Here is a 113,900-nt window from a genome sequence, read left to right as displayed (position 1 = left end):
TGATGCCCTTATGTTCTACTCCACGGATACGACAGGTGTCGATGAGTTCAGGCTGAGCGGTTTCGGCAGCAGCGACATTCAGGTCTTTGACATAACGGACAATGCCAACTTAAAGCAGGTATCCGGCGCAAGCATAAGCGGAGGGGATTGCTCCTTCAGGGCACAGTCTCAAAAAGGCAGGCTCTCGAAGTATATGGCTGTAACGCCTGCAGCATATTTAACGCCGGGCAAGTTATCGGAAATGAGTAATTCGAACGTACATGCAACGCCTGAGGCAAAGTTTATAATTATTACAAATAAGGCTTTCCTGGATGAAGCAAACCGCCTGAAGACTTTCAAGGAAACCGGGGCTAAGTTTAAGATCTCAACAAGCGTAGTTGACGTGGACCAGATCTTCAACGAGTACTCAAACGGCATGAAGGATGTAAGCGCAATCCGTAACTTCGTCCGTTATGCTTATGACAACTGGAGTGTAAAGCCTGAATACGTGCTCCTTTTAGGAGACGGTAACTACGACTATAAGGAAGTTGAGAAGGCAGGGGAGAACTTTGTAATTCCTTATGAATCATATGAATCGTTTAATTACATCAATTCATATGTTTCGGACGATTATTACGTGACCGTTTCAGGAAATGACGACATACTGGACCTTGCAATAGGGCGCATCAATGCCAGAACGGCAGAAGATGCAAAGGCAGCGGTGGATAAAATAATAAGTTATGAGACTCAGCCGGATCTGGGCTTGTGGCGCAACCTGATTACAATGGTTGCAGATGACGCACAAACGAGTGAGGGCCCTGAAAGTGCAGAGCATGCAGTTCAGTCTGAAACCGTTTCCAATTATTATATTCCGACTACATTCGACCAGAACAAGATTTATGAGGAGTTCTATCCCACGGTTGCAACGGGAACGGGCAAAAGAAAGCCCGCTGTGAACCAGGCTATTATAAAAGCCGTCAATGACGGCACTCTTATCTTAAACTGGATAGGGCATGGCAACCCTGAGGTCTGGTCGCACGAGTATATATTTGAGAAAAACGTTACAATACCTCAGCTGGTAAACGACAAGCTTTTCTTTTTAGTTGCTGCAACGTGCGATTTCGGGCGTTATGATGAGCCGGGTACACAGAGTTCAACAGAGCTCATGCTCTTAAAACCCGACGGCGGCTCAATCGGAACATTTACCGCGGCAAGAACAGTTTATTCAGGCGATAACTTTAACCTGGCCAAAGAGTTTTATTCGAACCTGTTTAAGACAGATTCAACCGGGTATTTCCAGCCGATTGGTAAGAGCTATTATGCAACAAAGATGGTAAGAAACGATATTAACGACCTTAAGTTTCATTTGTTCGGCGATCCCACAATACGCCTTGTAGCCCCGATGAAAGCTGCCGGAATTGACTCGGTAAACCATAGCGCTTCTACTACTGCCAACATTCAGGTAAAGGCTCTTTCAAAGGCAAGTATTGAGGGCTCTGTAAAAAGGCCTGACGGCTCTATAGACAACAGCTTTAACGGCGAGGGAATTGTGTCGGTCTATGACTCGCAGAAGCTGGTTAAGATGAAGGAATATTCCAATTCTCCGGCAACCTTCCAGGGAGGGCTCCTGTTCCGCGGGATGGTGTCGGTTGAAAACGGGAAGTTCTCAACAGACTTCCAGGTGCCGAAGGATATCTCATACGAGAACAAGAACGGGAAGGTGGTAGCCTATTTGTATAACAGCAATAAGGATAACGTCGTAGGCTATACGAACAACATCATAGTAGGCGGCACAGATTCCAGTGCAGTAAACGACGGGAAAGGTCCCGAGATCAGCATAACGTTTGATGATGCAAAGAATACGTCATCTTACCTTGTAAGCCCTACATTTACTATGGATGTAAACCTTAAAGACGGCTCAGGCCTTAACACCACTGGAACCGGCATAGGCCACAAGATCACGGGAATACTGAATGAAAATGAGGCAAGTCCCATTGACCTTTCGGGCTACTTCGTAGGGGACTTGAATGCAGGGGGAAAATCAGGAACTATTAAGTATAAATTTAATGGTCTTGAAAGCGGGGACTATAAAGTACAGGTTAGGGCATGGGATATATTCAACAATTCCTCGGAAAGTGAGGAGCATTTTACAGTTGTAGGCGGAAGCGATATGGCAATCCGTGACGTACTGAATTATCCTAATCCCTTCAGCAGCAGTACGACATTTACTTTCCAGAGGAATACGAGTGACCCGGTGGACGTGAAGATCAAGGTCTACACCGTAGCCGGAAGAATGATAAAGGAGATTGAAGGCATGTCGATTACGGATAAATTTGTAAGAATAGACTGGGACGGGCGTGATAATGACGGAAACTTACTTTCTAACGGCGTATATTTGTACAAGGTAATTATAAAGGGTGCCCAGGAGGCAGGTAGGCAGGAAGTCCTCGGTAAACTTGCCGTTATAAGATGAAAAAATGGCTCAAGTATCAATAAATAGAAGAAAAAACATGAAAAAAGATAATAAAATAATTTATTTCCTGGAGGATAAGATGAAAGGTGTATCAAAGCTTATACTGCTTCTGGCGGTATTATTGGGTATAAGCAGAGTTTCATTTGCACAGGGTGGTGAAACTGCCGTACCGTTCCTGCTGCTGGCTCCCGATGCAAGAGCCGGTGGTATTGGTGAATCAGGCGGAGGCCTTGCTGACAACTCTGCGGCTATATTCTGGAATCCTGCCGGTATTGCTTTCCAGAGCGGTACTGAGCTTAGCATTACACACAGCAACTGGCTGCCCCAGTTTAAGCTTGATCTTTTCTATGATTACCTGACTTACCGCCAGTATATTCCTGAAATTGACGGGAGCATAACTTCAAGCATTACATATATGAACTTCGGCGAGTTCATACAGACGGACGAAAATTCCCCTGAGGAAAAAGGAAGGTTCCATTCATTTGATGCGGCTTTGACTTTAGGATATGCCACAAAACTTTCTCCCGACTGGGGACTTGGGCTTAACTTCAGGCTTATACACAGTAGGCTTTCGGGCAAGATTAAAGTAGGCGAGCAGTTAGGTGAAGGCTCGGCTACAACTGTCAGCTTCGACATCGGCGGTATGTGGAGGCCCAGCCATCTGGGAATTCCTTTTACGGACGAGGACTTAGGAAACAGATTTTCTCTCGGTTTTAACCTCAGCAACATAGGTCCCAAGATCTATTACATAAACAAGGCACAATCAGATCCTATACCTACAAACTTCCGCCTTGGTTTTGCATACAGGATTCTGGACGACGAGTTTAATTCACTTACTTATACTCTCGACTTCAGCAAGCTTTTAGTTAGCAAGAAGACCAACAAAGACGAGTTCTACAAGGCCATATTTACCTCATGGGGTGACCAGCCACTGAAGGAAGAGTTAAAAGACGTTGTTTCATCGATGGGTCTTGAATATGTTTACGGCCAGGCAGGCGACTACCAGTTTGCCGTAAGAGGCGGTTACTTCTATGAAGACCCGAGCTATGGAAACAGAAAATTTGTGACTTTGGGCGCCGGTATCCGTTATGACATGTACGGGTTCGATTTCAGCTATATTACCACTTCAGTCTTCAAGGGCGGCGAAAATCATCCGCTTTCAGACACATTAAGATTTACTCTTTTAATTGGCTGGGGCCAGTCAACAACACAAACTAAAGGTTTACCCCGCGGGATTTAACTAAATGCACAAAAAAATATTCCTCTTTCTGTTGTCATTTTTATGTTTGGGCAGTATAACTGCCCAAACGTTTAATTTAAAGGGTAACATGTCTCCGGACCCCGTGTTCCGGGGCAAAAAATCTCCGGACTCACTGAAGATACTTGCCGTTCTGGTCGAGTTTCAGGATGAAAAGCCGGAAGACCCTGCAACCGTTGGAAACGGCAAATTTGGCAGCCTTTACAGTAAAGAATACGGCAACACTATTTTGGACCCGCTGCCTCACAATGTGAGCTACTTTTCACTCCACATGAAATTTTTGCAGAACTACTTCAGAAGTGTTTCCGATGGAAAGTTTGGCATAAGCTATACTATTCTGCCAAACACTATAACTGCATCCAAAAGAATGCGCGACTATTCACCTGCCGTAAATTCTACGGATATGACTTCACTGGCTTCGCTTGCAAAGGAGGTCTGGCCGCTTGCAAAATCGCAGAACCCGGGAGTTGATTTCTCGCAGTATGACGCATTCATTATTTTCCATGCCGGAGTGGGGCGCGATGTTACCATGCCGGGAAGCCTTGGAAATGAGCGCGACCTGCCTTCGGTTTATTTAAGCGATAATATGCTGCGCAATACCATAGGCGGCGATCTTTCGGCACTGCCGTTAAACCGCGAGGGGAAGTATAATACAATGATCATCCCCGAGACTGAAAACCGCGAGGTAGAGGATATTACAGGGGCAAAGCAGCTTCTGCAGATATCAATTAACGGCCTTATTGTCTCAAGCATAGGCAGCCACCTTGGGCTTCCAGACCTGTTTGATACCAATACGGGTTTAAGCGCAATAGGGCGCTTCGGACTTATGGACGGACAGGCAATTTTTACTTACAGCGGGCTTTTCCCGCCGGAGCCTTCCCCATGGGAGAAGATGAGGCTCGGATGGGCTGCGCCTGTTGAGGCAAACCTGAATGGGGGAACTTTAAGCCTTACGGCATTAAGGGCCGCAGTCTCAGGCGATACCACGCTCCTAAAGGTGCCCATCAATTCGACGGAATACTACCTTGTTGAAAACAGAAGCCGTGACGCAAGGAAAAACGGCGCCGTTGTAACATATGTGGTGGGGCAGGATACACTGACAAAAGTTTTTGATAAGGATACCACGGGATTTTCCTACGACAACGCAGATTCAATCAAAGGCGTTGTAATTAACGTGGATGAATATGACTGGGCGGTTCCGGGAAACGGAATTGTAATCTGGCATATTGATGAGAAGATTATTAATGAAAAGATCGTTTCCAATACTATCAATACAGACAAGTTTCACCGCGGAGTGGATGTTGAGGAAGCAGACGGGATTCAGGATATAGGGGAAAAATTTACCACAGTTTTTGGCGATCAGGTAGTTGGAGAGGGTACGGAGTTCGATTTCTGGTATAAATCAAATTCGGCTCCATTATATAAAAACAGGTTCTCATTCGACACGCAGCCGCCTGCAAGGACGAACACAGGTGCAAACAGCCTTGTTACAATGGCTGACTTTTCCAATATATCAAATAAGATGACTTTTAACCTTTCCTACGGGGACACAGTAATAAAGCCTCTTGCCTATTCAAAGTTGCCAATAGGCGGGAAAGTCAGCACGCTTAACACCTCAGGTACCGGCTTTTTCTACGCTCTTGAAGGAGCTACTTTATTACAAATGGGCACTAGCGGAGTAATTACCGATTCTGTTCCTTCATTTTCTACTTTCAAGCCTGCTGTTTTGAATGTTAAAAGCATGGACTATGTTGCCGGCGCAGTTGGAAACGTTCTCAAAGTTTATATGAATAGCGGAACTTCCAAAGCCACTTCTGAACAGGCTTTAACAGAAAACATCACTGCCGGACCGGTAATTGTCACAAGCGCAGCGGGACAGAACCTTGTTGCAGTGGGAACTGAAAAGGGAAGCGTGGTCTTTTATGCATTGGGGACTTTAGCCTCACCGGCACTCTCCCTGGTAAGAGATGATACACCGGCTCTGACGCGCCTAGCAGTCCTGAGTCTGGTTAGCGACGGGACCAATTATTCTGCATTTTATAAGATGTCAGACGCCTCCTACGGTCTTACTGATCCTGGCCTGAATATATATTCGTTTACTGCCCCGGCTCTTAAAACCGCACTTACAAGAGACAAAAACGGCAATTATGTTACTGTAGTCCTTACGGCAGATAATGAGATTTCCGTAGTTTCAAAGGGTGAATTCCTAAAAAGAGTAAACCTTACAAAAGCGGGGGACTCAGCCGTTACATCCTTTGCTCTTGGGGACCTGAAGCAGAATGGCGAGAACTACATAATTGTTTCAGGAAAGCGCCTTGAAGCCTTAAGTTTGACGGGTGCAGAGGCAGATAACTTCCCGTTTGAGGATCCGCAGGGCCTGGGTTTCAGCGGATGCCCGGTGGTATTCTATAATAATGAAATTGGAGCAACCGAGGTTGTAGCCGTAACACGTGACGGCAGAATTTTTGCAGTTAACGGAACAACCGGAAAGGCTGTAAAAGGATTCCCTGTTTCTTCGGGTGAAACAGTTGCGGCAAGCCCCGTACTGTTTAATGCAGGAAGGGCGTCTTTAGCCCTTGTAACAGCAGGGAACACGTTTTTTACCTATTATATTGCCTCTCAGGAAGGAGACATTTACTGGGCCTCTGAAAACGGGAGCCCCGCGGGAGCTTCATTTATCCCGCAGGCTAAGTATACAAACGTCCAGACGGCATTTATGCCAAAGGAAAGGGCCTACAACTGGCCTAACCCGGTCTATGGCACGGAAACCAACATAAGGTACTTTGTTTCCGAGGATTCAAAGGTCGATATCAGGATATTTGACCTGGCAGGCGACCTGGTGGCACATTTGACGGATAACGCCAGAGGGGGGCTTGATAACGAGACCGTATGGAATGTCTCAGATGTACAAAGCGGTGTTTACTTTGCCAGAATAGAGGCAACGGGAAACAGCGGAAAAACAGAGAACAATACGATAAAAATTGCAGTTATAAAATAAACCCCGGAAAAATAGAGAAAAATTATCCTGCTGTTTACCGGCAGTAAAAACCTTAAATTTGCCGGACAAAATAATTTAGCCTTTTCACCTGCATAGCGGAAACTCCTCTGAAAACGTGCAGTTTTCAAGGGGGTACCGGCATGCAGGTGATTCCTATTTATAATAAACCGTACTGAAGATGAAAAAACTTTTTGGATTACTTTTAGCTTCTGTTCTGCTTCTAGGCAGGGTTTCAATGGCCCAGTTTACAGAGTTCCATCCCGAGCTTAACTGGCTTACACTTAAAGGAAAGCACGTTGAAGTCCATTACCACGAGGAGACCGAAAGGACCGCAAGGGCAATACTTAAGATTGCAGATGAAGTCTGGGGACCCATTACCTCCCTGTACCAATATGAGCCCGAAACCGTGCACTTTGTAGTTAAAGATATAGACGACTATTCAAACGGCGCTACATATTTCTTTGACAATAAAATTGAAATATGGTCTTCAGCCCTCGATTTTGACCTGAGGGGAACGCATAACTGGCTTAGAAACGTTATTTCACACGAGTTTACGCACATGGTCCAGATCCAGTCGTCCATGAAGCTATCCCGCACGCTTCCCGCGGTTTATATGCAGTTTATGAACTATGAGGATAAAAGAAGGCCTGATATACTCTATGGATTTCCTAACGTTATAGCTTCGTATCCCCTGGCAACAATAAATGTTCCTGCCTGGTTTGCCGAAGGAACCGCCCAGTACATGAGAAAGGAATTCAACTACGACAACTGGGATTCGCACAGGGATATGATTCTGCGCAGCTATGCCCTGGACGGGGGGATGATGACCTGGAACCAGATGGGAGGCTTCGACAAGACGAGTCTTGGCAATGAATCTGTTTATAACGCAGGCTTTGCCCTTACGAGCTACATTGCGCAGAAGTACGGCGAGGATAAGTTAAGAAAGATCAGCCATGCTCTGGGAAGCATGAAGAATTTTACGATTGACGCAGCCCTTAAGGATGTCCTTGGCAAAACGGGTGACGAAATTTATGACGAGTGGCGTGACAGCCTTAAGAAAGACTACAAGAAAAGAACAGCCGAGGTTGAACAGAACGTTGTAAAGGGGCGTGAGGTTGGAACCGAGGGCTTTGGGAATTTTTATCCACTGTTCTCTGAAGACGGCACAAAAATCCTTTATCTGTCAAACAAGCAAAGCGACTATTTCAGCCCTTCAAATATTTACTCCTACGACCTGAAGACAGGCAAAGAGGAGATGGTTACCTCAAACGTAAGAAGTACCATGAGCTGGATAAAAGGAGAGAATAAAATTGTGTACTCAAAGCTCAGCGAGGATAACCCGAACTGGGCCAATATACACGATCTTTATGTTTATGACCTCTCAGAAAAGGAAGAAACCAGGCTTACGCACGGCCTGAGGGCAAACCAGCCTTATGTTTCTCACGACGGCAAAAAAATTGTTTTTGTTTATCAGAAAGACGGCACCTCAAACCTGGGGCTTGTTGACATAAAGGGGCAGGGATTTAAGAGGCTTACTTTCTTTGAAAACGGTGAGCAGGTATTTAACCCCAGGTTCTCTAATAATGACAGCCTTATCGTTTTTGACTGTGTAAATGCAAACGGGCGCGATATTGCTTCGGTTAAGGCTGACGCATCGGGACTTGAATACATACTTCAGGCAAAGGCTGACGAGCGCAACCCTGTTTTCGGGCGCGACGGAAAGCTTTACTTTTCAAGTGATGAAAGCGGTATCTATAACCTTTATTCAATGGATCTGAAGACCAAAAAAACCGAGCAGCTTACAAACGTAACAGGCGGCGCCTTTATGCCGGCTGTGGACAATGGCGGCAACATTGCCTACGCGGGCTATACTTCCAACGGGTATAAGATATTCTTCCTCGATACACTGGAGCAGAAGAAGGTGGACCCGCTTAAAAGATATATACCGCGGGAAAATCAGCCCCTTAGCGCCGATAAGTCGAACGGTGACATAAACAATTTCGGCATCGACGGCCTGACAAATTATGACGACAACTATCTGCCGGACACGAAGGCTGAACCATACAAGGGATCTTTTACAAAAGTTACCTTCTTTCCGGTAATAAGATACGACAACTATACGTCGTCCAATAACCCGATAGATAAGATTAAGCCCGGGGTATATGTTACTTCAAACGACATGCTGGACCGCTTTTCTTTCTTCGGCGGAGCTACAATTAACCGCCAGATGGAGCGCGATCTGTTTCTGGAGCTGAACTACAGGAACAAGCTGCCGCTTCTTTTCAATATGGGAATTAAGCCTGAACTTTCGCTTCAGCTTTACAGCGTTTCAAGGGATGCAAATACGGATCTTATTCTGGATGAATTTGACAATACAAGAATACCGATTGACGTGACATACGACCTTTTTGAGGTGGATCTGGCTGCAAAGCACAGGATATTCGCGCGCGGAAACGACCTGGAATTCAGGTTTATATACAGCACTTATACCAGCACTCTCGGAAGCTTTACACTCCCGACCAGGCCAGACGAGCTTTATCAGAAGACGAAGGATACCTATCTTATTGGAAGAAACTTCCAGATAAAGTATCATCACGAGCTTCTGCTGCCATATATCGACAGCGATATAAATCCTGTGGGAAGTGAAATTGACCTTCAGTACAATTATGAGATGAACAAGTTTAACCTCCATAATAATTTTACAGTTGAAGACGGAATACTTAAATCCGCTTATGACAACTTTGATTTTAACCGCCTGGAGCTCAACGTGAAAGAGCATATCCCGCTCTGGAAAGGTCATACTCTTACGGCACAGTTCAGGGGAGCAAGCATTTTAAGCCGCATGGCCGATACAACTGACTTCTTCGATTATTACCTGGGCGGACTGATTGGAATGAAGAGTTATCCATTCTATGCCGTCAGCGGAAAGCACCTTGGATGGCTGAACCTGACATACCGCTTTCCTCTCTTTAAGAATATAGACTACAGGCTGGGGCCCCTTTATCTGGATAAGATATTCATGGCGGTCTTCGGAGATATTGGTAACGCCTGGGAGGAGAAGATGCCTTCTTTAAATAATTTTAAGAAGGGCGCGGGCGCAGAGCTAAGGATTAAAATGGAGTCGTTCTACATGTTCCCGACCAGCATATTTTTCTCGGCGGCTTATTCGTTCGACAGGGCAGACAGGGTAATAAGGGAAGAACTGGTACGTTACGGAAAGGAATGGCAGTTCTATGGCGGTATATTGTTTGATTTCAGCTTATAACAAAATTATATAATCCTTCGTTAAAGGAGATTATGATGAAAAACATTTTGATGCTGCTTCTTGTTGTCGTATTTTCAGCCGGCAGCTTTGCACAAAAAAACGATTCCTGGAAAGCCACTCGAAGTGATTCCGCAAAATTTTCGGGCAACCTTCTTGAGGATTCCAGAATTGCTCTTTCGGGCTACAATAATGCCCTGACTCCGGCTCCGGTTACACTGGAGGGACGTAAGTCGCCTTTTCTGGCCGGTCTTTTTTCAATTATAATTCCGGGTTCAGGTGAAGCCTATGCTCAAAGCTACTGGAAGGCTGCAGCATTTCTGGCAGTTGAGGCGGCTGCCATAGGGGCGTCAGTATACTACAATAAGAAAGGCGACGACGCAACGCTTGATTTCCAGAGGTATGCCAATGCCAACTGGAGCGCCGTGCGTTATGCCGAATGGCTTAACAAGTATGCTCCCGAGATGGGCAAGGACGTGGTGGCAAACATAAAAATTGACCCTGATGCCACAAAGCAGCCTCAGGACAGGGTAAGCTTTGCAGAGATTAACGCCGTTGAACGCCAGCTCTCCACGTTTTCGCACGTGCTTCCGGGCTACGGCGAACAGCAGTATTACGAGCTTATAGGCAAATACCACCAGTTCAATCACGGCTGGGCAGCGAGCGACCCCAATACGGCGGAATATTTTAACAATCTGCCGCAGCAGATGCTGGATTATGCAAAAATGCATATTCTGCCCGACGAAACTTTCTACAAGTATGCAGACCGGGCTGTGGTTGTAATGGTAATTAACCACTTCCTGAGTGCTCTTGATGCCGCGTGGACTGCCTCGAGGTACAATAAGAACCTTGCAGTCAACATGCAGCTTAAGCAGGTTAATCTCACAGGCCTGTCGGAAATTTATCCGCAGGTTAATTTAACATATAGTTTTTAATGGTACTTTAGTAATTTATCCGGGAAAAAATGAAAGATCCAATTGTTGTAATAGTGGGCAGGCCGAACGTAGGTAAATCCACATTCTATAACCGTCTTACCGGCAGCAGCGAGGCAATTGTTGATGACGTAAGCGGTGTTACGAGGGACAGAAAATATGGCGAGGTGGACTGGAGCGGAAAAATCTTCAGGCTCATCGATACGGGGGGATATGTACCCAACTCACCTGACTTGTTTGAAACTGCAATACGCGAGCAGGTGGAAATAGCCATAACCGAGGCAGACCTGATCTTATTTGTTGTTGATGCCAGGCAGGGGCTTTCCCCGATGGATCAGGTGATAGCCAATATGCTCAGGGGCTCAAATAAGAAAACCATACTGATAGTAAATAAAGTTGATTCACAGAATGACGAGCCGAATGCAGGGGAGTTCTACAGCCTCGGCTTTGACGACCTGTTTGACATTTCTGCAATGGCAGGAAGAAAAATCGGAGACCTCTTAGACGAGATAATTGCAAGGCTAGATTTCTCAAACAGCATTAAGGGCGAAGACACAAGGCTGAGAATAGCCATGGTAGGAAAGCCGAACGTAGGGAAGAGTTCTCTTACGAATGCTCTTTTGGGCTACGACAGGAGCATAGTGACAAATATCCCCGGCACAACGCGCGACAGCCTTGACTCTTATCTTAAATACTACGGTGAAGAGATAATACTCGTTGACACGGCAGGCTTAAGACGGAAAAGCAAGATCAAGGAAAATATAGAATTCTACTCCATGGTAAGAACCATGAAGGCCTTAAGCGAGTGCGACGTTGCAGTTGTAATGCTCGACAGCACGAATGGTCTTGAAGGGCAGGATTTGAAGATCATTGACGAGGCGGTAACGAGGAGAAAGGGAATTATAATTGCGGTCAACAAATGGGACCTGCTTGAAAAGGACTCAAACACTGCAAAGCATTATCAGGACCAGATAAAAGCCAGGATGGGTTCCATGGATTTCATTCCTATAACCTTTATTTCGGCTCTTACAAAGCAGAGGATTTACGGACTTATAGACATGTGCAAAAAGGTCAACGAGGAAAGGAAGAAGAAGATTGCAACCAGCGTTCTAAATAACGTAATGCTTGAGGAAATTAACAATTTCCCGCCGCCCTCGACGCCGACGGGAAAGGAAATTAAGATTAAATATGTGACTCAGGTAGGCGACCATTATCCGGCGTTCCTCTTTTTTGCAAATGAGCCGAAGTACATTCCCGACAACTACAGGCGCTACATTGAAAAAACCCTGAGGCGTCATTTCGGCTTTGAGGGTGTTCCGATTGTAGTAGCCTTTAAGGCAAAATAAAATAACAGTTAACCCAAAAAACGCAGGCATCTTTTTTAGACGCCTGCGTTTTTAGTTTCTGCCAGATATAAATTATATTACCAGTTGCCGAGCGGGCCGCCGTAGGCACCCTGATCGTTCCTGGAATTATCAAGGTCATTATAGACTGAACCGGGATCTCCGTTATTTATGCATGGGGAATCCTCTGAGAGGTGCAGGTCGGTCTCAGAAACAAAAGATGGGGGAACGTTTAAGCCGAAAGCTTCATAATTATACCTTATTAAAGATTTTGAAGCGTCCCCCTTAATTGCAATTCCCGGGGTTCCTGTGCGTCCTGAATTCGCGTAGAAAATGTTGTTTTCCACCAGTGAGCTAACGGGTTCCCATATTACAAGGCCGCCGCCATAGTTCTGCGTGCTGTTTTTATAGACCGTATTGTTTATAAATACCAGGTCCGAGACATAGGCAAGGACAGCCCCGCCAAAGATGTCCGACTGGTTACCCGTAAAAATGCTGTTTTCTATTTCGCACTTTGAATTCCTTAAATAAATTCCTCCTCCTTCAGGAGAGGTGTTTTGTCTGATAATGGAGTTGTGAATTGTCACAGAAGAGTAGTCCATTGTAACAGCTCCAATGTCCTCGATATCGTTCATGGTAATAGTAATCTTTTCAATAATGGCAAAGCTGAGGAGTGAAGTTCCCTTAGAGTGTACGAACTGAATCCCGTGCCAGTGCGCAGCGTCGTTATCGGTTGTAAAAACAACGGGAACGTCCTTGCTTCCCTGTGCAATGAGTTTTCCTTTTACAATGAGCCGGGATGAATCGCTGAAATAAAGACTTACCCCGGGCTCAATGGTAAGCGTGGAAAGGGAGTCGACCTCAATTTCACCTCTTACTCTGTATGGAGAGTGCTCGAGTGTAAGCATGCCGGAGACTTTACCTTTAAGTATACTTGATTCGTCCAGAATATTTTCAGGATCATTAGAAAAGACTGTTTCCCGGTTTGAGCAGCTGATAAAGCTGACAGATAAAAGAAAGAGACTGAAGATGATAAGGTGTTTTTTCATGGCGCTCTTTTTTTTGTTTTTATTTATTGTGAATTTACTAAATTTGCTGTACTTAATCTAAAAAATCGTCAAATGATTAAACCCAAAAACATAATAATTATTGGCGGAAATGCCTCGGGGCCCTCTGCTGCGGCCAAGGCTAAGCGCACTAACCCGGAGGCTGAGGTTATTATGTTTGAAGAAGGGGAATTTATTTCCACCGGCACGTGCGAAATGCCTTACGTTGTTTCGGGCGACATCTGCTGCTATAAAAATCTCGTTCTTTTTACTCCTGAGCGTTTCTTTGAGGAAAAAGGGGTAAAGGTTTATATAAGGCACAGGGTTGAAGAGATTGACAGATTTGAGAGGACTCTAACAGTAAGAAATATAGAAGACAATAAGCTCCTTAAGTTCAGCTACGACAAGCTTATACTTGCAACGGGTTCAACGGCAAGGAAACTCGCCTGGCTTCCAAATGACCTTGAAAACGTCTTCCGCTTTAAGACTATCCGCGACCTGATCTCTATTAGAACATTTATTAAGGAAAAGGGCGTTAAGTCCGCTGTAATTATAGGCGCGGGCTATATCGGCCTTGAGATGGCAGAAGCCTTCTGCAAAGCCGGGTTGAGCGTTACTCTGGTGGAAAAAGACAGCTTCCCGTTTCCGTCTTCTGAAGTGGAGATTCAGCACCTCATGCTGGAAATCCTGAAGGACAATGGCGTTTACTTCTTTGGCGGAATATCTGAAATGAAACCGCTCACAGAGGGTAGATGTCTGAAAGCTTTCAGAATTGAGGGCAGGGAAGTGGATGCTGACCTCGTGCTTGTTTCGGCGGGGTTCATTCCCAACACCTCGCTTGCCTTAAAAAGCAAACTGGAGCTGGGGAGGACCGGGGCAATAAAAGTAGATAACAAGCTCAGAACAAGCGATCAGCACATATATGCCGCAGGGGACAACATTGAGGTAACGGAGAAAGTAACGGGCAGGCCGGTATATCTTCCGCTTGCAACTATTGCCCACGCTGCAGGCCACATTGCAGGTGAAAACGCCGCCGGGGGGAACAAATTCATGAAGGCGGTAATAAAAAACACTGCCGTAAAGGTATTTGACCGCTCGTATGCAAGCGTTGGCCTCACCATACAGGAGGCGCTCAAAGGAGGCTTTAAGGCAGGTGCTGTGCATGAAGTGGTGCCGAACCTGGTTAAGGTCATGCCCCAGAGTGAAAAAGTCTTCGGCAAGATTGTCTACGATATGAATTCATATAAGATACTGGGGGCTTCATTCTTAGGGGGAAGGGAAGTAACTGGCTACGCCGATCTCATTTCCTCATTTATTCATACCGGGACTGACCTCCGCACTTTAGGCGAACTGTATTATAATTATACACCGCCGCTCTCACCTTTCATTAATTTGCTTTCCGTACTGGGCAGAAAAGTACGCTAAAGACTTATTCTGCAAGGCTTTAGCGCCCAAGCGTCCCAAAAGGCTCAAAAAATGGTTTAATCTTTATTTTAATCTCATTTTGGGACACATTCTGTGCTGCCTGTCACAGAAAACCGCGATTTCGGTGATTTTTCGCACAAACAGCCTCTGGTATAATTTTTGGACTAAAGAGCTGAATCAAAAAAGGGGATAAAAAATGAAAGCTCTTACGTTCAGATATCTTCTCGTTCTCGCGATCCTGGCTTTTGCGTCTAATTTCGTTCAGGCATCCAGCGGAAACTGCGACCTGAGCGGATTTTTGACCTACACCCAGGGGGGGTGGGGAAGCACTGCGCATGGGAAAAACCCCGGCAGTGTACGCGATAAGTATTTTTGCCAGGTATTCCCGACCGGGCTTACCGTCGGCGGAAACTACACGATGAAATTTACTACTTCCCAATCCATCCAAAACTATCTTGGTGGACAGGGGACGCCTTCCAGGCTGACAAAAAGCTACACAAACCCGACTTCCACAGAGTCAGGCAACTTTGGCGTGCAGATGGTTGCACTCACGCTGAATGTGTATTTCGACAATGCGGGCAAGATCGGCTCAAACGCACTGGCATTAAAGGATCTTGTCATTCTTTCAGGCAAGTTTGCAGGAAAGACAGTCTCTGAATTCCTTGCTCTTGCAAACAGGGCTTTGGGAGGTGAGGCCATTTCGGGCTACACCTATTCAGATTTTAATGATGCCGCAGCTGCAATTAATGAAAATTTTGACAATGGCACTGTGGACAAGGGTTTCCTTACATGCCCCACGGCTCCAAAGCCTGTTTCCATCGGCGACAAGGTTTGGCTGGACAGTGATCTGGACGGCGTCCAGGGATTGACTGAAGAGGGGCTTGAAGATGTAACGGTTCAGCTTTATAACTGCTCCGGTGCATTAATAAGTGAAACAACAACGGACCTTAACGGAAACTACTATTTCAAAAACCTGAATCCCGGTGATTACAAAATTAAATTTGTAATCACCGAAGGATATCTCTTTACAAAGAAGGACAACGGCGGCGACGATAAGGATTCTGATGCCGACCTGACAACAGGTTTTACAACCTGCTACACACTTTCCTCAGGTGAAAACAATTATACGGTTGATGCAGGCGTTTATGAAAAGCCTTCTCCTAAAGCATCACTTGGGAACCTCGTCTGGAACGACCTGAATCATAACGGCGTTCAGGATAATGGCGAAACGGGTATTGCAAATGTTACAGTTGAGCTTTACACATGCAGCGGAACCTTCGCTGCAACAACAACGACAAACTCCAACGGTATTTACGGATTTACAAACCTGAATGCAGGGGATTATAAAGTTAAATTCATTCTTCCTGAGAGTTATGCTTTTACGTCAAAAGATGCTTCAGAGGCAAATGATGAAACAGATTCAGATGCTGATCTGACAACAGGCTTTACCGGATGCTATACATTAAATGCCGGTGACGTAAACAACTCGGTTGATGCCGGAATGTACCAGGTTCAGCAGGACCTTAAGGCAGACCTGAGTCTGACAAAGACAGTTGACAATGCAGCTCCAAAGAATGGCGACAGGGTAACCTTCACAATTACTGTTACAAATAACGGTCCTGACGACGCTCACGGTGTTGTGGTTTCAGACCTTCTGATGCAGGGGCTGGATTTCATTGGAGCCACGGCTTCAGCCGGTGAATACAACAATACCACAGGCACCTGGAATGTTGGAACACTTCTTAAGGGAGCAAGCGCTAATTTAATAGTTGTTGTTAAAGTAAATGCCGGAACACTTATGACCGGTACGGTTGACCTGGGCCCGGCTTCTAACTTCAACGTTTTTGTTTTACAGGACGTTAACCAGCCTTCTTCAGACACACAGGGGCGCATGGCGGTTGGACGGGATGCAACGCTTGCACATTACAGCGTGGGCGACCAGCTTTCGGCAACTCCGGGCAGTGACGTGCTCATAGTCGGAAGAAACCTTACCTTCACTGTCGGCGACGTGTATTACGGAAATGTTGTCTACGGAAATTCAACAAATCTTCCGGTTGATCAGGTTGGTATTACAGGCGGCACTTTGAGACAGGGAACACCCATCGACTTTGATGCAGCAAAGACATACTTAAGAAACTTATCAACCCAGCTTGCACAGAAGGAGGCCAACGGTACGGTTGAATTCCAGTGGAGCGGCCTGACGCTCAGAGGTACTACTCCTTTACTTAACGTATTTAATGTTTCAGGAAGCGACCTTTCAAAATCGAGCAGCATGACAATAGACGTTCCAAATGGCGCAGTTGTTCTTGTTAATGTTGATGGCGACAGCGTAAGCTGGACAGGCGGGCTTACCGTCAGCGGTACAGACGTATCAAACGTCCTTTACAATTTCCATCAGGCAAGGGCGCTGAAAATACAGGGGATTGACGTGAGGGGATCAATTCTGGCGCCATTTGCCGATGTTAATTTTGCAGCCGGACAGGAAAACGGCCAGATGATCTGTAACTCTCTTACGGGCATGGGACAGTTCAATAATGTTCATTTTATCGGAAACATCCCGGCTGAAAGAAAGATTACAAACATTGCTGAAGTGTCAGCCGTAATTGAAAAAGATCCAGATTCAACCCCCGGTAACGGCGTTGAATCGGAAGATGACTTTGCCAGGGTGCTTGTAACTGTAAGCCCCGTAACTGACGGCAATACAGGAAACGGCAACACTGGAAGCAGCCAGAAATGGAATCACGTGGCAGACTTCATGAGCAATGAAATGGTCTGGAACGTAGCCTTCGACAACAGCGGTAACGCACTTGCCGGAACCTGGGGCGGACACATCTATAAGACAGAAGACAACGGCCAGAACTGGAGTGTCTTAAATGAAGGCATGAAAGCTGCATTTATCTGGTCAATAGTTGTAAATTCACAGAACCAGATCTTTGCAGGAACTGAAAAGGGTGTCTTCACTTCTGTTGACAACGGCAAATCGTGGAATGAAACAGGCCTTAAAGACATTGATGTACGCTCATTAGTAAAAGTCTCAGACGTTCTTTATGCCGGAACATGGGGTAAGGGCGTATATAAGTCCATAGATAACGGACAGACCTGGACAGAAGTCAATAAGGGTCTTAGCTGCCTTGCAGTACACGCTCTTACAGTTAGCTCGAAGGGTGAAATTTACGCCGGTACATTTGGCGGCGGCGTATTCAAGAGCGCTGACAACGGATCAAACTGGACAGATCTTAATGCCGGATATCCGTTCATCTGGGCACTTGGAACAACCTCAGACGGAATGCTTTATGCCGGAACCTACGGCGGCGGCGTTTACTACTCGAATGACGGCGGAGCAACATGGTCGAAATCAAATAACGGCCTTGCATCGCTCTTCATCTATTCAGTTACAGTAGACAATAAGGATAATGTTTATCTTTCTTCATGGGCCGGCGGAGTATACACAGCTTCAGCTAACGGCACGATCTGGAATTCACTTGGAATGGCAGGCCAGGGCGTGAGCACGGTAGCCGTAAATCCCAGAACAGGTTCACTGCTTATCGGAACAAGCCAAGGTACGGTTTACGAAACCAGCCTTAGCGTAACCGGAGTGGAAGAAAAGAAAGAAGTTCCAACAAGCTTCCAGCTCATGCAGAACTATCCGAACCCGTTTAATCCTTCCACTACAATTAAGTTCAGTGTACCTGCTGCAGGAACTTATACACTGAAGGTATTTGATGTATTAGGAAAGGAAGTTGCGGTTTTAATCAACAACGAGCTCACAGCCGGAAACTACACCGTAAGCTTCAATGCTGAGAAGCTTTCTACAGGCATGTATATCTACCACCTGCAGGGTAACGGCGTTAACATGACAAAGAAAATGCTTCTCATGAAGTAAAAGAAAAAAATAAGTTCATTACAAAGGGCGGGAGAAATTCCGCCCTTTTTTTATTTATTCTTTGAAAAGAAAGAGTTATCTTATATAAATTTTTAAGGAATTATATTGCCGTCAAATCTGTTTGGGCAAGTAGATAAGGCTATTTATTAAATAATAAAGGTAAACATGAAAAAAGCAGAGATCCACACCGAAAAAGGTGTCATGAAGGTGGAGTTTTACGAAAAAGACGCTCCGAATACTGTTAAAAATTTTATAAACCTCGCTGAAAAAGGCTTCTATAACGGGCTTACTTTCCACAGGGTTATACCGAACTTTGTTATACAGGGAGGATGCCCCAAGGGTGACGGTACAGGCGGACCGGGTTACAAAATTAAATGCGAAACCTCGGGCGGCAACCAGTACCACGACCGCGGAGTTCTTTCAATGGCACATGCCGGAAAAGACACCGGCGGCTCGCAGTTCTTTATCTGCCATAACAGGGAGAATACACAGCACCTGGACCGCAAGCATACCTGCTTTGGTAAAGTAGTTGATGGACTGGATGTAATAGACCAGATACGCCAGGGAGATAAGATTGAAAAAATAGTTGTCCTGGACGAAGAATAAAAATAACCCCCTGTTGAAGGACAAAAGGACTTATAAAAAGGCTGAAAACGGATGTTTTTCAGCCTTTTCCATTTAATAAAGCCCATTTTTCACCCCACAATGCCGGAACGGCGATATAAATTGAATAATTCACCGATAAGTATATATTGAAAATAACCCGGATGCCGGAGTTTTCCCCGGGGGCGGTTCAGTACAGATAATTTGAAGGTGGTGTTATGATTAGATTTATACTATGCTGTTTTGTGATAACGGTATTTCTGTTCCAGGGATCAGTTAATGCACAACAGGCCACAAGGCCTGTAAAGAAGGGGCACGCATTTTCAGGGACACTCATGTTTGGCGTTGATGGCGGCGTAACCTTGGGTCTTACGGACTATGGCAAGCTCAGGCCTGATATTATGGGCAGGGCGGCACTTGAATACTTTTTCCCCACTTCCTCTCCCGGCATTTTTTCCATCAGGGCTTTCGGATCGGGGGGATATATAAAAGGCCGGGATGTTTACAGGACACCGGTTTCTTTCAGAACGGATTTTTCCGCCCTTGGCGGGGGAGTCTCATATAACTTTTCAATTGCAAATGCAGTTTTCCCATATATTTTTGCCGGGGCATCATACATGTGGTTCGATCCAAAAGATGAGAACCGGAACAGGCTCACAAGAAATGCCCTTGGGGCATACAAAAGAAATGAAGTGAATTATAATGGTGAGATAGGGATACGCACACTTTTATCCGACCAGCTGAGCTTTAACATTTCGGCAGGGATTCAGTTGAGCCCGAATGACAACTGGGACGACCAGATTGCAAAGGGCAATAACGACATGATGCTGCAGGGTTTGATAGGCTTTTCATATTCGTTTTTTACAAAGATTGATTCGGACGGCGACGGGGTGGAGGACTCCAAGGATATGTGTCCGGATACGCCGCCGGGAGTCAAGGTGGACCAGTTCGGATGCCCGCTTGACGCCGATAAAGACGGGGTGCCGGATTACCTGGATAAATGCCCCGATACGCCAGGAGGCGTGCGTGTGGATAAAAACGGCTGCCCTCTTGATTCGGACGGTGACGGGGTGCCGGATTACCAGGATAAATGCCCTAATACGCCGCGAGGCGTTCAGGTGGACCAGAATGGCTGCCCTCTGGACAGTGACGGCGACGGGGTGCCGGACTATATGGATAAGTGTCCCGACACACCAAAAGAAGCAAAGGTGGATCAGAACGGGTGCCCGCTTGACACAGATGGCGACGGGGTGCCGGACTACTTGGATAAATGCCCCAATACGCCAAAGGGCGTGCAGGTAGACGAGAACGGCTGCCCGATAGAGAAGGAAAAAGTTACAATTACAAAAAAGATTATTCTTTCAGGCGACACGAACTTTGAAACCGGCAAGGCTCAGCTTTTATCTGCGGCATACCCGCAGTTAAGCCGTCTGGCAGATGTTATGAAAAACAATCCCGAGACGAGGTGGAGGATAGAAGGGCACACAGACAGCAGGGGTTCAAATGAATCCAATATGAAGCTTTCGCAGAGGCGTGCCGAAGCCGTAGCTGATTTTCTTGAAAGCCTTGGAATTGACAGGAGGAGGTTTGAAATTGTTCCTATGGGAAGCACGCGCCCCATCGCCCCGAACAACACAGCCGAAGGGCGTGCAATGAACAGAAGGGTGGAGGTCAGGCTGATAGAGGAATAAATTCATAGTTACAGATTCCAGACGGAGGACCGGGGGCTAAAGCCCATATGTTTTTGATCCGGATACCACGGCCCAAAAGGCCGTGGCAATTCAGCACATTATCTTACCAGGCGTTCGGCTGCCTCGAGATTGTTGATGCATTTTACTACGTTGATCTCCTGGCCTAAGACTGGCATAAATATGTCGCCCAGCTTTTTAAGCCTTTTCTGAATGGACTTTATTGTAAACTCCGCAGGATCCAGCCCGCGTCTGACCTCGTTCCAGTTTAATGGAATGGATACCGGTGCCCCGGGTCTCGGTCTTACGCTGTAAGGGGCTGCAACCGTTGCACCCCTCTTATTCTGCAGGTAATCCAGATATACTTTGCCTCTGCGTTTATCGGGACTTCTTTCAAGGCTTGTTATATCGGGCAGTTTTTCGTGTGCCACGCGTGCAATGAGGTGCGCAAATTCCTTGCTGATCTCAAAGTTGTACTTTGAGTTCAATGGAACGTATATGTGCAGCCCAGTAGCCCCGGAGGTTTTGCAGAAGCACTTGGCTTTTGCCTCATCCACAATTACCTCTCTTACTGCAAGTGCAGTCTCAACGACCTTGTCAAAAGATATATCCAGCGGGTCCAGGTCCATAACCATATAGTCCGGGTAGCCGGGCTTTTTTACTTTTGAGAACCAGGGGTTGATTTCAATGCAGCCAAGGTTAACCATATAAAGCAGTGAGGCTTCATTTGTACAGACCATATATTCAACTTCTCTTCGGCCTGAACCTGATGTGACTTTTACGGTTTTTATCCAGTCCGGGGCTGTATTTCCCATATCTTTCTGGAAGAAGCTTTCACCTTCAATTCCGTTCGGGTGCCTTAAGAGCGTGTGGGGCCTGTCCTTAAGATAGGGGAGCATGTATTCCGAAACGCTCCTGTAGTAATCAATAAGGTCGCGCTTGGTATAGCCTTCATCGGGAAAATAAACCTTGTCCAGATGGGTTAGTGTAAGCCTTCCTTTAGCGACCTTAATCTCCTCCTCATATGCATTTCCCGTTTTAAGTGCTGCTGAAGTTTCATGGGATATTTGGCTGGCAGGGAAGTTGCTAAGGTCGGTTTTTAATATCCGGTCGTCTTTTTCTATCCTTTCAGTTTTTAATATTCTGTTCTCCTTTGGTTTAAGAAGCCCCTTCCGTGTATTTTCAAGTGTTGAGACAGGGCGGCCTGAAACAACGGAAGTATCCTTTTCTGTAACGTCCTCATCAGAGGCAAAGTTGTCTTTTGCCTTTATGAGGAGCCAGGTATTCTTCTCGCTGGAGCTGAATTTCCGGAGGTGGAACTGCCCCTGCAGTTTTTTGCCATAGAGGACAAAGTCAAAGCTGCCCGAGCGGTAGCCTTCCCTCAGAATCCTTTCGCTTTCCTCACGGGTTTTGGCTTCCGGGGCAGAATAAGTTCCTTCATCCCAGATTATTACGTCTCCTGCGCCGTAGTTGCCTTCAGGGATTGTGCCTTCAAAAGTCCTGTATTCAAGCGGGTGGTCTTCAACCTCCATTGCAAGGCGCTTATCCCTGGGGTTTAACGATGGTCCTTTTGGGATTGCCCAGCTTTTAAGCACCCCGTCAATTTCCAGGCGGAAGTCGTAATGCAGGTGTGTAGCGTTATGTTTCTGTACCACAAAATGCAGCTCTTTGCCTCCCGAAGTTCTTTCCATGCCTTCAGGTTCAGGAGTCTCATTAAATTTTCTTTTCTCTTTATATGTATTCAGCCCCATAATAATGCCCTTCAGTTTTCTTTGAAAAAGGCGAAAGGAGACTTTATGCAGCTGTCAAGACGGAAACCGAGTGTTCCTGACCATACAGGACGCATAATAAACTCCTTTCATTAGTACTTATTAATAGAGTACCAAGGAAGAGGAATTTATTCAATTTATAAATTTATCCTGGAGGCTGCGGGGGGAACTCCCGGTAAACGGGTGCCGGAGAATGCCTGTTTACCGGTAAAAAGGAAGATATTTGACTAGGCGATTTCCCGTTCAAACATGGCGCTGTCTGCTTCATTCTGCCTGAAGCCGATTTTCTTTAAGTACTTCTGGTGCTCTTTTACCCTTGAGTAAGTAACGAACTCCCCTAAGCCTTTTTTCTTAAACATATCCAGGTTGGACGTGTAGACAAAATTTGCGTTCTTAAAATCGCGGTATTCAGGAATTACATAATCCAGCTTAACATTGGCCTTATTGCCGCCTACGGTTTCATAGATAAAAAGTCCAACGGGTACGAGGTTCCTTAAAATGAAAAAGCACTCCGGCTTTTCAAGCTTACTGATATCGAAACCCGGGAAGTATTTCTGTATGTCTCCTTCGTAGAACTTCAGAAACTTAATGAGCAGAGGATCGCCTTTGGAAGCTGAGATTTGTGTGAAGTAGTCCTTCTTTTTCGACATCTGCACCAGGTAGTAAATATTTACAATTACAATAAAGCCGTTGACGGCAAAAACCGGATAAGCTTTGACAGAAAGCCCGTAAATAACAAACATTACGGCACCCGTAAGATTAATCCAGCGCAGCCTTAAGATGTTGCTCATCGTCAGTGAAGCTGCAACCAGCAGTGATGCCAGGTAGCCGATTATTTCAAGTAGTTCCATAATTCTTTTGGATTGTGATGCAGTTTACAATAAGTTTAATTTTTGTTCATTAAAGATACTATTAATACAATTAAATTTTGAATTTTAATTTATAATAATTATCATTTAGTAAGAGCAGGCAAAACACAGAATTCGCAGACCAGGAGATGTATGATTAATAAAGACGATTTCAAGATCGAACTGCCCCATTATATAAAACAGGATATTATGATCGATCTGCTGGTACAGAACTTTGCATATACTAAAACGCTGGGCAAATATATTTTCGAGGATCTTCTGGCAAGAACCGAGAGAACAGAAGATGAATTGTACCAGGAATTTAATGATACAATGAAACAAATGAAATATGAAATACTTGCCGTTATTGCATCCAAATACGGCAAATGAAGGGCAGAGACGAGTCCTATGGAACAAAAAGTAAATGAGACTGAACTGGATAAACTTTATAGTGAATTATATAAAGTCAGAAACGCAGGGCAGAAAATTCATCTGCTGGAGAACTTCGGCAATGTGACAAACATCAGGAGGTTCCTGGATTCCTACGAGAATTACCTCATCCTTAAAATCGCCGAGATCAAGAAGATCATCAGCTTCAGTAATAACTGAAGCTGCCGCACGCCAAGGCTTCAAAGCTATCCTTCTTTCTGAGAAAAAATACCTGGTATAAAAATTTAACGGGTTTTAAGCATATGGTAATTTGCCCCACATGCTTGATAAGGCGGAGAATTGTAATATATTTAAATATATCCGGCATAGTTCATATAGCCTTTTGCAGTTCTTTTTTTTACTTGCTGTATTACAAAATGAAGGATATAAAAATGAACGGCAGACGAAGCAATAAGGAAGGAGGAACAAACAAGCGTTCCTCACTGGTAGTATGGACGACAATAGCAGTTGTTGTAATACTGATTATAATTGCAATTCTCTACATCCGCTCCGGCAGCAGGAGGGAAGTAAAGCCTCCCACAGGGCAAAACCAGGGACAGGTGATTTCAGGCGAGCCCAGAAAAGAGCTCCCGCAGATGGATGAAAAGCCCAAGCCGCGTTATGCATCCTTTAAGGGGTGCCCGCCTGAAGGGGACGGGGGCGACCCGGAATTAAACCGGAACAAAAACCGCGTTGACGAGGGCAACTACATTCCGGTTGAATATGACGCCGTGCTGGGTCTTTCCTGGCCACGGGGCATTGAAAGAAGGGACCACAAGAACTGGCCTGAAAAAGCAAAGCGTGAAATTGAAAAGTACGAGGGAATACCTGTTGCTGTAGAAGGATTCCTTTTCGGTGCAAAGCAGTCGGGCCCTGAATCGTGTAACTGTCACGGCGCGGACAAGGAGTTCAGGGATTACCACGTATGGCTCGTGAAAAATGAAGGGGACGACAGGACGAAATCAATTGTTACTGAAGTTACTCCTTCCTTAAGGGCAAATCATCCGAACTGGGACCTCAGGAACCTTAACAAAATTGCCAGGAGCAGGCAGAAAGTCAGGGTGAGCGGGTGGCTGATGTTTGATCCCGAGCATCCGGATCAGATAGGAAAAACGCGCGGCACAATATGGGAAATTCACCCCATAATGAAAATTGAGGTAAACCAGGACGGGAAATGGGTAAATATGGATGACCTGAATTTCGGGAAGAGGGGCGGCAATGCGTAAGGCAATATCACTTAAAGTAAGCCTCTGGATTGAAGGCGAGGATGAACCGGCGCACAACTTTGCAGAATCCACAAAAAAGGCTGTAAATGAAATAATTCAGAAGGGGAGCTCTGCTCATCCCGAGCTTAAGGTTAAAGTTAAGCGCATAACCGAGCGTAACGATGAGGACGGCGGGGAAGAATAACAGAACTCCTGTCAAGGGGAAATATCCAAGGGTTGACTGTTTTATTTATCTGTGCCTAAATTAAAGGTGTATCCATTAATATCAAAAGAAAGAAGGGTAAGATGAATAAGAAGCGCAATTTCCAGGATGATCAGCATAACCAACAAAAGAATATGCGAAAACGCAATAAGATGGAACAACAGGAACAAAATAAAGTAAAATATCCGGAAAATGATCCGCATGTCAGGGATATGGATGACGGCAACGGGGATATCCTTGGCGGCAAGATCTAAAAAGAATTATGAGTTATGAATTATGAATGCTGAATTAAGAGAAAAACTGTTTTTCAGCATTCATATTCATAATTCATAACTTAAAATTCATAATTTATCATTAATTGACTGCAAGTCCTTTCATCTGTTTTTCAACGAGTGAAGCGTAATAACCGGTTGCAGAGAGAAGATCCCTGTGGCAGCCTTCCTCAACAATTCGTCCGTTTCTGAGGACAAGAATCCTGTCGGCATTTACAACCGTAGAGAGCCTGTGTGCAATAACAAACGTTGTGCGTCCTTTTACCAGCCTGTCCAAAGCCTCCTGAACATGGGCCTCCAGTTCGGCATCGAGTGCTGAAGTGGCTTCATCAAGTATCAGGACAGGGGCGTCTTTAAGCAGGGCTCTTGCAATTGCAATTCTCTGGCGTTCACCGCCTGATAAGCGGCTTCCGCGTTCGCCGGCAACGGTATCGTAGCCGTTTTCAAGCTTCATAATAAAGTCGTGTGCATTGGCAGCTTTTGCTGCAGCTTCAATTTCAGCCTGTGTTGCATTAGGGCGTCCGTATGCAATATTATTCTTTATTGATTCATTAAAGAGGAGGGCATCCTGCAGAACAACGCCTATCTGCTTGCGGAGCCAGTTCTGTTTTAAGTCTTTTAAGTCCACTCCGTCCATTGTAATTCTGCCCTGTGTCGGGTCATAGAACCTCATCAAGAGCGCCATAAGTGTGGTTTTTCCAGATCCCGAGGGGCCGACGATTGCAACCATTTCACCCGGTTTAACTTTAATGTCAACGCCCTTAAGTATCTCATTTCCCGATTTGCCGTAATTAAAGCGTACGTCTTCAAAGGCAATTTCGCCCTGGCACTTTTTAAGTTCAACTGCATCGGGCTTATCATCTAAAAAGTTTTCTGTATCGAGTATGGAGAATATCTGATCGAGTGAAACCGAGGCGGTTCTGATTGTGCGGTAAATTCCCGTAAGACCCTGCACGGGTCCAAAGAGTCCCCCTACGTAGCTGATAAATGCAACAAGCGTTCCCAGTGTAGCCTGTCCTTTAAGGACCAGAAATCCGCCCAGTCCGATAGCGGCAATTCTGGCCACTGTAATTGTCACGCTTTGAGCGATGCTGACGCCGGAGTCGTAGCCGATGCCTCGAACGACGATGTCGTTAGCGTCTTTAACATTACCTAAAAAGCGCTGTTTTTCGGCGTCTTCCATTGCAAAGCTTCTTACTGTAATGATGCCGGATAGGACCTCATTAAACCTGGAGTAAATGCGCACCCAGCGGTCGAGCAGGCTCTGTTCTCTCTGGGTTTGTTTTGGTGCGGCATAGGCTGCAATAATAGCGGGAACCGGGGCAAAAAGGCAGACCAGTATAGTAAGGCGCCAGTCTAGCTGTATCATTACAATTACAGCCATAACGAGGTATGTAAGAGCCGGAAGCACATTAAAGGAGATTTCTGTAATTGCCGACATAAAGCCCGTGATGCCGCGGTCGAGGCGTGTCATTATGGCGCCGACGCCTTCTATGCGGTGGATTTCGGCCGGGAGGCGATGGAGCTTAGCCACGGTAGCCTCCAGGAGGCCGTACTGAATATTAAGCCTTGTCCTCCAGCTAAGCCAGTTGGAAAATCCGCCAATGATATCGCGGAAAAGCCCTAATCCAAGAAGAAGTCCCGCACCCACGATAATAGTTTTAGTTGTTGTATTTCCGCCAAGCCTGTCGAAGATATACTTCATAATAAGGGGTTCCAGCGCATTGGCAGCGGCTACAACTAAAGTTAAACCCAGTATAAGGAAGAGAAACATGCGGTATTCGCGTGTAAAAGAGAGTGCACGAAGGAGTTTATTCCAGTACTGAGATCTATTTTTCTTAATATTTAATTCATTCAAATTCAAAGTTTATCCATTCAAAACAATTTTCATAATCATCCATTCAAGTGTATTTTCGGCAGAAAGAGGAAAAACTTAAGCGTTTTTTGGGGTCAAATCTAAAAGTCTTGACTTCGGGTGTACAACATTGGATAGGGAAATTATGGAAAAAGAGGCAATTATGATGGGAACATGTCCCCGGGTTATTAATACCATGGCGTTGCAGCGGCATTTAATAATCGTTGTTTCAGGTTGATGGCATATTGGTTAGCCAATGCATTGAATTTCTGTTTATCTTGATCCAGGGACATTTGGGCGGAAAATTGTGTCATTCCGAGACGGAAGGCATTGTAAAATACGAAGTAAAAGGGAAGACGGCTTTCAATTTCTTTGTCACCGCTTTGTTTTATATAGCTATTAATGAAATAGTGTTCTTCATCTTTTCCTAATAAGAATTCGGTTATGAAACCGGCAATGTCATATGCAATGTCCTGGCATCCCGGGAAAAAGTGGTCCTTATGGTGATGTATTGAATCGGTCTTTATGTAATCTCCATTGATCTTAAGCCATTCGAAAGGGAGCATCCTGCCGTCTAAGGCCGTGGCATTTGTGCTGAAAAACGGCTTAAAGCTGCTGCTGAGTTTAGAGAATTTATCTGACCATTCATCCCCCAGGCCTTTCATTAGGTTTACCGAGATCATCTCCTCAATTTCATTGTACGTTCTGCTGCAGCTGGCAGGGAAGGATCTTTTAAGAAATGCCACGTATGAGGCTGCTCTATCAAGGAGGCTTATGTTCACATCAGATGCGCTTAAGGGTTTTCCACCGATAAAGCGGCTTAAGATAAAACCGTTCTCAAGTGCCAGAGCCTGAGGCGAAAAACCTTCACTGAATAGAACCTCAGCTCTTTCGAACAAATCCCGTCCGTAGTGTCCCAGTCCCGCAAATTTAATGATGTATTTGTGATCATGCGAAAGGTACTTCCGCTGCTCGAAATTGGGAAAAACAGGCGGGAATTCTTCGGCATTCTTAAATACAACATTCCTCCACATGCCGGCTGAAATATCCTTTACTTCTCCGGCATACTCAGGGAAAAGGCCTCTTATTGAAATTACCTCTTCAAACTCGGAATGAAACTTCATGTGCCTCATCCATATGGCTTTGGCTTTTTCTGAAACGAAATTCTGCCCGTCCGTCCTGTGACCCGGGAAGAAAACAATCCTGTCGTCACTTATCCCGAGGCTACTTAGTTTTTCAGCAACCGAGGCAAATGATGATCCGCTTAGACCCGGCCCTTCGTCGACAACAAGATAATATCCTTTATGGGAGGCTTTAAGCTCTTCTTCCAGTTCCATATCAATAATAAGTTTCCTGTCAAAATAGAACCCCCTGGGGCGTATGGTCAAAGATTTAACCCTTGAGCCCGACTCTTCCAGGCGCGCGGCTACGACTGCCGAAAGGCTTGTACCTATGCTGCGGATTCCGATTACAGTTACTTCAGAGGGAAAGAAGATATTGAAGAAATTATCTGCCGACTTTAGGTACATTTCAGGATAAAGGGAGTAGAACGCATACCCTTCCGGGACATTGTATGAAAGGAGGGAAGAGATGCCGTAGTTTTTTAATGCCGGAAGTTTTTCCCTGTAGGCAGCAATCCATTTATTTGTTTCAGCGGGATTTCTTTTCAGCTGGTTAATGAAAATGTGTGCTGATGCAAGTGAAAGGCTTCTTAGAAGATTTATAAGGTCATCCATAGAGTCAACTTCAGGGCAAAGGAGATCTGTCAGTGCAGCCTCAAATTCTCCGGTTGTTATCAGGAGTTCGGAAGCAGGGTTATGACCATAATATCTGTCAAACTCAAGGCTGTTAATGAGCGATTCAATTTTTCCCAGGGCTTCATTAAAGCTTAGGAGTTCCTTATTGTCGCCGTAGATAATCATATCACTCCTAAAAAGGTTTTCCGTCGGGGAGTTCCCCCGTCTGGTTCAGGCAGTGGATCTTTGGCCCCCAGTCGTCAATAGAAATAACGCTGAAAGACCCGGTATTTATTTTAATGCGCAGTATAAAGTCGAGAGGTATACCTGCGTAGTGTGCAATGGCGACTTTAATGGGGTCGCCGTGGCTGAAGAGAGCAAGCGTCCCTTGGGGGTACTCGTGGCGCAGGCTTTCAAGGCGGTCCACCATTCTTTTCTGCACGTCGGCCATAAGCTCGCCTTTAGGGGGGCGGGTGCCGCTTCTGAAGGTGTGGAACTGTTTCCACTTTTCATCGGGCTCCAGTTCTGAGAAACTTTTCCCGGTCCAGTCCCCGAAATCAATTTCAATTATGTCGTCAAGTATTACAGGGTCCTTTTTCAGGTGTTTACAGAGTGGTTCTGCAGTTTCCCTTGTCCTTTCAAGAGGGCTTGAGAATATCACGTCAAAAGGTACCCCTGCAAGCATGTCGGCTAACCGGAGGGCCTGTTGGCGTCCGTTATCGCTTAAATGCACGCCTGGCAGCCTGCCGGGGATTGTATCTCCTGCGGTAGTATTGCCGTGGCGCATTAAATAGAAAGTTGTCATACGTTTATTCCGTTAATTTCTTTTTAATGAACAACCTGTAGTTGTTCCTGTCTTCTGTCTTCCATTTATATTTATAATTTTCGCGTCCCCTTAGAAAGTCAAATTTCCTTATTCCCTCTGAAATTGCACTTTCATTTATCTCAAGAAGAATGACTGAGCCGGGACTGTATTTTGAAAATGCAGGATCGAAGCCTCCTATATAATAGTACAATCTGTCATTCTTTATAAGAGAATAAACGGCGGCTATAATCCTTCCATCGTGCTTTAATGCATAAAGCCTTAAAGATCCCTGTTCAAGAAGATCCCTGGCAGCATCCCTGTGGAAGTTCTGCAGTGTGGATTCTTCAAGGAGCCCCGGCATATTTCTGTTTTTCCAGCTTGCGTTGTGGAGCCTGAAAAGCCAGTCCATGTATTCATCCAGGTTTTCTTTTTTTGCAGTTTCCAGCCTGAGTGTTCCTGAATCCCAGAGCTGCCGCCTTGCCCGCACGGTATTTTTCCTGAAAGAGACAGGGAGGCTCTGAAGATAATCATAGAATGACCCGGGAAGGACTGCAACCGGGCATACGTCAGAATTTATTATTCTGGATTCAAGCATTTCAGGCACTTTTATCTTAAGCAGAGGGGATGACTGCCTGAGCTCCTGGAAGTCGCACACGTCCCAGTTTTCCTTTGTGTCCAGGAGGAATTCCGAGATTGTGCGGACCGCTTCCCTTTCAAATTTCGGGCGGCAGAGCACGTCCATGTAATCGGTATTGCCGGTACCTATAAAGGTCAGCTGTCTGAGGTTTTCATTATTACTTCTGTAATTAAATATGTACATCGGTGCAAGCCCGACGAGGATCCTGCGGTTATAGACGGCTGCTGTATACAGATTGTCATTGCCGAAATATTTCCACCAGTTTATAAGCCAGGCGGGGGACTGAAAAGGCGTGGACTGGGAGGAAGCCTCATAGAGTTCTATCCACTCACTTCTGGCTTCATTAAGTTCTTCAATATTTTTTATCTCTCTTATGTGGAGAGATATTCCAGGAGTATCATCCATTAAGAATCCTTCTTTTTGAACTTTTTCTTAACGGTACGGGGTTAAAGTCTTTAATTATTTTTCTGTAGAGGCTGAAGTACCCGAGGATTGTTTTTTCAGATGAAAACCTTTCGCGTGCCGTTCTGCGGCAGACAGAGGGATCAATTTTATCCGCACGCTTAATTGCCTCAGCCATCTCGTCAATGCTGTTAACTATGAAGCCTGTTTTTCCGTCTTCAATTATTTCGGTCAGTGCTCCTTGAGGGTATGCAATTACGGGTGTTCCGCAGGCCATGGCTTCCATGGCAACCAGTGAGCTCGTCTCGGGAACCATGCTCGGGACAAGGAGGCACCTGGCTGCCGAGAGCAGTCTTTTCTTTTTTTCCAGGCCAACGGGGCCGATAAATTTATAGTTGTCACCGTCGAGCCTTGGGAGTATTTCTTTGTTATAGTATTCCCTGTGGTATTCATAAGGAAAAAGTTCGCCTGCAATTATAAGTGGGATGCCCGCCTTCTTTGCGGCGTCAAGCGCCGCATGGTACCCCTTATCCCAGCATATTCTTCCTAAAGAGAGGGCATAGTTATGACGGCTTACCTTTACCTTGAAATTCTTAAGGTTTATCCCGTTATCTATGTAGCCGAGCAAAGACGGCATCTCGGGGCGGCTTTCGAACTGTGAACGTGAGACGCAGTTAAAAAATACGCCCTTTTGGGGGCTGGTAAGCTTATCCTGCGGATACCAGGACAAAGGGAGGTGAAGCGTTACCAGTATTGGAATTTCGGTTCCTGGAATATAATGTGCAAAATCAATTCCGTGCATGTGTATAAGGTCAACTTTATGGTTTTCAAGAGCCTGCTCAATTGCCGCAAGGTGTTCTCCTTCAAAAAACTCTTTAGTATCCGGGTCGATGGAGCCGTGGACGCCGGGCGTTTTAATGAGCTTTCCCTTTACGCATGATCCCTCGCAGGCAACAACAACAGAGTTATGCCCATGTTCTATCAGGGCCCCATCTATCATTGCAAGCACCTGTTCGGCTCCCCCTGCAGTATCGGTCCTGACGGGAGCGAAAGGAAAAGCAACGCTTAATATGTTAAGCCTGGGTTCAGCTTTCATTATTGTTACCTGTTTAACGAATCCAGTGCCTCAGAGGCAAGCCTGCGCCAGTGTTCCCCTTTAATGCCCCATTCGAAGTGCTCATAATAAAGTGCTCCCTCGTGCGGGGGCTTGAGGAAATCGTAGTACGGGGCAAAGCGGAAGGCTTCCGTTTCAATGCTGAATTGGGATAGCACATTCTTCTGTGTTAAAAAGCAGTCGAGCATTCTTTTCTTTTTTATTCTTTCTTCCTCTGTAAGCACGATTGTGCAGGTCCTCTCATCCATGCCCGAAAGAAATTCCGAAGTCTTAATGGAGCCATGGCTGTCGTGATAAGAAGTAAATTCAATCAGTACAGGAGGTGCAAAGCCTTTTCCATAGATTGAAGATGCAGCCATGTGGACGGCAAAGGCTGTGGAGTCGTGGTCCGGGTGGCCTCCCTCATAGGCATGAGTAAGAATAATTTCGGGGCGCAGTTGTCTTAAGAGTTCTTCAAGGCGTTCAGAAAGTGAGATAAGGCTGAAAGATGTCTGCTGGTCCTTAAAGCCCAGTTCAAGGCATCTGTTCCTGGGAATTCCTGCGATCTCGAGGGCATTAAAGAGTTCCTGGCGTCTTGCCTGGGCGTAGCCCGTGCTGGATTCAAAGCCTGAGGCCCTGGCGTCCAGCATATTGCCCGGTGCGCCGTCGGTGGTATGGATGATATAGACATTTTTAAGCAGGGGGAGCCTGCTTGCAGCCCCTATTACCTCGTCGTCGGGATGGGCGGCGATGATTGCGGTTTTAAGGAGTATCTCCTCGCTGCCGCAGAAGAATTCCAGCACGTCCGGTGCAGCGCCGCTGTAAATTCCGGAGTTAAACGTGTTATTCATATCATACTCTCATTTTTAACTCATAATTATTCTTACTCCATGACAACTTTCTGTTTTGAATAGAGAAGATTTATGGCCTCACGGTAACCGTTAAGTGTTCCGACGTCGACGTATGACTGACCCTTTCTTATTCCCTTTGCCTCGCCTCCAAGATCTATATAGGCGTTAACGAGTGTTCCCATATACTCGTCTTTCTTTTCTCTTTGGAGCCAGAGGTCATGGAGTTCATGCAGGACGTTTCCCGGCATTCTGAAGGCTCCCCAGATCCAGTTCGAGTGGGCATCTTTCTGTTTAACTTCAATTTTTAAGACGTTATCACCGGTATCTGTTACGACGGCATCAAAAAACTCCGGATGCACGACAGGGAAGAGGAGGAATGAGAGTTTATCCCCGGGAAGATCACAGAGCCCATCTTCCGGGAACCATATGGTGTCAGGAAGGCCAATTAAAACGTTTTCATTTTTCCCTATAAAAGGAAGGGCGCTGAAGATAGCGTCGCAGAGACCTCTCGGGTGCTGCTGAACCGTGTAGCAGAAGTTAATAGAAGAGGTACCCTGCCCGTAGTATTCCATTATGTCGCTCTTGCCCGGTGAGATGACGAAGCAGATTTTTTTTGCCCCGGCTGTAATCATCCTTTCAAGAAGGTATTCGCTTACAGCCTTCGGGCGTTCCATCTGCCCGTCCATCCTGCTGCCGACGGGCAGGAGTTCTTTTGAAAAAGCAAGAGGCTGAATTCTGCTTCCCGAGCCTGCTGCCGGAATGATGCCCCACATTTTAACTCTCCTTTCTGTTGTTGAGTATATAAAACTCATCAAGAATTTTCTCCAGTTCACTAAGTCTCTGCTGCGGAGTATGCTCGCTTAAGACGCGTTCTCTTGCAGCACGAATAATCTTCTGTCTTTCATCTTCAGGCATCTTCATTGCCTGAACGACGTCTTCAGAGGTTGTAACTGTAATGATTTCCTTGCCGGGGGTAAAGAACTTTTCAAGCCCCGTCCAGCTGTCGCTTATAATCGGCACTCCGCATGAGGCAGCCTCAAAAAGGCGTCCCGAAGGGCAGTAGCCCATTTCGGCCATAGCGCCGCGCGTTATATTAAGAGTAAAATGGGAGGAGGAGTAGAACGCCGGATGGTCCGGGGGCGCAATATGCGCCAGGTACCATATATTATCGCGCCATGGAAAGGCCTCCGGGTACTGTGAGCCTCCGATTATAAAGCGCCGGGAAGGAAGCATTTCTGCAGGACGAATAAAATATTTTACGAGTGCTTCCTGGCGGTCTTCGGCGTAGGTGCCGAGGTACGATAGGTCGCACCTGTATTTATCAATTGCAGGTACAGATTTATGAGTCTCAGGGTCGGCGCTTCCGTAAAGCGGTGCAGTTTTTTTTGCTTTAAGTTTTGTTTTCAGCTCTTCAAGCGCAGCGCCGCCGGTGTAGCTTAAGACGAGGTCATAGTCCTGGAATCCGCGCTCACCCAGGTAAGCCACGGGGTGTCCCGTCTCAAGGCTTTTGAGTGTAACGGGAGTATCCAGGTCGTAGAACACCTTAAGGGCGCAGCCGGAGTTCAGTACGAGCTCTCCGGCAATTATGGCGTCGGGGCAGTATGAAGTAACCATGCCCAGGTCGGCGCCTTTAAGCTTTTCCCGGGCAAGCAGTTTAACCTCCTCCCACTCGGGGTAGAGGATGATTTCCATTCCGGGCATTTCACGCAAGTCCCTGTGCGAGGCGTAGTAAGGCACGTCGCGCTCAAAGAAAGTGATCTGATAGCCCCGTCTTATCATTGCGTGGCATAGTCCGCGCCAGATGGTTGCATGCCCGTTGCCCCAGGAGGAGCTGATAGTAAGACCGAATATTACAAGTTTCATACTTCGCCTTTTAATAAGAGCATAATTCCCAAACCATCAACCTTAACCTCAACCTTAGCCTTATTCTTTCTACTTTCCCTGCTCATCCCGGTCTGTAGATTCATCAGCCGGGGTTCTTTCCTCGAGGACGTATCGCTTTACCACTTCTTCGGCAAAATATGCAAACTCGCCCGGGTCTTCAGGCGGGCTTGTATGGTGAGGGCGTTTGCCGCGGGAAGGCGGGGTAAAGCAGAGTGTAATAGTTGTATCAAACTCGCTTATGGCTTTCATCTGTTTATCGAACCATTCAAGCGCATTCGGGCGGAACCAGTCGGCCCAGCTAATGCCGGTTCTTAGTTTTTTTACCTTAAGCTTCCTGAGCCAGTAAATGATCTCATCGAGCCTGTGGTCCTCGAAGTGTATCCACTGGCAAATTCCCATTTCGGGGTTAAAATGATCAAATGCGGGCTTAGGGGTTCCGTCGGCTCTTATAAGTCCCATATAAAAATGCCTGTAGTATGCGCTGCCTTCGCTTTCCTTATGCCTTGTTGTAGCCTCCCAGGTAGGGGGAAGGTCGAGCAGGCTGTACCAGTAAACGCGTTCGGCACGGTTTAAGAGGAGTTCGGTTGTTTTATTAAGGCCGAATACCTGCACCTCGTCGGCACCGAAGGAAGAGACGCCGACTTCAGTAACCCAAATTGGAAGTTCCGCAACAGCCTGTATCTCCTCTATCTTCTTTGGCCAGTCGTAAATAGGCCAGTGGTTCCAGTCAAGTGGGAAGCCGTGTATTGCAACGGCATCAAGGGAATCCAAAAGCCCGTGGCCTTTCAGGAGCTGAATAAATAACGGGTCAATAGGTGAAATTCCTCCAAGAACCAGTTTCAAATCCGGAGCGAGGCTCTTTACAGAATCAGCCGCGAGCTTTATCATATAGCTGAACTGCTTCCATTGAGGGTCAAGTTGAAAATCCCAGTGTGAGAGGTTATTAGGCTCGTTCCAGAACTTAATAGCTTCAATCATAAAAATCCTTTCAAAAAATCTATATTCCGCTTTACGTTGAAAGCGGTGAAAAATTTTATTCAATAATCATACGGCGGACGCTATTTGCAGCCGAAGAGAGCTCGTCAGGCTCATAAGATATGACCTCGTCAATATCCGAGTGTGTGCAGAGGTATACCTCATGGTCGGGGCGCCTGATTGTTTTAAGTCCGCTTGAGCGGAGCATTGCATCAACGGCGGCATGGTTAGGTGCCCACCAGTTTGTGTTATCGCCTGCCAGGCTGTTTTCAATAAAAGCCATCCGGGGCCAGCCGGGAGAGAGCATGAGGTCCCTTTTTTCAATCGGCAGGTCTTCAACCGGCTCCATCACCTCTTCACCCGGCATTGTAAGTGTCTGGAAGAGGAGGAGTTTCTTAAACTTCTGCGCCACAATGTCTAGCGCCAGCAAAGGGTAGCGCAGGTGATAGAATACCCCCATAAAGATTACCATGTCGTATGTGGCGGTGGAGTGTGCAAGGTCGTAAATCTGCATCTTTCTGAACTTTACTCGCCCATCCAGTCCGTACTGCCTTGCAGCCCAGCGCGCCTGCCTGAGGTAATGCTCGTCGAGGTCAATTCCTGTAACATTAGCTCCCATTTTAGCGAGTTCAAAGCTGTAGAAACCGGCATTACATCCTATGTCGAGCACCCTCCAGCCTTTAAGGCTTTCGGGCAGTGCCTCTGAAATTTTCTTCCACTTGAAGTAAGGGAAGTCGCCAAGCGGGTGGTTTGGTGCAGTCTGCGTCCCGTCGGGCAGGTGCAGGTTATGGAACCATGGACCAATGCTGAATATTTTACGTTCCAGCGGAGTCTGCGGGTTACTGATAAAAGTCTCCAGGGTTTCGCCTGTCTGTTCTGTCTTATTCATAGCCTTGCCAGTTTCTGCGGGATTTATCATCCGGCGTTTTTCTTTTTTGTTTCAAGCATCTCTTTAATATAGTTTTCAAGCTCCTGAGCCCTGTGCCGGGCCGTATGGGCCGAAAGGACGCGGCTTCTTGCGCGCGCGCTTAACTTTAAGCGTTCCTCTTCTGGATAGTTTTTGAGGTATTTCAAGGTATCCTCCGGGGAGCGGCTTATAAGGATCTCTTCATTAAGATTAAAGATGGTATCAAGCCCTTCCCAGTAGTCGCTAATAATGGGAGTTCCGCAGGCAGCGGCCTCAAAGAGCCTGACGCTGGGGGAGTAGCCGGCCTTTATCATATCGGCGCGTGTAACGTTAAGCGTAAAGCGCTGCGAGTTATAAAAATTCCTGTGTTCCGAAGGGTTCAGGTGATATATCCTCTCCACGTTTTGAGGCCACTGGATTGTATCGGGGTACTGCGGCCCCGCCACAATAAAGCGCCCCTGGTCCCACATTCTTGCCGAAGAAAGCATCAGGCGTTCCAGCACGGGCTGTCGGTCGTCGCTGTAGGTTCCCAGGTATCCCATGTCATATTTAACCGGTATGTCTTCGGGATAATATTTTTCCGGGTCAACCGAGCAATAGAGTGCCCTTGCCATAGGGGATCCGAAATCGTGCTCCAGGCGTCTTAGCGTAGGTCCTCCGGTAAAAGAAAGATAGAGGTCGTACTTTGGAATGAGCTCCGGGGAGAGGTATTCATAGTCGCCGCGCTCAAGCTTTGAGAGTGTAACGGGAGTATCGATGTCGTAGAATGCCGTATTCGGGGCTATAAGGTTTATCCACCGGCCGATGCTTACGCCTTCAGGGACATAAGAGCCCACAATTACGACGTCGGCTTTCTGAATATCCATGGAATAAAGATCCTTAAGCTCATCCAGGCTTGAATATATTCTCGTGCATCCGAAAGGGGGATTTGGCATATCGCGGTTTGAAGCGTACCAGGGGAGGTCGCGTTCAAGAAAAAGCACCTCGTGTCCGAGCGCTTCAAGCTCACGGACAAGTCCGCGGTATGTTGTTGCGTGGCCGTTTCCCCAGGCTGAAGTAATTGAAAGCCCAAGAATTACAATATTGAGCTTACGGCTTTTCATCTTTCCGCCTCCTTTCTTCAGGCGTTTCAAGAAGAAGCCCTTCAAGCTGAGAGGCCCTGTGCGAATATGTGTGTTCCTTAAGGACCCTTTGCATTGCGGCCTTGCCTATTTTTTTTGATGTTTCGCTGTCGAGCAGGTTTAATATGTTATATACTTCCTCTCCGCTTTCAGCGACGAGAATCTCTTTACCCGGTTTAAGAAAGAGTTCAATTCCTTCCCACTTATCGGTAATAATGCATGCTCCTGCTCCCGCGGCCTCAAAGATCCTGGTAGCAGGGGAGAATCCGTAGCGCGCCATGCTCTCGCGGCTGATATTAAGGACGGCGTCCGGCGTGCAGTTAAATGCGTTGTGGTCCTTTGTATATATATGTCCAAGGAAATCAACGTTCGGAACATCAGGAGCCCATTCGCGCCATCCCGATCCGCCGAGTATAAATCTTTCTTCAGGCATCATCTGTGCGGGCTTAAAGAAAAACTCCCATACCCTCATCTCACGGTCCGGCATTCGGTTGCCGAGAAAGCCCATCTTTCCCTGAAATCTTTCCTCGGGACTGACGCGGAAGTGCGTCGAAGGGTCGAGCGCGTTATAGATCGGAACGCACTTTCTTGCTCCAAGTTCAGTGTAGGCATCCACAACCGGGTCGCCTCCGCCATAGGTTAAAATTAAATCGTACTGCGGAATGAGACTCTTAAAGGGATCATTGGGATTATTGTTCACACGGTCTAAAGTGGCCGGGGCATCCACGTCCCAGAAAATTATAAGAGAGCCCGGGTGCCTTAAGTTCAGGACCTCTTTTTCCAGGAGTTCATCAAAAATACCGACGCCGCTTGCCTTAATGATAATATCCGAATTTCTGGCATCTTCAAGAGCCTTTCTTACGCCCGTTTCATCAAAGGCAGGGTAGACAACGCTTTTTGAATATTCGGGATCAGGAATATCCCTGTGCTGCTGGCGCTCAAAGAAATCGGGTTCAAAGAAAGTAATACTGTGCCCTTTTTCATAGAGGGCCTTAAGTATGCCTCTGTAGTAAGTAGCGGCTCCATTCCAGTATGCTGAAACAAGACTAGAACCGAAGAAGGAAATGTTCAAAACTCTTTTCATTTCAAACCCTCATTTTTACTTGCCTGAATTGAAGCAGGGTCATCTTCCTGCCTGAAAGCCGATTCAACGGTCAGCTGTTTGAATATATTAAGAAGTTCATCGACGCGGTGGCTGCACGTGTGGCGTTTTAATATCGTAAGGCGTCCGTGCCTTGAAAGCGACTCCGCGAGGCTTTTATCGTTCAAAATATCACTTATATAATTTTTCATCTCCTGCCCGTTTTGTGCCATGAGGAAATCCTCTCCCACAGTAAAAAGTTCTTCAGAGTCTTCCCACGGGGATGAGACAAGCGGGATTCCGCAAGAGAGGGCTTCAAAGGGGCGGATTGTTGGAATGCCTTTTAAGACCTCAACGTAAGGCCTCCTCGGGATGTGAACGGTAACTTTGAACTGTTCAAATGCCTGAGGCACCATATAGTTAGGCAGCCAGTCCTTGTATTCAATTCCAGCTTCCCCGAGGTTTCTAACGGCACTTTCAGGGTAGCGCACACCGTGGACGCGTGCTTTAAGATTTAATTCCCTTACGGGATTTATAAGGTACTCGTAGAGTTCCTGGGTTCTTTCCTCGTCGCCCCAGTTCCCGATCCATATAAGGTCGCCCGAATTCTCAATGCCCTCAATGGGGTGGAATACTCTGACGTCGGCAGCCTCATGCCACGTCCATGCCCTTTGAATCCATCCTTTTTTGAGATAGATGTCTTTAATTACCTCTCCATATGCAAGAACGCCGTCATAGCCCGAGAGGTCGAAGATAGCCATTTTTTCAGGCTCGGAAAGTGAGCGGTGGTGAGTGTCGTGAAAAAGAAGTTTATATCCTGCTTTATGCTTTCTGTGCTGCCCGATTTTTTGGACAATTTCAGGTTCATTCCATTCATGGACAATTACAAGGGAGGCCCCATCAAGTTCGCGCTCAAGGTCCAGACTTTCAGGAGAATACTCTGTACTTTTCATTTCTGGAAACATTCTTTCGAACTCACGCAGGGGTTCTTCCCCGTACTGTGATTTAAGGTTCTCCACGCTCCAGCCCCCTTTGGGTTCAAAGACCTTTACCTCGTGCCCCCTGTGTATGAGTTCGGCCACAATGCCTCTCAGGAAGTGGGCATTGCCGTGATTCCAGTCGGAGACCAGGGAATGATAAAACAGAACAATTTTCATTAAGTCCTCATATAATTTCAGATCCATCCATCAGGAAAATATTTTATGTCTCTTACTGGCCAGGAGGTTCTCATATAATGCCAGATAGCCCTGGGCCATTCTTGCGGGTGTAAAATACAAAGCGCGCCGGCGTACTCTTTTTGCGTTACTCAATCTTAAGTCCTCATTTTTAATCAGGTTATTTATGGCCTTTTCAAGCGCCTCGTAGTCGTCGGGCTTAACAAAGCAGGCCGTGTCCTGCCACACTTCCCTGAGGCTGGGGATATCGCCCAGCACGAGAGCGCAGCCCGAGAGTGCCGCCTCCAGCGGTGAAAGCCCGAAAGGTTCATAGCGCGCCGGAAGAGCAAATATGGAAGCCCTTTTCATCCAGGAAGCAAGCTCGCGCGATGAGAGCCTTCCAAGCCAGTTCACATGGTCAAACATCTGTATAAAGCGCCCTTCAGGATCTTCCCTTTCTCCTGCCATATATACAGGCCATTTAAGCCTTTGGGAGATATAGGCCAGCATGGAAACATTCTTAGCTTCGTCCCAGAGCCTCCCGGCAGAAAGAACAATATTTTCTTTCATTCCGGGAAGAAAATCATTTGCCTGCCTGGCATTATAGACCGCGCCTGCCGAATTGAACTTTCCGTAATAGAAGTATAGGAGTGAGAGCATTGCGTTTGTCGGAGCAGTCACCAGGTCAGCACCTTTAAGTCCTGCGGTAACTTTCTTTTTATATTCATACCAAGCCTCATGCGGGGTGTGGTATTTAACGGCATAGTACCATGAATAGACGCATGAGTGCCCGACTACAAGTTTTGGCGCCTTAAAGGGGAGGCTGCCGTGTGAGTAGCCGTTAAGGTGAATTATGTCCGGCTGAAGGGCACTTTCCAGCTCCAGGAGCCACTTTCCCGCTTCCTCAACATCCTGCCACGGGTCTTCCATCCATTCCAGTTTATAAGAGCCTTCGATGAGCTTAATGTTTTCAATTCTGCTTAAAGCCTCTTTCTGTTTGGGTGTAAGGGGGCTTCCCATGGTGGCCAGGTACACCTCAATTCCGTAATCCTTCAGTGCTTCTGAAAGTTCGAGCGCATAGGTCCACACTCCGCCTATGGTATCGGCAGTCATAAGCACACTATGGACGCGGGAATTAGTTTTTGAACTATTCAGGGGCACTGTCATTCCTTTTATTTCCTTGCTCCCCGGGCTTCCTCACCCTCGCGGCTGATGAACTTATTGAAGCGGCTTTGTTTCCCGTCATGGGTTTTATCCTGGTAGAGGAAAGCAAGTTTGGATTCTTCGAACTTTTCAAAGAATTCCTCCCACGGAATTTCTTCAAGCTTGCCTTCTCCGGAGTATCCGGGGAAGTCGATCCTGAGGAGCCCTGCCTCTTCGCCTTTAGTTTCTGTGCCTTTTACAGATGCCGGTTTTCCCCCGCGTTCTTCGACCCATTTTCTAATTTTATTATGATCAGTTATTATCTGTGATTCGGACATTACATACCTCACATATTGTTTCTTCCATAAATCCTGTCTATTACTTCAGAGACTTTTATTATTTGTTCAATTTCAGAGTCATACTTTGTGCTTTGTGACATTTTTTCGATCCAGTTCAAGGCGGCCTTAGGCCCCCAGTCCTCTGGGGGTTCGGAGAGTGTTTCGTGTGCCGTCCAGCGGTAGCGTTCAGACTTAAAGTCGTAGAATGTACCGTTCAGGTTTTTAAGTGAAAGGCCCCCTTCGGTGCCGTAAAAAGAAGCTTCAATTACGGCGTCGCGCCCTGCCGACTGCCTCCAGGAGCAGGAGAGGTTTAGTGTCGTGTCACTTTCGAGGTCGATTCTTGCCGTGGCATAATCCTCAACGCAGTTATCGGTATCCTTAAATGCGCGTCCTTTGGCAAAAAGGCGGCTTGTAATATGCTCCACCTGTGGATAGTCCAGCATCCAGAGAGCAAGGTCGATCAGGTGAATCCCGAGGTCCATGACGCATCCGCCTCCTGAGAGCTGAGGGTTATAGAACCACTCCTTATCGGGGCCGTATGCGTTATGGAACACGAGGTCCGCGGCATAGACGTGGCCTATGCCGTTAGAGCTTACAATTTCCTTCATCTTCTTAATGCCGTTTAAGAACCTGTAGGAAAGGTCGACTCCAAGGAGGCGGTCAGCCTTCCGGGCCGCTTCAATTACGCGCATTACTTCCTTTTTATTGCGCCCCAAAGGTTTCTGGCAGAAGACGGCTTTTCCGGCCTGAAGCGCCATAATTGTCTCTTCGGCGTGCAGAGCGCTTGGCGTAGCAATTACAATTCCCCCGACGTCCGTTTTGTCCAAGAGTTCCTTGAGGTTTCTAAGAACCCGGGCCTTAGGGGCAAGCTTTTTTGCCGTAAGAGCAAGTTCATTTACGGGATCAACAATGTATCTTGCCTCAGCCTTTGAGCTATTGACCATTGCTTCCATTCTGTTGCGCCCGATCCAGCCCACGCCTAAGAAACCCAGGCGCAGCCTGAGAGCCGCAGGAGCTGAAACGGTTTTCTGGAGTAAATCGTTATTCATATTTTTTACCGCTATTGGTATTTAATAATTGCCTTTAGGAATCCGTCGGGTCTTTTACCTGTTAAGTCAAAAGCCTCTGTTATCTGGTCGAGTCCGAAAGAATGAGTAATAAGAGGGAAGGGATCCATGTCCCCTTTCAGTACGGCATCGACAGCCGCGCGGATTCCGTCTATGTAGACCTTCTGCTCGCGCTCGTGGGCATTTATTACGTCGAGGCCTCTCCAGTTCCAGAGCTGCATGTTGACCTGCCTGGGTCCGTCCTGGTGATATCCGGCAATAATAAGTTTACCTCTTACCCTGGTGAGTTCGCCTGCCAGGTCGAGCGGCCACTGGTGGCCGGTAGCTTCAATTACGCGGTCGCAGAACTCGCCGTTTGTAAGAGATTTTACTTCTTCAATTATTCTCCAGTGGTCATCCATAATTATCGTCTCTGAGGCGCCGTACTGTTTGGCAATATCGAGAGAGAAGGGGCGTCTTGAAATGGCGATAACTCTTGCTCCCGCGCTGGAGATGAGGCTGCTTAAAAGGGCGCCTAAGAACCCGATGCCGATAACTGCGACCGTTTGTCCTTCCTGAATATCGCTCCTCTTGAGTATATTCATAGCGCACCCAAGGGGTTCGCCTGGGAAGGGTTTGTCTTTAAACTCTTCAGGAAGTTTTACAACGCTGTCCACCGGGGCAGTGTCGTACTCGGCGTAGGCGTGGTATGAGAGTGCGGCAACGTGGTCGCCTGCCTTGAAATCTTTAACGTCGCTTCCGACGGCGTCAACAACGCCCCAGCCCTCGTGTCCGGGAGATCCGGGTTCAAAGGGGTAATTAAACCATGACCTGCCCTCATAGACCGGGATGTTACTTGAGCAGAGGCCGCAGCCGGACAAATGGATGAGCACCTCGTTTGGTGCGGGGTCGGGTTTTGCGACGTATCTGATAGAAATAATTCCCGGGCCGGAAAATATGGCGCTGCGCATAATGTCGGTCCAGAGGCTATCTGCTTTTTCCGATTCGGTTTTTATTTTTTCCATGGGTGAGCCGCCGCTCGCCCCTACGGGAGATTCGGCGGGGGTGCCGGTTTTTAATTTTTCATCATCGATTAAATTGTCGTTATTCATTGTGCCACCTTTTTCATTCTGTGATAGGAGGTCTTACGGTTCTTTAAGAGCCAGCTGTAAAGTTTTTCTACTCCCTGGCGGGTCGAGATCTGCGGGTTCCAGCCGGTAACGGTGTGGAAAGATTCCGTATTGGAGACATAGTACCGCTGGTCGCCCTGGCGCCAGGTGCTGAAACTAATTTGAGGTTTCTGGCCGTGCAGCTCTTCAATTATTTCCAGAAGCTCAACGAGGCTTACGGTATTATCAGGGCCGCCGCCAATATTATATGCATTACCGCGGGTCATATCTATCTGTTCATGTGCCTTCAGCATTGCGTCGATCAGGTCGTCAACAAAAAGAATATCCCTTACCTGAAGGCCGTCGCCGTAAATTGTAATTTGTTCGCCTCTTAAGGCCTTAAGGAGGAAGAACGCTACCCAGCCCTGGTCTTCTGTTCCGAACTGGTGTGTGCCGTAGATGCAGCTCATGCGGAAGACAACGTTCGGTATGTTATAAATTCTTGCATAATCAATTATGTACTGGTCGGCCGAACCTTTGGAGCATCCGTAAGGGCTGTGGAAATCGAGGTGACGCTTTTCGCTTATTCCCTGGAGCCTTATCAGCTGGTTGGCCGGTTCATAGCGAGTTGTATCTTTCTGCATCTTTATATCTATTAGTTCGCCGTAGACCTTATTGGTTGAGGTAAAAAGAAGAGGTATCGGTTTACTCAAGGATCTTAAGGCTTCAAGGACATTAAGTGTTCCTCTTAAATTTACCTCAAAATCGTTAACCGGGTTTTCGAGGCTTGTTGTTACGGCAACCTGTGCCGCAAAATGGAATACGCTTTTTGCCTGCCTGACCGAGTCGCGTACCGCATAGGGGTCGCGCACGTCGGCAACCCTGACCTGAAGCAGGTTGCCGTGAGTATCGATCAGCCACTGAAGGTTTTCCTCGACGCCCGGCCTGGAAAGGTTATCGAAAACAATTACTGGTGTGCCTGCCGAAAGGAGCCTGTGTGCAAGATTAGTACCTATGAAGCCTGCTCCGCCTGTAATAAGGACGGGGCGGATGTCATCTTTTTTGCGCCTCTGGACTGCGGGGGATTTATGTTTCTTTACGTCTGCGAGCTTAGTTTTTTCCGCTGCCTTTTCAGTCAGGTTTGTATCCTTAATGGTCCCGAAGCGTGCCATATGCTTCACGCCGTTTAAGCCTTCCTTAGCCCAGACGCGGTAGAGGAGTTTAGCTCTTCCGTCGGCATATTTAAGTCCGAAGTGATAATGCCTTTCATCGCCGTGGAAGACTTCCTGGAAGGGAAGGTCGGGATGTATATCCTGTGCCGAGTGCCAGTAGGCGCGCTGGACGGGGGCTTCCATAAAGTTTGCAAAGTTCCTGAGCTGGCGGAATTCATCGTGGCGCCATGTGGAGTATCCGGCAGCAGTAATCCAGATCTCAGGGTTCATTTTGTTGCGGCTTAAGACCTCGCGCACCTTGCTTATGGCATCGGGCCATTCGCTCCAGTCGAACTCCCATGTACCCGGAAAGCCGTGAATTCCTACGGCATCAAAGTGCTGCATGATGTTTCTCTGGCAGAGGAGTTCAATCCAGTTAGGGTCGATTGGTGACATTCCGCCAAGGACGGTTTTTATCTCTTTTTTCTTAAGGAACTGGGCGGCAGATCCGATCATTTCGGTAAAAACTTCCCAGCTGGGATCCAGCCTCCAGTCCCAGTCGTAGAGGTTATTCGGTTCATTCCAGAGTTCAGCCCATTCAAAAAATCCGTCGAAGACCTTAAGGACAGATTCAAGGAATTCCGTATAATCCTTCGGGCTGCGGGGAGGGGAGGAGACCTTGGGTTCAAGACCCAGATTGGGCGGTGTATACGTAAAGCAGGGGAGTATGTTCACTTCTTCTTTAAGGCGGGGGATGAGCCACTTATACCACTCCTCACCTTCTTTTGTATACCACTCGGCCCATGAAAACCCGGTTCTTATCTCCTGAATGCCCAGGGCCTTAAGGTCTGAGAGTATATTTTCCACTCTTTCTTTTTCGCCTATTCTGAACCACTCCACAATGCCTATTAAAGCGTGTTTTCTTTTAGGCAGGTAATCTATCTTTAGCTTTTTCATATTGTAAGTCCTCTTTTCTCAAGCTCGGAATTTGCCGAATCGACATGGTCTTTTGCAATCTGGCCTGAAAGCCATTCAGAGAGTTCAATGAGCCCCTGTTCCAGAGAGACCCGGGGCTTATAGCCAAGAACAGATTTAGCAAGCGAGATATCTGCAAAGCAATGTCTTATATCGCCAACGCGGTACTTGCCGCGGATAACGGGGTCCAGTCCCTCTTTTCCCAGCACCTGAGCCATCTTTTCGGCTACTTTACGGATCTTATACGGGTGTCCGCTGCCTATATTAAATACGCGGTCTGGAGATTTTTGTACTTCAAGAGCAAGGCGGCATGCCTGAGCGACGTCGTAGACGCTCACAAAGTCGCGCATCTGGTTCCCATCCTCAAAGATGACTGGAGGATTATTGTTCAGGTATCTGGAGCCGAAGATGGCAAGTACCCCGGTATAGGGATTGGAAAGAGCCTGTCTGGTCCCGAAAACATTAAAGAACCTGAGTGCCGCGGTTGGAATATTGTATGCGCGCCCGATCATAAGGCAGAGGCGTTCCTGGTCGTATTTGGAGAGGGCATAAACGGAAGACAGCGATGGAGTTTTGCTTTCAGGCGTTGGAACGGGCCTGAGGAAATTTCCTTTCGAGTCGTAGAGCTCCCAGACTCCCTTTTTAAGCTGTTCCAAGGAGCGCTGTGCGCTTATCTTCAGCTTTCCGTCGGAGGTTTTATAAAGCCCCTCGCCGTAGATGCTCATGCTGGAGGCCACGATAAGTTTTTCCACGGGGTTTTTAATAAGCATTTCCAGGAGTACGGCTGTGCCGAGGTTGTTGACGCTTGTATAGCTTTCGATTTCATACATGCTTTGCCCGACGCCTACGCTGGCGGCAAGGTGGAATACGGCGTCAATTTTCTTTAGTGCCTTTACCAGGATATCTCTATTACGGACGTCCCCATAAATAAATTCAGCCTCTTTGTTAAGGTAGTCCGGAGGAGATGGTTTATGTCCGTTTGAGTGTTTGCCGGGTGAGCTGTGGACCTGAGGAGAAAGATTATCTAAAACGCGAACATTATATCCGTTGCGGAGGAGTTCATCGCAGAGGTGCGATCCGATGAAGCCTGCTCCGCCTGTGACCAGTATGTTTTTACTCATATCATCCCTTTTTCTTAACGTAAAGTCTCTTGGGCCCCAATCAAAACTGACAATGCCTATTCATCACAATCTATTGTCACAGGAGAAGATTTAGATTTCAGTAAGAACTCACGCGTAAAGAAAAAATTGTCAAAAAGCCGCAAAAGTGAAAACCGGGCAGGCGGCATTTTGACAATTTATCTTTGAAAAGCTAACATTTTAACAATGTTCTTTATTAAATAAAACTTAGTGTCTCTTAACATTGTATGAAGTTAGTTCTACTTAGTCAAGGTTAATATTTCAGAACCTACTTACAATCCTTTGAATTCAGATTAATTTCGAAGGGTGCCGGGCTGCTTGCAATTGTACAGGCTGGATTGTCCAAAAAAAAGGAGAAGCATAATTTCTTATGGCTTCTCCTTTCGTAATGCCGATGAAGATTTTATTTAAGAGCTTTTCTCATTTTCCGGCGTGTAATTTTCCGGGGCATTTCTTCTTCGAGGTGGGTAACGAGCTCCTCGCCCATAATCTGCCTGAGCTTATTTTTCAGCTTCATCATCTGAATGAACAGGTCGTGTTCGGCCACCGTGTCGGCCGTATGCATAGGGCTCTTGAAGTAGAAGGAGAGCCAGTCCTGAACGCCGTACATTCCTGCTCTTTGAGCCAGGTCGGCAAAAAGTATAAGGTCGAGTACTATCGGGGCGGCAAGTATAGAATCCCTGCACAGGAAATCTATTTTAAGCTGCATCTGATAACCCATCCAGCCGAATATGTCTATATTATCCCAGCCTTCCTTGTTATCGCCCCTCGGCGGATAGTAGTTAATTCTAACCTTATGGTAGAAGTTGCCGTAGAGTTCCGGGTAGAGTTCCGGCTGAAGGATTCCCTCGAGCACGGAAAGTTTGCTTTCTTCCTTTGTCTTAAAACTTCCGGGGTCATCGAGCACCTCGCCGTCGCGGTTACCCAGAATGTTGCTTGAGAACCATCCGTTAAGCCCGAGCATTCTTGCCTTAAGCATCGGGGCAATAACGGTTTTAATAAGCGTCTGGCCTGTCTTAAAGTCCTTACCGCCAACGGGTATATGCATTTTATCAGCCAGTTCCATAATGGCTGGTGTATCGACGGTCAGGTTAGGTGCCCCGTTAATAAACGGCACGCCCTCTGAGATTGCGGCGTACGCATAGAGCATGCTTGGGGGGATGTTGGGGTTATTGTTTCTCATCCCTTCTTCAAAGAGCTCGAGCTTCTTGTGTATTCCGTTTACAGGAATAAAAGTTTCGGTGCTTGCGCACCAGATAACAACCATGCGGTTTACGCCGTGCGCCTCCTTGAAGGTTCTGATATCATCCCTCAGCTGTTCCATGAGGTCAAACTTTGATGTGCCTTTTTTAACCCACGTTCCGTTAAGGCGCTTTACGAACTTTCTTTCAAAGACCCCGGGCATTGAGCGGATTGCCTCAAGGTCATCTTTGACCTTAAGGAGGTCTTTTTCTTCCAGGACTTTAGCATTAAGTGAAGATTCATAGCAGTTCTCGTCACGTATGTCCCATCCGCCGAAGACGAGGTCATTGAGGTTTGCAAGGGGAACAAAATCCTTAATCATCGGAAACTTTTCCTCGTTTCTGGGCCCGAGTCTGATCGTTCCCATCTGGGTAAGTGAACCGATAGGCCTGGCAAAACCTTTTCTGATTGACATAACTCCTGCCAGAAAAGTGGTAGCAACGGCTCCGTTAATACCAACAATCATTACGCCCAGTTTACCCTGGGGTTTTTCAATCGCATTTCCCATTTTTGCCCTCTCATTATAATTAATGCGTCTATGTTTAGGATCGGAAAGAGGAACTACACCCCTTCTTATCTGACCGGGTGTATTTTAATATAAATAAATAAGAACAAATGTAAACAGCAAACGGGTTTATATATTTGTTCATAAATAATTGGGCCAAGGGGGAGGCGGCCTTACCTTGAATAAATCATTTTTTTTCGTGAGAATATAAAAAGTGCTCCTTTAACGTGCAGCTTTAGGCATACAACATTTTGAGGTGAAAAATGGTTGAAGAATGGTTTTACGATCAGTCGGGTGAGGCTCAGTTCTATCTGGATGAATATAAATTCATCAGCAAAAGCGGCAAGGAGATAGCTACACTGGAGGGCGACACGGTAGTGTCACTTGCAGGTGAAACTCTCGGCACATTTGAACACGGCGCCTTGTATGACACAGACGGGAGGCTCATTGCAACAATTTCAACCGGGAGGGGGTATGTTCCCACTACTTCAGAAATCTTCGGGGGAGATCCGGATAACACGGAATTTATTCCCACAGATCAGGATCTGACGGATGAGCCCGGGGATCCGGGAATTTCAGGCATCCCTTACAAGCCTGTGCACGGCGACTGGTCGGACACCACGCTGGAGGAGTTTTTCGGCACAGGGCTTTAAGAAAGTGAACTAAACTGGCATTATTAATGTATCATAATGATTACCTGAAGCAGACATATCCGCATTTTTAACCTTATTTTTTGTTTATTCTTCCTCTTCAGGCGCTTAAATATACGCATTTGAATAATATTAGCCAGATTTAGACTATATGAGTTTTGTTTTGCAGATTGTATCAGCAGTTACGCTTCTTATATTAATTGAATTTTATTATTATAAGCGACTTACATTTTCATTAAAAACAGCTTTCGGCACATCAGGTAAGATAAAAACGGGCGGCCTGATATTTCTGATAGTCCTGAATTTCTATCCTTTGTACATGCTCTCAAGCCTTCTTTTTGTACAGCTTACGCAGGGCAGGCTGTACTCCCAGCCGGAGGGCGGTTTTTTTGATTATTTTATTTACTTTCCCTTTGTCATTCTGCTTTTAATTATTGCGCAGTCAATTTTATTTATTCTGCCGGTGGATTTATTGAGGCTTGCGGCTGCTCCTTTTACAAAGAAGCACCAGGAAAAGGTAAGGCTTATTGCCGCCTGGGCCGTAATTGGAATTGCCGCCGCATTTTTTGTATATGTCCCCGTAAGAATAATTTATGACAATAAAGGTATTGAAGTAAGGCAGGTGGAGTTAACAAAAGCCGGCCTGCCGGAGAGCCTGAATAATTTCAAAATTGCATTTATTGCAGATACTCAGGCCGATTCCTATAACAACAGGAAAAGAATAGGAAAGTTTATCGAGAGGCTGAATGAAACAAAGCCTGACCTTGTTCTTGTTGGAGGCGACGTAATTACAGGCACGCCGGAATACACTCCGAATTACATTAACCTTGCAGCCGAGTACCTGGGCGACATCAGGTCACGCCTGGGTGTTTACTCATGCATAGGCGACCACGACCACTGGGCATACAAAGATGACAATGTAAGAAGCATCAGAGAAGTTTCAACCGCCCTGAGGGAGAAGAAAGTGGATATGCTGGATAACGTTAACAGGGTTTTTAACGTGGGCGAGGCAAAAATAGGCGTTACATTTGCAACCAGTACTTACGTCGACAGAATAGGGACTGATCTTCTGAATAAGCTGACTGATAATAACCACAGCAACATAAAAATAATGCTTTCGCATCAGCCAAGCCAGTACATAATTGACAGGGCTTCAAAGGAAAACTATGACCTCATGCTTGCAGGCCATACTCATGGCGGACAGCTCACGTTTCTTTTCCCGTTTCATAACCTGACATTTACACAGCTTGAGACACAGTATGTAAAAGGGGACTTTCATATAGGCAAAATGCTCATGGTTGTAACGCGCGGGCTTGGAATGTCCACCATTCCTTTCAGGTACAATTCGACTCCGGAGATTACGGTGATTACCCTGAAGAGAAATTAAAAATTAAAAAGTGAAGAAAAGGGGTTCCCTGCGGGAGCCCTTTTTTGTTTTTAAAGAATTCTATTACATAGGCTTTAATATAAAACTAAAATAGCTTAAATTTTGTTAGTTATGGATGCCTGAAGATTTACTTCAGGCGTTTTAATACATACTCTTTTAACTTTTAAGCAGATTTAGTTATGGGTTTTATTTTGCGGATCATTTTAGCCGTGCTGCTTTTTATAGTACTGGAAATTTATTTTTATAAAAGGATTACTTCGTCATTAAGAACGATACTTGGAGCCGCAGGCAAAAACAGGATTAAAACAGGAAGCCTGATATTTCTTATCCTTTTGAATTTATTCCCTTTATACCTGATTCTGAACCTCATAATAATACAGCTTACAAACGGCAGGCCTTACTCCCAGCCGCAGGGAGGGCTTTTTGATTACTTCATCTTCTTTCCCTTTATAATACTGGAACTTATTGTTGTCCAGTCGCTTTTCATTATTCTTCCCATTGACCTGCTGAGGCTTATAATCTACCCTTTTATAAGAAAACAGAGGGAAAGGGCGCGGCTTTATGCTGCATGGATTACTGCCGCAATTACGGCGGCATTTATCATTTATGTTCCTGCAAGAATTATTTACGACTTCAATACAATTGAAGTAAGGCATGTGGAACTTAAGAAAGCGGGGCTTCCGGAGAGCCTGAAGAATTTCAGGATCACATTTATTTCAGATACACAAGCCGACCCTTATACTAATAAAAAAAGGCTTGGAAGGTACATTGAAAGGGTAAACGAAACAAAGCCCGATCTTGTTCTTGTTGGCGGCGACGTAATTACAAGCTCACCCGACTATATTAACCTTGCAGCCGAGTACTTGGGGGATATCAGGTCGCGCCTGGGCGTTTACTCCTGTGTGGGCGACCACGATAACTGGGCATACAGAAACGATAATGCCAGAAGCCTCAGGGAGGTGTCTACCGCCTTAAAAGAAAAGAAGGTGGATATGCTGGACAATCAAAATAAGATTTTCAACGTTGGAAATGCCGCTATAGGCGTTACCTTCGTTACAAGCACTTATGTGGGGAGGATAGGTGTTGATCTTCTGGACAGGCTTACTGACCTTAACCACAGCAGCATAAGAATACTGCTTACGCACCAGCCGAGCCAGTATTTAATTGACAGGGCAGCGGAGGAGCATTACGACCTGCTTTTGGCCGGGCACACGCACGGAGGGCAGATTACGTTTCTTTTTCCGTTTCATAACTTTACCTTTACGCAGTTTGAAACTCCCTATGTAAAAGGGGACTTTCACATAGGCAATATGCTTATGGTTGTAACGCGGGGCCTTGGTATGTCTATTGTTCCATTCAGGTATAATTCAACGCCGGAGATTACGGTGATCACCCTGAGGGGCAATTAAAAATTAAAAAGTAGAAGAAGGGAATTAAAGAAATTGCGGGCTTGTGGAATTACATTGTTGTAATTAATTTAAGGATACATTTTTACAGGGATCACAGATGTTTGAAAGGGACTATATTTTAAGGCTTATTGAGCAGCTTACACAGGTGCTAAGTAAGATACTTTTCAGCAAGGGAGCTAAAAATCTGGACGAGGCTAAAGAACTCATACGTCAGGCTTATCCAAATATGCTCGGGCTCGATCCCGACCTGATCCGCTCAATGTCCGACGTGGAGATAATAAATTTTCTGAAGATAACGGGCTCTACGCAGTATGAAAGATGCCTGATGATAGCTGAGCTTCTGAAAGAGGAGGCCGCAATAGATGAGATGATTCATGGCGAAGGGAACGAGGAGTCGGTTCTTGTCTATTTTGACTCATTAAGTTTATTCCTTGAGGCTTTAATTAATAAAGACGAGCTGATGACGGACCGTTTTGTAAAGGACACTGAAAGTGTGCTTGAAAGAGTCTCAGGCTTTCAGATCCCGCCTGAAATTGCAGAAAAGCTCATACGCTATTATGAGATTCAGGGGCGCTTTGCCGATGCCGAAGACGTCCTTTTTGAGCTTACGGAGACGGGTGAGCCGGGTTATCTGCAGAAAGCAGAAAAGTTTTACCTCAGGCTGATGGAAAAGCCGGAAGAGGAGCTCAGGAAAGGGAATCTGCCCAAAGAGGAGGTGCTGGAAGGGTTGAACAGGGTAACAATTCTTCTTAAGAAAGACCACCTTTAAACAAACATCAGTTCCTTGCATTACACCCAATTTTTATTTGGGCGAGCGCCGCTCGCCCCTACACAAATTTGATTCAGTCTGCGGATAATGCAGGCTTTTTGCCTTTGAATTAGTTTTCCATTTTACCTATCGTTTATTATCAGCTACTTTCCTGAAAAATAATCACACACCAAAATTAACTTCTTAGGAGGAGATATAGTATGTTTTTAAGATATAAGGCCGGTTTTATGTATATTCTTGTTCTGATGTCTTTAGTCATATATTCGGGATGCAAAAAAGATAACAATAACCCTGCCAGTCCGGTAACTTCTTCAAGTCCGATAGTTGGTAAATGGCTCTTAAGCAATGTGATGGTAACGAATCAGGATGGTTCTAAGACTTCATTTACACCCCAGCAGCTGGGGCTTTCAATTACAATGGAATTCAGGAACGATAACACCGCTACAATAACCCAGGTGGACAGTATGGGTACTACAACAGAAAGCGGAACATATACATACAGTAACGGGGTAGTGAACCTGACAAACACCAACGGGGAGAAGACGACTGTAGATATTACGATGACTGGAAATAAATTTACTACAAAGCAGACATTAACTGATGCAAACAACAACCCGTTTGACGCTTTGCTGGAGTTTACAAAGCAGTAAAAAAAAGGATAATATTTACAAATAAAAAAGAGTACTGATTTTTCCATAGTGCTCCTCAGGTTTTAGGTTTTGATTATGCTGCATTTAATATTAAATTTGCAAAATTCTAATCCTGCAGATACTGAATTTGCAGTGCAGTTAAAACTAAACCTGAAGAGCCGCTATGATTTATAACAGAAGAAATTTCTATTTTATTATTTTCTCAGTCATACTATTAATTACATACAGCGGATGTTCCGGCAGTTCAGATGGAATACTGGAACCCAAGAAGGAAGGCATTACGCAGCCGCTTGATCCTTTTGAGCAGAATAAAAAACTCGGCAGGGGAATAAACATCGGCAATTCCCTGGAAGCCCCAAATGAAGGAGAATGGGGAGTTACGGTTAAGGAAGAATTCTTTAAGCTGATAAAAGAAAAAGGATTCAGTTCGGTCCGCCTTCCTGTAAAATGGTCGGGCCACGCCTCAGATAAAGCCCCGTATGAGATAAGTCCTGATTTCTTTAAGAGAGTGGACGTAATTATTGACGAGGCCCTTTCAAGAGGGCTTGCAGTTGTGCTTGATATGCATCATTATGATGAGTTGATAGATGCACCCACGGCAAATAAGGACCGGTTTATTTCGCTCTGGCGCCAGATTTCAGAGCATTATGTTGACTATTCGGCCGATCTTTTCTTTGAAGTTTTGAATGAACCCAATGGAAACCTGACGCCGGAGGTTTGGAATGCTTATTTGAAAGACGCAATAAGTGCAATAAGGGAAAAGAACCCATACAGGACGCTGATTGTTGGGGGGCCGGACTGGAACAGCGTAGGATCTATAGGCAGTCTGGCAATTCCGGCCGAGGAAAAGAATGTAATTGCGACGGTTCACTACTACGACCCGTTTATATTTACGCACCAGGGAGCCGAGTGGGTCCTTGGAAGCGACTTGTGGCTGGGGACAACGTGGAGTGCGACTGAAGTTGAAAAGCAGGCAGTGGCAAAAGACATGGATCAGCTTTTGATCTGGTCGAAAGCAAATAACCGTCCGGTTTATATAGGTGAATTCGGGGCGTACAATAAAGCCGATATCGAATCGCGCGCGCAGTGGACATATTACATTTCGCGTCAGGCAGAGCAGAGGGGATTCAGCTGGTCTTATTGGGAGTTCTGTTCAGGGTTCGGGGTGTACGATCAGGCTAAGCAGCAGTGGAACCAGCTCCTTTTAAGCGCGCTTATTCCGACAGGGGTATAATTACAAAATATGCCCGCCTCTGGCGGGCATATTCTCAAATCTAGAACGGGAAATCTTCCTTGTAATCCACCTTTTGATCAATCTTTTTGACTTCTGGCTTTTTGGCTATGAGGTGCTTTGGGTTTCCTTCCACGTAAATTGCCTTGTACGGCCTGGCCGGACATGCATATTCACAGGCTCCGCATCCGATGCAGTACTCGTCTTTTACTTCCGGAATTGATAGCTTCCCTTTGTATGGAACCATGTTGACCGCCTTTGTAGGGCAGTGCTCCGAGCAGGCTCCGCAGTCGGTGTTTTCTGTTTTAACTATACAGTCGTCCTTGACAAACTTAACCTTCCCAAGCTGAGTCAGTTTCTTTGTTTCCAGAGTCAATGGCAGTATTGCGCCGTTGGGGCAGACATCGGTGCAGATTGTGCATTCATATTGGCAGAAGCTGGTCATGTAATCCATATGAGGCTGCATCATTCCTCTAAGCCCGTATTCAAGATACGCGGGCTGAAGCACCTGTGCCGGGCATGCGCTTACGCAAAGGTGGCATGCAGTGCACGTGCTTGTAAAGTGATCAATGCCCCTGGAGCCCGGAGGGGTAAGGGGATTTTGCTTAAAAGTGGGGACTGAATTTTTCTTATAGCTTTTTATAACCTTTTTCTGCTGCATAAAAGCCAGACCGCTTAAGCCCACAAGGTAAGCCGAAGTCTTAAAGATAAACTCACGCTTTTTTGTGTCGGTTTCTTTTAAGTCTACAGTCTCTTTTTCTTTTGAGGGTTTTTCATAAGTGAGGCCCTCGCTCGGGCAGACGTTAAAGCAGTTAAAGCAGCTTACGCATCTTGAGAAATCGACTGAGCGGGTCTTGTTATCAATGCATCCCGATTTGCAGGTCCTTTCGCATATTCCGCAGCCTTTGCACTTAGTCTGGTCTATCGCAATCTTAAAGATTGAAAACCTGGAGATAAGTCCAAGAAGCGTTCCAACAGGGCAGACGGAGTTGCAGTAAAGCCTTCCTTTAGCTACAGACATCCAGAGGACGAAAGCCAGGAAGAGGACTGAGAAACCTGCTCCAAGAAGGCTTATTGTTCTAAGCTCAAATGGATAAAGTGAATAGTTCTTAAAGCTCTCCAGAGTGTAGGCGGCCGAGTTATTTAAGAACACGAGAACGGGCCTTAAGAGGTTTGAGTTTATTTTCCCGAAGTTGCTGTAAGGATCAAGAAGATCAAGGACAAACATGCTTCCGAATAATACCGGTATTACTGCGAGTGCCAGCAGGCTGTATCTCAGGAGGTTTTGGGGCCTCAGGTAGCGGAAGCGGTTTTTCTTTTTCTTCCTGAATTTCCGGGTTATATATATTGCAATATCCTGCAGCGTGCCGAGAGGGCATATTGTTGAGCAGTAGACCCTTCCGAACAAAAGAGTAAGTATAATAATGAATATAAAGCCTGCCGCAGCAATGCTTAGAACATTTACAAACTTCAGCAGGGAAGGCACAAACTGCACATAAAGGATATACTTATGTGCAGTTATGGGGATGTAACTCTTAAAATCCAGAAATAAAACTGCTGTAAAAAGAAAAAATAAGATGGAAACAGCGATCCTGATTTTCTTTAACCGGGCAAGTAACATGAACTTAAATCTCGCAATTAAATTTTGATTCTGTTAATATTAAGCTTATTTAAATCCTTTCTTCCGAGCCTCATATCTGATGCATGCTTCAGGTAGTCTATGCTTTCGGGATCCATGCCGAAGAGCTTTATTGCTGCTGCATCGGATGCCACGATATCAGTTGAGACGATCTGCGACTTCATGGTAACAACGTCTTCTTTGGATACGCCTCTCGGGCCGTGATTTTTCATTACATAGTATGCGTCCACAACGTTCAGGTCAGGCTTGCGGAAGCTTGCCAGGTCGGCAATTGTCTGGTGGAGATCGTTTTTGTGCATGAACTCCCTGTCCCATATAATTCCCATGAGGTTTTTCATTGAAGCGGTAATTTTAGCTCCGCCGTGGTTTTTAAGTATAGGGACGTTAATGAATACGTTTGAGCTTAATATGAGTTCATGGATTTTTGCGTTAGTAAGTCTCTTGCCGTTTTTAATTTTAACCTGTTGGTAATAGCCTTCATTTGCAGCAGAGACAACCTTTGCTCCGGCGTCTTTTGCAGCGCGTTCAATGCCGCTGTTGGAGTAGCAGTTGGTCCAGGTGTCGCATGTATGGTCAAAAACAAAAACTTCCTTTGCGCCAGCGTTAAAGCAGTGCTGAACGATTCTTCTTACGAGTTTGGGGTTTGTATTAGCTCCTTTTTCAGGAGTCACATCCCATCCGATATTCGGTTTAACGACTACAGTCTGTCCTTTCTTTACAAACTTGCTCATGCCGCCAAGAGAAGCTATAGCCTTATCGAACATAACGTCGGGTTCCCCGCCCTTAATTGCCACCATATCATAAGGGTTCTGCATGAGGCCTGAGCCCAGAGCCCAGAGGTTACTCTTCTGTCCAAAGGGGAGTGTAGTGCCGGCTGCTGCCAGGGCCGAGGCTGCAAAAGTTTTCTTAATAAAATCTCTTCTATCCATCCTATCCGTCCGCTTTTATTTATGGAATATGGTTTTTGAAGATGAAACCTAATTTAATAGAAAAATGGATTAATGAAAGTGAAATATAAGGATGGGTGCCTTAAATTTCCCCCATAAAAATTACAATTTAATTTATAAAAAAAGAAAAAAATATTATATTCACTTATCAGAAAAAGCTGATGTAACAGGATAACCTTTAAGTAACGGGGAAACATATGGAAAATATTCTTGCCTTAGTAAAAACCAAAGAAGGTATTAAAAGTGTTCTTCTGGACATAATTGCGCTAGCCTTTATATATTTTGTGCCGACCATTTCGCACATGTTCAGCATTCCTTTTTACCTGCTTGAACCGATGAGGATCATGCTCATTCTCTCCATGGCGCATTCAGGTAAATTAAACAGCTTTTTCATTGCTTTTTCGCTCCCGCTGTTCTCTTTTCTTATTTCAAGTCATCCCTCGGTGGAAAAGTCAATTCTTCTGACGGCTGAAATGGGCCTGAACGTCTGGCTTTTTTATGAATTCAGCAAAAAGTTTAACGGATTTTACTCAGCTCTTTTTGCAATTGGAATTGGCAAAATATTCTATTATGCCTTAAAGTATACCTTTATTCTGCTCGGAATTATGGATTCGGAACTGGTTACAACTCCCATTTATCTGCAGGTAATTACGATGTTTGTACTCAGCGGATATGTTTATCTTATCGGTTCATTAAAATCGAAGAAGCGGGATAAATAGGCATACCAAGGAACAAACGCCGGGCTGGCAGGTATAAAGAAGAAGAAAAACAGGAAAAATACCGGAAACAAAAGGAACGGGTTCTTCATTGAATTTATGTTTTGTTTTAGGTATTTATGTGTGTTAAAATGTAAAAGGGAAACAATACTCTGCCAGCAAAAATTAAATATCTTTTCAGCTTCGCTTGTTTGTTCGTTTTTTTAGCCTTTGGGCAAACCGTCTTTGGACAGAAACAGGAACAAAAACAGAAAAAGGAACAGAAACCTCATCCCAACAGTCCGGTTTTCAAGGACTATCAGGTACCGGATTCATCAACCCTTTTTAAGCGCGTAAGCGACTCCTATGCACTCTGGCAGAGCTATTTTCTTATCAAAGAAGCCAATGACGGCAACGCAAAGGCACAGCATGAGCTTGGTATCCGCTATCTTTTAGGACAGGGGTTTCCGGCTGATACCGTAAAATGCGTGCAGTGGACAAAAAAAGCAGCTGCGCAGAACCTGCCCGAAGCACAATACAACCTTGGCATTTTCCAGAACAACGGCTGGGGGACGGAATGGAACCCGTTCAAAGCCTACGAAAATTTTCAGAAAGCCGCAAAAGGCAAAATGCCTGAGGCGGAGTATGTTCTGGGGCTCATGATGCTGGACAATCTTGTAGTGCCGAGAAATTACAAGAAAGCTTTCACATACATCAAAAAAGCGGCCGATAAGGGGTATAAGCCTGCCATTGACGTCCTGGAGGAGATGCTTAAGTACAGGATGGAATTCGGGCTGGATTCGGTGGATATAAAATCGGTCAAGGCAATTGAGCAGAAGCCAAATTCCGTTACATTAGTCAACCCCGCCCTCGGCATAAACTATATGGATCTCAGGCAGGATTCGCTTTCAGGCATTGACGACGTAACGCTATTAAAGGAAGTCTTAAGAGAAGGAAGCGACGAGCTTAAGTATGCCCTCGGGAATGTTGTTTTAAGCGACAGTACGTTCCTGCCTGATTTGTCGGTAATAAGTACAATTGAGAATGCGGCAGAATCAGGGAGCCCTGAGGCACAGACAATGCTGGGGCGCTGTTATGAAAAGGGGATTGGGGTAAGACGGGATCTTGTTCAGGCTGCGGTGCAGTATATAAGAGCCATACGCCTTGACTCCAGGCGTGCCCCGAAGCTTTTATTTAGCCTCATACAGAAGCCCGAGTTCTTCAGGAAATTAAAAGTACTGCTGGACCAGAAGAATTCAGAGGCGCGGTTTGCTTATGCTGGACTTGTAGCTTTGCGCTATAATTTCCAGGTCCCGGAAAGTGAAGCCTTAAAGCTCTTAAAGGATGCCGCAGATGAAAACTATATTCCGGCAATTATAGAAATGGGGCTTTGTTATTATTCGGGTAATTTAACTCTTCAGAATAAGAGTAAGGCCATAGCGATCTGGAAGCGGGCTTCGGATCTTGGAAGCAGCGAAGGGAAGGTAAGGATTGCAATTGCAAATGTGCAGGATCATTTCCCGTATCAGGATTCCACGGAATCGGTTAAAGTATTAAGAGAAGCCGCTGATTCGGGTTCACTTTTAGCACAGATGGCATTAGCCTACTGTTATGAGACGGGGACGGGAGTAAAGAAGAACAGACTTGAGGCAATTCATCTCTACAGGGTTTCGACTCAGAGGGGGAGTCAGGGTGCGTACCGTTCCCTCAAAAGATTGTATGATGAAGTCCGTCCCAAAAAGAATGAGTTTATTGTTATTGAGGATAATAAATAGAAAATCCGGGACTAAAGTTCCGGGGCGAGTGGGTGCGCATCAAACCACGAGCTAAAGCTCATGGCTAGTCAATTGAGAAAGGCCCGCTAAAGCGGGCCTCAAGTTGTTTTAACCTTGAACTTATTTGACGTATTTGGATATGAACTCTTCAACCTCGGGGATGCCGCCCTGGTAAATTAAGTAGCCGTTGCTCGGTTCGCGTTCTGTAATTTCGCCTGCTATGGGAGTGAGCATTATGTCCTTAACCTTCTGTGGGTCCTGCGTCTGCCCCAGTGCCCAGCCGAGCTTAACATAAGCAACCTCGGGGAGCATATTGGCCGTGGGGACCACACCGAGCTCCATCATGTCACGCCCGGTATCATAAACATACATCTGCACATATCCCCACAGGGTCTGAACCGTCATATATACCGCAATATTTTTCTCATGGGCTCTTTTTAGCGCGGGGTAAAGAGGCTTGTTGACGTGTCCTAAACCCGTTCCTGCAATTACAATTCCCTTGTAGCCGTTATCGATCATTGAGTCAATTATGTCGGGCTTCATATTCGGGTAGTAATAAACAATGCCGACTTTTTCTTCAAAGGCCGTATTTATTGTAACGCCGTGGTCCCTGCGCCTTTTCTTATAATCCTGTCTTAAAGGCGTAATCTTCTCGCGGCTTACCATTGCAATCGGTATGTCTCCAATGGTGCGGAAAGTAGACCTGTAGCTTGAGTGCATTTTTCTTACGCGGGTTCCGCGGTGCAATAGTCCGTACGCGTCGGAAGTAGGGCCGAACATGCATACCATTATTTCTGCAATGTCGCTTTCGGCCGCGGTCTTGACGCTGTGCATCAGGTTCAGCGCCGCATCTGAAGACGGGCGGTCGCTTGAGCGCTGGGATCCCACCATAACAATTGGAACAGGAGTGTTCTGCACCATAAAGGACAGAATGGCCGCCGTGTGGTGCATTGTGTCAGTTCCGTGCCCGATTACAATTCCCTGGACCCCTTTTTCAATTTCGCGTCCAATAGCCTGAGCCGTACCGATCCACTGTTCGGGACCCATATTTTCGCTGAAGACGCCGTAGAGTTTTTCAGTCTCCAGGTTGCAGATATCAGCAAGTTCGGGAACAGAGCCATAAAGTTCACCGGGTGAAAAAGCCGGTATAACGGCTCCCGTACGGTAGTCGAGGCGGCTTGCAATTGTTCCGCCGGTGCCGAGAAGTTTAACCTTAGGTTTCTGCGGGTTATAGGGGAACTCCTTTTCTGGTATTTTATAGTGAGCTTCCTTGTGTCCTGTAACAGTAATTGCCTGAATTCCTCCGGCAAAAATTCCTATGTTGTAGCCCGAACGGAGCTTAATTACAATGTGGTGAGAGTCGGCTGTTTCGGAGCGGGGGAGTATAATGCCTGTAAATTTCCCGGTTGAAGTTTTGATCTCAACGTCGCTCCAGACCTCTGCGCCGAAGTTTTTCAGTGCGTCCAGTGCTTCACCCCTGTAGCCTTTATAAATGTCTGAATTCATTTCGCCTCCTGGAAAAGAGTACCGATTGTTTCCATTACCCTGCGTCCTTCAACCCTGCCTCTAAGGTGTTTCATGACGAGGCTCATGAGGACGGTCTTTTCGCATGCGGGTTTATGGAGCTTAATGCCTGAGAGCTCACTGCGGGCAAGTGAAAGGAAATGCATGAGTTCCTGTTCCGAGCATGCCGGGGGGAGCATGTCCACAAAAAAGCTTCCCGAGCGGGCCGCATTTTCGAGAGCCGGGAGAACTCCTTCGCGCGCAAGCCTGCCCTGTTTGAACGCCAGGAATATCTCTTCAAATATCGCTTCAGTCAGTACTCCCGTATCTAAGCCCTTATGGCTAAGGCGCTTTGGGTACTGTATGAGTGCAACTGAGGCCAGAACAGGATCGATATTCCACTTTGCAACGAGTTTCATAAAGAGGGCAGCATAACGGGATTCCGCAAGCGGCCCTATTACGTCTTCGGGGACTTTCAGGCTTCTGTACCAGGCTTCCCTTTCCCAGACCGGTTCAGGGAGTCCCAGGCGTATTTTTGAAAGTCTTTCCCTTGTAATTTTTTTAGGAGGAAGGTCCGTATCGGGGTACATTCTGTCGGGTCCCGGCAGTATGCGTTCAAATCCGTTTGTCCCGTCGCGCAGTGCCTGACGGGTTTCAGAAGGCACGCCGATGGTTGCCTCTTTGGCTCTAATAATAATTTCGCAGGCACCCATTTCGGCGTCGGCGGGGTTTCCCCATACGAGAACCATTGCGTCATCTTCGCTTGCGCCCATGCTTTTCTTTATTTTCTGCCAATCGCTTGAAGAAAGCGTATCACCCTTGCTGTCGGAGTGGATTATATTAGGCAGAGTAGTAAGGCATGCTATTACTCTGACTCTGTCCGATATTTCCTTTGAGAAGAAGGTGTCGGTTTGTGTGGGCCAGTTAAGGAGCCCGCGGAAGCCCTTAAGGAGTGCGCATTTAACTATCATGCCCTGGCTGAGGGCATTCTGCACCGGGAGGAAGTAAGTTCTTTTAAGGAGCTTTGTAACGTCTTCAAACCTGGCCTGGAAGGTTTGGGGAGTAATGCCGCGCCTGAAGAGTTCTTCTTTTAAGCGCAGGAGGTTCCACTGCCTCATGGCTTCGTTATATGTCAGAAGCGGGATCATGGGGATTCTGGGTACCCCTTTAATTTCAATTCTTGTACCCCCTTCAACGCTGACGTTTACGTCCTGCCTTGCCGAGCCGATTCCGGTGCGGACCCTGCCCGTAGATTTAACTAGTTTGCGGCAAATGCCGGCCGCGGCTGCAACTTCCTGGGGTGTAAGCATATCGGGTGCTGTTACGGTTTCAATTAAAGGCATGCCGAGGCGGTCTGAAAGGTAGACCCTGCGGTGGCCAATATCGCTGACCTCGCGGCAGGAGTCCTCCTCGATTGAAATCTGGACGATATTTATGTGCCGGTCCTTAAAAGGTATCCTGCCGTCGAGCGCGATAATTGAAGTCCTCTGGAACCCTGTAGGGATGCTGCCGTCGAGGTACTGTTTGCGTGCAATATGGATCTCGTCGACCGTAGTGCAGTTTAAGAGCATGCCGATACCGAGAGCGATATCGAGGGCTTCGTCGTTTATTTCAAAGGGGGGAGTGTCGTCCATCTCGTACGTGCAGACGGTATCGCGGTTAATCTGGTAGATGATTTCTTTTTTTGTCTTAAACTCCATTAGTGCCGTGCCGTCGTATTCGCCGAGCTCGGAGAGTGTAGGCCTCATATGGCGCAGTATTTCAGCGTTATAGCTGGTGCTGTAAATGCCCGCGGGGCAGCGGCAGAAGAGTTTCTTTTTTGTAAGGAGCTGCTGATGGATTTCGAGGCCGGATTTGAAGTCGACCCTTCGGTAATCCTCAGGTGTCATTTCACTAAAAGCTTTAAAGAGAAAGTCCTGCATAAAATAACCTTCCATTAAAAAGTGAATGCAGGCAAAATAGGAAGGGGGGAGGAAAGAAGCAAGAGGTTCGACGTTCAACGTTTCCGCCTTCGGCGGAGGAATAAAAGGGCGCCGGGAGATAACTCCGGCGCCTTATAGGAATTAGTCTATTTTTTTTCTGAATACGGGGTCTGTGCCGATTGTGCCGTGCAGCTCTTTTAAGTAGGCTGGGGACGAAACCTTCTTAAGCTGCGCCTGGGCAGACTTAAGGCGTTTGCCTATCTTAAGCTGTTCTGCAACGTCGAGGTGGCTGGATTTCTTCAGGAAGTTCTGTAGATAGCGTACATGACGCTCCCAGAGTGCAATGTCGCCTTCCTGCTTTGCCTTCAGGCGGTCGTTGTACCACTGGCTTGAGAGCAGGTGCCACTTTGTAAACATATTCCTGATCTCGGGATCTTCAGCCGTTTTACCTTCGTAGCTGCCTTTGGCCATAATGTAAAGCAGAGCCTTAAGGGCAGGGCAGGCGTCCTCGATGCTTCCATCCTCGAAATAAGCCTGTGCAACCCTCTGCTGTGCTTCCACAATATTATTAACGCCGTCGGCATAAACGTCCATATCCTGGATTTCCGGCTTCAGCATTTCATCGCTGAATACAGAATTCGGGTTTTCGAAGACCCTTCCGAAAAATGTATGAACGAATTTATCTGTAATGCGGTAGCCAAGGCGGCTTGCCAGCACCTTCTGTCCATTGTGTTCAAAGTCGCTCAGTTTTTCCAGGTATCCTTCCTTTATGAGGAATTCCGGATCCCTTTCATTAACCGAAAGGCGGCACCAGATTTCAGGAATAAGAAGGCTTATATCGTGATCGACCCTGACGTTAGGGCCTACATAACCTGCCGCGGTTGTGTAGCAGTCGTAACCCGTAAGAATAAAGGAAACGAGCGCGTTATTCAGGTCAACTATAGGGCTGACGGCATTAAAAGGACCCTTTGTAAGGGCGCCTTCGGAGCCTGCTCCCGTAGTTGAAGGTGATTTTCCCGTAAGGCTGCAGATAAAATCCATGAACATCTCAGGCAGTTCCTGGTAATGTATAGGGTTATATACTGCAAGAGCGCGTATGTTTGCCTGAGGGTCGGGCGGATTGTTGCGCCTTCCGGGCAATACCGAGTTAACGGGGAAGTAGACCGGCTTATCCACCGTTATGCGGCGGAAGAAGCGTGTACCTATCTCGGCAATATACTTATCCCTGGGGTTAATAATATCGGGCCTGTTCTGCAGATACCTCATATTCTTTGACGGCTTGCCATCCACCATGCGGGGGTGAGCCGAGGATACAAAGTATTTGCATGAGTTCTGGCCTGCAAAGCTCTGTATGAAAGCCTTCATCGGTTCGGTATAGGTATCGAAGCCTATGGCGTCTTCAATCAGCGCCTCTGCATCCTGGAGCTGCAGCGGCTGGAAGTTGGATATGAAAGTTCCAGGTGAAGATATATCCTTTTCAGCCTGCTTGTCGTATCCTCTTATAATAGCGTCATCGGGGCGCTGGAAGAAGCGGTACTCGCAGTTCTGTGTAAACTTTACGCTCTGGTTATCGTAGTCCTTATTGAGGACAGTTAAAAGCTTATCGGCAGGCACTACAACAGAAGCCGTAATGTCGTCTTCGAGCTGTAGCTTATCGGCGGCAATAAAATCCTGCCTCAGCTTGAATGTACGCCACGATTTATCCTTCTGCAGACCGACTCTTAAGTAGCTTGCAACAAGTTTGCGGTTATTGTATTTAAGTTCATTGCCTGTATTGCCGTTAACAATATCCACGCTGAAATGCTCGCGCCAGTTGCCCATCCATTCGTGGCGGTAGAACCTTTTAATAATGAATACAAGTCCCTTTATATACTGCGGTATTGAATCGAGCCATTTGTTGTATTCATCCGTATACTCGCTTGGTGAGGGGGTGAGCATCTTAATTACAGAGCCCAGGGACCTCTGAGTGCTAAGAAGCGGGCGGCTTGGGGTAGTCTTCTTAACAGGGATCTTGTAGCGTTTGCTGTAGTCGTAGTTTATTATTCTGTCCACAAATTCCAGGTCCTTCTGGAAATCGGCGACAAAGAAAGGTCCGTATATAATTGAATCCGAAATGGATTTAGAGATTTCTGACTTACCTCCGCCCGAGACCGTAGAAGGCTTATGGCAGAAGGTTCCTTCGGCAACGGTACCAATAAGCCGCCAGGTTGGAACCGACGGGTTCTTCTCAAGGCGGATCTTATAGCCGGCAGGGAGAATGTAGGTATTTGAAGTAAGGAGTTTAATTACAACGTCCTTTTCACCTTTTTTCCAGCCGACCGTTTGAGTTGTAAGGTTAAACCTTGCGTCTTCGGGAACGTAGATAATGTCGCGGAAATTTTTATCGATGCCGTAGCCTTCAGGCTGCAGGTCCATTACATCCTTGAAAAGCTGAGATACTTCTTTAAAGGAATGGCCTTCCTTTCTGACCTGGTTATCGTCGTGGAATTTATCACCAAGGCCATAGCTTGGGAATGCGATTGCGCCGCCGGCGTGTTCCTCCTCCGAGTTTCCGAAGAGGTTTGCCGAATAGCTGATCTGGGTTTTAACCTCTTTTTTGCAGTAGCCGAAGTAGTTATCGGCAATAACCGTAATAATAACGCCCTCTTCGGTGCGGCAGGTAACCTTAAAAGCGCTGCCGCCGTTATAGAGATCGGAATCGTTTTCATAGCACATTCCGTCGCGCTTCTGGCGTTCTGTGGCCTCAGATATATGCGGGAGTCCAAGTTCCTTTTTAGTCACTGTCGTGAGCTGCGGTGCAAGTATAATGCATCCCGTGTGGCCGGTCCAGTGTTCAACGTCAAGGCCCGCGTCGTTCTCAGGCAGATACGGGTCGCCTGCGTTGCCGAAAATGGACTCTACAAAGTCCAGGTTGCCCACAAGGTTACCGGGGACGAAAAATCTTGTTTCCATAGATTTTTCGGGAGTAAAGCCTTCAACGGCAGGGCAGACAACAGGGCGCATGAGCAGCGATACGAAAACCTCTGCCTGGTTGTGCTGTGAAGAAGTAAAAGGAAGCTTCATCAGCTCTTTTGGCGGATGAAGTGCACGGTAAAGGAGTCCTGCAAAGGCGTGTTTGGGGACGGCAATTTTGTCATCCGGAATAGGGAGCCCCCCTTCGGAAATGTGAAAAACGCCTTTAGTAGTTCTGCGGTCGTTTTTAGGGTTATGCAGAATTCCCTGTTTTATTCTATAAGTGCTTATAATATCAGAAACAAACTCACATTTATCTGGCGGAAGGGAAAGCACCCTTGCAATACCATGCCTGTCGAGCAGGAATGTTTGTGCAGGCATACGCACAGGTTCATCCAGCTTAACGTCGCTTAAATACTTATCCAGGAAGTTCTGGATACGCTGGTCAGCCGGGCATAAATAATTAGAAAGAAGACGGTTTTTTTCCTGATGATTGGCAATCAGATCACGCGCAATTTCAATAAATTCAGAATTTTCACCTTTTTGCCCGAAAACCGGAGCTCCTAAAGCTGCCAGTCTAAGGTTGATATATTGAATTAATTTTTCATCGTCATGACAGGAAGCAGATGCCTTCTGAAAAAAACCGAGTGATCGTTTTAAATCCATGTTTCACCTCGATTTTGTGTCTCAATTGTAATAAGAAAATTAAAATACTTTCTTTGGACATTACAAAAATAAACATTTTTATTCTATAAGTAAAAGAAACTATGCCGGAAACGGAGTAAAATATTTAATAAAAGTAAATTATGGAACAATAAATACTTTTAATTATAAGAAAAAAGATATAAATTTTCGTGCCTGAATTGTTTTGCGGAGCAAAGCCACTTACCGTTTTTACACAGCTTCGCATGCAATGTGTTTTGCTGCCCGATTGGAATTTATCCTGCCCTGGAGCGGTAATCCTTTCCTTCAGCCATAAATACAATCCGTTCAAATTTTTATAGAAGGGACAACTTAAGATGAAAAAACAAATACTGTTTTTGCTAGTTCTTTTATCGTTTATGGAAGTTAGAGCTCAATATAAACTTGATACTCTGGCCAGCTACAAGGCAGGGCCCGGAGTTACGTATACAAAGATGCGTGTTGCATCAATTCCGCTGAACGTGGATATGATGGTAGTGGATTTGAAAAATCCTTTTGTTAAGGTGGAAAGTGTTAAGGCAAATGAAAAGCTGGATGGAAAAGAGGTACTGAGCTCAATGATAAAGCGCCGTACAACACTGCAGCATAACGTGGTGGGAGGCGTAAACTCTGATTTTTTTGACATGAGTAACGGAAGGCCGATTAACATTCAGATTGAGAACGGGGAGATATTAAAAGGCCCTATCAATCTTTCGACCGTAGGTTTTGACGTAAATAACAAGCCTATGCTCAACAGGGTACAGTTCGGAGGGCAGCTCATTCTGAAAGATACAGCCGTTACGGTTGCAGGAGTAAACCAGACCCGCAATTCGAATCAGATGATTTTGTTCAACAGTTTTAACGGCCAGTCGACCGGTACAAACGTCTACGGCACAGAGGCACGGATCCATCCATTAGGAAACTGGCTTGTTAACGATACAGTCAAGTGTGTGGTAGACACGGTTGTTTCAGGAGCCGGCAGCATGGCGCTTACAGCGGGTAATGCCGTACTTTCAGGGAACGGGGTTATGGATGCCATACTAAAGAACAGGGTTAAGGCCGGAGATACTGTAAAGGTATATCTTGGAGTTACTCCCGGTTTGGTAAAGCTAAAGGAAATGCTTGGAGGATATCCAAAAATTGTTTATAACGGCAAGAACTGGGCAGACCAGGGGTATCTTGAAGAAGGGGGACCGGATCATACATACCTGTCGGAGCCCCGTACGGCAATAGGTTTCAGCCAGGACAGCACAAAGATGTATCTTTTTGTTGTTGACGGTAGGAGCGAGCTGTCGGGTGGTATGACGCTTCCGAAGCTGGCAGATCTTATGATACAGGAGGGGGTATACCTGGGAATGAACTTTGACGGCGGCGGCTCATCTGAAATGATGGTAAGGAACAGCATAATGAACGTTCCTTCAGACGGAGTTGAACGCGAGCTTTCAAACGGATTTATTGTGGTTTCCACGGCTCCCGTTGAAGCGCTAAACAGCATCATTATTCTTCCCGCGAAGAAAACGGTTTTCAGGGACGAGCAGATCTCTTTCAGTGTTCTTGGAAGCGACAGGAATTTTAATGCCGTGGCGCTGGATCCGGCAAAAACTACATACAGCTGCGACGCGAAGATTGGAACAATAGACAGCAAGGGTCTCTTTACGGCTTCAAAGTTAAACGGGGGGCAGGGATATGTTTATGCAAGTTATGATAATACGAAGGATTCGGCGCTCGTGACACTTAAGCCGATAGTAAAAATCAGTCTGATCCCGCATAATTTCACCATCGACACGCTCAGGTCGGTCCGCCTGAGTCTTAAGACATACGACAGTGAGAACATAGTCAGATCGATACCGGCAAGTGATATAAAATGGACGCTCACGGATTCGCTTCTCGGAACTCTGGATGCCCTTGGAAACTTTAAGGCAAAGAAGGAAGGAAAAGGCAAGATCATTGCCAGCTACGAGGGGATAGCGGACACTGTAGAGGTAAGTGTTGTTGTTGGAAAAGACGTGCAGGTGATCAGTGAAATGGAAAACATAGAGGATTGGTCGCTCAGGGGATCGGCAGTTGACACGGCTAACACAAAGCTGAGCGTAGTTTCAGACGTAAAATCCTCAGGAGCGGGATCCGTTAAAGTGGATTATTCGTTTACATATGACGGTTTTCAGGATAATATAGTATACCTGGTTCCCAAAACTCCGCTGGAGGTTTACGGAGTACCTGATACGCTATTAATAGACGGAAGGGTAGAGGGTACAGTAAATCACAGGGTTTATCTTACACTTTCAAATGACAACAGTGAGCTTTTCCTTGCAAATCCGAGTATAGGAATGAACACTTCCGGTGCATTTGGAAGGGTAACCGTTCCAGCCCGTGCATCCCAGGTAATTACACCGGGCGGGATCTTCACATTTCCGATAAAGATCAAGGAGATAGAGGTCAGGCTGGGCAGTGCCAAGGAGGTTGGCGTAACATACAAAGGAACATTCTACCTGGATAATTTAAGAGCGCGTTATCCGCTTCAGACTACAGGAGTAGAAGAGAGTGCTTCATCGGTCAGGCCGGATAAATTCAGTCTTTTGCAGAACTATCCAAATCCATTTAATCCATCGACAGTAATTGAGTTTACGACGAAGGAGCTTTCGCATGTAAGTCTGAAGGTTTATGATATGCTGGGGCGTGAGGTTCAGGTATTACTGGACAAGGAGCTTCCATCCGGAAGTCACAGGGTAAGCTTCAACGCCCAGGAGCTTTCGAGCGGTGTATACTTCTACAGGCTTCAGTCGGGCAACATGGTAGAGACTAAGAAGATGATGCTGGTAAGATAAGTCCGAGGTCAGGGCGCAAAGATTTCGGGACTCAGTTTTAGCGCAAAATTATTTTAGGGGATAAAGGGCCGTAATGAAATAGTTTACGGGATTTATCCCCTGAAATTTGAAGAAAGGCTGAAAAAAAACAGGATAAATTTTGCGGGAGAGGCAAAAAAAAGTTTTGAGTTTTTAGAGAAAATACTTATATTTGTTAACCTATTTAAGGGCAGATAGCTCAGTCGGTAGAGCAAAGGACTGAAAATCCTTGTGTCGGCGGTTCGATTCCGTCTCTGCCCACAGGTAACTACAAGGCGCTGATACCGACAGCGCCTTTTTCATTTTAAGTAGCCGCGAATTTGAGCTGGATTAATAGTTTATTACTGAAGTATGAGTCCAGTAAGCAACATGACAAGTTAACGCACAGGCTTCCGCTGCCATAATATAAATGCGGGGCTATTGATTTATGCCTTTTCTGCTGCAATGCAAAGTGAGACCATCTTAAATACATGTCCCTCAACTTCAATTGGGGGATCAGCCTTCTTATTAGTCAGAATAAACCTGAACCCATTCTGTTCAAGAATTTTCACCCAGTCATCTTCCTCATAAAGCGTAAATCCATATTGTGCAGTAGGCATCAAAAGCATTGTCTCTTTCGTCCTTATTCCGGTATAAAACATTCCGCCAGGCTTAAGCACGCGGTGAACTCCCTCAAGGTGCCTCGAAGGATCATCCCAGAAATAGATCACATTGTTGCAGTAGACCTTATCAAAAGAGTTATCCCCGAATGGCAAATTGTCGCTGCTGCCATGATACAAATTGAGTTTGCCCGAATTGACAGCATCCTGATTTATCTCCCTTGCCTGAGAAACCATTTCCTCGGAATAATCTATTCCTGTAGCCTTAATATCATTCATATTTGAAAATAGTATTTCAAAAGACCTTCCGCTTGCAAAACCGATCTCAAGAATAGACTCATCTTTCTTAAGATCCATTGTTTCATAAGTCAGGTCTATCAGAAAAATATTCCCTTTATGCATCAATTCAGAAAATTGTTTGGCAAAAGGTCCCGAAGGCTTTCGAAGCATCTTTGCAATATCTTCCGGATGTGCAGTTTTGGGATCCATTTTTTACACTCGCTTTCTGAATGAAAAAGTTTATAAACTAATATAAAATATAATCTGCACACAAAAACAAAAAATTCCAAATTTCGAGAATGCCTCTCTGTTGGAAAATAATCTCATCTAAAGTCAGGTCAAAATTCATGGCCCGTTCTTTTTGAATTTATCTTCTATTTCCCGCCAATGCTTTCAAGAAATTTTATTGATACGTCGGCCAGGCTCATTTTTTTACCGTCAAAATTGTTTTTCTTTAGGTAATTATAAAAATCATCATCGTAGACATAAGTTTTAACATCAAGCTCTTTTTTATAATACTTCAGATATAAATACTTGGCAAAGCCCTGTACCAGGTTTTCTTCACACCATCCCGGCCAGTCATATTGCTTTCTTTGAAGCTGCTTATCCCAATAATTGAATAATTTTGTATCTGTCTTTAATGTACCGGCTGCTTTTATAAATAAACTATCTCTTGAAAATGTCTGAAATAACTGATGGCTGAATTCATGAAAGGGTGTGCCAAACAGCATGGAATAATCTTTAATATGTCTTTGAAGGGTAGAAATGTTAGTGTTTTCTTTTGTAAATCCATCTGCTCCGATAAGCCTGAGTGTAAAATAGAAACAAACATTGAATTTTTTCCTGAAGCTTACCCCTGAAACGTCTTCCATGAATCCTAAAATATCTGAATTATTCCGGCGGACCTGATCCATCAGTTCCAACGCCCGGTCATCAAATACTTTTTTGTTTGATGCCAGATAATCTTTAAGATAATTATTATAAAAATACGGCAGGAATTCCCTGATGCTGTCTTTAACAATCTCATTCTGATAGTGTATCCGGGGTGAAGTCAGGCAGTCTATAATCTCTGATAGGGAAGCATCATCATCCAGTTTTGTTGTTTCCACCATCATCCAGTATTCAAAAGCTTTATCAAAGATATATTTCAATTTACTTTTTTCTTCCGGAAGGAAACTCTCATAGCACTTTTTAAGCCACTTAATATGCTCATATGAATCAGATCCTCCATATTTCATATAAACGGAATCTGTAAAGTATGGCGAATTGCTGAAGATCACCTGGTACATCTCATAGGGCGTATCAATAAGAACATACTTTAATACCAGTCCTTTAACTTCGACATTGCCTGAATCGACTGAAGATTTTAACGGACGGGCATTAGAATTAAAAAACATAACCCAAAAGGATATTAGCACAAGAAATATTCTGAACATATGTTTTCCTTTTTATTCGGCTTATTAATGAACGATATATAAAACAAAGAAAATTTACTTGCAAGTGGTTTGAATATTTGGCCGCGAATTCTTCCTTTAGGCCTTCCTCGGTTAGGTTTCGCCCCTGCCCAAAAGTAACTTCAAGAAGGCTGATACCGGCAGCTCCATAAATTACCTCTATTAAAATATATTACGAAATAATTCGTAGGAGTACTTGACATTACGAAAACTTTCGTATATTATAATACGAAAGAGTTCGTAGTTTTAATTTTATCGTGAGGCTGAAATGAAAAAAGGAAATCCGCCAATTCCAACAGAAGCAGAACTGGAGATTTTAAGGATCCTTTGGGAAAATGGTAGGGCTACAGTGAAGTTTGTAAATGACAGGATTAACGAAAGACGGGAAACAGGATATACTACAACTTTGAAGCTTATGCAGATTATGGCTGAGAAGGGAATATTAATGCGCGACACGGAAGGGAAAAGCCACATTTACTCACCTGCATTTGAAGAAAAGGAAACACAAAAAATCCTGTTGAACAAGTTCCTTGATGCTGCCTTTGGGGGTTCGGCAATGAAACTGGCAATGCAGCTCTTAGGCAACCGGAAAACTTCCAGTAAAGAGCTCGAACAAATAAAGGAATTAATCAATAAAATTGAGAGAGGTGAAAAATGAATTTCATCGGTAATCTGATCCCGCAATCTCTTGTTTACAGCTTTGGATGGACAATAATTCACTCTTTCTGGCAGGGCGCTATTATTGCCATTTGCCTGGAAATTGTCTTATATTTTCTGAAAAACTCCTCTGCCAGGACCAGATATGCTGTCTCTTTAGTATTCTCAATTCTTTTAGTTATTTCCTCAGTTATTACCTTTATTAATTATTTGGACTCAAGTGAGGGGCTGAATATAAGCAATTACTCATTTGACAGTTATAAAACAGTAAATATTTCTTCTGAAAAAAATGCAGCTCAGGGATCCTATTACTCAAAAAGCAAATCTGCTGTTGTAAGTGCACTGTCCCTGAGCAGTCAGTATCATTATTATATAACTGCAATTTGGATGTTTGGGGCGATTCTGCTGCTGATCAAATTTTTAGCCGGACTGGCGTTCCAGAGATATATAAGAAACAGTGCATTTAACATGAATTCTGAATTCCAGAGTATTGCAGATAATGCAATGAGGAAATTAAATTATAAAGGTTCAATTCCTGTTGTGGAATCAATAAAATCCAAAGTGCCGATGGTTATTGGTTATTTTAAGCCGGTAATTCTTTTACCAGTCGGAATATTTACAGGACTGTCCAGTGAACAGATAGAACTGATACTTGCTCATGAGATAGCCCATATAATAAGGAAAGACACTTTAGTTAACATATTTCTTGTGATAACTGAGATCGTTTTCTTTTATAACCCTGCTTTCTGGTGGATATCTTCCAAAATCAAATTCGAAAGAGAATGTTCGTGTGATGACCTTGCAATGTCCACAACTAATTATCCATTCGACTATGCAAAGGCTTTGGCCGCTGTATTGGAAAATTCCCTTAGTGTTCCTCACTATTCATTAGCATTATTTAACAGGAAAAGCCACGCCCTGAAAAGGGTGGAAAGAGTAATAAAACCCTCGGGAATGCAGCCTTCATTTAAAGAAGGATCCATAATACTGCTGGTTTTGGTTATGAGCATGTTTGTTTCAATTACTGCAAAAGTAAACTCCAGGCATGTTACCAGCCCTTCCATTTTGGCTATAGATACAAACAGAACTAAAACCGGTGATTCGATTAAAAAGGCTGAAACGAAAACTGTCCCTAAAAATATCAAGTCCGGATCTGCAACAGATACCACGAAATCCGGTAATTCTTCGGATGAGTATGTTGTCAGGAAATTCGGGACAGGCACCTGGGATGGCAAAGGAGTAAATACTGACAGAGGTTCGTATAAACATGTTACATTGCAATGGAAGAATAATATAGTAACCCGTTTATCTATTGATGGAAAGGAAATTAATCCCAGAGATTTCAGGAATTATCCTGATTTAATATATTTCGATGAACACATGCCGTCTTTCGACTTCAGGTCCGGCCATGGCAAGAAAAGGAATTATAATTATGGGAATGGATCAATGAGTGCCGGTCAGATGACAATAGGAAATAAGACATATAATCATGTCCAATTGATCTGGAAGAATTATACTCCGGTTTATTTAGTTGTTGAGGGAAAGGAAATTGACAAAGCTGATTATGGTAAATATTCCGATATAATTGATTCTCATATTGAAAAGAGACCCAACGCAAATCCGGAAATAAAATAAGGCTTTAATATGGCGGAATGCAGCATTGCAGTTTCATCCTTGAGGGTTTGCTTTGCCCAAATTATAGATATTTCGCTTACAATGATATTTTTACTTAATTAATTTTCGCTATTTCATTCAAGATCAGATATGGGGGCAACCTCTTTTATTTTTAAACAAAAGTTTTTAGTGTCTCTGGATGAAGGCTGCTTGAATATGAGTTATTTTTTCTTTTACCTGATTTCCTGAGCCCACCTGGGGATCAGGCTGTTGATTTTCTTTTCTGTAAGTAATAATTTTATTTGCGGGATAAATATCAGGTCATATAAATATTTGAAGCGTCCCAATTCTGAATTAACTGAGGTGCAGCTTGAATTTACTGAAAATCTTTTCTGTTTTGGCTCTTATTTCATCATTTGCCTTTTCCCAGACTTTACCTCCGCCAATGGTGCTTGATGTGGGAAACATTCACATGAAAATGGATGCTATGATGGGGGACGGCGGACTGCAGAGCCAGTTCAGCTGGGACCTGGCAGCCAGTAATTCTTCATCAACAGAAATATTTTACTGGCCGAGAGATGAGTGGAAATCCAATATGCTCTACCAGATATTTAATCCTCTGGTCCTTGACGACAGCGGTATAATTGATATCAAGGGAATAAAGAAACTGGTGTTTGCAAAAGGAGATGCATTAACGAATTATGGGAAAACTGTATGGGCACAGGAGACCCGCAGGTACCGCCCGCCTGTAGTTATAGTTGACGGGAATGTTTTAAGCAAGCCCTACACGTGGAAAGTGGATCCTAACCTAAAGTCGGACATTAAAATTGAATTTGAAGACATGCTGGAGCAGTTCGGATTACGCAGCCACGTGGAAATCTATGCTTTCAGCAACCCGCTTCTCTCGGATTTCTTCATCTGGAAGGCCACGCACAAGTTTACAGGTGAACAGGCGCTTCCTTCAGACACTGCAAACTATAAGGTTAAACTTCCCGACCAGACTATACGCTTCTGGTGGCCGATCTCCTTCAGCTTCGGCCCTACTAAGGCAGGGGAACGCTATGCCTTAGGAGCTTTCAGCTATGAAGGTGAAGATGACTACGACAGCTGGATAAAAGTTCCATCGAAGTTAGGCGGAGCCCGCGATAGCCTTTATATTGCTTACTACAGGGACGCAAATAATCCCCAAGCACAGCCTTTTACTAACGGCTCACAAGATGACACGGGTGATCCTGACAGAACAACAGGCCACCTGTATTCAACTCAGGTACCGGGTTTTACGCTTCTGCATGCGGACAAGAGCTATCAGGATCATTCTGATGACAGAACTCAGCCCTATTCAATGGCTCATGCCAGCATAGAGACAGATCTCTGGGGCGACCATTCAATTGGTATAAAAAAAACCTATCTCGGAACAGATGAAGGAGGCCGCTTTCCTGTTGAGCCCCCAAAGAATTCCGGTGTGGCTTATCAGAAAGGCCCTATGAGATTTATAACATCCGGCCCATATGAGCTTACAAAAAATTCGGCCCAGAACAGATACGACTCGCTAACTTTCGTTTATGCCGTCGGTGCCGGAAGCATTGGCTGGAAGGCTGCCGACTCTGTAGGAAGGCTCTGGCTCAATAGTAAAATAACTGATGCCGAAAAAGAGGCATGGGTACTGAAAGGCCGCGATTCACTTCAGCAGACCTTGGACAGGGCTAACTGGACGTGGGACCGCATGACCAGGAATGCTTCCATTCCTGCACCCCCTCCACCTCCGGATATTGAGATTAAATCGGGGAAAGAATTCATTACTGTAAAGTGGAGCTATCCCGACGGTTCATACTTTAAGGATGCAGTGACGGGTGTTGACGACTGGAATGCATGGCGAGTTTACAGGAAAGCGGGGGCAATGCTTACAAATGATCCCCTGGACCAGAAAAACGGGGAAATCTGGAAACTGGTCTACGAAACTACCGACAGGAATACGCTTAAGTTCGAGGATACAAATGTTGTAAAAGGAAATGAGTATTACTATGCGGTTACAGCCATTGATAATGGGACTCAGAATACCGTAAGTCCTTTTACAGGAATGAGGCTTGAAAGCTCAAGGTTTATTAATATGTCAACATGGAGTGCAGTGGTGGGGGTGGATCCTTCTGATGTAAAGCCCGAAATGCATTTTACATATGCTCTCAGGCAGAATTACCCTAATCCTTTTAATCCTGCAACAACCTTGGTTTATCAGATCCCTCAGAGTGATAAGGTTGTTCTGAAAGTCTTTGACGTGCTGGGGCGCGAAGTGGCCACACTGGTCAACCAGGAGCAGAAGGCAGGGGAGCACAGTGTAAGATTCGACGGTTCCGCGCTTCCAAGCGGGATATATATTTACAGCATTCAGGCCGGGCAGTTCAGGTATTCCAGGAAACTGATGCTGCTGAAGTGAGAGCATGGTGAATTTAGTATGTAAAGGAGGCTGGCAGCAGCCTCTTGTTATTTTAAAGAAAGCTTTAGAGGTTTTTGGAAATCGTTTTGAACTTTGGTAATTTTTCATGTCAAATTAGGATATATATGTCAAATTAGGAAAAGATCTATGACAAATCCCTTTAGTTTCAAAGGCAGTATGGACAAGTCCAGGTATGTAAAAACCTGTATAACTGCATACGCAATAGTGATTCTATCGGTAGTATTTATTTTAATACCTTTATTTAGCAAATATCCTGTAATTAAAATTATAATGTATGTTTTTATTGTTGCGTCACAATGGGCTGTAATTGCCGCTTCAATCAGAAGACTTCATGATTATGGAAAGGCCGGGCAAAAAGATTTTGGATTACAAGAAGATATTAAATTAGAGGAAAGATAACTGCTATTACCATCAGGAGGCTGAAATTAACGGCCTCCTGTTGTTTTAAACCCAGAGGCAAGATTAAGTGCAGATTGTCTCCCTGATTTCCCCCCTGCATGCTCTTCCTTATGCATCATGCAACTGAAAGACAGATAAAATTTATTGAAAATCGATAAATAATTCTTGACATTCGGAAATTTTCCCATTAATTTGCCTGTAGAAGTGAAGATTGTCAACCGGAAATGCTCCGGGCAGTCATTCCTTGGGGGAAGTTTATAAATAAACACTAAATTCAGGAGACCAAAATGGACCTCTTGTTAAGCAATCTGAAAGCCGGCAGAATTACTTATTATGTCTATAACGTGGTGCTGGCAATACTGATTTTTACAGTGCTGATGGCCCTGCTGACGTATCCTTATAAGAAGTTTGTGTTAAAGAATACCGTTGTTGACGTAGAGGTTAATCTTAAGAACAGGGATTTTCACGGTGTGATAAAGACTGCCGACTCGACCTATTCCGCGCTCACTATAACGGAGGGGGAGTTTTACATGACTCCGCAGAATTTCTGGGTCTATTTGCTTGGGGAATCAAAACTTTTGTTAATAGTTGCTGCGGGTTTTATTGGAGTATGGAACTGGAGAAAGATGGCTAAGAGAATAAAGGAAGATAAGATCTTTGATGCCGATAACAGCAGAATACTCCGGCTTATAGCCGTTATGGCTATGATAATTCCAGTTTTATTTGCCGTCAGGCTCTATCTGCTTAACCAGTACATTCCCGACAACCTTATCATAAACGGCTTTAAGGTTATAAAACAGGACCCATTTAACATGCGCCCGATTTTACGGGGGGTATTTATTGGTTTAGTGTTCCTGGCCATATCCAATGCATTCAGGCAGGGGCGGAAAATTAAAGAAGAAAATGAATTAACGGTGTAAGCATATATGGCAATAAGAGTAAATCTTGACGTAATGATGGCAAAAAGAAAAATGTCGCTGACTGAGCTGGCAGACAGGGTAGGCATTACAATGGCAAATCTTTCCATACTGAAAACAGAGAAAGCGAAAGCCATCAGGTTTTCAACACTGGATGCCATCTGCAGTGTGCTTAAATGCCAGCCCGGGGATATTCTTGAATACACGCCGGATGAAGAAATAAAAGCACAGGATTCGAAATCCAATTAATGACATATTTTTCAGCCAAGGTCTCCTGCTTTTTTTGCCAGGAAGATCGCTATTTAATTTTTCATTTATTTGAAATATATTGCAGGTTCAAAAGCAATTGTTGTCTAAAATGCCATACCCCAGGTTTCTCAAAATCTGGTTTTGCCGCTAATATGACATTCATAGGCTGCAGTATTACGCTTATGGTTCTTTTGGGCAGATGAGTTTAATATAAATTATTTTTTACCCGGAGTCTATAGAGTGAAGCTTCTAAACTTAATTGTCTCTTTTTTTTCAAAGCTTGGCCGCAGAAAGAGTAGAATTGTATCTAAGGGTAAAACTGACGCACCCAAGGCACCGGATGCAGTAAGCTTTTTCAGAAGCGGAATTCAAAACTATAGCTCCACCAGGTACCATGCAGCCATAGGAGACTTCACGCAGGCTATTGCAATCCGCAGTAATTTCCACCAGGCATTTTATAACAGGGGGTTATCAAGATTAAAAATCGACGATAACCAGGGAGCAAACCTCGACTTTTCAAAAGCCATTGAAATTCATCCTGTTTATGCAAAGGCATACATGAACAGGGGAATTGCAAAAAACAGGCTGGGCGACCCAGAGGGAGCGCAAGGGGACTTCCTGAAATCTGTTGAAATAGATCCAAAGCTTTATCCGCTCTTCACTGTCAGGAAAATAAAGGTTGTTAAGACTAAACAGGCCGGAGGCGAAGACGCAGCGCCAGAAAAGCCAAAGCGCGCAGTACTGAAGAATGAATCCTTTAAAGCCCTTTCTTCTGATGAAGCTGAGGAAAGGCAGTTCCAAGGAGCAGAAAATGAGATTGAAGAGGAAGGATTCATGAAACCTCTTGCATTTGAATCTGAAAAGGATGAGTTTTCTTCGCTTACTCCCGTTGAGGAAGAAGAAAGTGAAGCTTCATCAGAGAAGTATGATTCTGGAGATGAAGAAGAGGATGCCTCTAAAGAAAATGTCTTTGAGGAACAAGCTTCTGAAGATGATTTCAGCAAACTGATGAGTATGGAAATTGAGAAGGAGCTTCTTCAGGAATTGACTGGAATAACAGATGAAAAAAAGGCAGAAGATTATTCTAAAGGCCGCCCCGTGAATAATCAGGCAAAGGGTGAGGATGCTCCCGGCAAGGATAAGACAGGTTTTAAGGCTGAAGAAATAACAAGGCCTGAAAAACAGGAAAAGGTAGGAAATAAATGCGATCCGGCAGAGCCCGGGGATTCTGATGAAGAAATTAATATGCTCTTGCAGTATAGCGAAGACATTTTTGATGAAAGTGAGTTGGCTAAATATATTGATAAGGCGGAAGAGACGTCTGAGAAGCTGGCAGGCAGTGTGGCTGAAGCTTCAGATAGTGAAATACCGGAGGGGAGGGAAAATAATGCCGCTGATGCTTTTGATCCGGCTATATTCGAGCAGGGAGCAACCTTTGAGCTGCCTGAGCATAATGAAATTAAAAGGATAATTACAGAGACTCTTCCCGACAGCAGGTTAAACTATGCCAGGGGGTTTTTCTACAGGGCAAAATTGAAACAGGACGCGGGAGACTTGGCGGGTGCCGTCCTGGATTATACAAACGCAATTGAGTTCCATCCCAAGTTTTCGCAGGCCTATCTGCAGAGGGGAATTACGGCATCCGAATTAAATGAACTGGCGGACGCAATAGCGGATTATTCAAAGTCGATTGAATACAGCCATCGGAATCCCGTGGCATATTACAACAGGGCACTTGCAAATCAGAAGTCGGGGAAGAACCGTGAAGCCTTGGCGGATTTTACAAAGGCAATTATATTTGAGCCTAGGAATCCGCAGCTTTATCTTTTACGCGGTATGCTGCGCCATGAAATGGGGCAGACCCGTTCAGCTTTCTCGGATTGGGTCAGGGCAGATCTACTGGGATCAAAGCAGGCCAGGGAGCTTCTGCTTAAATACGTCCTGAAGGCAAAGAACAACAAAGGCAACACACCGAAAGGGTAAAAAAGACTCCATTTTTTCAGTGCTTCTTTAAAAACCAATTTTTACTTTGCACTCAGGTTCCTTAAAAAGCAGGATCCGATTAATCAACACCGTTTTATAACTTTCCAACTATATTACCATGAGTTATAAATCCCTGGCCGGTCTGACATTTCTTCAGCTTCCCTGAAAGCAATATCATTAAAGCTGCTCTGGGAAGGGTGTACCAGAAATATTATGCTGAAAATATTTATAAAATGATGAACTGCTCTCAGCATCCATAAGGAACTGCTGCTTAAAACCGGTGTTAATAAAGCCGTCCGGGTAACAGACACAACGCGATTGAAAGCGGGAGACGAGCTTAAAGTCAGGCTTATCATAAAAACGGACCGGGATATGGAGTTTGTACACATTAAGGACATGAGGGCCTCAGGCCTGGAACCCTTAAATGTGCTTTCCTGTGTCAGGTACCAAGACGGGCTCCAATACTATGAGGCAACTAAAGATGCATCCACAAACTTCTTTTTGGACCGGCTTCCAAAAGGGACATATGTTTTTGAGTATCCTCTTAAGGTTACCTATAACGGGACATTTTCAAATGGAATTGCCGAAATACAGTGCATGTACGCTCCTGAATTCCGGAGCCACTCCGGGCATACACATTTAAGGGTGCAGTAGTTCCTTTTTTAGGACCCTGTGCAAAAAGAAGGTGAGTAGATGAAATTATATCGGCCAATTATTATACTGAACTAATCAGCCTTAAATTTCTAAATGGCTGTCTCAGGATAAACTCAAACTCAGAAAGAAAGCAGGGTAGTGATGAATTCTCAGGATAATTATGAAGTTGCTACGTTCGGTGAAGGATGCTTCTGGTGTACGGAAGCGGTGTTTCAGAGGCTTGAAGGTGTCATTAGTGTTGAAAGCGGTTACTCGGGCGGAACGGTTAAGGACCCATCCTATCTGGAGGTTTGTTCCGGGAGAACAGGCCACGCCGAAGTAAGCCGCATTACATTCGATCCAAAGAAAATTTCATTTGATGAACTGCTGGAGGTTTTCTTCAAAACCCACGATCCCACAACCTTAAACCGCCAGGGGGCAGACGCAGGTCCGCAGTATAGATCGGTTATTTTCTATCATAACGATGAACAAAAGCGCAAAGCCGAAGAATATAAAAATAAACTTGAGGCTGAGAAAATATTTGATGATCCGATAGTTACAGAGATCGCTCCTGCAAAGGAATTCTATAAGGCAGAGGAGTATCATCAGAATTATTACAACCACAATCCCGCGCAGCCTTACTGCACGTTTGTTATAACGCCGAAAATAGGAAAGTTCAGGCAGATATTTGCCGGAAAGCTTAAGAAGGACGGGGAGCCATAAAGGTTCCCTTTCTATTCAGGTTTCATGCTTTTCCATTAAGGGGCGGATTTCACCGGTCTCCTCTATTATAACCGGGTAGCCTTCAATTTTCCTGGGGATTTTCTTTTTGTGCAGCTCTGTTTTCTTTGAGACCAGGACTGTAATGCACTCCTGTCCGTTCTCCAGTTCGCCAATATATACGCCGTTGACATCCGGAATAGACATGAGTTCATCGGTGTGGGCATTCATCACTTCTTCAATTGACCGCTTGTGGTGCGTCCTAAGCGTATCCATTATAAATATGGTTCTTTTGCTTTCACTTTTGCATCCGGCAAAGCCGGCTGAAAGTGTATATGTAAAAATAAAAATTACAGATAAAAAGCTTATCTTCATTTTGGTAATATATTTGTTTTAATATTTCCGGTACTGCAAACTGCGGGAATTGTGCTTCAAATCACATTATCAAGAATCGGGTTCTAATGCAATACCGAAAAAGCGGGTGCAAGGTTCGACGTTTCCACCGCGGCGGATTCAACGGAATGAGGTTCGACGGGGAGGAGGCCTGGGCAGAGGCCTCGCTTTTAACAATAGGTATTAAATTTTTTTTCTGTTGGAGCTGCCGGCTATGATGAGCAGAACGGAGCCTGCAAGGAGGAAGAGCCAGCCCCAGCTGAGCCTTAAGGTGTCGCTTCCGGCCCAGGTGTTCAGATTGGCTTTAATAAAGAAAATGGAAATGAAGGTTATTATACTGATAAAAAGCGTAAGCACACCGGTAAATATGAGTCCTGAATATTTTTTCCTCAATATAAAATAAAAAGAAAGGAGTGCCAGTATAGCAAATGAAACGGCCAGGAATGCTATGTCCAGCCAGTTCCACAGCCCGTTATCCAGGTAGAGGTTATGCCAGACGGGGAAGAAGGTGATTATTCCGCCTTTTAAGGCGGCAACCGGAAGAAATCCGGCAATTACCAGCAATGCCGAACCCGTTAAGGCTTCAATCTGATATTTATTCATTTTTAAGGCCCCCGTTTTTGTTATTTGCTTATTTTTAAGGTATTTTTAAATAATCTAATTCTTTTTAGCTTAAAGAACAATCACCTTATAAATCGTACAAGTGCTCCAAATTTAATTTCATATAAGGTTGAATTATCAAAAACCGCTTTTTATATTAACACTTTAAATTAAGGATTCCTATGCAGACTGATGTTCTACTTCAGGGAAATTTTCCCAATCTCAAACTCGTAAAGCAGGGGAAAGTTAGAGAGATCTACGACCTTGGTGAATACTTCTTATTTGTTGTTACCGATAGACTTTCTGCATTTGATGTGATTATGTCTCAGGGCATCCCCTACAAGGGCGAGGTATTAAATAAAATTTCCGAATTCTGGTTCAACTATACAAAAGATATCATTCCGAACCACCTGGTTTCTACAAACATAAAGGATTTTCCGAAGGAATGTCTGGACTATGCCAAAGAGCTCGAAGGACGCTCGATGCTGGTTAAGAAAGCCGAGGTCATCCCGATCGAGTGCATAGTAAGAGGATACATTACAGGTTCCGGGTGGAATGATTACCTTAAGACGGGTAAAGTTTCGGGTATAGAGCTCCCGAAAGGATTGCAGGAATCGGAAAAGCTGCCGGAGCCGATTTTTACGCCTTCTACAAAGGCCGAAATCGGTGAGCATGATGAAAACATTACAAATGAAAGGGCCAGGGAAATTGCAGGCGAGGATGTTTATAACAAGATAAAAAATGCCTCTGTTGCAATATATAAAGCAGCATCGGATTATGCCCTTAGTAAAGGGATCATAATTGCCGACACGAAAATGGAATTCGGCGTCTATGACGGAGAGGTAATTTTAGTTGATGAGCTTCTTACACCGGATTCCTCCAGGTTCTGGCCGCTGGATAAGTATTCAAAGGGAAAGACTCAGGAGAGCTACGACAAGCAGTTCGTACGCGATTATCTTCTTTCCATAGGGTTTAATAAACAGCCTCCTCCGCCTCCTCTTCCGGAAGATGTTATCAGGGTTACGAGTGAAAAGTACCTGGAGGCGCTCAATAAATTAACAGGGAATAAATAGCAGATTAGATGGCTCCAATTCAAATTAAGATCAAAGAAAAGAAATATTTGTATATAAAGTGGCAGGACTCAACGGAGAGTTCTGTCCGTCTTACCAGCTTAAGGCGTATATGTCCCTGTGCCATGTGCAGTGAGGAAAGGCTTAAACAGGGTAAGGATTATATTCCGATTTACAATGATGACCAGGTAGCCGTCCTGAATGTCAAAATGGTCGGCTACTACGGCATAAATGTTCATTGGAAGGACGGGCATAAGCTGGGAATTTATGAGTACGATTTATTAAGAAGAATAGCCGAACAGCAGCGGTAAAAACGCCGGAGCTTTAAGTTTCTCAAGCACTCTTTTTTTTCTGCGCCTGGAAATAGCAAGCAGATTATCCATTAAAATGTCTCTAATTGTAATTGGAATTTAGAATAGATGGTATTACCAAATCAACTGACCGTTCTGAGAATTATACTAACCCCGGTATTCCTCTTTCTTTTCATCTCAGACAACCCGCTGATGAAACAGATGTCGCTTGCCGTCTTTATCATTGCGGCTGTTACCGACTGGTACGACGGCTGGCTTGCCCGCAAGTTTAACTATATAACGAACTGGGGGAAGTTTATGGATCCCCTGGCCGACAAGATTCTGACCTCGACGGCATTCTTTGCTTTTGTATTCCTTGGAGTGCTGGAGATGTGGATGGTTGTGGTTATTGTCTTCCGCGACTTTATGGTCACTTTCCTCAGGCTCTATGCCGATACGAAAGGGGAGTCGATGACGACGAGCTATATGGCAAAATGGAAGACATTCATTCAGATGGCTTTTATATATTACCTTCTGGCAGTATATACGCTTCAGACCGTGGGGTGGATCTATAAAGGCAATGAGCATATATTCAGGATGCTTATGGATCAAAGGCTCATTAATGTCTGCATGCTTATTATAACAATTCTTACCATTTATACAGGTGTTGCATACCTTTTTACAAACAGGAAGCTCCTGGGAAGGTTTTTTTCAGATGAAAAATAATTTTTTTATAAAGCTCTTTGGTTCAGGCTTTTATACCGGCTACATCCCGTTTGCGCCGGGGACCTTCGGAAGCCTGGCTGCACTCATTATTTACTACCTTATCCCGGGCTTTGAGATGCCGTACGTGCTGATCCCGATGATAATTATTTTTGCTTTCATAGGGATTAAGGCCGGCGACAGGTTTGAGGTCATCTACGGGAAAAAGGATCCGTCGCAGTGTACAATTGATGAAGTTGTGGGGATGTGGATTTCATTGCTCTTTGTGCCGAAGACGTTTAATTATGTGATTTTAAGCTTTGTTATTTGGAGAATTTTTGATATAATTAAACCATCCCCGGCCAGAAATGCCGAGAAGCTTCATGGCGGTCTCGGTATTATGCTTGATGATATTATAGCAGCAGTTTATTCTTGTATTCTTGTTCATTTAATTATTTTTCTTTTTTAGCAAAACAGGATAAAACGAGGGGAATTTATGCAGGCTGAAATTATTACCATTGGGGATGAAATCCTCATTGGGCAGACCATAAACACAAATGCCGCATATATAGGGGAAGAACTCACCAAAATTCAGATCGCTGTCTCCAGGACTGTAGTCGTTGGGGACGAGGAATCAGCAATTCTCGGGGAATTTAAGTCAGCATTTGAAAATAACGACATTGTAATTGTTACCGGTGGACTTGGTCCCACGCACGACGATATTACAAAGGAATGCATTGTCAGGTTCTTTAATACAGAGCTTGAAATGAATCCTGATGTACTTGAAGACGTAAAGTCAATTTTTGAAAGGCGCGGGCGCCAGATGGCAAAGATCAATGAGACACAGGCGCTTGTACCCAAAATTGCACGCGTCATCAGAAACACGCGCGGCACGGCTCCCGGTATGTGGATTGAGAAGGACAACAAGGTTTTAATCTCGCTTCCAGGCGTTCCGCACGAGATGAAGGAGATGATAGACAGCGAGGTTATACCCGGAATTTCGAAGATGAACCGCAGAAGCAGCAGCTGCATTAAAATTAAAAACCTTCTTTCAACAGGAATTGCCGAATCCACGCTTTTTGAGCGCCTTGGGGATTTAAATGAGCTTCTGCAGGGAGCAAAACTTGCATTCCTCCCAAGCCAGTTCGGCGTCAGGATGCGCATTACAGCTGAAGATAAGACGGAAGACCTGGCATTAAACAAATTAAGCGAAATAGAACAGAAGATCCGGTCACTTGTAGGGCGTTATATATACGGAATTGAAAATGATACGCTTGAAGAGGTAATCTCACGCCTGCTTTTAGAAAGGGGGCTTACAATAGCAATTGCGGAATCGTGCACCGGGGGCCTTGTAAGCCACAGGGTTACAAACGTCAGCGGTTCAAGCAGCTACTTCGAGCGCGCGGTTATTTCATACAGCAATGCAGCCAAGGTGGAACTTCTTAATGTTAATGAGGATATTATAGCCCAGTACGGGGCTGTAAGCCTGGAAGTTGCGCGCCAGATGGCTGAAGGCATTAAGTCTGTAAGCGGAACTGACATAGGGCTTTCAATAACAGGAATCTTGGGCCCCGGGGGCGCAACGCGTGAAAAGCCGGTCGGCCTGGTTTACATAGGCCTCTGCAATGAGACACTGTGCACAGCCAAGAAATTCCAGTTCAGCGAAGACAGGCTATTAAACAAGGACAGGGCCTCGCAGGCGGCACTTGAAATGTTAAGGCGGCACTTACTCGGGATACCTTACGATGAATAGGCTATTTATAGCATTAAAACTTCCGGAAGACGCAATAAATGAGATCGTCTCCATGAGGGACAGGGTTAATCCCGACCCCGCGTGGATGCACAAATGGGAGGATCGTGGGAAGCTTCATCTGACGCTAAAATTTCTGGGTGACACGGAGGAAGAAAAGGCCGAAAAAGTGATAAAAAGTCTCTCAAAAATCACCTCAAAATATACCAAAATTATGCTCGGGTTCGACCGTTTCGGCTTTTTCATGCCGAGGATCTTTTGGTTTGGATTACGCGCTGAAAACGCACTTTTTGAGCTCGTCAAGGATATAAATAATGACCTGGAATTACTCGGCTTTGAGAAGGAAAACCGGAACTTTAAACCCCATATAACGCTTTTACGTATAAAAGGAAATCTCAGCGAAGAATTTGTCTCGGCATTCAGGAATTTCAGGGTTCCGGAGATGAAATTTTATGCATCTGAAATAGCCCTGATGAGAAGCAAGCTTCTCCCGGGTGGTTCTGTTTATTCGGAAATAGAAAGGTTTAATTTAACATAATCGGAGAAAAAATGGCTAGTGAGAAAGATGAAAAACTAAAGATCCTTGGCGATTCCATTGCTGCTATTGAGAAAGCGCATGGCAAGGGATCCATTATGAAGCTGGGCGACGGGGTTGTAACGCCGGTGGAAGCAATTTCCACGGGGTCAATTTCACTCGATTACGCTCTCGGCATTGGCGGTGTTCCAAGAGGCAGGATAGTTGAGATCTATGGTCCTGAATCATCCGGAAAAACCACCGTATGTCTGCACATAATTGCCGAGGCACAGAAAACCGGCGGCCTGGCTGCGTTCATTGATGCCGAGCATGCACTCGACATACAGTATGCGCAGAAGCTGAACGTTGATATCCAGAACCTGCTTGTTTCGCAGCCGGACTACGGTGAGCAGGCTCTTGATATAGTGGATACTCTGGTCAGAAGCAATGCGCTGGATGTTATTGTGATCGACTCGGTTGCAGCACTCGTTCCGAGGGCTGAAATTGAAGGCGAAATGGGTGACGCTCATATGGCCATGCAGGCACGACTAATGTCGCAGGCATTAAGAAAGCTTACCGGCGCCATTGCAAGGAGCAAGACCTGCGTTATCTTTACAAACCAGTTACGAAGCAAGATAGGCGTCATGTTCGGCAATCCTGAGACAACCACAGGCGGCAACGCTCTGAAGTTCTATGCCTCTGTAAGGCTTGACATCAGAAGAATTTCCGCAATCAAGGAAGGCAACGACGTTGTTGGAAGCCGTACCAAGGTTAAAGTGGTAAAAAGCAAGGTGGCTCCTCCGTTCAAAGAGGTGGAGTTCGACATTATTTACAACGAAGGTATCAGCAAGACCGGTGATGCACTGGATCTGGCAGTAAACTTCGGAATCGTCAAAAAAGGCGGCGCCTGGTTTACTTACGGCGAAGACCGCTTCCAGGGAAGGGAGCAGTTCAGGCAGAAGCTTATTGAGAATCCTGAGCTTTATGAGAAACTTCTAACGGATGTAAAGAAAAAGCTCGGTATGGTTAAGACTGAAGAGCCGGAGGTTCAGGAGGCAGAGCTTGCCGAGGCCGGACCGGTAAAAGAAAGAAAAAGATAAAATAAATAAGGCGGCTTATGCCGCCTTTTTTTTTAGTAAGGGCCGGATTTATGAAGATTGAAAGCGTAGCCAAAATAAAAAATAACGTTAAGATGATTCTCGACAACGGGGCGAAGCTTTTCTTAAGGTACGAGGTGTTCCTGAAGAACGCTCTCAGGAAAGGGGATGATCTTACTGAAGAGGAGATCAGCAAACTAATCAGGCAGAATCAGTTCTACTTCGTAAAGGAATCGGCCTTCAGGTTCTTAGGGCTGAGGATCCACTCAGAAAAGGAGCTCGAGCGGAAGCTATCGGCCAAAAAGTACGACAAGGAGATCATACATTCGGTCATTAAGGAGCTGAAGGATAACCATTACCTGGATGATGAGCAGTTTGCAAGGGAGTTTACAGAAGAGAAAATCAATAAAAAAGCATTCGGACCCAACAAGGTAAAAGCCGAGCTGAAGGCCCGCGGGGTCTCGCAGGAGATCATAAACAGTGTTCTGGAGGTAAAAAGCAGTGAGGTGGACTTTGAAAATGCCGTAATGCTTGCTGAAAAGAAGCTTTCTTCGTTAATGAGCAGGAATCTGGATAAAAAGAAGATCAACCAGAGGCTTTATGCCTATCTTTTGGCGAAAGGTTTCGGTTATGACCTGATCAAGCAGGTTGTGGAAAAGGTTTTTCAGCCAACGGATGAGGAGATGGAATAAGCTTATGGGTAATAATCCTGCATTTCATTTATAAACAAGGTTGCATATCTTTACGTCATTTAATAATTTTATATACTATTTAAAAATTTTTACTGCAAATGGAAAAATTTACCGGCGTTGACTATTTAAATATTGACAGTCTTTATAGTGAAGATGAACTGCTGGTCAGGGACACTGTACGGGAGTTCGTGTCCGGTGAAATAATTCCAGTAATTGAAGAATATAACCGCAAAGGTGAATTCCCGCGGCATCTCATCCCGAAAATGGCTGAACTGGGGCTATTCGGCTCCACACTTCCTCAAAGCTACGGCTGTGCCGAAATGAACAATGTGGCTTACGGCCTTGTAATGCAGGAGCTCGAAAGGGGCGACAGCGGCATAAGGAGCTTTGCATCGGTGCAGAGCGCTCTGGTAATGTATCCAATATTTACCTTTGGAAGCGAGGAGCAGAAATCGCATTGGCTTCCCAGACTTGCCAGCGCAGAGAAAATAGGATGTTTCGGCCTTACGGAGCCCGACTTCGGGTCTAACCCCGGCGGCATGGTAACCAAGGCTGAGAAAGCGGACGGGGGTTACATCTTAAACGGCGCCAAGATGTGGATTACAAACGGCACTATTGCCGACGTGGCAGTTGTCTGGGCCAAGTTAGACGGCGCTGTACATGGTTTTCTTGTTGAAAAAGGGAGCAAGGGCTTCAGCGCTCCTGAAATGAAGGGAAAGCACTCCCTTAGGGCATCAGTTACTTCGGAACTGATTTTCCAGGATGTTTTTGTTCCTGAGGAAATGAAGCTGCCGGATACAAAAGGGCTCAAAAGTGCTTTAATGTGCTTAAACCAGGCCCGCTATGGAATTGCCTGGGGCGTTGTTGGGGCTATGATGGCATGCTACACTGCGGCACTTGATTATGCAAAGTCGAGAGTTCAGTTCAGCAAACCTATTGCAGCCTACCAGATGACGCAGGAAAAGCTGGTTTATATGCTGAGTGAAATTACAAAAGCGCAGCTCTTAAATTACCGTCTGGGGCGCATGAAAGACGAAGGCACGTTAAAACACACACATGTTTCACTTGCCAAGAGAAACAACTGCGAAAAGGCGCTTGAAATTGCGCGCATCTCGAGAGAAATCCTCGGGGCCAACGGCATACTGGATGAGTATCCCGTTATGAGGCATTCTGCAAACCTGGAGTCTGTAAAGACTTACGAGGGAACGCACGAGATGCATACGCTAATTGTGGGGGAAGACATAACCGGGTTACCGGCTTTTGAATAAATAAACTGCAGGTGTCCGCTTGTTTAGGCGGATTTTTTTTATAAAATTGAGGACTATATGAATACAAATAAAGTTATTAATGATGGTTTAACTTTTGATGATATATTACTTATTCCCGCCCAATCATCTGTATTGCCAAGGGAGGTTGATTTAACTGCAAAGCTTACGCCAGAGATAACGCTGAATATACCTTTTCTTTCAGCCGCAATGGATACGGTTACGGAATCTAAAATGGCAATTGCCATGGCCGTACAGGGGGGCATAGGTTTTATACACAAGAACATGACCATTGAACGCCAGGCCGAGGAAATTGACCTCGTTAAGCGCTCAGAAAGCGGAATGATCTTAAAGCCTATTACGCTGGATTCGGAAAAGACTGTTGACGATGCCCTTACGCTCATGAATAAATACCATATCTCAGGTATTCCGATTGTGGACAATGCAGGAAGGCTGATTGGAATTCTGACCAACCGCGACCTCAGGTTCGAGCCCAACGTCAACCTTAAGGTAAGGGACGTAATGACAAAGGAAAACCTTATTACCGCACCGGTTGGGACCGACCTTACAAAAGCCGAAAGAATCCTCCAGCAGTATAAGATTGAAAAGCTTCCGATCGTGGATAAAGACGGTCTCTTAAAGGGGCTCATTACATTCAAGGATATTCAGAAAAAGAAAAAGTATCCTCTTGCCTGCAAGGATGAGCACGGACGCCTTAGAGTCGGCGGCGCCGTAGGCGTAACGCACGACACGATTGAAAGAACAGAGGCTCTCCTCAAGGCCGGAGCCGACGTGGTTGTTGTAGACACAGCGCACGGCCATTCGATAGGAGTTATCAAGACTATAAAAGAGCTGAGAAAAAAATTCAAAGATGCACAGTTTATTGCCGGCAATATCATATCGGCTGAAGCCGCACACGACCTGATTGAAGCAGGCGTCAACGCTGTCAAAGTCGGAATAGGTGCCGGATCCATCTGCACCACGCGCGTAATTGCAGGCGTAGGCGTACCGCAGATTTCGGCCGTTATGAATGTTTTCAAAGAGACCGGGAAAAGGGGAATTCCGCTTATTGCCGACGGCGGCATTAAGCAGACCGGCGACGTTCCAAAGGCTATTGCCGCAGGAGCGGATACAGTTATGATAGGCGGCATGTTTGCCGGGGTTGATGAAACTCCGGGCGATACGGTTTTGTTTGAAGGAAGAAGCTTCAAAGTTTACAGGGGGATGGGTTCACTTGGAGCTATGAAAAAGGGGAGCAGCGACCGTTACTTCCAGGATATGGAAGAGGACATAAAGAAGCTGGTGCCCGAGGGTGTTGAAGGCAGGGTACCTTTCAAGGGACCTCTTTCAGAAACCATTTATCAGTTTATCGGGGGGCTTAGGGCCGCAATGGGCTACTGCGGTACAAAGAATATTGAAGAGATGAAGGAAAAAGCCCAGTTTATGAAGATGTCACTTGCGGGCCTGAGAGAAAGCCATCCCCACGACGTTATAATTACAGATGAAGCTCCGAATTATCATTCATGATCAATGTGACAATGCAAGGATTATTATAAAAGGGCAGGCTTTCAAAAACAGAATTTACAGGTGAAAATGTTCAAAGTACTCGTTATTGCATATTATTTCCCTCCCATGGGCTTAAGCGGTGTCCAGAGGACTCTTAAGTTCGTAAAGTACATGAAAAAGTACAACTGGGAGCCTACAGTTCTTACAACCGGAAGTACCGGTTACTTCGCCCACGACATGTCGCTTATGAAAGAGTGCGAGAATGCCGGAATAAGGGTGGTGCGTACCGAAGGGCTGGATCCCTATTCGATGCTTTCAAAGCGCAGGACCATGAAACTGCCTCCGGAATGGTTAAGAAAGTTCTTAAGCCGTGTGAGCAAGACTTTTTTTATACCCGACAACAAGATCTTCTGGTCGAAGAAAGCCTACACGGTTGCAAAAGAACTCCTGGAAAAAGAAAAGTTCGACATCATTTTTGTTACAATCCCTCCTTTCTCGGCCTTCAGCATGGCATCGCGTCTGAGCAAGGAATTTGACATATCACTTTTTGTGGACTACAGGGATCTCTGGACAGGGAACCAGTTCGAGTTCAATCTGACGCCCATTCACAAGTATATTCATAAGAAGATGGAATACAAGGCGCTTAAGATTGCAGATAAGGTAATTGCGGTAAACAGGAAGGTAAAGGAAAAGCTCCTTAATACTTTTCCTTTCCTCACCTTTGAGGACGTAATCATTCTGCCTCACGGCTATGACGAAGAGGACTTCCTGGACGTAAAGCCGGTTCCAAAGGAAAATACCAAACTTCGCCTTACGCACGCGGGCATATTCTATGAATATATAACGCCCAAATACCTCCTGAAGGCTTTTAAGGAGCTTTCAAAGGAAAGGCCAGACATTGCACAGAATATTGAACTCGTTTTCTTAGGGCACCTGAGGAAGGAAAATGTAAACCTTATAAACAAGCTGGGGCTTCAGCAGTACGTTAAAAACCTGGGGTACCTGGATCACAGGGAAACGATTAGAAGAATTGTTTCAAGCGATGTTCTCTGGCTTATGGTCGGCAAAAAGAACAGTGCAGACGCCCATACGCCGGGAAAACTCTTTGAGTATTTCGGGACGCGCAAGCCCGTTCTGGCATGCCTGCCTGAAGGCGCGGCAAAGATGGCGGCCCAGGAATACGGCGCTGCCTTTATAACTGAACCGGATAACATTGAGCAGATAAAGCAGGCATTGCTCAGGATACATACCCTTTATAGAGCCGGGCAGCTTCCCAAACCGAATGAAGATTTCATACAGAAGCACAGGCGCGAGCTGTTTACAGAACAGCTGACTAAAAGTTTTCAATTTTACTTAAGAGCGTTATAATGAATGTTGTTGTCATAGGCTCCGGAGGCAGGGAGCATGCACTTGCCTATAAAATTAAGGAAAGCAAAGAACTTGGCCGTTTATATATAATTCCGGGAAATCCCGGTACAGAGGCCCTGGGAGAAAACGTTCCGCTTAGTGCCTCCTCGCAGGATGAAATACTGCAGTTCTGTAAGGCAAACAGTATTGACCTGGTGGTTGTGGGAGCTGAAGTGCCTCTTATTGAAGGGCTTGCCGACAAGTTACGGAAAGAGGGCGTTAAGGTTTTCGGTCCCGACAGCAGGGCTGCTGAAATTGAAGGGGATAAGGCATTTGCCAAGAACTTCATGAAGAAGTATTCTATTCCGACCGCAGATTTTGTTGTCTTCGATAAAAAAGACTATGAGGACGCCAAAGGCTACCTGGGCAAAGCAAAATTTCCTGTAGTTGTTAAAGCCTGCGGGCTTGCAGCCGGAAAGGGGGTTTTAATCTGCAATAGCCCTGAGGAAGCCGAAACGGCGCTGAAAGAATGCTTTGAAACGAGCTCTTTCGGTTCTGCCGGCGACAGGATTGTAATTGAAGAATTCATGACCGGGCAGGAAGCTTCGGTTTTTGCCATAACCGACGGGGAGAATTTCCTCTGCCTTCCAGCGGCACAGGACCATAAAAGGATCGGGGACAACGATACCGGCAAAAACACCGGCGGCATGGGTGCATATGCGCCTGCGCCTGTTGTAACGCCTGAGATTCAGAAGGAAGTTGAAACAAAAATTGTTGAACCCGTCTTAAAAGGGATGCAAAAAGAAGGGCGCACTTTCTCAGGGTGTCTTTACTGCGGGCTTATGCTGACAAGTGAGGGCCCAAAGGTTGTAGAGTTTAACTGCCGCTTTGGTGACCCTGAAACACAGGCCGTGCTTCCTGTACTTGAAGGCGATTTCTTAAGACTCCTTTATTCATCCGCAGCAGGTGAACTGGATAAAAATGCCGTAAAGTACTCGGGCGGTGCTGCCGTATGCGTAATTGCAGCATCAAAGGGATACCCTGAAGGCTTCCAGAAGGGTTTTGAAATCTCGGGGCTTTCCTACAAGGAAGATGGAGTTATTATTTTCCATGCCGGGACTAAAAAAGACGGCGGTAAAATTGTAACAAACGGCGGCAGGGTCTTAGGCGTAACGGCAGTGCTGGAGAAAAATGATCTTCAGGCATGCAAGGAAAAAGCTTATAAGGCGCTTAAGAATATCCGTTTTGACAATATCTACTACAGGACGGATATTTCAGATAGGGGGATTAAGCAGAAGGCTTAAGGCCCCAAAATAAAACATGTTTTTAAGAGGGACAAAGGGCTCCAGGAGAGTTTTCATTGTCCCTTTTTTTATTTCTTCACGGCACATCGGAAATTAAAACACCTCCGGGAACCCGCCAAATATAGAAATTTATTCAGATTCTGTTTAAGTTTGACTCCGGCACAAAATTGAAATTTTTTTCGAGATATTGAAAATGAAATTACGTTTAATAGAATCAGCTTTTCTCCTCCTTTTTATTTTCTCGTCAGCGGCTTTTGCGCAGTCTGCCTTAAATGTAAAAGACAGCCTTGGCAATTCACTGCTCTTTATAAGGAGTGACGGGAACATCGGCCTTGGGTCCATGAATCCGCTTGTAAGGCTTCAGGTGATGGGGGATGTCCGGTCTTCAGTTTTGTCGGGCCGGGGTTCAAGGCTTCTTTTTGCAGACGACAGGGGTACCATTTTTGCCCGCGGAACGCTCCCAAAGCCGGGCTGGTCGCTTACAGGGAATCTCGGCATTAATCCCGACAGCAATTTCATTGGGACTCTGGATGAAAGAGCGCTCATCTTCAGGACCGGGGGGAATGCTCATGAAAATGAGAGGATGAGGATTCTGCCTGAAGGGGGTATTACTGTAAACTCAGCGGGCTTCAGGGCCGGGGATCTTTTTGCCGTTTACGGCAGGGGTTATTCGGGTGCAATTAACACAACCGAAGGCATGGCAGACTATCCTGTTAACGGCTACAGCACGGGAGGTTTTTCAGGCGTTTACGGCGAAAATACGGATAACGGCGACGGGGTGCTGGGCGTTAATACCTCGTCAGGCGCCGGGGTGTTCGGGCAGAACACGTCAGTGGGTTCAGGCCTGAAGGGTGCCTCACTTAAGGGTTTCGGCGCTGCAGGTTTAACCGGAAGCCGGGGTGCAGCGGGTGTGATGGGCCGGAATAAGGATTCCCTGGGAACAGGCATAATAGCCTTGGGAAGCGGCCTTAATACCGCACTTCTCATTGAAGGAGGCTCGGGCATAAGCTCAGCCGGAAAGTCCATTGGGTTATTTTCTACGGCAACAGATTCCATCTCGGGGACAGGCATTTTGGCTGGCGGAAACAGCCTGGACACTCTTACCATGCCATTAAAGGGCGCCGGTGTTACCGGAAACGGCAGGTATTTCGGCGTTACAGGCTTTGCCCACAGTGATACCTCAAAAAAGGAGAAGTGGGGGGGATATTTTGAAGCTTCCGGCGCGCCGGACTCATATGCCTTTACAGGCGGCAGTTTCGGGAAAACAGGTTACGGAATACTTTCTTCAGGGACAAATGCCGTTATGGTTAAAGACGGAAAGGGGGAGCATAGGGTAATGTTTAATCCGGCCAGTCCTGAAGTTGTGCTTGAAGACTACGGGACGGGGCAGCTTGAAAGGGGATTTTCGCACGTCAGCCTTGACTCTTTATTCTCAAGAGCGATAACGGTTGATGATGTAAACCCGGTTAAAGTCTTTGTGCAGGTGGAAGGCGACTGCAACGGGGTATTTGTAACTAACAAGACAAAAGAGGGATTTGACGTCAGGGAGTTAAAAGGCGGAAGAAGCCACGTTTACTTTTCCTGGCACGTAGTTGCAACGAGGGGAAATTCAATTAGTCCGGATGGAAAAGTGGAGGATTTTTCGAGCCTCCGTTTCCCGAAGGGGCCGGGGAAGCCTGAAGTAAAGGTATTGAAGACATCCATAACCGGGGCAGGCAGCGAGCAGGTTTTGGATAAAAATAAAAAGCACCCTTCAGAATACAAAAAGCAGGGCGGAAAGAAGAAAAGAAAATAACAAGTTCCCATCCGGGCTACTTCAGCAAGAGCATCTTTTTTATCTGTGTGAAGTTTCCTGCCGAAAGCTTGTAGATGTAGGTCCCGCTGGCCAGGTTCGAGGCGTCAAAGTTAAATGTGTAGTGCCCGGCTGACTTGAATTCATTTACAGGCTGCGAAATTAACTGTCCCTGAATGTTAAAAATTGAGAGCGTAACCTGTGCGTCTTCAGGAATTGTGTAATTAATTGCCGTCATGCTGTTAAAAGGGTTGGGATAATTCTGCCCCAGGTCCCCCAGGACCGGGCGTTTGATTTCAACGGTTAAAGGATCGCTGTACTTCAGCGTGCCGTCTGTTCCGATCATCTTAAGCCTGTAGGCATAAAAGCCGGGATTTAATCCGTTATCGATAAAGGAATATTCCTGCTGTGAATTGCAGTATCCGAAGGCGTCAACCTCGCCGACTTTCTGCCAATTGAAGCTGCGGGAAGACTCGCTAAAAAGCGCCGAGCGTTCAATGTCGAAAGATTTGCTGTTGATTTCCGTTTGCGTTTCCCAAAGGAGCGTAACGTGGCTGCTTGTTGCGGCAAACGTAAAGCCTGAGAGGTCAACCGGAAGCGGGGGCACTTTGCCAGCGGACCAGTCGGCTGAAAAATTTGTAACGCCTGCAATGCTGATTGAATGTTTCTTCAGGTCAATCTTGCTTTCGGGGAAATTCCATTTTCCCGTAAACACGCCGAGATTATATTCTTCCTCATCTCCTACGACGTCGTGAGGCTGGTACTGGAAGGTCAAATCCACCTTTGAGATCCCATCTGAATCAATTGTCCAGTACCTTTTAAGGTTCATCTTCCCGATTGCATTAGGGTGTGTGCCCTGGAATTCCTTGACTGTAATGCTGCCTGAACCTTCCTGTGCCTTTATAGTTACAGGGGCATAGCCTCCAGCCTCAGTTCCAAGTTCAAAAGTTTTAGAGGCGGAATTTGAGAACCCCTTTTTAAGCGTTCCGATCACATAGCCGTTTGAGCGCAAAAGTTTTGAATTCGGCGCAAGAGCAAGCGTGTAAAAGCCCGTGTTGATCCTGGAAGAGTTTAAGGAAAGATTTCCCGTAAGTAAGAGGTCCCCCTTTAGTGTGATGAGTTCCGCCTTGTTGTTAATTTCCAGGTTATGGAACTGCGCATCCGAGGGGTCTGAGATTGTCTGCGGGGCAGTGCCTGAAAGCGTTACCGTGCTGCGGCCGGGGATAAAAGTGCCCTTATTGATCCAGTTTCCGCTTACTTCAATGTCGATTTTATTCTGGACTTCCAGCGAACAGCCGGAGGAGATTTCAATACTGCCCTGGGCAAAAGTATACTTTGAAGTGATACCAAATAGAAAAATCAGAGTAATTAAATATTTTCTCATCGCTAGACAAATATTCAAGTAAAAATCCGGGATATTAAACGTCAACTGGACAAAAATATTTAATTATGACGATATATGCAAAACAAAGCCCCGGATCAGCCCGGAGGCCAGTGCATTTTGCGGCCGCCCAAGAGGTGCAGGTGCAGGTGGTGGACATCCTGTCCGCTGTCTGGTCCGGAGTTAATAACCACGCGAAAGCCGTTTTCAGAGATGCCTTCGGCTCTTGCAATTTCATTTACGGCGTCAAAGAGTTTGCCTAAGAGTTCTGCGTGCTCACTACCTTTGATCTGCGTGGTATTTTCAATTACCCCTGTTTTGGGAATGACCAGAATGTGAACGGGAGCCTGAGGATTAATATCCCTGAATGCAAGTACATCATCGTTTTCATAGACGATTTTTGCGGGGATTTCCTTACGGATTATTTTCGAAAAAATAGTCTCGGCCATTATTCTCTCCCTTTTTCTATGTCGTACTTTTTCATTTTTGCGTAAAGGTGGCTTCTTTGAATATCGAGCAGTTCAGCCGTCTTGCTGATATTCCAGTCGTTTGCCTCCAGCTGCCTTAATATGAAAGCGCGTTCGGCTTTTTCCTTGAAGTCCTGGAAGGAATTATTAATATTCATTATGTCATCCATGCCTGAAGGGGAGGGAGGGACTATCTTAAAGACGTCCTTATCGTTAATTTCCTTCTGCGGCATCATGATAATAATTCTTTCAACTATATTTCTTAACTCGCGTACGTTGCCCGTCCACTCAAAGCTCTGCAGGGCCTTAATTGCGGCTTGTGTAAACTTAACGGGCGGTATTTTATATTTATTTGAGATCTCACTTGCAAAGTGTTCAACCAGGAGCGGAATGTCCTCAACCCTGTCCTTAAGCGGGGGGACGATAATAGGTATAACGTTCAGGCGGTGAAAAAGGTCCTCCCTGAAATTCCCTTTTTCAATTTCCTCCTTCAGGTTTTTATTTGTTGCGGAGATTATCCTAACGTCGACGTCAATTTTCCTGTTTCCGCCCACGCGTTCAATCTTCCCGTCCTCAATTGCCCTTAGGACCTTAGCCTGAGCCTGCAGGCTCATATCCCCGATTTCGTCCAGGAAAAGGGTGCCTTTATTTGCAAGTTCAAACTTTCCAATTCTCTGCTGGAAGGCTCCGGTAAAAGAGCCCTTTTCATGGCCGAAGAGTTCACTTTCTATCAGTTCATTAGGTATAGCGGCGCAGTTGACCTCAACAAAGTTCAGAGAGGCGCGCTGGCTCTGGCGGTGAATTTCGCGGGCGACCAGTTCCTTGCCGGTGCCGTTTCCGCCTGTAATTAAAACTCTTACGTCCGTCTGTGCCACTCTTGAAATAACCTGCAGCACATTTTGTATGGCAGGGCTTCTGCCAATAATAACGCTGCTTTCGTTTAATGTTTTCTTAAGCTCCTTATTTTCCTTGACCAGTTTAACCTGGCTTAAGGCGTTGCGTATGCTTAAGAGGAGTTTATCGCGGTCAATAGGCTTTTCAAGAAAGTCGAAGGCCCCGAGCTTGGTTGCCTTTACGGCGTTCTCCAGGCTGCTGAAAGCAGAAATTACAATTACATTTATGTCAAGGTTTAGTTCTTTCAGTTTATTGAGGACTTCAAAGCCGTTCATATCGGGCATCTGTATGTCCAGCAGGGCGACGTCAAAGTTTCCCGAGGTCAGTTTTTCCACGCCTTTAATGGCTTCGGTGGAGTAGTCTACCTCGTAGTCCTCGTACTCGAGGATCATTTTAATGCTTTCGCAAATTTCCTTTTCGTCATCAATCACTAAGACAGAGTTCATAGATTATATCTGAAATATATTAAAGGATACGTTAGAAGGACTTCAGAAGGAAGCACCTCTTTGTTATTTTTAAGAGTCTTGCCGAAGATTTCCCCCAGCTCATCAGCTGCCAGATCTCTGGGGTCAGCGGAGGACTGGATATAGAATTTTTCTTCGAATTCTTCTACAAAAATGCCAATTATTTTTGTAAAATCAAAGATTCCGGAACCATAGGCAAGATAAGCACTTCCGAAAAAATGAGCCAGCTTGTCCCTGTCGCCTCCATCTTCCTCTGGCGAGTTATAGAAAAGCTCACGCGGAAGGTTATGGTTCTTGAGGCGGAAGATGCTGTCTCCCGGGGCATAGAAAGGGACGTTTATATGAAGTTTAATTAAAGGCAGCACAACAGGCACATATTTGTACGGCACGGTTGCAAAAGTAAGTGAAAGCAGTGCCCTGGACATGTCGCCCTCGTAGAGCCTGAGGGCGTGATGGTATAATGTATCTGTCAGCTCCAGGCTTCCGGCCCTTTTCTGCAGGCTTTGGAAATAGTCTGATGCAATAAACTTTGAGAGTGAATCCACTGTTCCTCCGAGCCTTGTTACCTGGCAGTGGAGTCTTCCGGGCGAAAGCATGAGGGCCAAAATTGGCACCGGTAAAAGTTTAAGCATATGTAAAAAGCGTTTCAGCATTACTAGGTTTGTATTACACCCGGGTTAAATTCTGGAATTTCATTGTTATTATTTGCCACTTCAATTGCCATTGCAATATAGTCTCTTGTTTCAACAGGGTCAATAACCTCATCTACCCAGAGCCGGGCCGCGGCATATGAAGGAATGCTTTTCTCCTCGTAAGAGCTTTCGATCTCCCTGAGGAGTTTTTCAGATTCCTCCCTCGTGATCTTTTTACCTTCCTTTTCCAGCTGTTTCATTCTGATTCCAAGGAGCGTATTACTGGCCGTCTGGCCTCCCATTACGGCAATCCTGGCATTCGGATATGCAAATATAAACCTTGGATCGTATGCTTTTCCACACATTGCGTAATTTCCTGCTCCAAAACTGTTACCGATAATGATTGTAATTTTAGGCACCACGGAATTGGCAACGGCATTAACCATTTTGGCCCCGTCCTTAATAATGCCCCCGTGTTCGGCGCGGCTTCCTACCATAAAGCCTGTTACGTCCTGCAGGAAGACGAGCGGGATCCTCCTCTGGTTGCAGTTCATGATAAAGCGCGCAGCCTTATCGGCGCTGTCGGAATAGATTACGCCTCCGATCTGCATTTCACCTTTTTCTGTTTTAATGATATTTCTCTGGTTGGCCACAATGCCTACGGCCCAGCCGTCAATTCTGGCGTAGGCTGTAATAACAGACTTGCCGTAGCCCGCCTTATATTCATCAATTTCCGAATTATCTACAATGCGGGCAATTATCTCGTACATATTATACGTCTTCAGAGGGTCTTCGGGCAGGATGCCGTAGATTTCCTTAGGGCTGAACCTGGGGGGTGCGGATTCCAATCTGTTAAAGCCTGCACGGGGCATTTCGCCGAACTTCCCGGCAAGGCTTCTTATCTGTTCCAGGCACTCGGTGTCGCTTTTCATAACGTAGTCCGTAACACCTGAAACGTTCGACTGAACAAGAGCGCCTCCAAGGTGTTCGTTGTCTATATCCTCTCCAATAGCCGCCTTAACAAGGTGAGAGCCTGCAAGGAATACGGAGCCTTCGCCTTCTACAATGAGAGCCTCATCGCTCATTATAGGAAGGTAGGCGCCTCCTGCAACGCACGGGCCCATAATGGCCGCTATCTGCGGGATGCCCATGGAAGACATTCTGGCGTTATTCCTGAATATGCGCCCAAAGTGTTCCTTATCGGGGAATATATCCTCCTGGAGGGGGAGGAATACCCCGGCGCTGTCGACCAGGTAGACAATAGGCAGGCGGTTATCCATGCTGATTTCCTGTGCCCTCAGGTTTTTCTTGGCTGTTATAGGGAACCAGGCTCCTGCTTTAACTGTAGCGTCGTTTGCCACAATCATAAAGTATTTGCCGTTTATTCTGCCCAGTCCCATAACGGTACCGGCGCTCGGGGCACCGCCATACTCTTCATACATGCCGTGGGCGGTAAGTGTTCCTATTTCAAAGAACCTGGTGCCCTTGTCAATGAGTGAAGTAATTCTTTCTCTTGCGGTAAGTTTTCCTTTGGCTTTGTGGGCTTCAACTGCTTTTTTCCCGCCCCCTAGTTTTGCTTTATCTTTTTCGGCATTAAGTTTTCTTACGAGGTTTTTGTAATGATCGTCCCTTTTCAAGAATGATTCATCACTAGCTGCAGGATTGCCTATTTTTTTCATTATAGCCTTTCTTTCTTTTCTTAAACCCGGGTTAAACTAAGAATTTTACAAAGTTTACTCTTGCAGAAAACTTTTTGCTATAAGCATTCGCTGAACCTCGGAGGTGCCTTCGCCTATTGTTAAAAGCTTGACATCCCTGTAAAGCTTTTCCACGGGATAATCCTTAACAAAGCCGTAGCCCCCAAGGATCTGCACCGCCTCGTTTGCCGCGCGTGTTGCAATTTCGCTTGCAAATAGTTTGGCCATTGAGGCTTCGCGGGAAATCTTTTCCCCTTTGTCCTTCTTTACCGCCGCGCGGTAGGTCAGGAGCCTTGCCGAGGCGATGTCTGTTGCCATCTCGGCAAGCTTGAACTGTATGGCCTGAAATTCAGACAGGTGTTTCCCGAACTGCTTTCTCTGCTTTGAATAGCCGAGTGCCGCCTCAAGGCAGCCTTCTGCAAGCCCGAGGCTTAAGGCTGCAATTGAGATCCTTCCGCCTTCAAGTATTTTGAGTGCCTGAATGAGGCCTTCGCCTTCTTCACCTATAAGGTTTTCTTTGGGTACCCGGCAGTTATCGAACAATAGCTGTGTGGTTTCGCTTGCACGCATGCCGAGCTTGTTTTCTTTCTTTCCGACAGAAAACCCTTCAAAGCCCTTTTCCAGAATAAAAGCCGATATCCCTTTTTTCCCCTTTGACTTATCAGTTACAGCCATTACAACGGCAGTTTTGCCCACGCCGCCGTTGGTAATAAAATTCTTTGTCCCGTCAAGGACGTAAAATCCGTCTTCTTTCCGTGCCGTAGTCTGCATTCCTGCGGCATCGCTTCCCGAGGCGGGTTCTGTAAGCCCCCAGGCACCGAGCTTTCTGCCCTGTGCAAGTTCGGGCAGGTATTTTTCCTTCTGTTCTTTATTCGCGAATAGATTAATGTGATTGGTGCAGAGCCCGTTATGTGCCGCAACGGAAAGTGCAATTGAAGGATCGATTCTTGCAATTTCCTCTACAACGATTGCGTATTCAATATACCCCAGGCCCGCACCCCCGTCTTCCTCGGGGACGAGAATGCCGAGGAAGCCCATTTCACCCAGCTCGTCAAAGATTTCTTTTGCGTGTTCCTGGCTTTCATCGTACTTCATTACAACAGGCTTTATGTTATTTTCGGCAAACTGCCGTATCGTGTCTCGTATGGCAAGTTGCTCTTCGGTTAGTTCAAAGGTAAAAGGAGTGTTGTTTCCGGCCATAAAATAGTTTTCCTCTATTTTTTGTTGGTTTATCCTTTGTGAGCAGTTTTCAGCTAAAGGTGTGATTTATATAAAATATAAATAAGCAGGTGATAAAACAAATACAGGCAAGAGGCGAGGGTGATTGCACGTGTGCCCGGGATTTTGAAGTCCCGGGCTATAAGAAAAAAAAAATCTATTCAAATTCGTTTTTGTAGTGTTCTATTATGTCTTCGGCCAGGTGGTAGGGGGATATGCGTCCCAGTACAACCTTTTCAAGAGAGTTGTTGAGCGAGGATTCCCTTTCTTTTGTCCAGATTTCGGAGCGGATCTGGCTTTCGACGATCTCCTTGATCCTGATCTTTGAATTCAGTTCTCTTTTCCTCTGGAATGAGCCGTCATTTACAAGGTGGTCCTTATGGGCTTCAATTTCGCGGGCAATGTCCTCAATGCCTGAGTTTTCAGTTGCAACCGATTTAACGATCCTGGGAAGCCATGTGGTTTCATCGTGGCTTTTCATCATGAGCATTGTCTGGAGTGCGATTATAGCGCTGTCGGCACCGGGGCGGTCGCTTTTATTCATGACAAAGAGGTCTGCAATTTCCATAAGTCCTGCCTTCATTGCCTGTATGGAGTCACCCGATTCCGGCACAAGCACGACGAGCGTGGTGTCCGCAGTTCTGGCGATATCAAGTTCAGACTGGCCCACGCCGACGGTTTCAAAAAGTATAATGTCGTAGCCTGCAGCATCCAGCACGTCGGCGGCATCGGTTGTAGTCTTGCTCAGGCCGCCGAGACTTCCGCGGGTTGCCATGCTTCTTATGAAGACCCCCTCGTCGCTTCCAATTTCGCTCATGCGCACGCGGTCGCCCAGAAGAGCGCCTCCTGTAAACGGGCTCGTGGGATCAACTGCAATAACGGCAACGGTCTTGCCCTGGTTCCTGTAGAATTTTGTGAGCTGGTTTGTAAGAGTGCTTTTGCCTGCTCCCGGAGGCCCGGTAATACCTATTCTGTAGGCCCTTCCTGTTTTGGAGTATATAGATTTCAGGAGCTCTTTGGCTCGGGAGTTACCGTGTTCCACAATTGAGATTGAGCGTGAAACCGTTCTTTTATCTCCCTTAAGCAGTTTATCTATGAATGAATTATCCGAGAAAGAATTTTCTGACATACTGATGAAAAAGTTTTTCGTTTGATGAATTAGTTAAAAAGACTATTTGTAGAGATTGTACCTGAAAATATATTCTTTTATCTCCTTAGGTACAAGAAAATCGATTGGCAAATTTTGCCTTACCCTCTGGCGTATATTTGTGGCCTTGATGTCTATAAAAGGAGTTTTTACGAATTCCGCAGCCTCGTAATAGCGGTCTATTGGGATCTCCCTCGGACTGGACTCTCGTTCCATTACAACCAGCTGTGCAATTTTAATGAGCTCATCGGGTTCCTTCCAGGTATAGAATTTTTCCAGGTTGTCCATCCCTATTATGAGCTCCATTTCGGGGTAATCTTTTTTCAGCTCTCTTAAGGTGTCAATTGTATATGAGACGCCTCCGCGTTCAACTTCAATGGGGGAGCATGTGAAGTAGGGGACATCCTTAATTGCGAGGTTAACCATGTTAAGCCTGTGCAGGCCTGAAGAGTTACCGCCATCGGTCTTATGAGGGGATATGTAGCACGGGATAAAGATAATCCTCTCCAGATTCCTGATTTCCATCAGGGCCTGTGCCGTTATAAGGTGCCCGTGGTGTATAGGGTCAAATGTGCCTCCCAGGATTCCGACTTTTTTCAATTTCTACAGAAGCTCCTTATACTCAATAAAAAGATAAGTGAACTTCTCATGGATTTCGTAGCTGCAGAATTCTATGCTCTCGCGTGTGGAAAGAACCTTGTAGAGTTTCCTGAAGTCATCCAGATTTTCAACTGTATTAAAGCCTTCAACGATAAAAAGGAAGTTATCCAGGCGGTTAACGTAGTGCAGAAAGTCGTCATACTTCAGAAAGCAGGAGGTAAGCCCGTCGAACATCCTGTCCTCGAAATAATTCATCCCTATAAGAGCGACCCTCTGGCAGGAGGTCCTTCCTATAAGGAAGTTTCGGTCCTCGTGATTTAAGAGGTTAAAATAACTATCTATTTTCTGTGGTGTTATGCCGATAGTATGCGAAAAGAGAATGAGTATATTGGTTGAATCCTGGTTAATTTTACGGGAGATATATCCTGTAATATTTCCCCAGCCTTCAGAGCAATTGATGAACTGTTTTTTAATCCCTTCGTCGTTAAATTCCTCCGGCAGGCACTCGCGGTCCTTTTCATCGAGGAAATAGACAATTTCATATCCATTACCGGATTTTGAAAGCATATCCTTATAGTTAAGGTAAAGTGTCGACTGCAGCAGGGCTGAATCGCCCGGCGTCAGGTTCTCAAAGGGCTGAACTTCCGCCGCGTTAAAGACAGGGCCGGAAGGGACGATGAAAATGTAACATTTGGGCATAAGAAGTAAATTAAAAATTAAAAATAAAAATTAAAAAAGCAGAGAACAAAGACAGTTAAAATTAACCGGAAGCTAATTAAACTGCGAATTAAGGAGCAAATTGCGGATATGACTCCTGTAGAGTTCAACTTCCGCGGCATAAAATTCCTTTTCTTTGCCTGAAGTCTGCCTGAACTGCATTTTTCTAAATGCAAGCCTTATCAGGGCCTTAACGTAATCCTTTCTGATAGCCTCATCAATCCAGCCTTTTGCATACCTGTCCTTTGAAGCAACTATCATCAAATGGTCTTCCGGGACCAGATTTGACCTCACCTCTTCATCAAGCTCTTTAAGTATTATTCTCCTTTCGTTATATATTGACACCAGAAACACTGTTATAAAGGCTGTAACTGCAAACATAATAAATAAAACACCTAATAATAAAGTAATTCTGAAGCTGACGGTAAAATTCCATATAAAATGGACTGTTACAGCTATAAAAAAGCCCATCATTGGGGCAAAAACTTTAGTCCATGACTTCCCGAATTTGGCAATAGCCAGGAATGAGCCGAGCGAAGCAGTTGAGACACAGTGCATAACGGCTGAAAATGAGGTGCGGACAAAGACTAAAAGGAGCCACGACTCGAGGCTGCTGCCATAAGTAATAAAATAAAGAAAGTTCTCTGTCATGCCAAATCCCAGTCCGATTGCGCCTCCATAGACGAGGCCGTCGGTAATGTTGTCGAAAACACGGCTGCGCGCAAGAATTATCAAAAAAAGGCCTTTTGTGGATTCTTCTATCACCGGGGCAAAAACAAGGGGTCCCAGGAGCCTGTCGGCGTTTGAGCTTCTGAAGATAAGGTGAGCCCCTTCGCTTAAGATCCAGCTTGCCAGTGAAGCCAGTACAATGGCTCCTGCTGCCCCCCAGATAAAACTGGCTAAGACATACTTAAACGGCTCACGTTCATACTTATCCAGGCGCCAGAGTACAAGCATGTACAAAATCATGGGGATGGCGGCTGCAAGAGCAGAAATAAAGATCATATCTGTCCCTTTTTCAATTATCCTTTTCCAGCCCGGAGCCTGAAAGCCTGCAAGGCCGGAATTACTTTTCTTTTATCCAAATCAGAAGCTCTTTTAGTGATGGACGCTTTCCGTAGGAGAGAATTCCTATCCTGAAGATCCTCGAAGTAATTATTATTGTAAGATAAATCGAAAATATAAGAATAAGAGTACTAAGAATTATCTCCCAGACCGGGGGCGTCATTACTTTAATCCTTAAAAGCATTATTGGCGGCGAGGTAAAGGGAATAAGCGACAGTATCCTGACCAGAAGTATGTCGGGCGACTGAATGACTTTTAAGGAAATGACCAGGGGCAGTATTAAGACTATGCTGAGGTATCCTGTAAAGTGCTGCGCTTCCTGCTCGGTTGTAACCACGGAGCCGACGCCGACAAAAATAGCCGTATAAAAAAGATATCCCAGCACAAAATAGAGCATTGAGAGCCCAATGTCGTTAAAGATCTCAAGCGGTATATAATTGCCGCCTAAAAGGGCAAGGGCAATTACGGCCCAGACAAATATCTGGAAAAGCCCCAGCATTCCAAGACCCAGAATTTTGCCCGTCAGTAGTTCATCGGGTGTGCAGCTGGAAAGGAGTATTTCCATTATCCTGTTGGACTTTTCCTCCACGACGCTCCTTATTAAAAGTCCGCCCGAGAACATTATCATCATAAAAAGGAGCATTAGGAAAATTACAGAAGAGAAATATATCATCTCAGGGCTTGTCTGACGCCCGTTTGAGGAGTGGTCAATTTTTTCTGCTTTAAGCTGCACGTTAGTCATCAGGCGGCTGATTACAGATGGATCAAACCCGTGGCTCAAGAGCCTTTTTGAGGTGTAGACGTTGTTGAATATCTTCTCAAAGCGCGGCAGGTCATTAAAGTTTCCGAAGTTCCTGTTCCGGTAACTTACACTTACGCTGTCGCCATCATTGGCTTCAACCATTATATAGCCGTCCACATTTCCTTCTGTGACAAGCTTATCGGCAAACTGCCTCATCTCCTCAGGGGATTTGCCCTGGTAATAAAGATTAATTACAATGTAGTTCGGCTGTCCGTCCGGAAACTTAAAGTCATTCAGCTGCCTTATGATCCCTTTGGAGTACTGGCCCGTAAGATCCAGCACGCCGATGGGGCGGGTGGAATCCTCCCTGGTATCAACCAGCATTGAAGGTACGATGCTGATTGCAATAATTATAAGGGGGAAGACGATCATGAATACAAGAAATGCCCTTGTCTTAATCTTTTCCATAAACTCGAAGAGGGCAATTTTCATTATTTTTTTCATTTTATACCAGGGCTTTAGCTTTTAATAGATTGAAGGAATATCTTGTTAAGTGTCGGCTCGACCTCAGAAAAGTGTGTTACCCTGACTTTATCTACTGCACACCTTAAGAATTCATAAGGTGTGGTGCTGCCTGTCAGTTTTACTTCGGCTGAATTTCCGTTTTCTTGTATAATTTCGATCATGGGTATTGCCTTAAGGGCCGAAGCCCCGCCCAGGAACTCAATTCTGTAAAGGCCGCTTCCGAAGTTCCGTTTTATATCGCTAAGAGATCCGCTTAAGACCTCGCGCCCTTTATTAATAAGGAATATGCCCGAGCACAGGTTTTCAGCCACCTCCATCTGGTGCGTGGAAAGAAGTATGAGCTTTTCTTTTCCGACCAGTTCCGAGAGTATATCCTTTACCATCTGCTGGTTTATAGGGTCGAAGCCCGAGAAAGGCTCGTCGAGAATTAAAACCTCGGGGTCGTGAATAACAGCCGTAATGAACTGGATTTTCTGCTGGTTGCCCTTTGAGAGCTCCTCAATCCTGCGCGCTGAATATTCTTCAATATCCATGCGCCTCAGCCACGATAAAGCTTCCCGGAGGGCTTTAGGCTTTGGCATTCCCTTAAGTTCACCAAAGTAGCGAAGGACGTCTATAACCCTGCTTTTTTTGTAAAGGCCCCTTTCTTCCGGCAGGTAGCCTACGATGTTCTGGAAGCTGTAGTCTGTTTTTTTTCCTCTGAAGAGAACCTCTCCGCTGGTTGGTTTTATAATATTGAGTATCATCCTGATGGTAGTTGTTTTGCCGGCACCGTTGGGACCTAAAAGTCCGAAAATCCTGCCCGGGGTAACTTCAAAGGAAATATTATTAACTGCCAGAACATTAAGAAATTCTTTGGTAAGATTTTGAACTTTTAGCATATTATAAATGTAATTAATAGACAATTATTTGAGACCGGTATTACCTAACTGCCGTTAGTCCCGCCAAAAATGGGCCAGTATCCAGGGCAAAGAGTGAGCGGGGGAGTACCAGGGAAATATTAACTTCTCAATTTAATTAAATTTAACTAAACAAAAAAAATGACTTTATATTTAACATACAATTTTTGATTTTATATACAAAATTTGATTTTATGTCCTAAATACGTATTTTACTGAACTGGCCGTGGACATTGTTCATTTATTTGATAAATCATAAGCAAAAAGTTGACTATAAAGTATAAGATAATTATATTTTGATGCTTTTTTTTAAAGTTATGAAACCTATGATAATAAAATACACGAACTATACAGACGGCATACACGATTTAGAGTTTAATGAAGACGTCAAGACGCTGGGCTTAAAAGAGCCTCTGATTGGAAATGTGAACCTGAAAGTCAGAATGGATAAGTCGCACAGTCAGATAGTGCTCAGCTGCACGATGGCTGTAAATGCAAGGTTTGACTGTGACAGGTGCGGTGAGGAACTTACTAGTGAACTTAAGAGTGATTTCAGGCTGGTATACCTCTTCGGGCAGGATCCTGGTGAAAGTGAAGCTGTAAATCTGTATTACCTTTCTCCGGATGAGGACAAGATCGATCTGAGGCCGGATGTGGTTGAATATTCGGTACTTTCTGTACCGATGAAAAAGCTTTGCAAAGAAGATTGCAGAGGGCTGTGCCCGCATTGCGGGGTGAACCTGAATAATGAGACCTGCAATTGCACGAAGGAAAATATAAATCCCGTTTGGGCACCCTTGCTTAAACTGAAGAATAATTCAAAATAAAACATGGAATAAAAAATGCCAAATCCAAAACGTAAATGGTCCAAAAGCAGAAGAGATAAAAGAAGAACCCATTACAAAGCCGAAGCTCCGACTTTGGGTACCTGCAGCAACTGCGGGGAAATGAAGTTGAACCACAGAGCTTGCCCTAACTGCGGATATTACGCAGGACGTTCAATGTTTGTACCTAAGGGCTAATCCTTTCATGGCACAACCCGATGAAAATGCTCATTGTAGAATCGTAGTGGATGCGATGGGGGGCGATTTCGCTCCCCATAATGCCGTCTTAGGCGCTATCCAGGCAGCAAATGAAGATCCATCCATAGAACTTTTTCTGGTCGGTAGAGAAAAAGAAATCCTGGAAGTTATTTCAGGAAACAATCTAAGTTTTGACACCTCGCATATAATACATGCCGATGAGGTCATTACTATGTCCGATCATCCGACTGATGTAATTAAAACCAAGAGAAATTCCTCGATTACTCTGGGAGCCAGAATGGTCAGGGAGAAAAAGGCCGATGCCTTTGTCTCCGCAGGCAACACAGGCGCCATGCTCGTTGCCTCGACGCTCATGATGGGAAAGCTCCCCGGAGTTGAAAGGCCCACCATTGGTACTTTCATGCCCTCGGAAGATGGTGTTGTTACTATTTTTGACGCCGGGGCCAGCGTTGACTCCAAGCCCAGGCACCTGCTGGACTACGCCATTATGGGATCCATATTCGTAAGAGAAATGCACAACATTAAAAATCCCAAGGTTGGGATCTTAAGCGTTGGAGAGGAGGACACAAAGGGGAATGAGGTGTCCTTATGTGCTCTCGAACTCATAAGAAAAACAAATCTGAATGTTGTGGGGAATATTGAGGGGCGGGATATCTTAAAAGGCAAGGTGAACGTTGTCGTTTGCGACGGTTTTGTAGGCAATATAATACTGAAATTTGCCGAAAGCTTTGTCGGCCTTTTGAAAAGTAAAATCAAACTTTTTGCAGATAAAGGACTCTTAAACAAGATCAGAGTACTCCTTATGAAGGGCACCCTGAAAAATGTGATGAAACAGTTCGACTACCAGACCTACGGCGGGGTTCCTCTTCTTGGCGTAAACGGAATCAGTATAATCGGGCATGGTTCCAGTACTGTACTGGCTATTAAGAACATGGTTCTCAGGGCCAAAGAAATGCACGATAAAAAACTAACACAAAAAATTGAAGAGTCATTAAAAGATTATGCAAATATCTCCTAACGGAAAAAACAGAAAATTTAACGCCGTTATTACAGGCGTAGGAATGTATGTTCCTGAAAAAGTACTTGATAACAAGTATTTTGAATCCATAGTTGATACGAATGACGAATGGATTATGACAAGAACCGGCATAAAAGAACGCAGAATGCTGGAAAACGGGGCAACGAGCACTCTGGCAACAGAGGCCATTAAGGACCTTCTCAGGTCAAAGAACATGTCGCCGGAAGAAATTGACGTTATTATTGTTGCTACGGTAACTCCTGACATGTTTTTCCCTGCAACTGCATGCCTGGTTCAGGATAATATCGGAGCCAAGAACGCCTGGGGTTTTGACATCTCGGCCGCCTGCTCAAGTTTTCTTTTTGCACTTAAAGTAGGCTCGGGCTTAATTGAAAGCGGGGCTTATAAGAAAGTTGTAGTTGTGGGAGCCGACAAGATGAGCGCCATAACAGACTACACAGACAGAAACACCTGTATTCTTTTTGGCGATGCAGGAAGCGCAGTTTTACTGGAGCCCACAGAAGACCACACCTACGGATTCCAGGATTCAATCCTGCACGTGGACGGTTCAGGCCGCAACTCGCTTTACATGAAAGGCGGCGGAAGCTTAAATCCTCCATCGCATGAAACAGTTGATAAAAAAATGCATTATATTTACCAGGATGGCAAGGCCGTCTTTAAGGTGGCTGTTGTCGGAATGGCAGACGTCTCATACGAAATCATGCAGAAGAACAATCTCTGCAGTGAAGACGTGGCTTATCTGGTGCCGCACCAGGCAAACCTCAGGATTATTGATGCCACGGCAAACAGAATGGGGATTTCAAGAGACAAGGTTATGATAAATATTCATAAATACGGCAATACAACTTCGGCTACAATTCCTTTGTGTCTGACAGAGTATTACCGTGAAGGCAAGCTTAAGAAGGGTGACAACCTGGTTCTTGCAGCCTTCGGAGCCGGTTTTACCTGGGGTTCAATTTACTTAAAATGGAGCATGGACTAAAATGGGTAAAAGAGCTTTTGTATTTCCCGGACAGGGTGCCCAGTATGTCGGTATGGCAAAGGACCTCTATGAAAACTCGCCTGAGGCAAAGGAAATGATCCTTATGGCTGACGAGGCTGTTGGTCTAAAGCTCTCGCACATACTTTTTGAGGGGCCCGAAGAGGCATTAAAGCAGACTGAAAACACGCAGCCTGCAATATTCCTGCACAGTGTAGTCTTAACAAGCCTTTTAAGGAATTTCCAGGCCGACATGACAGCAGGGCATTCCTTAGGGGAGTATTCAGCCCTTGTTGCTGCAGGCGCAATCCAGTTTTATGACGCCGTAAAGTTAGTAAGGACGAGGGGATGCGCAATGCAGAAGGCCGGAACAATGAACCCCGGCACTATGGCCGCAGTAATTGGAATGGCCCCGGAAAAGCTTGAGGAGGTCTGCCAGAAGGCTTTAGAGGCAGGAATTGTTCAGTGCGCCAATTTTAACTCACCCGGCCAGATCGTTATCTCCGGTTCAGTTACAGGTGTAAGGAAAGCAATGGAGTTTGCCAAAGCATCGGGCGCCAAGCTGGTTAAGGAGCTGGTTGTTTCAGGAGCATTTCACTCTCCTTTAATGCAGCCTGCTACGGATGAGCTGAAGGAAAAGCTCGATTCAACTCCGGTCTACGACGCCAAAATTCCGGTTTATGCCAACGTTACGGCAAAGCCGGAGACAAAAAAAGAAGAGATTAAGGAACTGCTCTTAAAGCAGTTAAATGCACCGGTTCGCTGGGAAGAGACAGTTGTAAACATGATCAGTGACGGCTGCGATGAATTCATAGAGATTGGGCCTGGAAAGGTTCTCCAGGGGCTTATTAAAAGAATAAATCCCGATGTAAAGTGTTCCGGAATCGACAAATTTTCCGATCTTGAAAGGTATCTCTGAAATGACTGAAAAACCGATGCGTGTAATTAAGGGATTAAAAATTGATCCCGTCATATTTACTCAGAAGTTTGTACCTGGATGCAACATCCACAACTGTTCGGGTGAATGCTGTTACTACGGTGTTTATGCCGAAAGTACTGAGTTTGAAGTAATAATGGGTATGAAGGAAAGGATCATCCAGTCTATGGATGACTCACAGACAAAAGACTACACGCAGTGGTTTGAAGAGCCGAATGAGGACCCTGATTTCAAGTCGGGTATTGCCGTAGGAACCGAGGTTTACAACGGGAAATGCGTATTTTTGGACAAGCAGGGCTTCTGTACGCTTCAAAAAATAGCGTATGAAAATGGTGAAAATAAGTGGAAATATAAACCTCTTTATTGTATATTGTTCCCGCTTGTTATTTCCGATGGTGTATTTTCCATTGACGACGGTCACCTGGACCGCATGCATTTCTGCAACCGCGGGGAGAATCAGACCTCAACGGTTTTTGAGGAGTGCAAAGAAGAGATCACGCATGTCTTTGGTCCCGACGGCTTTAAGGAGCTGGAAGAGTACAGGGAAGAATATCTTAACGAGTTAAACAAAGTAAAAAAATTAATAAAGGAAAGCATTGAATCTTAAAGGTAAAAGAGCAATTGTAACCGGCGGTACACGCGGTATCGGAAAGGCAATAGTAACTGAGCTGGCCAAAGAGGGCTGCAGCGTGGTTTTTACCTACCAGAATTCAGAAGAGGCTGCCAGGCAGATTGAATGCGAGGCATCCAAAGACGGTGTAAAAGTATTGGGCTTTAAGGCTGATGCAGCAAATTTTGCGGAAGCTGAAAAGACCGTGCAGTTTGCCGTTGAATCCTTAGGCGGCCTGGACATACTGGTTAACAATGCAGGCATTACGCGCGACGGGCTTTTGATGAGGATGAGCGAAGGTGATTTTGATGCTGTAATCAGTGCTAACCTTAAGAGTGTATTTAACTATACAAAAGCTGCTGTAAAGCCTATGATGGCGCAGCGTTACGGTAAGATTGTAAACATTTCGTCTGTAGTTGCTTTAATAGGCAACCCAGGACAGGCAAATTACGTGGCTGCAAAGGCAGGCGTAATAGGGCTTACAAAGTCGAGTGCAAAGGAATTTTCTTCAAGAAATATAAATGTTAATGCTGTTGCTCCGGGTTTTATTGCTACGGATATGACTGCAAAGCTGAATGATAAGCAGAAGGAAGCAATTCTTACTGGTGTGGCCATTAAAAGAGAAGGGCGCCCCGAAGAGGTTGCAAAGGCGGTATGTTTCTTATGCAGTGCCGATGCTGATTATATAACAGGACAGGTAATTTCCGTTGACGGCGGAATGGCAATGT

The 113,900-nt window shown here is 45.4% G+C and carries 97 protein-coding genes and 1 tRNA gene; 54 read left to right on the top strand and 44 right to left on the bottom strand.

All coding sequences use genetic code 11. The annotated features are described in order from the left end of the window. From porU to HF312_10080, 6 genes are all read left to right on the top strand, one after another. Positions 1-2,452 (top strand): type IX secretion system sortase PorU (gene porU, locus HF312_10105; protein ID MCU7520555.1); only part of this gene is annotated, 2,452 nt, incomplete at its 5' end. Between the two features lie 79 nt (positions 2,453-2,531). Further along, positions 2,532-3,692, top strand: coding sequence for a type IX secretion system outer membrane channel protein PorV (gene porV / locus HF312_10100; GenBank protein ID MCU7520554.1), 1,161 nt, complete (start codon positions 2,532-2,534; stop codon positions 3,690-3,692). An 88-nt stretch (positions 3,693-3,780) separates the two neighbouring features. After that, positions 3,781-6,708 carry a T9SS type A sorting domain-containing protein gene (locus tag HF312_10095; protein MCU7520553.1) on the top strand — a complete coding sequence of 976 codons (2,928 nt, stop codon included), beginning with the start codon at positions 3,781-3,783 and terminating at the stop codon, positions 6,706-6,708. Positions 6,709-6,886: 178 nt separating this feature from the next. Further along, positions 6,887-9,973: a biopolymer transporter Tol gene (locus tag HF312_10090; protein MCU7520552.1), complete on the top strand. Its 3,087-nt coding sequence runs from the start codon at positions 6,887-6,889 to the stop codon at positions 9,971-9,973. A gap of 35 nt (positions 9,974-10,008) precedes the next feature. Further along, positions 10,009-10,905, top strand: coding sequence for a hypothetical protein (locus HF312_10085; GenBank protein MCU7520551.1), 897 nt, complete (start codon positions 10,009-10,011; stop codon positions 10,903-10,905). 29 nt (positions 10,906-10,934) lie between these two features. Beyond that, entirely contained in the window at positions 10,935-12,248 is a 1,314-nt protein-coding gene (locus HF312_10080; GenBank protein MCU7520550.1) for a ribosome biogenesis GTPase Der, read from the top strand. A gap of 77 nt (positions 12,249-12,325) precedes the next feature. Here the strand turns inward: HF312_10080 and HF312_10075 are convergent, their stop codons facing one another. After that, positions 12,326-13,294, bottom strand: a complete 969-nt coding sequence (locus HF312_10075; protein MCU7520549.1) for a right-handed parallel beta-helix repeat-containing protein — start codon at positions 13,292-13,294, stop codon at positions 12,326-12,328. Positions 13,295-13,366: 72 nt separating this feature from the next. On the opposite strand from HF312_10075, the gene HF312_10070 reads away from it, so the two are divergent. The 4 genes from HF312_10070 to HF312_10055 all read left to right on the top strand — a co-directional run bounded on the left by HF312_10070 (position 13,367) and on the right by HF312_10055 (position 20,893). Next, positions 13,367-14,716 carry an FAD-dependent oxidoreductase gene (locus HF312_10070; GenBank protein MCU7520548.1) on the top strand — a complete coding sequence of 450 codons (1,350 nt, stop codon included), beginning with the start codon at positions 13,367-13,369 and terminating at the stop codon, positions 14,714-14,716. Between the two features lie 196 nt (positions 14,717-14,912). Then, positions 14,913-18,599 (top strand): choice-of-anchor A family protein, encoded by a 3,687-nt coding sequence (locus tag HF312_10065; protein ID MCU7520547.1) that lies wholly within the window; start codon positions 14,913-14,915, stop codon positions 18,597-18,599. A 165-nt stretch (positions 18,600-18,764) separates the two neighbouring features. Next, a complete protein-coding gene (locus HF312_10060) occupies positions 18,765-19,205 on the top strand; it encodes a peptidylprolyl isomerase (protein ID MCU7520546.1) in 441 nt (146 codons plus the stop codon). Between the two features lie 818 nt (positions 19,206-20,023). Continuing rightward, a complete protein-coding gene (locus HF312_10055; GenBank protein ID MCU7520545.1) occupies positions 20,024-20,893 on the top strand; it encodes an OmpA family protein in 870 nt (289 codons plus the stop codon). 98 nt (positions 20,894-20,991) lie between these two features. Here the strand turns inward: HF312_10055 and HF312_10050 are convergent, their stop codons facing one another. Together HF312_10050 and HF312_10045 are read right to left on the bottom strand one after the other, a co-directional pair. Further along, entirely contained in the window at positions 20,992-22,641 is a 1,650-nt protein-coding gene (locus HF312_10050; GenBank protein MCU7520544.1) for a hypothetical protein, read from the bottom strand. Positions 22,642-22,886: 245 nt separating this feature from the next. Continuing rightward, positions 22,887-23,510, bottom strand: a complete 624-nt coding sequence (locus HF312_10045) for a YgjV family protein (GenBank protein MCU7520543.1) — start codon at positions 23,508-23,510, stop codon at positions 22,887-22,889. Positions 23,511-23,660: 150 nt separating this feature from the next. On the opposite strand from HF312_10045, the gene HF312_10040 reads away from it, so the two are divergent. The 5 genes from HF312_10040 to HF312_10020 all read left to right on the top strand — a co-directional run bounded on the left by HF312_10040 (position 23,661) and on the right by HF312_10020 (position 25,618). After that, positions 23,661-23,897 carry a hypothetical protein gene (locus HF312_10040; protein ID MCU7520542.1) on the top strand — a complete coding sequence of 79 codons (237 nt, stop codon included), beginning with the start codon at positions 23,661-23,663 and terminating at the stop codon, positions 23,895-23,897. Positions 23,898-23,915: 18 nt separating this feature from the next. After that, positions 23,916-24,116: a hypothetical protein gene (locus HF312_10035; GenBank protein MCU7520541.1), complete on the top strand. Its 201-nt coding sequence runs from the start codon at positions 23,916-23,918 to the stop codon at positions 24,114-24,116. Positions 24,117-24,328: 212 nt separating this feature from the next. Further along, the gene (locus HF312_10030; GenBank protein ID MCU7520540.1) at positions 24,329-25,162 is read left to right on the top strand and encodes a hypothetical protein; all 834 of its coding nucleotides are present in this window, start codon (positions 24,329-24,331) and stop codon (positions 25,160-25,162) included. Then, positions 25,155-25,346, top strand: a complete 192-nt coding sequence (locus tag HF312_10025) for a hypothetical protein (GenBank protein ID MCU7520539.1) — start codon at positions 25,155-25,157, stop codon at positions 25,344-25,346. The genes HF312_10030 and HF312_10025 overlap by 8 nt, the downstream gene beginning before the upstream one ends. 101 nt (positions 25,347-25,447) lie before the next feature. Next, positions 25,448-25,618 (top strand): hypothetical protein, encoded by a 171-nt coding sequence (locus tag HF312_10020; protein MCU7520538.1) that lies wholly within the window; start codon positions 25,448-25,450, stop codon positions 25,616-25,618. A gap of 100 nt (positions 25,619-25,718) precedes the next feature. Here the strand turns inward: HF312_10020 and HF312_10015 are convergent, their stop codons facing one another. The 20 genes from HF312_10015 to HF312_09920 form a co-directional block, all read right to left on the bottom strand. After that, complete coding sequence (locus tag HF312_10015) at positions 25,719-27,410, bottom strand: ABC transporter ATP-binding protein (protein MCU7520537.1); 1,692 nt, start codon at positions 27,408-27,410, stop codon at positions 25,719-25,721. Positions 27,411-27,679: 269 nt separating this feature from the next. After that, the gene (locus tag HF312_10010; protein MCU7520536.1) at positions 27,680-29,413 is read right to left on the bottom strand and encodes a hypothetical protein; all 1,734 of its coding nucleotides are present in this window, start codon (positions 29,411-29,413) and stop codon (positions 27,680-27,682) included. Positions 29,414-29,420: 7 nt separating this feature from the next. Continuing rightward, entirely contained in the window at positions 29,421-30,032 is a 612-nt protein-coding gene (locus HF312_10005) for a histidine phosphatase family protein (protein MCU7520535.1), read from the bottom strand. Positions 30,033-30,036: 4 nt separating this feature from the next. After that, entirely contained in the window at positions 30,037-31,074 is a 1,038-nt protein-coding gene (locus tag HF312_10000; protein ID MCU7520534.1) for a GNAT family N-acetyltransferase, read from the bottom strand. Next, on the bottom strand, positions 31,067-32,167 hold the full coding sequence (locus HF312_09995) for a glycosyltransferase family 4 protein (GenBank protein MCU7520533.1): 1,101 nt from the start codon (positions 32,165-32,167) through the stop codon (positions 31,067-31,069). Before HF312_09995 ends, HF312_10000 begins: the two co-directional genes overlap by 8 nt. 5 nt (positions 32,168-32,172) lie before the next feature. Then, positions 32,173-33,015 carry a PIG-L family deacetylase gene (locus HF312_09990; GenBank protein MCU7520532.1) on the bottom strand — a complete coding sequence of 281 codons (843 nt, stop codon included), beginning with the start codon at positions 33,013-33,015 and terminating at the stop codon, positions 32,173-32,175. Between the two features lie 32 nt (positions 33,016-33,047). Then, entirely contained in the window at positions 33,048-33,788 is a 741-nt protein-coding gene (locus HF312_09985; protein MCU7520531.1) for a nucleotidyltransferase family protein, read from the bottom strand. A 1-nt stretch (position 33,789) separates the two neighbouring features. After that, positions 33,790-34,878 (bottom strand): glycosyltransferase, encoded by a 1,089-nt coding sequence (locus HF312_09980; GenBank protein ID MCU7520530.1) that lies wholly within the window; start codon positions 34,876-34,878, stop codon positions 33,790-33,792. A gap of 69 nt (positions 34,879-34,947) precedes the next feature. Next, positions 34,948-35,877, bottom strand: coding sequence for a beta-xylosidase (locus tag HF312_09975; GenBank protein ID MCU7520529.1), 930 nt, complete (start codon positions 35,875-35,877; stop codon positions 34,948-34,950). Positions 35,878-35,932: 55 nt separating this feature from the next. After that, positions 35,933-36,763, bottom strand: coding sequence for a TIGR04290 family methyltransferase (locus tag HF312_09970; GenBank protein MCU7520528.1), 831 nt, complete (start codon positions 36,761-36,763; stop codon positions 35,933-35,935). A gap of 26 nt (positions 36,764-36,789) precedes the next feature. Beyond that, on the bottom strand, positions 36,790-37,884 hold the full coding sequence (locus HF312_09965; protein MCU7520527.1) for a glycosyltransferase: 1,095 nt from the start codon (positions 37,882-37,884) through the stop codon (positions 36,790-36,792). Continuing rightward, the gene (locus tag HF312_09960) at positions 37,871-38,986 is read right to left on the bottom strand and encodes a glycosyltransferase (GenBank protein MCU7520526.1); all 1,116 of its coding nucleotides are present in this window, start codon (positions 38,984-38,986) and stop codon (positions 37,871-37,873) included. The genes HF312_09965 and HF312_09960 overlap by 14 nt, the downstream gene beginning before the upstream one ends. Beyond that, entirely contained in the window at positions 38,983-40,140 is a 1,158-nt protein-coding gene (locus tag HF312_09955; GenBank protein ID MCU7520525.1) for a glycosyltransferase, read from the bottom strand. Before HF312_09955 ends, HF312_09960 begins: the two co-directional genes overlap by 4 nt. 30 nt (positions 40,141-40,170) lie before the next feature. After that, positions 40,171-41,250 carry a glycosyltransferase family 4 protein gene (locus HF312_09950; protein MCU7520524.1) on the bottom strand — a complete coding sequence of 360 codons (1,080 nt, stop codon included), beginning with the start codon at positions 41,248-41,250 and terminating at the stop codon, positions 40,171-40,173. 59 nt (positions 41,251-41,309) lie between these two features. Next, complete coding sequence (locus HF312_09945) at positions 41,310-41,618, bottom strand: hypothetical protein (GenBank protein MCU7520523.1); 309 nt, start codon at positions 41,616-41,618, stop codon at positions 41,310-41,312. 8 nt (positions 41,619-41,626) lie between these two features. After that, positions 41,627-42,667: a Gfo/Idh/MocA family oxidoreductase gene (locus HF312_09940; GenBank protein MCU7520522.1), complete on the bottom strand. Its 1,041-nt coding sequence runs from the start codon at positions 42,665-42,667 to the stop codon at positions 41,627-41,629. A gap of 11 nt (positions 42,668-42,678) precedes the next feature. Continuing rightward, on the bottom strand, positions 42,679-43,635 hold the full coding sequence (locus HF312_09935; GenBank protein ID MCU7520521.1) for a zinc-binding dehydrogenase: 957 nt from the start codon (positions 43,633-43,635) through the stop codon (positions 42,679-42,681). A 137-nt stretch (positions 43,636-43,772) separates the two neighbouring features. Further along, positions 43,773-45,881 carry an NAD-dependent epimerase/dehydratase family protein gene (locus tag HF312_09930; protein ID MCU7520520.1) on the bottom strand — a complete coding sequence of 703 codons (2,109 nt, stop codon included), beginning with the start codon at positions 45,879-45,881 and terminating at the stop codon, positions 43,773-43,775. Further along, complete coding sequence (locus HF312_09925; GenBank protein ID MCU7520519.1) at positions 45,878-47,020, bottom strand: NAD-dependent epimerase/dehydratase family protein; 1,143 nt, start codon at positions 47,018-47,020, stop codon at positions 45,878-45,880. Before HF312_09925 ends, HF312_09930 begins: the two co-directional genes overlap by 4 nt. Before the next feature lie 421 nt (positions 47,021-47,441). Beyond that, entirely contained in the window at positions 47,442-48,788 is a 1,347-nt protein-coding gene (locus HF312_09920; GenBank protein ID MCU7520518.1) for an inositol-3-phosphate synthase, read from the bottom strand. Positions 48,789-49,048: 260 nt separating this feature from the next. Between HF312_09920 and HF312_09915 the strand changes: the two genes are divergently transcribed. From HF312_09915 to HF312_09890, 6 genes are all read left to right on the top strand, one after another. Next, positions 49,049-49,438, top strand: a complete 390-nt coding sequence (locus HF312_09915; GenBank protein MCU7520517.1) for a hypothetical protein — start codon at positions 49,049-49,051, stop codon at positions 49,436-49,438. Positions 49,439-49,598: 160 nt separating this feature from the next. Then, entirely contained in the window at positions 49,599-50,822 is a 1,224-nt protein-coding gene (locus tag HF312_09910; protein MCU7520516.1) for a hypothetical protein, read from the top strand. A gap of 179 nt (positions 50,823-51,001) precedes the next feature. Next, positions 51,002-52,231 carry a metallophosphoesterase gene (locus HF312_09905; GenBank protein ID MCU7520515.1) on the top strand — a complete coding sequence of 410 codons (1,230 nt, stop codon included), beginning with the start codon at positions 51,002-51,004 and terminating at the stop codon, positions 52,229-52,231. Between the two features lie 97 nt (positions 52,232-52,328). Then, positions 52,329-53,000: a hypothetical protein gene (locus HF312_09900; GenBank protein MCU7520514.1), complete on the top strand. Its 672-nt coding sequence runs from the start codon at positions 52,329-52,331 to the stop codon at positions 52,998-53,000. 200 nt (positions 53,001-53,200) lie between these two features. Continuing rightward, a complete protein-coding gene (locus tag HF312_09895; GenBank protein ID MCU7520513.1) occupies positions 53,201-53,650 on the top strand; it encodes a lipocalin family protein in 450 nt (149 codons plus the stop codon). 163 nt (positions 53,651-53,813) lie between these two features. Next, a complete protein-coding gene (locus HF312_09890; protein ID MCU7520512.1) occupies positions 53,814-54,884 on the top strand; it encodes a glycoside hydrolase family 5 protein in 1,071 nt (356 codons plus the stop codon). A 40-nt stretch (positions 54,885-54,924) separates the two neighbouring features. Here the strand turns inward: HF312_09890 and HF312_09885 are convergent, their stop codons facing one another. Then, the gene (locus tag HF312_09885) at positions 54,925-56,502 is read right to left on the bottom strand and encodes a 4Fe-4S binding protein (protein ID MCU7520511.1); all 1,578 of its coding nucleotides are present in this window, start codon (positions 56,500-56,502) and stop codon (positions 54,925-54,927) included. Positions 56,503-56,519: 17 nt separating this feature from the next. Beyond that, positions 56,520-57,449 (bottom strand): DUF362 domain-containing protein, encoded by a 930-nt coding sequence (locus HF312_09880; protein MCU7520510.1) that lies wholly within the window; start codon positions 57,447-57,449, stop codon positions 56,520-56,522. A gap of 215 nt (positions 57,450-57,664) precedes the next feature. Between HF312_09880 and HF312_09875 the strand changes: the two genes are divergently transcribed. Both HF312_09875 and HF312_09870 read left to right on the top strand, forming a co-directional pair. Continuing rightward, entirely contained in the window at positions 57,665-58,186 is a 522-nt protein-coding gene (locus HF312_09875; protein MCU7520509.1) for a hypothetical protein, read from the top strand. 188 nt (positions 58,187-58,374) lie between these two features. Beyond that, positions 58,375-59,937 carry a sel1 repeat family protein gene (locus tag HF312_09870; protein MCU7520508.1) on the top strand — a complete coding sequence of 521 codons (1,563 nt, stop codon included), beginning with the start codon at positions 58,375-58,377 and terminating at the stop codon, positions 59,935-59,937. A gap of 120 nt (positions 59,938-60,057) precedes the next feature. Here HF312_09870 and gatD read toward each other — a convergent pair whose 3' ends face one another. From gatD to HF312_09855, 3 genes are all read right to left on the bottom strand, one after another. Beyond that, positions 60,058-61,443 carry a Glu-tRNA(Gln) amidotransferase subunit GatD gene (gene gatD / locus HF312_09865; GenBank protein MCU7520507.1) on the bottom strand — a complete coding sequence of 462 codons (1,386 nt, stop codon included), beginning with the start codon at positions 61,441-61,443 and terminating at the stop codon, positions 60,058-60,060. After that, complete coding sequence (gatE, locus tag HF312_09860) at positions 61,440-63,362, bottom strand: Glu-tRNA(Gln) amidotransferase subunit GatE (protein MCU7520506.1); 1,923 nt, start codon at positions 63,360-63,362, stop codon at positions 61,440-61,442. The genes gatD and gatE overlap by 4 nt, the downstream gene beginning before the upstream one ends. 141 nt (positions 63,363-63,503) lie before the next feature. Then, complete coding sequence (locus tag HF312_09855; GenBank protein ID MCU7520505.1) at positions 63,504-66,911, bottom strand: hypothetical protein; 3,408 nt, start codon at positions 66,909-66,911, stop codon at positions 63,504-63,506. 422 nt (positions 66,912-67,333) lie between these two features. On the opposite strand from HF312_09855, the gene HF312_09850 reads away from it, so the two are divergent. Together HF312_09850 and HF312_09845 are read left to right on the top strand one after the other, a co-directional pair. Continuing rightward, complete coding sequence (locus tag HF312_09850; GenBank protein MCU7520504.1) at positions 67,334-69,820, top strand: T9SS type A sorting domain-containing protein; 2,487 nt, start codon at positions 67,334-67,336, stop codon at positions 69,818-69,820. A 206-nt stretch (positions 69,821-70,026) separates the two neighbouring features. Continuing rightward, a tRNA-Phe gene (locus HF312_09845) sits at positions 70,027-70,099 on the top strand. A gap of 164 nt (positions 70,100-70,263) precedes the next feature. On the opposite strand, the gene HF312_09840 is transcribed toward HF312_09845, so the two are convergent. Beyond that, on the bottom strand, positions 70,264-70,926 hold the full coding sequence (locus HF312_09840) for a class I SAM-dependent methyltransferase (protein ID MCU7520503.1): 663 nt from the start codon (positions 70,924-70,926) through the stop codon (positions 70,264-70,266). Between the two features lie 164 nt (positions 70,927-71,090). Further along, on the bottom strand, positions 71,091-72,152 hold the full coding sequence (locus tag HF312_09835; protein ID MCU7520502.1) for a hypothetical protein: 1,062 nt from the start codon (positions 72,150-72,152) through the stop codon (positions 71,091-71,093). A gap of 286 nt (positions 72,153-72,438) precedes the next feature. Between HF312_09835 and HF312_09830 the strand changes: the two genes are divergently transcribed. From HF312_09830 to msrA, 9 genes are all read left to right on the top strand, one after another. Further along, positions 72,439-72,828, top strand: a complete 390-nt coding sequence (locus HF312_09830; GenBank protein MCU7520501.1) for a BlaI/MecI/CopY family transcriptional regulator — start codon at positions 72,439-72,441, stop codon at positions 72,826-72,828. Beyond that, complete coding sequence (locus HF312_09825; protein ID MCU7520500.1) at positions 72,825-74,462, top strand: M48 family metalloprotease; 1,638 nt, start codon at positions 72,825-72,827, stop codon at positions 74,460-74,462. Before HF312_09830 ends, HF312_09825 begins: the two co-directional genes overlap by 4 nt. 349 nt (positions 74,463-74,811) lie before the next feature. Then, positions 74,812-76,872, top strand: a complete 2,061-nt coding sequence (locus HF312_09820; protein ID MCU7520499.1) for a T9SS type A sorting domain-containing protein — start codon at positions 74,812-74,814, stop codon at positions 76,870-76,872. A gap of 147 nt (positions 76,873-77,019) precedes the next feature. Beyond that, positions 77,020-77,292, top strand: coding sequence for a DUF805 domain-containing protein (locus HF312_09815; protein ID MCU7520498.1), 273 nt, complete (start codon positions 77,020-77,022; stop codon positions 77,290-77,292). Between the two features lie 287 nt (positions 77,293-77,579). Continuing rightward, the gene (locus HF312_09810) at positions 77,580-78,212 is read left to right on the top strand and encodes a DUF2975 domain-containing protein (GenBank protein ID MCU7520497.1); all 633 of its coding nucleotides are present in this window, start codon (positions 77,580-77,582) and stop codon (positions 78,210-78,212) included. A 6-nt stretch (positions 78,213-78,218) separates the two neighbouring features. Next, positions 78,219-78,458 carry a helix-turn-helix transcriptional regulator gene (locus tag HF312_09805; protein MCU7520496.1) on the top strand — a complete coding sequence of 80 codons (240 nt, stop codon included), beginning with the start codon at positions 78,219-78,221 and terminating at the stop codon, positions 78,456-78,458. Positions 78,459-78,698: 240 nt separating this feature from the next. Beyond that, positions 78,699-80,441 carry a tetratricopeptide repeat protein gene (locus HF312_09800; GenBank protein MCU7520495.1) on the top strand — a complete coding sequence of 581 codons (1,743 nt, stop codon included), beginning with the start codon at positions 78,699-78,701 and terminating at the stop codon, positions 80,439-80,441. A gap of 252 nt (positions 80,442-80,693) precedes the next feature. Beyond that, a complete protein-coding gene (locus HF312_09795; protein ID MCU7520494.1) occupies positions 80,694-81,095 on the top strand; it encodes a hypothetical protein in 402 nt (133 codons plus the stop codon). Positions 81,096-81,236: 141 nt separating this feature from the next. Beyond that, positions 81,237-81,797, top strand: coding sequence for a peptide-methionine (S)-S-oxide reductase MsrA (msrA, locus tag HF312_09790; protein ID MCU7520493.1), 561 nt, complete (start codon positions 81,237-81,239; stop codon positions 81,795-81,797). 15 nt (positions 81,798-81,812) lie between these two features. On the opposite strand, the gene HF312_09785 is transcribed toward msrA, so the two are convergent. After that, entirely contained in the window at positions 81,813-82,169 is a 357-nt protein-coding gene (locus HF312_09785; GenBank protein ID MCU7520492.1) for a hypothetical protein, read from the bottom strand. A 201-nt stretch (positions 82,170-82,370) separates the two neighbouring features. Next, positions 82,371-82,790, bottom strand: coding sequence for a hypothetical protein (locus HF312_09780; protein ID MCU7520491.1), 420 nt, complete (start codon positions 82,788-82,790; stop codon positions 82,371-82,373). 179 nt (positions 82,791-82,969) lie between these two features. Between HF312_09780 and HF312_09775 the strand changes: the two genes are divergently transcribed. From HF312_09775 to HF312_09715, 13 genes are all read left to right on the top strand, one after another. Continuing rightward, the gene (locus tag HF312_09775; GenBank protein MCU7520490.1) at positions 82,970-83,860 is read left to right on the top strand and encodes a phosphoribosylaminoimidazolesuccinocarboxamide synthase; all 891 of its coding nucleotides are present in this window, start codon (positions 82,970-82,972) and stop codon (positions 83,858-83,860) included. Between the two features lie 8 nt (positions 83,861-83,868). Continuing rightward, positions 83,869-84,168, top strand: a complete 300-nt coding sequence (locus HF312_09770; protein ID MCU7520489.1) for a DUF971 domain-containing protein — start codon at positions 83,869-83,871, stop codon at positions 84,166-84,168. A gap of 108 nt (positions 84,169-84,276) precedes the next feature. Next, positions 84,277-84,873 (top strand): CDP-diacylglycerol--glycerol-3-phosphate 3-phosphatidyltransferase, encoded by a 597-nt coding sequence (gene pgsA / locus HF312_09765; GenBank protein ID MCU7520488.1) that lies wholly within the window; start codon positions 84,277-84,279, stop codon positions 84,871-84,873. Beyond that, positions 84,863-85,318 (top strand): phosphatidylglycerophosphatase A, encoded by a 456-nt coding sequence (locus HF312_09760; GenBank protein MCU7520487.1) that lies wholly within the window; start codon positions 84,863-84,865, stop codon positions 85,316-85,318. The genes pgsA and HF312_09760 overlap by 11 nt, the downstream gene beginning before the upstream one ends. 27 nt (positions 85,319-85,345) lie before the next feature. Next, entirely contained in the window at positions 85,346-86,602 is a 1,257-nt protein-coding gene (locus HF312_09755; GenBank protein ID MCU7520486.1) for a competence/damage-inducible protein A, read from the top strand. Beyond that, entirely contained in the window at positions 86,595-87,137 is a 543-nt protein-coding gene (thpR, locus tag HF312_09750) for an RNA 2',3'-cyclic phosphodiesterase (protein ID MCU7520485.1), read from the top strand. The genes HF312_09755 and thpR overlap by 8 nt, the downstream gene beginning before the upstream one ends. Before the next feature lie 11 nt (positions 87,138-87,148). After that, the gene (gene recA, locus HF312_09745; GenBank protein MCU7520484.1) at positions 87,149-88,213 is read left to right on the top strand and encodes a recombinase RecA; all 1,065 of its coding nucleotides are present in this window, start codon (positions 87,149-87,151) and stop codon (positions 88,211-88,213) included. 50 nt (positions 88,214-88,263) lie between these two features. Beyond that, positions 88,264-88,902: a regulatory protein RecX gene (locus tag HF312_09740; protein MCU7520483.1), complete on the top strand. Its 639-nt coding sequence runs from the start codon at positions 88,264-88,266 to the stop codon at positions 88,900-88,902. 98 nt (positions 88,903-89,000) lie between these two features. After that, complete coding sequence (locus HF312_09735; protein MCU7520482.1) at positions 89,001-90,170, top strand: acyl-CoA dehydrogenase; 1,170 nt, start codon at positions 89,001-89,003, stop codon at positions 90,168-90,170. Positions 90,171-90,227: 57 nt separating this feature from the next. Continuing rightward, positions 90,228-91,694 carry an IMP dehydrogenase gene (guaB, locus tag HF312_09730; protein MCU7520481.1) on the top strand — a complete coding sequence of 489 codons (1,467 nt, stop codon included), beginning with the start codon at positions 90,228-90,230 and terminating at the stop codon, positions 91,692-91,694. A gap of 66 nt (positions 91,695-91,760) precedes the next feature. Further along, the gene (locus tag HF312_09725) at positions 91,761-93,041 is read left to right on the top strand and encodes a glycosyltransferase family 4 protein (protein MCU7520480.1); all 1,281 of its coding nucleotides are present in this window, start codon (positions 91,761-91,763) and stop codon (positions 93,039-93,041) included. Continuing rightward, entirely contained in the window at positions 93,041-94,324 is a 1,284-nt protein-coding gene (gene purD / locus HF312_09720; protein MCU7520479.1) for a phosphoribosylamine--glycine ligase, read from the top strand. Before HF312_09725 ends, purD begins: the two co-directional genes overlap by 1 nt. 193 nt (positions 94,325-94,517) lie before the next feature. After that, positions 94,518-96,119, top strand: a complete 1,602-nt coding sequence (locus tag HF312_09715) for a hypothetical protein (protein MCU7520478.1) — start codon at positions 94,518-94,520, stop codon at positions 96,117-96,119. Between the two features lie 16 nt (positions 96,120-96,135). On the opposite strand, the gene HF312_09710 is transcribed toward HF312_09715, so the two are convergent. From HF312_09710 to HF312_09655, 12 genes are all read right to left on the bottom strand, one after another. Next, complete coding sequence (locus HF312_09710) at positions 96,136-97,500, bottom strand: T9SS type A sorting domain-containing protein (protein ID MCU7520477.1); 1,365 nt, start codon at positions 97,498-97,500, stop codon at positions 96,136-96,138. A 95-nt stretch (positions 97,501-97,595) separates the two neighbouring features. After that, positions 97,596-97,946, bottom strand: a complete 351-nt coding sequence (locus HF312_09705) for a histidine triad nucleotide-binding protein (GenBank protein ID MCU7520476.1) — start codon at positions 97,944-97,946, stop codon at positions 97,596-97,598. Next, positions 97,946-99,304, bottom strand: a complete 1,359-nt coding sequence (locus tag HF312_09700) for a sigma-54-dependent Fis family transcriptional regulator (protein MCU7520475.1) — start codon at positions 99,302-99,304, stop codon at positions 97,946-97,948. The genes HF312_09705 and HF312_09700 overlap by 1 nt, the downstream gene beginning before the upstream one ends. Continuing rightward, the gene (locus tag HF312_09695; GenBank protein MCU7520474.1) at positions 99,301-99,954 is read right to left on the bottom strand and encodes a hypothetical protein; all 654 of its coding nucleotides are present in this window, start codon (positions 99,952-99,954) and stop codon (positions 99,301-99,303) included. The genes HF312_09700 and HF312_09695 overlap by 4 nt, the downstream gene beginning before the upstream one ends. 23 nt (positions 99,955-99,977) lie before the next feature. Then, entirely contained in the window at positions 99,978-101,633 is a 1,656-nt protein-coding gene (locus tag HF312_09690) for an acyl-CoA carboxylase subunit beta (GenBank protein ID MCU7520473.1), read from the bottom strand. 54 nt (positions 101,634-101,687) lie between these two features. Next, entirely contained in the window at positions 101,688-102,851 is a 1,164-nt protein-coding gene (locus HF312_09685) for an acyl-CoA dehydrogenase (protein ID MCU7520472.1), read from the bottom strand. Positions 102,852-103,026: 175 nt separating this feature from the next. Next, positions 103,027-103,998, bottom strand: a complete 972-nt coding sequence (gene meaB, locus HF312_09680; GenBank protein MCU7520471.1) for a methylmalonyl Co-A mutase-associated GTPase MeaB — start codon at positions 103,996-103,998, stop codon at positions 103,027-103,029. Between the two features lie 42 nt (positions 103,999-104,040). Beyond that, positions 104,041-104,616, bottom strand: a complete 576-nt coding sequence (gene nadD, locus HF312_09675) for a nicotinate (nicotinamide) nucleotide adenylyltransferase (GenBank protein ID MCU7520470.1) — start codon at positions 104,614-104,616, stop codon at positions 104,041-104,043. Positions 104,617-104,619: 3 nt separating this feature from the next. After that, positions 104,620-105,315 (bottom strand): hypothetical protein, encoded by a 696-nt coding sequence (locus HF312_09670; GenBank protein ID MCU7520469.1) that lies wholly within the window; start codon positions 105,313-105,315, stop codon positions 104,620-104,622. Between the two features lie 72 nt (positions 105,316-105,387). Further along, positions 105,388-106,338, bottom strand: a complete 951-nt coding sequence (locus HF312_09665; protein ID MCU7520468.1) for a PrsW family intramembrane metalloprotease — start codon at positions 106,336-106,338, stop codon at positions 105,388-105,390. 61 nt (positions 106,339-106,399) lie between these two features. Then, the gene (locus HF312_09660; protein ID MCU7520467.1) at positions 106,400-107,644 is read right to left on the bottom strand and encodes an ABC transporter permease; all 1,245 of its coding nucleotides are present in this window, start codon (positions 107,642-107,644) and stop codon (positions 106,400-106,402) included. Between the two features lie 14 nt (positions 107,645-107,658). Then, a complete protein-coding gene (locus HF312_09655) occupies positions 107,659-108,546 on the bottom strand; it encodes an ATP-binding cassette domain-containing protein (GenBank protein ID MCU7520466.1) in 888 nt (295 codons plus the stop codon). Between the two features lie 344 nt (positions 108,547-108,890). Between HF312_09655 and HF312_09650 the strand changes: the two genes are divergently transcribed. The 7 genes from HF312_09650 to fabG all read left to right on the top strand — a co-directional run. Then, complete coding sequence (locus HF312_09650; protein ID MCU7520465.1) at positions 108,891-109,391, top strand: DUF177 domain-containing protein; 501 nt, start codon at positions 108,891-108,893, stop codon at positions 109,389-109,391. Between the two features lie 15 nt (positions 109,392-109,406). Further along, positions 109,407-109,586, top strand: coding sequence for a 50S ribosomal protein L32 (gene rpmF, locus HF312_09645; protein MCU7520464.1), 180 nt, complete (start codon positions 109,407-109,409; stop codon positions 109,584-109,586). Positions 109,587-109,593: 7 nt separating this feature from the next. Further along, positions 109,594-110,625 carry a phosphate acyltransferase PlsX gene (gene plsX / locus HF312_09640; GenBank protein ID MCU7520463.1) on the top strand — a complete coding sequence of 344 codons (1,032 nt, stop codon included), beginning with the start codon at positions 109,594-109,596 and terminating at the stop codon, positions 110,623-110,625. Beyond that, positions 110,609-111,628: a ketoacyl-ACP synthase III gene (locus HF312_09635; GenBank protein ID MCU7520462.1), complete on the top strand. Its 1,020-nt coding sequence runs from the start codon at positions 110,609-110,611 to the stop codon at positions 111,626-111,628. Before plsX ends, HF312_09635 begins: the two co-directional genes overlap by 17 nt. A gap of 1 nt (position 111,629) precedes the next feature. Next, the gene (fabD, locus tag HF312_09630) at positions 111,630-112,544 is read left to right on the top strand and encodes an ACP S-malonyltransferase (protein ID MCU7520461.1); all 915 of its coding nucleotides are present in this window, start codon (positions 111,630-111,632) and stop codon (positions 112,542-112,544) included. 1 nt (position 112,545) lies between these two features. Next, positions 112,546-113,169 carry a DUF3109 family protein gene (locus tag HF312_09625; protein MCU7520460.1) on the top strand — a complete coding sequence of 208 codons (624 nt, stop codon included), beginning with the start codon at positions 112,546-112,548 and terminating at the stop codon, positions 113,167-113,169. After that, positions 113,159-113,900, top strand: a 742-nt coding sequence (gene fabG / locus HF312_09620) for a 3-oxoacyl-[acyl-carrier-protein] reductase (protein MCU7520459.1), incomplete at its 3' end; no start/stop codon positions are given. The genes HF312_09625 and fabG, both read left to right, overlap by 11 nt.

This window comes from Ignavibacteria bacterium, assembly GCA_025612375.1.
Taxonomy (GTDB): domain Bacteria; phylum Bacteroidota; class Ignavibacteria; order Ignavibacteriales; family SURF-24; genus JAAXKN01.
The sequence above is the reverse complement of the archived record's forward strand: the minus strand, read 5'-3'. Positions and strand labels throughout refer to the sequence as shown.

Excerpts from the sequence above, each read along its gene's own strand:
- porV (MCU7520554.1), top strand. The coding sequence starts at position 2,532 with ATGAAAGGTGTATCAAAGCTTATACTGCTTCTGGCGGTATTATTGGGT.
- HF312_10095 (MCU7520553.1), top strand. The coding sequence starts at position 3,781 with ATGTCTCCGGACCCCGTGTTCCGGGGCAAAAAATCTCCGGACTCACTG.
- HF312_10090 (MCU7520552.1), top strand. The coding sequence starts at position 6,887 with ATGAAAAAACTTTTTGGATTACTTTTAGCTTCTGTTCTGCTTCTAGGC.
- HF312_10085 (MCU7520551.1), top strand. The coding sequence starts at position 10,009 with ATGAAAAACATTTTGATGCTGCTTCTTGTTGTCGTATTTTCAGCCGGC.
- HF312_10080 (MCU7520550.1), top strand. The coding sequence starts at position 10,935 with ATGAAAGATCCAATTGTTGTAATAGTGGGCAGGCCGAACGTAGGTAAA.
- HF312_10075 (MCU7520549.1), bottom strand. The coding sequence starts at position 13,294 with ATGAAAAAACACCTTATCATCTTCAGTCTCTTTCTTTTATCTGTCAGC.
- HF312_10070 (MCU7520548.1), top strand. The coding sequence starts at position 13,367 with ATGATTAAACCCAAAAACATAATAATTATTGGCGGAAATGCCTCGGGG.
- HF312_10065 (MCU7520547.1), top strand. The coding sequence starts at position 14,913 with ATGAAAGCTCTTACGTTCAGATATCTTCTCGTTCTCGCGATCCTGGCT.
- HF312_10060 (MCU7520546.1), top strand. The coding sequence starts at position 18,765 with ATGAAAAAAGCAGAGATCCACACCGAAAAAGGTGTCATGAAGGTGGAG.
- HF312_10055 (MCU7520545.1), top strand. The coding sequence starts at position 20,024 with ATGATGCTGCAGGGTTTGATAGGCTTTTCATATTCGTTTTTTACAAAG.
- HF312_10050 (MCU7520544.1), bottom strand. The coding sequence starts at position 22,641 with ATGGGGCTGAATACATATAAAGAGAAAAGAAAATTTAATGAGACTCCT.
- HF312_10045 (MCU7520543.1), bottom strand. The coding sequence starts at position 23,510 with ATGGAACTACTTGAAATAATCGGCTACCTGGCATCACTGCTGGTTGCA.
- HF312_10040 (MCU7520542.1), top strand. The coding sequence starts at position 23,661 with ATGATTAATAAAGACGATTTCAAGATCGAACTGCCCCATTATATAAAA.
- HF312_10035 (MCU7520541.1), top strand. The coding sequence starts at position 23,916 with ATGGAACAAAAAGTAAATGAGACTGAACTGGATAAACTTTATAGTGAA.
- HF312_10030 (MCU7520540.1), top strand. The coding sequence starts at position 24,329 with ATGAACGGCAGACGAAGCAATAAGGAAGGAGGAACAAACAAGCGTTCC.
- HF312_10025 (MCU7520539.1), top strand. The coding sequence starts at position 25,155 with ATGCGTAAGGCAATATCACTTAAAGTAAGCCTCTGGATTGAAGGCGAG.
- HF312_10020 (MCU7520538.1), top strand. The coding sequence starts at position 25,448 with ATGAATAAGAAGCGCAATTTCCAGGATGATCAGCATAACCAACAAAAG.
- HF312_10015 (MCU7520537.1), bottom strand. The coding sequence starts at position 27,410 with ATGTTTCTCTTCCTTATACTGGGTTTAACTTTAGTTGTAGCCGCTGCC.
- HF312_10010 (MCU7520536.1), bottom strand. The coding sequence starts at position 29,413 with ATGATTATCTACGGCGACAATAAGGAACTCCTAAGCTTTAATGAAGCC.
- HF312_10005 (MCU7520535.1), bottom strand. The coding sequence starts at position 30,032 with ATGACAACTTTCTATTTAATGCGCCACGGCAATACTACCGCAGGAGAT.
- HF312_10000 (MCU7520534.1), bottom strand. The coding sequence starts at position 31,074 with ATGGATGATACTCCTGGAATATCTCTCCACATAAGAGAGATAAAAAAT.
- HF312_09995 (MCU7520533.1), bottom strand. The coding sequence starts at position 32,167 with ATGAAAGCTGAACCCAGGCTTAACATATTAAGCGTTGCTTTTCCTTTC.
- HF312_09990 (MCU7520532.1), bottom strand. The coding sequence starts at position 33,015 with ATGAATAACACGTTTAACTCCGGAATTTACAGCGGCGCTGCACCGGAC.
- HF312_09985 (MCU7520531.1), bottom strand. The coding sequence starts at position 33,788 with ATGTGGGGCATCATTCCGGCAGCAGGCTCGGGAAGCAGAATTCAGCCT.
- HF312_09980 (MCU7520530.1), bottom strand. The coding sequence starts at position 34,878 with ATGAAACTTGTAATATTCGGTCTTACTATCAGCTCCTCCTGGGGCAAC.
- HF312_09975 (MCU7520529.1), bottom strand. The coding sequence starts at position 35,877 with ATGATTGAAGCTATTAAGTTCTGGAACGAGCCTAATAACCTCTCACAC.
- HF312_09970 (MCU7520528.1), bottom strand. The coding sequence starts at position 36,763 with ATGAATAAGACAGAACAGACAGGCGAAACCCTGGAGACTTTTATCAGT.
- HF312_09965 (MCU7520527.1), bottom strand. The coding sequence starts at position 37,884 with ATGAAAAGCCGTAAGCTCAATATTGTAATTCTTGGGCTTTCAATTACT.
- HF312_09960 (MCU7520526.1), bottom strand. The coding sequence starts at position 38,986 with ATGAAAAGAGTTTTGAACATTTCCTTCTTCGGTTCTAGTCTTGTTTCA.
- HF312_09955 (MCU7520525.1), bottom strand. The coding sequence starts at position 40,140 with ATGAAAATTGTTCTGTTTTATCATTCCCTGGTCTCCGACTGGAATCAC.
- HF312_09950 (MCU7520524.1), bottom strand. The coding sequence starts at position 41,250 with ATGACTGCCGATACCATAGGCGGAGTGTGGACCTATGCGCTCGAACTT.
- HF312_09945 (MCU7520523.1), bottom strand. The coding sequence starts at position 41,618 with ATGTCCGAATCACAGATAATAACTGATCATAATAAAATTAGAAAATGG.
- HF312_09940 (MCU7520522.1), bottom strand. The coding sequence starts at position 42,667 with ATGAATAACGATTTACTCCAGAAAACCGTTTCAGCTCCTGCGGCTCTC.
- HF312_09935 (MCU7520521.1), bottom strand. The coding sequence starts at position 43,635 with ATGCGCAGCGCCATATTTTCCGGCCCGGGAATTATTTCTATCAGATAC.
- HF312_09930 (MCU7520520.1), bottom strand. The coding sequence starts at position 45,881 with ATGAAAAAGCTAAAGATAGATTACCTGCCTAAAAGAAAACACGCTTTA.
- HF312_09925 (MCU7520519.1), bottom strand. The coding sequence starts at position 47,020 with ATGAGTAAAAACATACTGGTCACAGGCGGAGCAGGCTTCATCGGATCG.
- HF312_09920 (MCU7520518.1), bottom strand. The coding sequence starts at position 48,788 with ATGGGAAATGCGATTGAAAAACCCCAGGGTAAACTGGGCGTAATGATT.
- HF312_09915 (MCU7520517.1), top strand. The coding sequence starts at position 49,049 with ATGGTTGAAGAATGGTTTTACGATCAGTCGGGTGAGGCTCAGTTCTAT.
- HF312_09905 (MCU7520515.1), top strand. The coding sequence starts at position 51,002 with ATGGGTTTTATTTTGCGGATCATTTTAGCCGTGCTGCTTTTTATAGTA.
- HF312_09900 (MCU7520514.1), top strand. The coding sequence starts at position 52,329 with ATGTTTGAAAGGGACTATATTTTAAGGCTTATTGAGCAGCTTACACAG.
- HF312_09895 (MCU7520513.1), top strand. The coding sequence starts at position 53,201 with ATGTTTTTAAGATATAAGGCCGGTTTTATGTATATTCTTGTTCTGATG.
- HF312_09890 (MCU7520512.1), top strand. The coding sequence starts at position 53,814 with ATGATTTATAACAGAAGAAATTTCTATTTTATTATTTTCTCAGTCATA.
- HF312_09885 (MCU7520511.1), bottom strand. The coding sequence starts at position 56,502 with ATGTTACTTGCCCGGTTAAAGAAAATCAGGATCGCTGTTTCCATCTTA.
- HF312_09880 (MCU7520510.1), bottom strand. The coding sequence starts at position 57,449 with ATGGATAGAAGAGATTTTATTAAGAAAACTTTTGCAGCCTCGGCCCTG.
- HF312_09875 (MCU7520509.1), top strand. The coding sequence starts at position 57,665 with ATGGAAAATATTCTTGCCTTAGTAAAAACCAAAGAAGGTATTAAAAGT.
- gatD (MCU7520507.1), bottom strand. The coding sequence starts at position 61,443 with ATGAATTCAGACATTTATAAAGGCTACAGGGGTGAAGCACTGGACGCA.
- gatE (MCU7520506.1), bottom strand. The coding sequence starts at position 63,362 with ATGCAGGACTTTCTCTTTAAAGCTTTTAGTGAAATGACACCTGAGGAT.
- HF312_09850 (MCU7520504.1), top strand. The coding sequence starts at position 67,334 with ATGAAAAAACAAATACTGTTTTTGCTAGTTCTTTTATCGTTTATGGAA.
- HF312_09840 (MCU7520503.1), bottom strand. The coding sequence starts at position 70,926 with ATGGATCCCAAAACTGCACATCCGGAAGATATTGCAAAGATGCTTCGA.
- HF312_09835 (MCU7520502.1), bottom strand. The coding sequence starts at position 72,152 with ATGTTCAGAATATTTCTTGTGCTAATATCCTTTTGGGTTATGTTTTTT.
- HF312_09830 (MCU7520501.1), top strand. The coding sequence starts at position 72,439 with ATGAAAAAAGGAAATCCGCCAATTCCAACAGAAGCAGAACTGGAGATT.
- HF312_09825 (MCU7520500.1), top strand. The coding sequence starts at position 72,825 with ATGAATTTCATCGGTAATCTGATCCCGCAATCTCTTGTTTACAGCTTT.
- HF312_09815 (MCU7520498.1), top strand. The coding sequence starts at position 77,020 with ATGACAAATCCCTTTAGTTTCAAAGGCAGTATGGACAAGTCCAGGTAT.
- HF312_09810 (MCU7520497.1), top strand. The coding sequence starts at position 77,580 with ATGGACCTCTTGTTAAGCAATCTGAAAGCCGGCAGAATTACTTATTAT.
- HF312_09805 (MCU7520496.1), top strand. The coding sequence starts at position 78,219 with ATGGCAATAAGAGTAAATCTTGACGTAATGATGGCAAAAAGAAAAATG.
- msrA (MCU7520493.1), top strand. The coding sequence starts at position 81,237 with ATGAATTCTCAGGATAATTATGAAGTTGCTACGTTCGGTGAAGGATGC.
- HF312_09785 (MCU7520492.1), bottom strand. The coding sequence starts at position 82,169 with ATGAAGATAAGCTTTTTATCTGTAATTTTTATTTTTACATATACACTT.
- HF312_09780 (MCU7520491.1), bottom strand. The coding sequence starts at position 82,790 with ATGAATAAATATCAGATTGAAGCCTTAACGGGTTCGGCATTGCTGGTA.
- HF312_09775 (MCU7520490.1), top strand. The coding sequence starts at position 82,970 with ATGCAGACTGATGTTCTACTTCAGGGAAATTTTCCCAATCTCAAACTC.
- HF312_09770 (MCU7520489.1), top strand. The coding sequence starts at position 83,869 with ATGGCTCCAATTCAAATTAAGATCAAAGAAAAGAAATATTTGTATATA.
- pgsA (MCU7520488.1), top strand. The coding sequence starts at position 84,277 with ATGGTATTACCAAATCAACTGACCGTTCTGAGAATTATACTAACCCCG.
- HF312_09760 (MCU7520487.1), top strand. The coding sequence starts at position 84,863 with ATGAAAAATAATTTTTTTATAAAGCTCTTTGGTTCAGGCTTTTATACC.
- HF312_09755 (MCU7520486.1), top strand. The coding sequence starts at position 85,346 with ATGCAGGCTGAAATTATTACCATTGGGGATGAAATCCTCATTGGGCAG.
- thpR (MCU7520485.1), top strand. The coding sequence starts at position 86,595 with ATGAATAGGCTATTTATAGCATTAAAACTTCCGGAAGACGCAATAAAT.
- recA (MCU7520484.1), top strand. The coding sequence starts at position 87,149 with ATGGCTAGTGAGAAAGATGAAAAACTAAAGATCCTTGGCGATTCCATT.
- HF312_09740 (MCU7520483.1), top strand. The coding sequence starts at position 88,264 with ATGAAGATTGAAAGCGTAGCCAAAATAAAAAATAACGTTAAGATGATT.
- HF312_09735 (MCU7520482.1), top strand. The coding sequence starts at position 89,001 with ATGGAAAAATTTACCGGCGTTGACTATTTAAATATTGACAGTCTTTAT.
- guaB (MCU7520481.1), top strand. The coding sequence starts at position 90,228 with ATGAATACAAATAAAGTTATTAATGATGGTTTAACTTTTGATGATATA.
- HF312_09725 (MCU7520480.1), top strand. The coding sequence starts at position 91,761 with ATGTTCAAAGTACTCGTTATTGCATATTATTTCCCTCCCATGGGCTTA.
- purD (MCU7520479.1), top strand. The coding sequence starts at position 93,041 with ATGAATGTTGTTGTCATAGGCTCCGGAGGCAGGGAGCATGCACTTGCC.
- HF312_09715 (MCU7520478.1), top strand. The coding sequence starts at position 94,518 with ATGAAATTACGTTTAATAGAATCAGCTTTTCTCCTCCTTTTTATTTTC.
- HF312_09710 (MCU7520477.1), bottom strand. The coding sequence starts at position 97,500 with ATGAGAAAATATTTAATTACTCTGATTTTTCTATTTGGTATCACTTCA.
- HF312_09705 (MCU7520476.1), bottom strand. The coding sequence starts at position 97,946 with ATGGCCGAGACTATTTTTTCGAAAATAATCCGTAAGGAAATCCCCGCA.
- HF312_09700 (MCU7520475.1), bottom strand. The coding sequence starts at position 99,304 with ATGAACTCTGTCTTAGTGATTGATGACGAAAAGGAAATTTGCGAAAGC.
- HF312_09695 (MCU7520474.1), bottom strand. The coding sequence starts at position 99,954 with ATGCTTAAACTTTTACCGGTGCCAATTTTGGCCCTCATGCTTTCGCCC.
- HF312_09690 (MCU7520473.1), bottom strand. The coding sequence starts at position 101,633 with ATGAAAAAAATAGGCAATCCTGCAGCTAGTGATGAATCATTCTTGAAA.
- HF312_09685 (MCU7520472.1), bottom strand. The coding sequence starts at position 102,851 with ATGGCCGGAAACAACACTCCTTTTACCTTTGAACTAACCGAAGAGCAA.
- meaB (MCU7520471.1), bottom strand. The coding sequence starts at position 103,998 with ATGTCAGAAAATTCTTTCTCGGATAATTCATTCATAGATAAACTGCTT.
- HF312_09670 (MCU7520469.1), bottom strand. The coding sequence starts at position 105,315 with ATGCCCAAATGTTACATTTTCATCGTCCCTTCCGGCCCTGTCTTTAAC.
- HF312_09665 (MCU7520468.1), bottom strand. The coding sequence starts at position 106,338 with ATGATCTTTATTTCTGCTCTTGCAGCCGCCATCCCCATGATTTTGTAC.
- HF312_09660 (MCU7520467.1), bottom strand. The coding sequence starts at position 107,644 with ATGAAAAAAATAATGAAAATTGCCCTCTTCGAGTTTATGGAAAAGATT.
- HF312_09655 (MCU7520466.1), bottom strand. The coding sequence starts at position 108,546 with ATGCTAAAAGTTCAAAATCTTACCAAAGAATTTCTTAATGTTCTGGCA.
- HF312_09650 (MCU7520465.1), top strand. The coding sequence starts at position 108,891 with ATGATAATAAAATACACGAACTATACAGACGGCATACACGATTTAGAG.
- rpmF (MCU7520464.1), top strand. The coding sequence starts at position 109,407 with ATGCCAAATCCAAAACGTAAATGGTCCAAAAGCAGAAGAGATAAAAGA.
- plsX (MCU7520463.1), top strand. The coding sequence starts at position 109,594 with ATGGCACAACCCGATGAAAATGCTCATTGTAGAATCGTAGTGGATGCG.
- HF312_09635 (MCU7520462.1), top strand. The coding sequence starts at position 110,609 with ATGCAAATATCTCCTAACGGAAAAAACAGAAAATTTAACGCCGTTATT.
- fabD (MCU7520461.1), top strand. The coding sequence starts at position 111,630 with ATGGGTAAAAGAGCTTTTGTATTTCCCGGACAGGGTGCCCAGTATGTC.
- HF312_09625 (MCU7520460.1), top strand. The coding sequence starts at position 112,546 with ATGACTGAAAAACCGATGCGTGTAATTAAGGGATTAAAAATTGATCCC.